Consider the following 113,825-nt stretch of genomic DNA (forward strand, 5'->3'; position numbering starts at 1 on the left):
CCGGGAGTTGCTGCGGCACGCGTTCGACACGGTCGGCCAGACCCGGGTCATCGCGCAGACCATGTCCGTCAACACCGGGTCGCGCCGGGTTATGGAGGCCGTCGGCCTGCGCTACGTCCGCACCTTCTTCCCCTCCTGGGACGACCCGTTGCCCGGAACGGAGCAGGGTGAGGTCGAGTACGCGATGACCCGCGCGGAGTGGCGGGCCAACCGGCACCGGTGAGCGCGGCACCCGCCACCTGACGGGCGGGGTTAGGGTTGCCGGGTCGCTGCGGCACGTCACCCGCCGAGCGGTGGCCGACCCGTTCAGCGGAGAGGAAGCGCGATGGAGGGCATCGACCCCGAGGTGCCGCCCAGCGGCCCGGGCTGCGCCGACTGCACGGCGGCCGACCCGCCGGGCTGGTGGTTCCATCTACGCCGGTGCGGCCAGTGCGGTCATATCGGATGCTGCGACTCCTCACCCGGTCAGCACGCCACCGCACACCACGCCGCGACCGGGCACCGGTTCGTCCGCAGCTTCGAGCCGGGCGAGGAGTGGTTCTGGGACTACGACGAGCAGGTGCTCCACGAGCGGGGGCCGGCGCTGGCGGCACCTGTCCACCGTCCACCCGAACAGGGCGCACCGGCGCCGGCCGACCGGGTGCCCGCCGACTGGAAACGGCACCTGCACCGCTGACTCCGTCCGCAACGGGACCTCGGCGAGCTGGGTGACCTCCCCGCCCAGGTGCACCGCGATCCTGCAGTTCCGGCAGCCGGAAGCTCGGGGATGCCCCCGGTGTGCCACAAGTGCATGATCGGCGAGGCTGAGGGCGGCGGGGGAAGCGCCGTCCGTCAGTGGGCGGCGTCCCGCAGCGCGGCGACCGCCAGCCGCGCCGCCGGGGTGTGCTCGACCGCGTCGTGCACCACCACGTGGATCGATCGGATCGGCGTCGGGCGGACCAGCCGGACGCGGGTCACGCCGTCCGGCAGGTCTGCCGCGCCGAGCGCCGGGAGCACCGTGAGGCCGATGCCGGCGGCGACGAAGGCGAGCGCCGTCCGGTAGTCGTGCGCCTCCACCCGGAAGGCCGGGCTGAAGCCGGCGGCGGTGCAGGCTTCGAGGAGGTGGGTGCGGCACCAGCCGCGAGCGAAGTCGTTGTCCACCCAGCGCTCGTCGGCGAGGTCGACCAGGTCCGTCTGCTGCTGGTCGGCGAGGGGGTGCCCGGCCGGCACCACGGCGACGTACGGGTCGTCGAGGAGGTGGTGGGCGGTGAAGCCCGGGCCGGGGTCGAAGTCGGCCCCCGCCACGACCACCTGGAGGTCGGCGCGTTCCTCCCGTCGGTCCGGGATGTGTTCGCGAAGTTGCAGGTCGAGTCGTACGCCGGGGAGTTCGGTGAGGATGCGCCGCACCACCGACGGCATCCAGGCCGCGCCCACCGACGCGAAGTACGCGATGGACAGTGCGCCGGTGCGGCCGGCGCGTAGGTCCGCGATGAGCGATTCGGCCGCACCGACCCGGGCGAGCACCCGGTCGGCCTCGGCGGCGAGAGCCTGCCCGGCGGCCGTGGGCCGCAGGCCACGCCCCACCCGGGCGAGCAGGGCGAGGCCCGTCTCGCGCTGGAGTGCGGTGAGGTGCTGGCTGATGGCGGAGGGGGTGTAGCCGAGGTTGGCGGCGGCGGCCTGGACCGACCCGGACGCCACGACGGACCGGAAGACCCGGAGGCGGTGAACGTCGAGCACCGCACAACCATAAAGCCCGGCTGAATGGTTGTGAAGAAACAATCACTGGTGCTGAATGTTCAGGCGGCCGAGAATCATCCCATGAGCAGCCCGTCGATCACCGAATCCACGACCCCGACCAGGGTCGTTTCCGACGACGCCGCGCTCGGGGCGTACGCCCGGCGCGAGGAGCGGCCACGGCCCTGGCCGATCGTCGCCGCCGCCGGGACCACGGTGTTCCTGTGGGCGTCGGCGTTCGTCGGCATCCGCTTCGCCGGGCACGACTACTCGCCCGGCGCGATGGCTCTGGGCCGGATGGCGGCGGCGTCCGCCGCGCTGAGCATCGTCGTCGCCGTGACCGCCGCTGTCCGGCGTACCCGGGCGCCACACGTCGCGCCGAGGCCGCACGTCCTGCCCCGTGGCGGAACGCTGGGGCTCGTCGCGGTGTGGGGCGTGGCCTGGTTCGGCGGGTACAACGTGGCGCTCAACGCCGCCGAGCGGCTGGTCGACGCCGGGACGGCGGCACTGCTCGTGGCGGTCGCACCCATTCTCGTCGCGGTGGCCGCGGTTCTCGTCCTGGGTGAGCGGCTCACCGGTCGGCTCGGTGTCGGGGTGGCGGTCGCCTTCGTCGGCGTGGCTCTGATCGCGGCCAGCGGCTTCACCGGGCACGCCGACAAGCTCGGCGTCGCGCTGGCCGTGCTCTCCGCCCTGCTGTACGCCTTCGGCGTACTGCTCCAGAAACGCCTCCTGGCGCGGGTGGACGCGGTGACGATGACCTGGCTCGGCGCGCTGGCCGGTACCGCGGCCCTGCTGCCGTTCGCGCCCACGCTGCTGGGGGAACTCGCCAGCGCCCCGGTACCGGCGACCGTGAGCGTGCTGTTCCTGGGCGTGTTCCCGACCGCCGTCGGCTTCCTCACCTGGGGCTACGTGCTGTCCCGCTGGACGGCGGGGCGCACCACCGCCGCCACCTACCTGGTGCCGCCGGTGGCCGTCCTGCTGTCCTGGACGCTGCTGGGCGAGGTACCGGCACCGCTGGCCCTGCTGGGTGGCGCGCTCTGCCTGACCGGCGTGGTCCTCGCGACGCGCCGCTGACGTCAGCCGCGCCGGGCCGACTCCCAAGCCGTCTCGCCCAGCAGGTACGCACAGCCAATACGTAGCCTGCTCTGCCCTGGGTGGGCCGTGTCAAGCCACAACGTACCGGCCTGCTGTCGAGCTGCCGGCACAGACGGATCACCGGACCGCGCACCGCCGACTGCGGCACGGCGAGGATCCGAGCGGTCCCCGGCGGAACCGCGTGACGCACGAGCGGGTGGCCTCATGCGCGAAGTCGACGAGGCATGCCGCTCTGCGCCTGCGTGTCGCCGCCTGCAACAAGACGCATATACCGATGCCCGCAACCACGCCAACAGCGAAACTGTGACTACGACCCTCGACCCTGCCCACGAGGTGCGCCTGGGTCGGGGCAGGAGTGGACGCTGTTGCCAGCGGGAACCGCCTGGCCGCCAATGCCGCACGATCACATTCATCGGTAAGAATGGAAACGAACTTCTTTCTTTTGCGAGAGCTGTAGTACGACTGGCCGTTGACCTTCCACCACTCGCGCGCCACTGCCGACTCGAACAGCCGCCTCGCCACCACATGCAACGTCTCCTCCCGCATCTCCGCGAGATCCCACACCATCGCCCAGTGGCTGACAAACAGGTTGGCATACACCTTGAGTGAGTTGTCTGGATCGGCGAGAGCCGCGGATCCGTCGACGTAGAGGTACTTGGGATTGTCGAGGGCCAGCTTGACGATGTCGAATTGCCGCTGCCGGATCGAGTGAAGCTGACTGATCCGGTTCAGGCTGCTCTGCATTAGCAGGGAGGCCGACACGCCGGCCAGCGCAAGCCCGGAGAGGACCGCCGATGTTCCCCCGTACGCCTGCCCCATGTCGGAGAGATAACCCCACTGCACGGGAAGATCGGCCATCCACGTCATGGCCACCGGCGACAAGCCGATCAGCACTATGGACAGGGCAACCAGCAGGGGAACCATCATTCTGCGACCCCACTGCTTCCACGCCGACAAGCTGGACATGTCACTCCCGATGATCTCCAGGCCCGGCTCCCCCGCACTTCAGCATGGAGTAGCCGCACAAGTTCATCGATGGAGCGACCCACTATCCGGACGACCGTCCGGCCACGGGTCGGTGAACCGAGATCACCTTCCCGTGCCGCCGCCGACGTTTTCCCGGAAGTCGAGGACGAATGTCCGCCAAGCCGGTCGGTCGAAGGCGAGCACCGGGCCCGCCGGGTCCTTCGAATCCCGCACGAGGACCTGGGAGCGAGCACCGGCCACCTCCACGCACTCCTGAGTCAGGGTGCTCCGGCTGCTCTTGATCCACACGACTCCGAAATCAGCCATTAGCCGAACCTCCACTACCTTCTATTTCGACTAGACCACCTCCCGTTAAACGACATTCGAGACGGCGGGAATCGCACCGACGGTGCGAGAAAGTCGACAGGCAACCGGTTCTAAGCCGGAAGGCTCCGCCACCGTCCTGATGAATCACCGCCTGATGCCGCGCCGGGCCGACCCCCTGGAGGAGCATTCCCGACGGGGTCGGCGAGCACCGACCCCGGCGAGAAGGCGCTGCTCAGCTACAGGCGGTGCCGTTGAGGGTGAAGCCGCTCGGTGCGGCGTCGTTGCCGGTGTGGCTGGCCTGGAAGCCGATGGTGGTCGAGCCGCCCGGTGGGATGGCGGCGTTGTAGCTGACGTTCGTCGCGGTCACCTGACCACTGGTTGGTGAGTACGTGGCGCCCCAGCCGGATGTGATGGTCTGGCCGGGTGCCAGGGTGAACCGCAACGACCAGCCGTTGACGGCGCTCGTGCCGGTGTTGGTGATGGTGAGGTTGTCGACCAGGCCGTTGTTCCACGCGTTGATCGAGTTGGTCACCCGGCACGTCGCCCCGGGCGGGTTGGTGGTCGGCGTCGTCGTGGGTGTCGGACTGACGGTCGGACTGGGCGTCGGGCTGGCCGTCGGGGTGGGCGACGCGGACCCTTCGGTGAGGGTGATCGTGGAGATGCTCCGGGCGGGCACGTTGACGGTCACCTGTCCGCCGCTGATGGTGACCGGCTGCGACTGGGCGCTCAGCGTCCGTGAGGTGACGGTGTACTCGGCCGCCGAGATGCCCTGCGGGACCTGGACGACGGCGTCGTTGACCGCGTTGTTCGAGCGGTTGAGAAGCACCAGCACGACCTTGCCCCGGCCGCGGTAGGCGGTGACCTCCAGGGCCGAAGCTCTCGAACTCTTCGTGACGGCGACCCGCCGGTCACCGGGGCGGACGTACTTGGCGTACTGGGAGAACGCGTGTCCGCGCTTGAGGACCGCGCCCTTCGTGGTGCCGTACTGCGAGTCGCCGTCACCGATGAAGGAGTAGAAGCGGCGGCCGTACCACCAGATGTAGGCACTCCAGTTCGCCTCCATCGACCGGTGCACGGTCCGCATGATGTCGTCGAGGGTCTCGTTCCAGACGGCCGTGTTGCCGGGGTCTCCCCAGATGTTCGAACCGTTTCCGTCGGCCGCGTGCAGGTTCCACTCGGTCATCCACTGGTTCTTGCCGTGCTGGGCGGCGAGCGGGTAGGGCGACAGGTTCCCGCTGTTCTCCGCGTCGTACAGGTGGCCGCCGACGTAGCCGATGTTGTTGCGGGCGGTGGCATCCTGCAGCGTCGGATCGGAGTACTGGCGGGCGAATCTCAGAGATTCGGCGACCATGAGCCTGGTGTCCCTGACCCTGGCGCCGTGGTCGCGGACGAAGTTCCGCAGCTCGGTACCGGTCCAGTCCATCGAATCGTAGTCCGGGTGCCAGTCCGGCTCGTTCTGCACCGAGGTCACGTCGATGGTGACGCCCCGGCTCTTCATGTACTGCACATAACTGTTCAGGTGTTCCGCATAGTCGTCGTAGTAGTCGGTTCTCAACTTGCCGCCGTTGACCCGGCTGTTGTTCGTCTTGAAGTGGGCGGGCGCTGTCCAGGGCGAAGCGAGGATCTTGACGTCGGATCCGTAGGACTTCGCCGTCTGCAGGCTGTTCGCGTACAGACCCCATTCGCTCGACACGGGCGACACCACGGTCCGCACGATCGACAGGCCGAGCTGTCCTGGCCCGGTGCCGACGAGTGTCTGCGTCTCGCCGGTCGTCCACGGGTCACCGGAACCACCGAAGATCGGGGTGGCGGCCCCGAACCCGTCGATCGTCTGATAGCTCGACGCGGTGTTGACGGTGATGTCGGGCGTCGCGGCGAGCGAGGGCGGCGCGGTCAGGATCCCCGCCACGGTGACCAGCGAGGTCGTCGCGGCGAGCACGGTGACCGCCACGGCTCCACGCCGCCGTCGGGAGGATGGGACTTCATCAGGCTGGGCAAGCCGCATCGGGCTTCCTCTCCACCGCCGCCTGCCAGGCAGGGGACGGCACTCCGCGCAGCTGGGCACAGCGAGTCGGCCCGAGCGGCGGGCGCGCCGCCGCCCGGCCGCCGCCTCCCAGCTACGTAGTCGATCAAAACAATCCGCTCCCACGCCGTTGCCCTCGGCGTGGGTGGTCATGGCCGCCACCCGCAGGCACCGCATCGACGGTCATCGTCGCAGCCCGCGCCACCACTCTGCAACCGTTTGCAGGACCGGCCGTCCACCCTCCACCAACCCGGCCGATCAAGAAAACCGCTTGGCGGGGGACGACCAGACCCACCAAGATCACCGCTATGACGACGGCCACCCTGCAGATCCGCCCCTACCGCGACGACGACTGGAACGAGATCGCCCGGATCCACGACGCCGCCCGGTTGGACGAGCTGCGCCACTCCGCCGGTGTGGCGGCGTTCCTGTCCCTGGCGGAGACCGCCGAGGGCGAGGGCCTCTTCGACGGCGACCTGTGGGTCGCCGAGGTCGACGGCAGCGTCGCCGGCTTCGTGGCCCATGACGACGAGGAGGTGACCTGGCTGTACGTCGACCCCGCCCGCTACCGGCAGGGCATCGGTCGGGCCTTGCTGCGCCACGCCCTCGCCGCGGCGGGTCCACGGGTCGAGGTGACGGTGCTCGACGGCAACCCGGCCGCGTTGGCGCTGTATCTCAGCGAGGGCTTCACCATCACGGAGACGAAGACCGGACCGCTGGTGGGTAACGAGACGTTCACCGCCACCGGCCACATCATGCACCGGCCCGGTAGCACCTCCTCCGGTTGAGTGCGCCGGGCCGCAAATTGACGGGCGGCGTTGAACGCCGTCCCCTAGCGTCGCGAGGAGCATCACCCAGGCCCGACACGAAGAGGAGATCGACCATGAGGACGTCCGGCGGTTTTCCCGGTCCCCCGTCTGTCTCCACCGCCGGAAAGGCACTTCGTGTCAGGTCTGTTCGAGAACCCTGTTGACCCCTTCCCCACCGATGACAACACCACGCCGGCCGCCAGCGTCCGGCGGTTCCTCCTGCGGGAGTTCCGGCCACTCCGGCCGGTCGCGGCGGCCGCCGTCGCCACCACGGTCCTGTGCGCCGCGATCGAGGTGTGGCTCATCGGGTACGCCGGCCGCCTGGTCGACACGCTCGCCGCCACGAACCCGGACACGCTCTGGGCCGACCATGGCACCGAGTTGCTCACGGTGGCCCTGTTCGTGCTGCTGGTCCGGCCACTGATCAACCTGGTCGGCGAGGCGCTGGACGACATCGCGTTCCGGGCCAACGCCCGCTCGCTGGCCCGCTGGCGGGCACACCGGCACGTGTCCCGGCAGTCCGTCGGCTGGTTCCGCGACGATCTCGCCGGACGCATCGCCACCTGGGTACGCGACGGCGGTGACGCCGCCAGCACCGCCGCGTACTCGGTCATCCACACCCTGGTGTTCGTGATCGCCTACATCGCCGGCTCGGTGTGGCTGATGTCCACCATCGACGTGCGCCTCCTGCTGCCGCTGGGCGCCTGGATCGTGGCGTACGCGCTGCTCATGCGCTGGGCGGTGCCGCGCTACCGGCGGGCGTCGGAGCGTCTGCAGGAGGCGGAGTCCGCGCTGACCGGCCTGCTCGTCGACTCGTATGCGAACATCGACACGCTCGCGCTGCTCGGCGGCCAGGACAGCCGCACCGCGCACGACGTCCGGGTGTTCGCGCGGGCCAGGCGCGCGCACCTGGACCTGCAGCGGATCGAGGTGACGATCAACAGCGTCATGATGGCGTTCGGCAGCGCGCTGCTGGTCGGGCTCGTCGGGTACGGGATCGTCCTGTGGCGTACCGATGCCGCGCCCATAGGTCTGGTCGCGGCCGCGCTGGCGCTGAGTTTCCGGATCACCGCGATGGCGGAATGGCTGCTGGACGCCGTGTCGTCGCTGTTCGGCTCCGTGGGCGCGCTCCGGCGGGCGCTGCGGACCATCGCGCAGCCGCTCGCCGTCGCCGACAAACCACAGGCGACCCCGCTGCGGGTACGCGGCGGCGCCATCAGCTTCTCCCAGGTCAGCCACCACTACGGCCGCGGTGCCGGCGGGCTGGACCGGCTGAGCCTGGACGTCCCCGCCGGTGAGCGGGTCGGCATCGTCGGCCGGTCCGGCGCGGGCAAGTCCACGCTGGTCGGCCTGCTACTGCGGTTCCACGACGCGGAGTCCGGCACCATCACCATCGACGGCACCGACATCAGGGACGTGACGCAGGAGAGCCTGCGCGGTCAGATCGCCATGGTCGCCCAGGAGGCCACCCTGCTGCACCGCTCGGTCCGGGAGAACGTCGCCGGCCCCGGCGACGCCGACGACACACAGATCCAGGAGGCGGTACGCCGGGCGTCCGCCGACACCTTCGTCGCCACCCTGCGGGACGCGGACGGACGGACCGGCCTGGACGCGCAGGTCGGCGAGCGCGGCGTACGCCTCTCCGGCGGCCAGCGGCAGCGGATAGCGTTGGCCCGCGCGTTCTACCGCGACGCGCCGATCCTGATCCTGGACGAGGCCACGTCCGCGCTCGACTCCGAGGCGGAGGCCGCCATCCACGACACCCTCGGCGAGGTGATGACCGGCCGAACCGTGATCGCGATCGCGCACCGGCTGTCCACCATCGCCCGGATGGACCGGATCGTGGTCCTCGACGCCGGCCGCCTGGCGGAGCAGGGCACCCACGCTGAACTGCTGGAACGCGGCGGAATCTACGCCGACCTGTGGTGCCGGCAGTCCGGCGGATTCCTCGGCACGGCCCTCGCGTCATGAAGCGAGGGCTCCGCGCGCATCCTCCGGGCTCCGTCGGTGCGGCGAGGTATCCGTGGCACTAAAGGTGTCTCCTGCCCGGCGTGTCGCCCACCTCCACTGCCACAGATCGGAAGGTCAGCTCGACCGGAGGCGTTCACGACCAGCGTGGCCAGGCGGGCGACGCTGGCGGTGCCGGTGCCACTGGGCCAACTCGGCGGATGAGTGCCGGAGTGGAATGATGGGACCATCGATCGAGGGCGGTGCCGAGCCGGTCGCGAGGAGTGTCGAGTCGATGAATCTTGACCCGTTGTGGGCCGACCTGACGACGGAACTGTTGACCGTCCTCGCCTCGTACCGATCCCGGGTAACGGAGTTGGACAGGCAGGAGAAGGCCGACCACACCCTGCTAACAGAAGCCGACCTCGCGGTCGAAGACATGATCATAAGCAAGATCCGCGCGGTGGACCCCAAGGCTCGGGTGCTGGCGGAGGAGTCGGGCAGCGGCGCCTGGCGGCCCGGTCACGACGAGGAACCCGAGCGGATCTGGGTGATCGACCCGATCGATGGCACCGCCGAGTTCGTCAATCCGAACAGCACCGAGTTCTGCTCGGTGGTCTGTCTGCTGGAGCGACGGGAGCCGGTTGCCGCACTCATCGTCGCGCCTGAGCTGGGAGACGGCGGCAACTCGATTGTGGTGGTCGCCTCCCGGGCCGACCGGACGATCACGATCAACGGCAGGCCGGCGGCCTACCGCAGCGAACCAGTTCGTGTCGCATCCCTGACCCGCAGCGTCCGATCGGAAGCCCCGCCGCACGAGACCGCCATGGCCGAGGCCGGCTACGCCCTGAAGACGCGCACCACGTCACAGACGCTGGACATGCTGCGTACCGCTCTGGACCTCACTGCTCACGCGACCGGCGCACCGCGTTTCGACCTCTTCTACCGTCCTCGCCAGAAGGTCTGGGACGGCCTCGCGGGCTTGTGCCTCGGCGAGATCGTCGGTCTAATGTCCACAGACGTGAATGGGAAGTGGCATCTGCCAGTGCCCATGGAAACGCTCGCCCAACCAGAGCCGACTTTCGCCAGCACCGTGATGGGTCGCCCGGAGGCCGTCAAGTGGTTCGTGGAGCTAGCCCGGGACTCCCCCACCGGAACACCGAAGTCCTCGTAGACGTCACGTCGATCATCAGCGCGGAAGATTTCGTCGTCGCGCAGAACCGCGCAACTCGGCCTGACGATCCGTTTGCCCGCCAGGCATTTGTCGAGCTGATCCAATCTCTGATCTTCATGGAACGGGTATGGATCGCGCATCCGGTCCTCGCCCGACCTTCGGCCGTCGACTTCGGTGCCAAGCCGTATCTTCTCCGGGCGTTGACCGACGCGGGCCTGCTGCATCCGTTGCACCTGAGCGACGACGAGACCAACCGGATGCGGGACGCCGAGGAGGCGGCGCTGCACGAGTTGCAGAGCTGGCGCGGTAACCGGGTTCTCGGCCAGTTCATCGGGCAGGCTGTCGCCTGCGACGATGCCCTGCCCGATGCTCGGAACTCACTGTCGAAGCGCATTCACGGCTGGTGCGCCTTCCAGGCGGCAAACGTACGGGTCGCCGGTCATCACGCGGACCGCATCGCCACACCGGACGGGGTGGAGGACGATCCCTTTGGAGCCTGGGCACGAGCAGCATCGATCGTGCTACGTGGCCCGCTGGGAGCCATGGCGCCGCCCGGCGAGGAGGTCTACGTCGCGGCGATTCTGGCGCGTGGGCTGAAGTATCAGGCGCGAGCGGACGCCACTCGCCTTTCCTACCAGGCCCACCCCGTGCGGCGGGACTTCCTGCTGACCTTCGACCTCTCCACCGAAGGTGCGACAGAGACGGTCGTGCTCGACGTCATCAGGGCCATCCGGGGTATCCATCAGTCGCTCGTGACGGCGGCGGATGACAGCGACACGCACCGTGTACAGCTTCTCGAACTCGAACTTCCACTGCTGGGCGGCCGCCTCTGGCAGGCCGGCGAGACCGGCCGGCTCGGTGAACGGGACTGGATCGACCTGGTTGTCGCCCGGATCGCCGACTACCGGGACAAGGCGGCCGAGCTGCGGGCCGCCGTCGCCCGCTGCGTCACCGACGAGGACCACCTCCGCCTCGCCCGCGACATCAACGGGGCGAAACGGCAACTCCTGGAACGGCTCGGCCTGCGCCGGGTGGCGCTCTCGCCGGTGGAACAGGAACTCGTCAACGGGGTGGCCTCGGTGACCGAGTCGGTGCCCGGTGTACCCAAGGTCGCCGGCATGTGGATCGGAGCGCGAGCACTCGGCAAACAGGTCTCCGCCACCGGTACACCGGTGCAGCGCTTCCTCTACAAAGAGTTCTACCGCGCCTGGAAACGCGCCGGCCGCTGACCTGCCCCCATCTCCGATTGTCGATCATGCAGTTGCGGCACCTGACAATCTACGCATTCCTCCTATTCTTGATGCCCCAACTGCATGATCAAGGAGCAGTGGCGGTTGGTCAACGGGTGAGGCCGACCAGGGTGGCCAGGCGGGCTATGCCGGCCGGTGCCGGGTGGCGGTGGGCGAGGTCGGCGATGACGGTACGCGCCACGGGCCGGCACCGGACCTCGGCCGGCGCGATTGCGTCCGCGTCGACAAGCGCCCGGGCCGCACCCCGCAGGTCACCGATCTGGAGGTACGCCCGCGCCACGTCCACCAGGTACGCGCCCCGGTGCTCGGCCGGCAGCCGCCGCCACCCGTCCCGCCGCACGATCGCCCCGTGCCCCTGCACGGCCGCCCCGGCGTCGCCCAGCTCGATCGCCACCACCACCTGCGCCAGCTCGACTGTCGTCGACCCGAACCCGGTCCGCTGCGGATCGACACCCACCCGCGCCACGCCGACGAGCCCGGCCGCCCGCCCCGTCAACTCGGCGGCACGACCGGCATCGCCGCATCCGGCGGCCGCCAGTGCGGCTTGGAGCAGTAGCGTCCCGCGTACGGCGGCACCCTGCGGCCCGAGGCGGCTCGCGGCAGCACACGTCGCGGCCAGGGCCAACCGGTGCCGACCCAGCGCCCGCAGCGCCTGTCCCACCGACACCGCCGCCGACGCGGACAGCAGCGCATCACCGCCCGCCGCGCCCATCGCACGATCCGCAGCAAGCCAGCCGAGATCGGCCTCGCCAAGCTTCACCAGCACCGACGCGGTGATCCGGTACGCCGGCACCAGCAGCTCCCGGCCCGACGACACTTGCACGGCGTCCAGCAGCCCCGGCAACGCTCGCACCAACTGCGGGTAGTGCGCGTGCTGGAAACTCAACAAGGCATGCTCGACCTGCCGCCGCACCTCAGCGGGTGAGATCGAACGACCAGGCACGCGCTCGTATCGGGCCAACGCCGCCCGGATCCCGTCCACCCCGTCGGGCATGTCGGTATCCCGCTGCTCGGATGGACGGCATTGGCCGAGCAACACCATCGGGTCCACCCGCAGTACCTGCCCGATCTGCTGGATCGTCGGGTACCGGTCCAACCGCCGGGCACCCCGCTCCACCTTGTCCACCCAGCTCTTCGACTTGCCCAGCCGGTCGGCCAGCATCTGCTGCGTCATCCCCCGCCGTACCCGCCACCGCGCCACCCGCCGACCGATCGGCAGCTCACCGCCGCTCACGCCGCCACCGTCGGTCCGGCACCGCCCGCGTGGTTTCCTCCACCGGTACGCGCTCCGCCTCCGCCTGCTCCAACAGCCGTCGCCTGGCCGCCTCCCGCTCAGCAGCCTCAACCTGCTCGCCCCGGCTCGTCGTCGACTCGTCACGTGCCCCAGACATGTCGTCTCCCTTCCAGCAGTGCGGACGTGGCCGAGCTCGAGTCACGTACCGCATATGGCACGCTCGGTAACCACGACGCTACGATCGCGACGGTGGTCGTAGGACTCACCAGCAGTACGGGTGGGAGGACCTGCCCCGCCTGGGAAGGGGTCTCCGGCGGGGCGAACGTCGACCACCGGTCAACTTGGGGGTGCCAGGTGACAGTTCACGGCCGATCGTCCAGGCCGCGCGGCTACGTGACCGGGTACCTACTGAAGCTGGTCCGCGAGTCCATCCCGTTGACGCAGGAACAAGTTGCCGCCGAGCTCGGGGTCGACCGCGCAACGGTGCAGAGCTGGGAATCCGGGCGGCGGCCCTTCACGGCCGTGCCTTTCGGGCAGGCACTCACAATCCGTCAGAAGCTTGGCAGGCTCGGAGGCCGTGCCCGTCTGCTTGCCGCCGTTGACGACGCCGTCGAAGCGGACTTCATCCTCGCCAATATCCTTGACCAGCAGGTGGACCGAGCCGAGCTATGTGAACAAGCGCTTGGATGGTCGGTGCTCACCCACCGGCTGACTGATCTGATCGTATGGGCGGTCACCGGCCGGCCACCGAGCTTCGTCAGAGACCTCCCACCAACCCACCCACGGCGAGGTCCGGTCGCCGACGGACCGATCCTCCCCGCAGATCAGCGTCACACCTTCTTCCAGCATCTTCACGTGCTGGCTGAACGCGCTGCCATTGGTCGGCACCCACACGAACTGCTGCACCGGCAAGCTTGCTTCCTCGCCGGCACGGACCCCACGAAGGAGTCCGCCGAGTGGCTCGCACAGCACAACGCGCGAACGGCTCGCCGGATCACCAGCCACAACACCTGGTCACCGATGTGGCCTGCCGCCCGATCCGTGGTCACCTCGCTGGCCAACCAAGGCAACCCGGAGCCACTCCGCGACTTCATCGCCCGCGCCCACCCGGACGACGCCTGCCAGCAGGCGGCGCTGAACTACTCCGCCTACTGGGTCGGCGAGATCCCCTACCGCCAGCGAAACGACGCCTTCATGCCCGCCGCCCGCACCGACTGGCGTGGCTCACGTCTCCTCCGCCACTTGGTCGCGCGTCTCAAACCCGGACACCCGTTCGTGGACCTCAACATCCACAACACCTGGGCCTTGCTGACCGCCCGCCAGGGTCTTTCCTACGACGACGCTGCCACGAGCCAAGCGTTGGTCAACCGCAGCACCATCCTCCTCGACCACGACAGCATCTCCGCACAGTCCAGGCAGGAACTAACGTCTATCGTCTACAGCCTGCGGACCGACGGAATCACGGGCCAAGGGGCGGGCAGATGAGCGAGGACCAACAGGCTGCCGGGGCGATGAGCTTCATCTTCGAGGCAGGTGTGCTCAAGCGCGCTGCCCGCACCGGCTGGTGGTTCGCCGGGGTCAAGCATCCCGAGTCCGTCGCCGAGCATTCATTCCGCACTGCGGTCATCGGCACGATACTCGCCGCCATGGAGGGCGCCGATCCGGCCCGGGTGTCCATGCTGTGCACCCTGCACGACACCCAGGAAACCCGGATCACCGACATCCCACACATCGCCAAGCGCTACCTCACCGCCGTACCTAACACCGCCGTCACCGCCGACCAGGTTGCCGCCTGCCCACCCGCCGTCGCCGACGTCATCAACGCCGCCGTCGCCGAGTACGAAGCAGGGGAAACTCTCGAAGCCATCGTCGCCCGCGACGCCGATAAACTCGAATGCCTCGTCCAAGCCGTCGAGTACCGGCACCAGGGCATCGACAACGTCCAGCGCTGGATCGACAGCTCCCGCACCGCCCTCAAGACCGCATCCGCCCACCGCCTCGCCGACGCTGCGCTAACCGGCCAGCCCCTCGCTTGGCTCACCCCGCCACGCTAGAAAGTTCGAGTAACTACAACCGACATTAGCCGCCAACCAGGGCATCAACGCCGTTCCGGCTGGCCGAATTAGGTTGGCGCCGCACCGGCATTTGGCTTATTGGTTTCTGCTGCATTCGCACCAAACTGTCAGAGATTTGTCAGTAACGTGCACGCGTCGAGGTGGCAACATACAATTCTTCGATGCAAACGGATGGGCCAATCGGCTTTTGGAGCTACACGCATCGCGATGATCAACTTGAGCAGGGAAGAATTAGGCGTCTTTCCACGGCAATAGCCAACGAATACGAATTGCTGACAGCGGAGAGCCTGGCTCTATTTGTTGACAACTCGGCCATCGAATGGGGCGATGAATGGAAGAGCGTCATCGATGGTGCGTTGGCGCGCACTGCTTTCTTCATCCCAATAATCACACCTTTGTACCTTAGAAGTGAGCAATGTCGCCGGGAGTTCATGGAGTATTTGAGTCGGGCAGTAAGCGCAGACGCCCGAGAACTGGTACTACCGATCCTATACGCGGACACTCCGGCAGTGACCGATCCAGATACCGATGACGAAGTTGCGCGCCTAGTGCAGGATACCCAATACCAAGACTGGCGATCCCTGCGCCTTTCCGCCGAGGAGTCGCCAGAGTACCGGAGCGCCGTCCATAAGCTAGCGACTCGCCTCGCCAGCATAACGGCCCAGATCTCTGAGCGCCCCCTACCAGACATCGAGGATATTGACCAGTCCGACCCAGAGGGGTTCTTGGATAAGATTGCAAAAGCAGAAGAGGCAGCGGCCTCCTGGGGTGAAACCCTGGACGAACTCACAATTGAGATGCAACGGCTCGGCGAGATCGCAGAGGCCTCAGCGGCTCGCATGCGGGCGAGTGATGCACGCGGCGCCGGCGCACGAGGTCGACTTGTTGCACTCAATCAATTCGCACTAGACATCAGTTCACCTGCCGAACGAATCGATGCCTTAGGGACAGACTTCGGGCGCACAGTCGTAGACGCCAATCCCGGAGTTGTCGCATTAATTGAAGCCGCAAAATCATCCGGACTACCAGATGGTGATCGCGCACAGGCGGAGGCCTTCTTCGCGAGCATTCAAGGCCTGGCTAAGGCCACGTCGAGCGGAGCGGCTGAACTCACCTCTCTATCTCAGAGCATCGACCAAGTACAGTCGCTGTCTCGGGTAATCAGGGCACCGCTGCGCAAAATCAACAAAGGCCTGACAGCCATCGTTGATGCGGCGACAGTCCTTCGAGGCTGGGCACGACTTACTGAATAGAATAAACACCAGCCGACCCAACGGAACGAATTGACATCCAGCCGGGATACGCAAGTATTCCCAATTTCCACCCGCAAGAGCGCAACGAATGTTGGCATCCTCACAGCGCCACGATCGCTGCTGCCTCGGCTGGTAGTTCGATGCGGTCGCGTTGGACGGTGACGCCCTCCGCCGTGGCCAGCAGGACCCGTCGGGCCACTCCCGGCAACGTTACCCGTTGCGGTTTGTCGGCGAGGTTGGCTGCAACCAGGCAGCCGCCTCGCCGCATCACCAGGAACTGGTCGCCGTGGCGTACATCGAGGGTGTGCAGGCGGGGGTCGGAGAGGTCCGGGCGGGACTTGCGCAGGGCGATGAGGCGGCGGTAGAAGTCGTACATCTCGCGGTGTTCGGGTTTGTCCAGCTCGGCCCAGTCGAGCCGGGAGCGCAGGAAGGTCTGCGGGTCCTGCGGGTCCGGCACCTCGGTAGCGGGCCAGCCGTGCGCGGCGAACTCCTCACGGCGGCCGGTTACCACCGCGGAGGCCAGTTCCGGCTCCGGGTGGGAGGTGAAGTACTGCCAGGGTGTGGCGGCGGCCCACTCCTCCCCCATGAACAGCATCGGGGTGAAGGGCGCGGTCATCAGCAGGGTCGCGCCGACCCTGAGCAGGGCCGGGGACAGGGAGGCGGTGAGCCGGTCACCGGTCGCGCGGTTGCCGATCTGGTCGTGGTTCTGGAGGTACGCCACGAAGCGGTGGCCGGGGGTACGCGGGTCGACGGGACGGCCGTGTTGGCGGCTGCGGAAGCTGGACCACGTGCCGGTGTGGAAGAAGCCGCCGGTGAGCACCTCCACCAGGCACTCCATGGTGCCGAAGTCGCCGTAGTAGCCCTGCCGTTCGCCGGTCAGCAGGGTGTGCAGGGCGTGGTGGGCGTCGTCGTTCCACTGGGCGTGCAGGCCCATGCCGCCGGCCTCCCGGGGCGTGATCAACCGAGGGTCGTTGAGGTCGGACTCGGCGATCAGCGACAGCGGGCGGCCCAGGTGCGTCGAGAGCGACTCGACCTCGACGGTCAGCTCCTCCAGCAGGTGCACCGCGCGGGTGTCGGGCATGGCGTGCACGGCGTCCAGGCGCAGCCCGTCGACATGGTAGTCGCGCAGCCACATGAGGACGCTGTCGATGATGAAGCGGCGTACCCCGTCGGAGTGCGGCCCGTCCAGGTTGACGGCCTGACCCCAGGGGGTGTGCCGCTCCCCCACATAGGGCGCGAACTTCGGCGCGTAGGCCCCGGAGGGCCCGAAATGGTTGTAGACGACGTCGAGGATCACCCCCAGGCCGCGAGCGTGAGCGGCGTCCACGAAACGTTTCAGGCCGTCCGGCCCGCCGTACGGTTCGTGCGGGGCGTACCAGCAGACGCCGTCGTAGCCCCAGTTGTGTTCGCCGTTGAAGGCGTTGACCGGCAGCAGCTCGATCATGTCGACACCCAGGTCGACCAGATGGTCGAGCCTGCCGATCGCCGCGTCGAAGGTGCCCTCCGGGGTGAAGGTGCCGACGTGCAGCTCGTACAGGATGCTGCCGGGCAGCTGCCGACCGGTCCAGGACCGGTCGGTCCAGCGGAAGGCCGCGTGATCGTAGATCCGGCTGGGCCCATGCACACCGGCCGGCTGCCAGGCCGACCGGGGGTCGGGCAGCGGCTGGTCGTCGTCGTCGAGCAGGAACGCGTAGTCGGGGCCGGCGTCGGGCACCTCGACCCGCCACCAGCCGTCCCGAGCGGCACGCATCTCGTGGTCGGCGGCGCCGGGCAGGTGCAGCCGCACCCGTTTCGCCTCGGGTGCCCAGACGGTGAACTCGGTCATGACGCAGCCTCCCGGGTCAGGTGGTGGGCACCAACAGCGCGACGGGATAGGTGGTCAACAGATCAGCCATGCGGACCTGAGTGCCACTGTAGACCCGACCGGTGAACAGGCACGACATCTCTTTAACGGGTAGTGACAGGGTGGTGTCCCGCCAGCCGCCGGCGGCGGCCAGGCGCAGCGGCAGCCGGGTGGCCACGGCGACCGCGCCGCCCCGGTCGAAGGCGACCGCGTGCCGGGCCGCCGGTCCGTGCACGATGACCGGCTGGTAGTCGCCGAACAGCTCCGGAAGGTCGCGGCGCGCCCGCAGCGTCCGCGACACCACCAGCAGCTTCGCCGCGCCGGTGTCGTCCACCGGCGGCTGCCAGCCCGCGTCGAGCCGGGCCAGCAGTTCCCGGCGTACGCCGAAGTCGACCGGGCGGCGGTTGTCCGGGTCGACCAGGGAGTTGTCCCACAGCTCGGTGCCCTGGTAGGTGTCCGGCACCCCGGGCATGGCCAGTTGCACGAGTTTCTGTCCGAGCGAGTTCGACCAGCCGGGCGGGGTGATCTCGGCGGCGAAGGCGGCCAGCTCGGCGTTGACGGCCGGGTCGTCGTACATGGCGTCGACCAGGGCGTGCATGGCCCGTTCGAAGGCCGGGTCGGGGTCCGTCCAACTGGTCGAGGCCGCCGCCTCCCGGGCGGCCTTCTCCGCGTACGCGTGCAGCCGCTCGCGTTCGATGGGCCAGGCGCCGACGGCGGTCTGCCAGAGCAGGTGGGCCAGGGCGGCGTCGGGCAGCGGCACCGCGGCCATCCAGCCGGTGACCAGCTCGGCCCAGCGCTGCGGCAGCTCGGCGAGGACGGCGAGGCGGGCACGGACGTCCTCGCCCCGCTTGGTGTCGTGGGTCGACAGGGTGGTCATGCTCGCCGGCCAGCGCTCGTGGCGGGCGGCGGCGAAGCGGTGGAACCGGCCGGGCAGGGTGCCGAAGTGGGTGGGGCTGCCGCCGACCTCGTTGAGCGCGATGAACCGGCTCCACCGGTAGTAGGCGGTGTCCTCGACGCCCTTGGCCATCACCGCGCCGGTGAACTGTGGGAAGCGGCGGGCCAGTTCGTCGTCGGGGTCGCGCAGCCGTCGGGTGACGGCGTCCAGCGCCCCGGTCAGGTCGATCCGGCGGCGGCCGGCCTCGGCGCGGGCGTTGGCCAGGTGCCGGGCCCCGTCGGGCGGGTAGCCGCGGTAGACGGCGAAGGCGGCGGCGAGCTCGGCCAGGGCGGCGCGGGCCGCGTCGGGGTCGACGTCGGGGGCGAGCGCGGCCAGCCGGGTCAGTTCGGCGGCCAGCAGTCGGGTGGCCGCGCCGAGTTTCGTGTCGTGGGTCAGGTCGGCCCAGGAGGTGGCCCGGCCGGCGAGGCGGGTGTCCAGGGCGGTGAAGTCAGCCTCGGCGTCGCCGTCGACGAAGAGCCCACCGACGGCGTTGAGCGCGTCGTAGCCGGTCGTGCCGTCGACCGGCCAGGGCGGCAGCTCCTCGCCGTACTCCAGGATCTTCTCCACGATCAGCCACGCGTCCGGCGCGGCGGCGCGCAACCGGGCCAGGTAGCCGCCGGGGTCGCGCAGCCCGTCGGGGTGGTCGACCCGGATGCCGTCGACCTCACCCGCCGCCGCCCAGGCCAGGATCAGCTCGTGGGTGGCGGCGAACACCTCCGGGTCCTCCACCCGCAGCCCGGCCAGGCTGGAAACGGCGAAGAACCGGCGGTACGTCAGTTCGGTGTCGCCGCGTCGCCAGGAGACCAGCTCGTAGTGCTGCCGGTCGTGCACCTCCCGGGCGCTGCCGTCGCCGGTGCCGTCGGCGATCGGGAAGCGGTGCTCGTGGTAGCGCAGCTCCCCGTCAGCGATCTTGAGGTCGTCTAGGGCGTCGGGGGTGTCGGCGAGCACCGGCAGCAGCAGCCGCCCCCGCTGCCAGTCGATGTCGAACCAGCCGGCGTACGCCGACTCGCGGCCCCGGCGCAGCACGTCCCACCAGGCCGGGTTGGCCACCGGCACGGCCACCCCGGCGTGGTTGGGCACGATGTCCACGACCAGGCCGAGGCCGGCGTCGCGCAGGGCCCGCAGCAGCCGCTGCCGGCCGGCCTCGCCGCCGAGTTCCGGGTTGACCTGCCGGTGGTCGACCACGTCGTAGCCGTGGGCGCTGCCCGGGGCGGCGGCCAGCAGCGGCGCGCTGTACAGGTGGGTGACGCCGAGGTCGGCGAGGTAGCCGGCGAGGCCGGCGGTGGCGTCCAGGTCGAAGCCGGGGCGCACCTGCACCCGGTAGGTGGAGGTCACGGACCGAGCGGGCATGTCAGGCCACCCTCTCCAGCACCACCAGGGAGCGGTCCGGTACGCAGAGCGTGCCGCCGGCCTCCACGGTGGTGCTCTTGTCCTGGTCGGGTTCGGCGGTGCTGATCACCAGTTCCCAACGGTGGCCGAACTCGGCCGGCGGGAGGGTGAAGTCCAACGGCGCGTCGTGGGCGTTGAAGCAGAGCCAGAAGGAGGAGTCGTGGTGGCGTTGGCCGTACTGGCCGCGTTCACGGATGCCCTCGCCGTTGACGAACAACGCCACCGAGCGGCCGAAGTCGTTGCCCCAGTCCTCGCCGGTCATCTCCCGCCCGTCGGGGGTGTACCAGGCCAGGTCGGGCAACGGCTCGTCCAGCTCGCGGGAGCGCACCGGCAGGCCGGTGAAGAAGCGACGGCGGCGGAACACCTGGTGCTGGCGGCGGAACTCGACCAGCCGGCGGGTGAAGTCGAGCAGGTCGGTGTCGGTGTTGTCCCAGTCGATCCAGGCCAGTTCGCTGTCCTGGCAGTAGGCGTTGTTGTTGCCGCGCTGGGTGCGGCCCAGCTCGTCGCCGTGGCCGATCATCGGTACGCCCTGCGACAGCATCAGGGTGGCCAGGAAGTTGCGCCGCTGGCGGGCGCGCAGGCCGACCACGCCCGGGTCGTCGGTGTCGCCCTCGACGCCGCAGTTCCAGGACCGGTTGTGACTCTCGCCGTCGCGGTTGTCCTCGCCGTTGGCCTCGTTGTGCTTGTCGTTGTACGACACCAGGTCGGTCAGGGTGAACCCGTCGTGGCAGGTGACGAAGTTGATGCTGTGGAACGGGCGGCGTCCGTCGTCCTGGTACAGGTCGGCGGAGCCGGAGATGCGGGAGGCGAACTCGGCGAGGGTGGCCGGTTCGCCGCGCCAGAAGTCGCGAACGGTGTCGCGGTACTTGCCGTTCCACTCGGTCCACTGCGGCGGGAAGTTGCCGACCTGGTAGCCGCCGGGGCCGACGTCCCACGGTTCGGCGATCAGCTTGGCCCGGCTGACCACCGGGTCCTGCTGGACCACCTCGAAGAAGGTGGAGAGCCGGTCCACCTCGTAGAACTCGCGGGCCAGGGTGGCGGCGAGGTCGAAACGGAACCCGTCGACGTGCATCTCGGTCACCCAGTACCGCAGCGAATCCATGATCAGCTGGAGGGAGTGGGGGCTGCGGACGTTGAGGCTGTTGCCGGTGCCGGTGTAGTCGACGTAGTACCGCCGATCCTCCTCCGATAGCCGGTAGTAGCTGGGGTTGTCGACACCCTTGAAGCTCAGCGTGGGGCCGAGGTGGTTGCCCTCGGCGGTGTGGTTGTAGACCACGTCGAGGATCACCTCGATGCCGGCGGCGTGCAGCGCCTTGACCATGCCCCGGAACTCCTGCACCTGCTGGCCGAGGTGTCCCAGGGCCGAGTAAGCGTGGTGCGGGGCGAAGAAGCCGATGGTGTTGTAGCCCCAGTAGTTGCGCAGGCCCAGGTCGGCCAGGCGATGGTCGTTGACGAACTGGTGCACCGGCATCAGCTCGATGGCGGTGATCCCGAGCCGGGTCAGGTGCTCGATCATCGGAGGTGAGGCGATGCCCGCGTACGTGCCGCGCAGTTCCTCGGGGATGCCGGGCAGCCGCATGGTCAGCCCGCGTACGTGGGCCTCGTAGATGACCGAGTGGTGGTACGGGATGCGCGGCGGCGCGTCGTTGCCCCAGTCGAAGTACGGGTTCACCACCACCGACTTGGGCATGAACGGCGCCGAGTCGGTGGTGTTGATCCGGTCGGGGTCACCGTGGGTGTAGTCGTAGACCGCCGGGTCCCACCGCACGTCACCGTCGATGGCCTTGGCGTACGGGTCGATGAGCAGCTTGGCCGGGTTGCAGCGCACTCCGTTCGCCGGATCGTACGGCCCGTGCACCCGGTATCCGTACCGCTGCCCCGGCCCGATCCCCGGGATGTACGCGTGCCAGACGTACGCGTCGACCTCCCGCAGCTCGACCCGGCGCTCGGCGCCGGTGTCCCACTCGTCGAAGAGGCAGAGTTCGATCTTCTCCGCCACCTCCGAAAAGATCGCGAAGTTGGTGCCCATCCCGTCGTAGGTGGCGCCGAGGGGATACCGCTCGCCCGGCCAGACCTGCATGTCGCTCCTTCGGCCCACGTGTCATGAGCGCGCCCGCCCGCACCATGAGCGCACCCGCCAGGGAACCCGGTGATGCGCGGGGCGGTAATGCCCCGCACGGTCCACCGCCAATCCATCCGATCGGGTGAATGCCCGGTATCCGCCCGACTGAGTCGAGATGAACCCTGCGGTGTCGTCAGTCACTGAGGCCCTCTTCGAGATGCGGGATCGGCCGTCATGACGTTTCCTTGTTCGCGGGCGCGTGTCAGCGCGTCTACCAGATCCTCGCACCGCGGGCGCGTCCACGCGTGTCCGAAACCCAACCCTGCCCTCTCGCCGCCACCGACGTCGGCGCGTTCCTTCCTGCACGGACGGAGACTGATGTGACCACCCTGCGGGTCGGCGGGCGTACCGCCACCGCCGCGGACCGTGTCCACCGCCCCACGCTCACCTCGCGCCCCCAGGTGCCGGCGCAGTCCGGCACCACCGCCGGGTCGCAGCCCCGCCGCATCCTGATGCTGTCGTGGGAGTACCCGCCGGTGCTCGTGGGCGGCCTGGGTCGGCACGTGCACGCCCTGTCGGTGGCCCTGGCCGCGGCCGGTCACGAGGTCACCGTCGTCACCCGCCACGCCGACGGAGCCCCGCTGGAGGAGTACGTCGACGGGGTGCGCGTCGTCCGCGCCGCCGAGGACCCGGTGACCTTCCCACTGGCCACCGGCTCGCTACTGGCCTGGACGATGGCGTTCAACCACACCCTCACCCGGGCCGCGCTGCGCGCCGCCGCCACCGGCGACTACGACGTGATCCACGCCCACGACTGGCTCGTCGCGCACACCGCGATGACCCTGCGCGACCACCTCGACCTGCCGCTGGTCAGCACCATCCACGCGACCGAGGCCGGCCGACACCAGGGCTGGCTACCCGAGGAGATGAACCGCACCATCCACGGTGTGGAGCACTGGCTCGGCGGCGAGTCGACCCGCGTCATCGTCTGCTCCGGCTACATGCGCGACGAGGTGACCGGCCTGTTCGGCGTGCCGACCGCCCAGGTGGACGTGGTGCCCAACGGGGTGGAGCCGCACCGTTGGCGGGTACCGGCCTCCGCCGTCGCCCAGGCCCGAGCCCGGTTCGCGGGGGACGGACCGTTGGTCACCTTCGCCGGCCGGCTGGTCTACGAGAAGGGTGTGCAACATCTGCTCGCGGGGCTGCCCCGGTTGCGGGAGCGGCACCCGGGGCTGCGCGCGGTGATCGTCGGAGACGGGCCGTACCGGGGTGAACTGGAGGCCGACGTGCACCGGCTCGGCCTGGCCGGCACGGTCAGCCTGCCCGGCTTCCTCGGCGGCACCGACCTGCCAGCGGTGATGGCCGCCTCGGACTGCTTCGCCGTGCCCAGCATCTACGAGCCGTTCGGCATGGTCGCCCTGGAGGGTGCCGCCGCCGGTGCGCCGCTCGCGGTCGCCGAGACCGGCGGGCTCGCCGAGATCGTGGAGCCGGGTGTCACCGGGGTGACCTTCCGGCCGCACGACCCGGACGCGCTGACCGACGCGGTGCACACCCTGCTCTCCGACGCCGAACGCGCCCGGACGCTGGCCCGCCGGGCCCGCGCCATGGTGCACGAGCAGTACGGCTGGGCCGCCATCGCCAGCCGCACCGCCTCGACGTACGCCTCGGCGATCGCCCAGGCACCGACGTTCGCCGCGGAACGGGCGGCTCGCCAGATGGCGCACGGACGGACCCTACCGGCGCTCCCGGAGGGGAACCTGCTCGCCGCCGCCGGCCTGCGCTGACCGTTGCGTCCCTCGACGCGCTCGCGGTCGCCCCGACCCGGTCCTCGACCGGGTCGGGGCGCCGACCGGGGCGGCGGCTATCGGGGGCCGAGACCGGTCTTGCCGTCGAGCAGCTCGCGCGCCACGTCCAGGTGACCCGCGTGACGTGCGGTCTCCTCGATCATGTGCAGGACCACCCGCCGCAGGTCGGTGACCTCGTCCCCGAGCGGACCGGGGTGCCGCCCGCGTACCGGTGCGGACAGCGGCGTGGCGGCGAGGACCGCGTCGGACCGGTCGCACTGGGCACGGTAGAACGCCAGCACCACCGACGGCGGTCGGGGTGTGGTCAGTGGGGCGTGATCGTCGTCGGGCCAGGCCAGCGGATCGGCGGAGCCGGTGACGATCTCCTGGAACCAGTGCCGCTCGGCGTAGCCGAGGTGCTCCACCAGGCCCAGCGGCGTCCACCCGGAGGGCAGCACGGCGGTGGTCAGGGCTGTCACGTCGAGCCCTTCGATGATCGCGAGGACGCTGGCCCGCTGCGCCTCCAGGAACATCGACAGCGCGCTCTTCTCCCCGTCGCCCATTCCGGGCACCCCTTTCCCCGTCAGCTCGTGTCCGGTCGGACCGAGCCAGCCGGATCGGCTCCGGCGAATGCCGGACGGTAACAAGCACGACCGACACCGTCCGCTCACGAGTTCCGGGCCCCGCCCGCCGGCCACTGCGTCGTCACTCGTCCATCGGCACAGGGCCTAGTCGAGCAACCAGTGGTGCAGTTGCGTGCCGTAGGGGGTCGACGCGACGATCGCCGTGGCGCACCACAGGACGGTGCCGACCGTGAGCCAGCGGAACGTCGCCCGATCGCCGACCCGCCAGGTGCGGAAGAGGGATACCAGCCCGAGGAGCAGGGTCACCACGGCGAGCGGCCGGACGAACATCGCCACCACCCGGCTGAGTTCGAAGACCCAGAGCAGCGGGTTCCACGCCGAGTCCGGCCCGACCGGCGGAAGCGAGTCCTTCGGATCGCCCAACCGTTCCAGCCCCGGTTCCAGCAGCGCCGGGAGATCGCCGGCGCGTAGCGCGGCCGTGAGCAGCACACCGAAACTGCCGACCAGCACGGCGGTCAGCATCAGCAGTTGGGCCGCCAGCACGGCGCGCCCGCCGAGCGAGAACGGCCGGGCCTCAACCTGCTGACTCATGGGCGCACCGTACCGCTCGCCCGGTGGGTACGGCAGCCCCGGACCTGACGGGGCGACCGATCGGCAGGGTTGACTGGCAGCATGGTGGACATGGCTGCGATGGACGGTGCCGACGTCGACGGGGCGGTGGCCGAGATGGTGCGGGTGCTCACGCCGCACCTGTCCCGGGACTGGCGGAAACACCGGGCGGGGACGCTGGAGTGGAGTTGCTGGACGACCGCGGTCCATGTCGCCCACGACCTGCTGGCGTACGCGGGTCAGGTGGCGGCCGGTCCGGATGAGGCGTACCTGCCGTTCGACCTGGTAGTCCAGGACGCCGCCGCACCGCGCGACGTCCTCGCCGTGGTCACCGCCTGCGGGCGGCTGCTGAGCCACGCGGTGACCGCCGCGGCACCGACCGCCCGCGGCTGGCACTGGGGACCGACCGACCCGGGCGGCTTCGCCGCGCTCGGGGTCAACGAGACGCTGGTGCACACCTGGGACATCGCCCAGGGGCTCGGGATCGACTGGCGGCCCCCGGCGACGCTCTGCGCGGCGGTGCTCGCCCGGCTCTTTCCCGATGCTCCGGCGGGGGATCCGGTCGAGGTGCTGCTCTGGTCGACCGGGCGGACGGAGCTGCCCGGCCACGCCCGGGTCACCTCCTGGCTGCTGAAGGCCGCCATCGCCTGACCCGGCCGACGGGTCCGGTCCCGGGGCACGGAGCACGGTCGACGTGGCGCTCGCCGGACCGGGCGGCGGTGCGCCGCCAGGCCGTTCGGACAGCAGATTCTGCCGTTACGATCTTGTATCCGCACTGGTCAGCGCCGCTTCACATCCGGAACACTCGCAGGCATCCGGCGACGGCGAGGTCCGAGGAGGGCGCGGGTGCGGGTGCTCCTGGTGGAAGACGACCTGCGCGTCTCGGCGGGTCTCGCGTCGGCGCTGCGCCGACGGGGGCACGACGTGGTCCAAGCGGTGACGGCCGCCGAGGCGGTCGAGGCGGATCCGGTGGACCTCGTGCTGCTCGACATGAACCTGCCCGACCGCGACGGACTGGAGGTGTGCCGTCGGATCCGCCAGCATGACGAGGCCGTGGCGATCATCGCGGTGACCGCCCGGGCCGAGGAGCACGACCGGGTGGCCGGGTTGCGCGCCGGCGCCGACGACTACGTGGTCAAACCGTTCTCGATGGTCGAGTTGCAGGCACGCATCGAGGCGGTGATGCGGCGCACGGCGCGTACCGCCCGGCAGGCGACCGAGTTGCGGGTGGGCGCGCTGCGCATCGACGTGGACGCCCGGCGGGTGTGGCTCGGCGATCGCGAGATCGGCCTGTCCCGCAAGGAGTTCGACCTGCTGGTGGCGTTGGCCCGGCAGGCGGGCACGGTGGTGCCCCGGGACCGGTTGCAGCTCGAGGTCTGGCAGACCACCTGGGCCACCCGGCACAACCTGGACGTCCACGTCGCGGCGCTGCGCGGCAAGCTCGACGACCCACGTCTGGTGGAGACGGTACGTGGCGTCGGCTACCGCCTGCGTGCCACCTGACTGGCCGCTCAGCACCTCGCAACCTCAGAGCATCCTCAAGAATCCCAGCTCGCGACCCCGTGACCGGTCGAGGGCGGGTGTGCTGTGCGTACCCAGCCATCCCTCCTGTTTGGAGATCCCCTTGAGATACAGACGGACAACGGCCGGTGTCTTCTCCGCTCTGCTCGCCGTCACCCTCGCGGCGACCGCGCAACCCGCCCAGGCGACCACGGCGGCCCAACTGGCGGCGGAGCCGAACCAGGTGCAGGGCCTCACGGTGGTCCAGGGCGACGGGTACGCGACGCTGGCCTGGACCCCGGTCGACGGGGCCACCGACTACCAGATCGAACGCACCCCCGTCGCCGAGGACGGCACCGCCACCGGCGCCTCGGTGATCGTCGGCGTCTGGCGGCCGAACCGTCAGATCAACAACTCGGAGCCGACCTTCGCCGACGCCGGCTTCGCCCCCGGTAACCGGTTCCAGTGGCGGGTCCGCGCCCGCCTCGGCAGCACCGCGCAGCCCTACTCCGCGCCGGTCAGCGACGCCACCAGAGGTCACTGGGGCGACCCGGGCACCCCCGGTGCGAGCCTGCGCACCCAGTGGGAGAACACGCTGGGCGCGCAGTACACCAACGACGTCAACGAGTACGCCTACACCGCCGCGATCGACGAGCTGAGCGACCGGGTCCGCGTGGTCGAGATCGGTCGTACCGTGCAGGACCGGCCGATCAACATGTTCGTGATCGGTCACCCCACCCCGCCGGCCACCCCGGAGGCGGTGGCCGCGACGAACCCGCTGGTGGTCAACTGCAACGTGCACGGCAACGAGCCCGGCGACCGCGAGGCCTGTCTGATCATGGCCCGGCAGCTGGCGTTCACCGACGACCCCACCACCCTCGGCCTGTTGTCGAAGACCACCATGCTGATCGTGCCGACGATCAACGGGGATGGTCGGGCGGCCAACAGCCGGGGCAACTCCACCGGGCAGGACCTCAACCGGGACTACTCGCTGATCCGCCAGCCGGAGACCCAGGCGTTCGTGGAGATGGTCCGCGACTACCGGCCGATCGCCAGCTACGACGGTCACGAGTACGGCAACGCCAACACCGGTGACCTGCCGATGCTGCCGCCACGGCACCAGAACGTGGCGCAGGGCATCTTCGACCGGTCGCAGGACATGATCGAGGGTCACATGTACGCGCAGGGCGCCAAGGACGGCTGGTGGGCCTGCCCGTACGGGTGCACCGGGGCCAACGTCGGCCTGAGCGAGGAGACCATCCTGCGCAACACCCTCGGCCTGAAGAACGTGGTCAACTCACTGCTGGAGCTGCGCAGCTCGGGCGGGCCGACCCGACCGGACGAGGGCAACACCGCCAACAACCGGCGGCGCAAGACGTACTCGGCGCTGTGGACGTTCCACCAGTTCCTGGCCTATCACGGGGCGAGCGTCGGCGACATCACCGCCGCCCGCGCCGAGGCGATCAGGTTCCAGTCGGCGAACACCGGCCGGATCGTGTTCCGGGGCTCGCGCCCGATCGAGGCGTACCCGGCGCCGCACCCGGGTGACACCCCGCCGCCGCTGGACGCCCCCGGTGAAGACCAGATCCTGGAGCAGCCGCCGTGCGCGTACAAGCTCACCGAGGACCAGTACCACGGTGCGCGTACCGATGGTCCGGCCGGCCGGCAGACCACCGTGGCCCAGCGGCTGGCCGCGCACGGCTGGAAGGTGGTCAAGGTGGCCGACGGGTACCTCGTACCGCTGTCCCAGCCGGAACGTGGTCTGGTACCGCTGCTGCTCGACGGGCAGGCCGCCGAGGGTCTGGTCGCCGGGGAGCGGGTCGCGCCGACCCTGACCGGTACCCACAATGGGCCGCTGACCGTCTCCGGAGTGGCGTGTCTCGCCGGCGCCACCGTCCGGGGCCCGGTCCGGGTCCAGCCGGGCGCCACGCTGATCGTCAACGGCGGGTCGATCAACGGTCCGGTGGACGCCAGTGGGGCGGCCGGGTTCGTGCTGACCGCCGGCACGGTCAACGGCCCGGTGAACGTCACCGGCACCACCGGCCCGGTCCTGCTGGTCGGCAACCGGATCAGCGGCCCGGTCAACGTGGTCAACAGTTCCGGCGTGGCCCCGCTGGTGGCCGGCAACACCGTCAACGGCCCGCTGGGCTGCACCGGCAACGCCGCCGCGCCGGTCAATGTGGAGGTCGCCAACGCGGTCAGTGGCCCGCGGTTCAGCCAGTGCGCGCGTCTGTGATCCGCTGACCCTCGTACCGGCAGGCCGGACCCGCGCCCCGGCCTGCCGGTACCCCCGACGCAGGAGTGGAGAAACCGTGACCGACACCAACACCGCGGCCGCGCGGCCGGCGCTGCGGCGGATCCTCCCGATCACCGGCGCGGCCCTGGCCGCCGTACTGCTCGTGGCGGTCGGCAGCACCGCCGGAGGCGGCTCCGACGCGGCCGACGCCGTGCCGGTCGGGGTCACCGTGACCGGTCCACTGTGCGACCTGTTGCCCGCCGGGAACGAGCCGGGCAACCCCACCTGGCTCGCCGACCGCCCGGCCGACGAGGCTCTGCAGTGGATCCCGGTGCTCACCACCTTCGAGGCGGCGGTACGCGCCACCGGCCTGGCCGGGGAGCTGACGGGCGAGGTGACCGTCCTGGCCCCCACCGACGACGCCTTCGCCGCAAAGTTCTCCCGGACCAACCTCGACGAACTGCTCCTGCGCGACACCGACGAACTGCGCGGCCTGGTGCGCGACCATCTGGTCGCCGGGGCGCTGCCGGTGGCGGACCTGGTCGCCGCCGGCACGGTGACCACCGTCGCCGGCACCAGCCTCACCGTCACCGGCGTCGGACAGGGGGCCCGCCTCGACGACGAGGCCGAGACGGTGTGCGCCGACTACCGGGCCGCCGGTGCCCGGATCCACGTCATCGACGCGGTGCTCGGTGACCTGCCGACCACCGCAGGCCAGGACGACGACGGCCACCCAGCGCACTAGGGAACGACGACGGCCGCCGTACCCGTGTGATCCGGGTACGGCGGCCGTCGTCGCGTGACGCGTTAGGAAGGGGCCCTTCCTATACAGCAGGCGTTAACAAGGTGCCCTTCCTTACATCGGGTCAGCGCCGCTCGACGGGGAGGTAGTCGCGCTCGGTGGCGCCGGTGTAGACCTGCCGCGGGCGGCCGATCTTGGTCTCCGGATCATTGATCATCTCGCGCCACTGGGCGATCCACCCCGGCAGCCGCCCGAGTGCGAACAACACCGTGAACATCTTCGTCGGGAAGCCCATGGCCTTGTAGATCAGGCCGGTGTAGAAGTCCACGTTCGGGTAGAGCCGCCGGGAGACGAAGAAGTCGTCGGCGAGGGCGATCTCCTCCAGCTGCATAGCGATGTCCAGCAGCGGGTCCGGCTTGGCCATCCGGCCGAGCACGTCCTGCGCGGCCTGCTTCACGATCGCCGCCCGCGGGTCGTAGTTCTTGTAGACCCGGTGGCCGAAGCCCATCAGCTTGACGCCGTCCTCGCGGTCCTTCACCTTGCGGACGAAGGACTGCACGTCGCCACCGTCGGCCTGGATGCGCTCCAGCATCTCCAGCACCGCCTGGTTGGCGCCGCCGTGCAGCGGGCCGAACAGCGCGTTGACGCCGGCCGAGACCGAGGCGAACAGGTTGGCGTTGCTGGAACCCACCAGCCGAACCGTGGAGGTGGAGCAGTTCTGCTCGTGGTCGGCGTGCAGCACGAAGAGCATGTCCAGCACCCGGGCGATCACCGGGTCCACCTCGTACGGCTCCGCCGGCACGCCGAACGTCATCCGCAGGAAGTTCTCCACGTAGCCCAGGGAGTTGTCCGGGTACAGCAGCGGCTGCCCGATGGACTTCTTGTACGCGTACGAGGCGATGGTGGGAACCTTCGCCATCAGCCGGAACGTGGACATCTCCACGTGCTCGGCGTCGAACGGGTCGAGGCTGTCCTGGTAGAAGGTGGAGATGGCGCTGACGGCCGAGGAGAGCACGGCCATCGGGTGGGCCTCCCGGGGGAAGCCGTCGAAGAAGCGCCGCATCTCCTCGTGCAGCAACGAGTGCCGGCGAACCCGCTCGCTGAACTCGGTCAACTGCTGGGCGGTCGGCAGCTCGCCGTAGATCAGCAGGTAGGAGACCTCCAGGAAGGAGCTCTTCTCGGCCAGCTGCTCGATGGGGTAGCCACGGTAACGCAGGATGCCCGCGTCGCCGTCGATGTAGGTGATCGCGGACGAGCAGGCGGCGGTGTTGACGAACCCGGGGTCGTACGTCGTCAACCCGGTTTCCTTCAGCAGCTTGCCCACACCGATCCCGGCGGGGCCCTCGACCGCGGAATGTACCGGCATCGACAGCTGCCCGCCGGGGTGATCGAGCTTGACTTCCGTCATGTGGTTCCTCGCTTCGCCGGCAGATCTACGTTGAATTGCCTTCGCTTCTACCGTAATTGCGGTTGCGGCGACACCGCCGCTCGTGGTTCGGCGGTGAGGCATGCGTCACCCGATTCCCGACCGAAGCGCCGGGAAACCCCGACGACCGGGACGGACGGGTACGAAAGACCTACGGAACGTGCAAAACCACAGCGGAGACGGCTGTCCGTCAGATCAGGAAATCGGGCGCGTTAGCGCCGGGCGGGGCAGGTCGCCGACGCGTGCCGGACGCGTCAGGAGATCGACAGCCGTCGCAGTTGGCGGTCGTGGCCCACCAGGTACAGCTCCAGGCTGTTGGCGCCGGCGCGGAAGAGCCGGTCGTCGGCGAGCAACGCGGCGAACCGCCGGCCACCCGGGTCCGGGGAGACCACCGGCACCACCGCCGCGACGGTGCCGTTGACGGCCACCGCCAGTTCGGTGCCGTCGGCGATGTCGTCTTCCACGGTGCCCCAGATCATCCCGGGCAGCAGGCCCTCGTCGGGATCGACGGCGCGGAAGGCGTCCAGTCCACCGACCCGGGCCCGGCCACCCTCCGGCGCCGCGCCCACGGTGGTGCCGACCAGCGGATGCGGAGCCACCGGTGGTGGTGCGGTCGGCACCCCTCCGCTGATCGGCATCGGCTGCGACGGGCGGTCGTAGAAGACCTTGCCCGCGTCGGTGCGCGGCGCCTTCCGGGCGGAACGGCCGTCGACCCGCCAGGGCAGCCGGATGGCGGCCTCGTCGGCGACCGTCGGCAGCAGGTCGACGTGTTCCCAGTTGCGGTCGTCGACCTGCCCGCTGCGCTGGCCGGGTGTCTTGACGAACAGCGGCACCCAGGCCACCTCGTCGGCGGCGGCCTTGATGGCGTCCTCGCCCCGCCCCTGCACGCCCTTGGTGAAGCTGACCCCGTGGTCGGCGGTGACCACCACGAGCGCGTCCTCCCACAACCCGTTGGCGCGCAGCGTACGCATCGTCTCGCCGATCAACCGGTCGGTGTAGCCGAGCTGGGCGAGGTGCCGGGCGCGGGCCAGGTCCACCCAACCGTCACCCTCGTTGGGGAAGTCCTCCGGGGCCTCGTAGCGCGCCCCGGACGGCAGGAACGCCCACGGCGAGTGGGGCATCAGCAGGTGCAGGAAGTGCAGCGTGGGTCGCGGCGACGGGGTCAGGCCGTTGAGGAAGCTGGTGAACCGGGCCGGCTGGTTGACGTTGAGACTGTCCCAGCGGAACTTCGGGTCGGTCGGCACCGGCTCGGCGGCGTCGATGCCGGCCTCCTCGGCGGTGCGCTCACGGTACGAGTCCTCCGGGTCGACGCGGCTGTCGTGCGGCGCGGTCACCTGACGCAGCAGCTGGCCGGTCTCCCGGACCAGCACCCCGATCCCCTGCTCCGGGTTGACCGGCTGCTCGCAGCGGCTCGGTGGGCAGAGGCGGGTGATGCTCTCCTCGGCGCGGATGTCGTACAGCCCCCCGAAGGCGGTGAAGAGATTGTCCGGGTAGTGCGAGTAGTGCGGGGCGTACGGCTGTGCCGGGTAGCGGCCGGTCAGCATCGCCGGTAACGCGTACGGGGTCCATCCGCTGACCCCGGTCGCGTTGCGGTACCAGGTCGAGGCGGCGGCCAGCTCGGCGAAGTGCGGGAACCGGGTCGCGTCGACGCCACCGGCGGAGTCGAGCAGGGACACCAGGGGAAGCTCGTCGAGGATCAGCATGACCACCGGCGGGTGCAGGTTGCCGGTGGCCGTGCCGGCCACGCCGCCGTCGCCGCGCGGCAGCACCACCGGACCGGTCGGTGAGGCGAACAGGAACAGCCCGACGAAGAGCAGGGGCCCGACGGCCGCCAACCGCAGCACCCGCCCGGGAGCCGTCCAGCGCCGGTGCACGGCGGCCCCGGCGGCACCCACCGCCACCGCCACCACCAGCAGCGGTACGCCCCGCAGCGGTGTGGTGTGCCGGCCGACCTGCACCGCCAGCGCGGCGACCAGCAGCCCGAGCAGAAGGCTGTGGGTGGCCGAGCGCACCGCCGTTCCGACCACTCCGGCGAGCAGGCCCAGCAGCCCGAGCGCCGCCGTCGGCACCACCGCGACCAGGGCCACCAGCAGCAGGATCTCGCCCCGGTCGGCCCGGTGGAACAGGAAGAAGTCCGGGCTGCGGCCGAGCACGTCCAGCAACGGCTGGGTGATCACCAGCCCGGTCAGCGCGGTGACCTCCAGCAGCCGCCGGCCCTCCGCCCGCCAGCCGCCCCAGCCCCACCACCGCCGCCGGCAACCGGCGGTCTCCTCGGCGGTCGGGGTGCACCGCTCCGGCCCGGGGTCGTCGCCGGTCACGGTGCCGGGCCCGGAGTCGCCGGCGGCGGCCTCGGTGGTGGGACGTTCGGTCACGGAAGGGCCAACCGGTACAGGGTGCGGGTGCCCGAGGGCAGTTCCAGCCGGTCCTCCACCGTGCCGCGGCCGGCGAGCAGGGCCTCGAAGGTGTCCCGCCGGTAGGCGGGGAAGATGCCGTCGGGCTTGTTGGCCAGCAGCCGGGCAACCATCGGGTCGTCCGGGTGCACGAACTCGACCACCAACCGGCCGCCGGGCGCGACGAGGCCGGCGAGGCAGGCCAGCACCTCCGGCAGCGGCACGTTGCGCCCGATCGCGAGGTGGTGCACCAGGGCGAGGGCGAGCACGGTGTCCGCGCTGGCCCGTTCGACGAACGAGGCCCGCTCGATCCCGCGCCAACCGCCGCCGGGCGACGGGTCCGCCAGGTCCATCACCAGCGGCAGGACGCGACGCTCGCGCTCGTCCCGAAGGGTGCGGTACAACTGGTCGACCACCGCCGGGTCCTGCTCCACGGCGACCACGTAGTCGGCGTGCCGGGCGGCGAGGCGGGCGTACCGGCCGTCGTTGGCGCCCAGGTCGAGCACGAGCCGACGCCGACCGGCGGCACTCAGCGCGGCGGTGACGAACCGCTCCTTGGCCGCCCGGTCGTCGCCGGAGTAGCCGCAGGTGCGTTGGTAGTCGACCCAGTGCGTGGACGGCGGCTGATGGTCCAGCCGGCGGACCAGCTTCTCCAGCCCACGCACCGTGGCCAGGGCCAGCTCGCGGGAGTAGCCGGCGTCGCGCAACTGGGCGCGGACGTCGGCGGTGCTGGTGGCGGCGCTGCGGCGCTGCACGGTGCCGTGCAGGTGGACATGGGTGAGCACCCCGGGCAGCAGCCGGCGGGTGCCCCGGAACAGCGGGCCCATCTGCTCCGGGGAGATGCCGTCGACCTGGGCGCGCAGCCACGGCTGGAAGCCCAGCCCCAGGTGGGCGCCGAGCATCAGCGGGTAGAGCAGCGTCTGGCAGAACTGCCGGTAGCCGGCCCAGGGCTCGCCGTCGCGCACCGGCGTGAAGGACCCGACGTCGATGAAGACCGGCTCGGTGCCGCGCCACTGGAGGTTGTACGCCGAGCCGTCCTTGGTGGTGAAGCCGGCCGGCAGGGCGGCCCGGAGGATCTCCAGATGCAGCAGCGCGGCATCGCGCAGCATGGCGAAGGACCACTCGTACGGGTGCGACACGAACGGGACGCGTTCGTGCCTCAGCACGGTGGCCCAGTCCGACGAAGCCGGACCCGACGGCACGGTCCGCAGCGGCGATTCCGGCGGTAGTTCCTCGGTGCCGCATACCTTGCCGGCGGCGAGCAACGGCGGGAAGAAGCTGCTGCCGGCCAGGGCACGCCAGTCGGCGGCAGCGGTCCGGTCGAGCGCGCGCAACACGTCGCCGCCGGCGTGGAACACCCGGTTGGCCGGGTCACGGAACGAGCCGGGCTCCGGTCGGGGATCGACGTCGAGCGGGGCCGGTCGTGGCGACCGGCCCAGGTCTGGGATCACCATCTCGTCGGGGTCAGCTCTGGTCGGTGGGCTGGCGGCGGAACCGGCTGACGAGTCTGCGCCAGTAGAGCTTGGCCGCCACCGCGACCCCGGCGATCCCGCCGACCACCGCCTGCACGATCAGGCTGCCGGATCCCGCGTCCAGGTAGGCCAGGTGGTTCACCGACCGCTCCTTCCCATCGCCGCCACGACATCGGCCGTCAGTCACCCGTGCTCACATTTCGGATTTGGGCGTCTTGGCCGGACTTATGCCACCGTACGCTGCTCGCTGTCGCCTGTCGGGCACAACGGCACACTTCCCCCCTCCGTTTCGTTCAAGACGCCCGACCTGGCCGCGCAGAGCCTCCGGCCGGTCGGTCCCGGTACCCGACGCCAACCCACCACGGCCGTAGCTGCCCGCCGGGACGGCCGGCCGTGCATAGCATCGGTGGATGAGGTGGACTCTGCTCGACGCGCCACTGGACTCCTCCGGCCGCGGCCGGGGTGAGCAGCGGGCACCCGAGGTACTGCGCCGGTGCGGTCTCCAGACGGCGCTCGACGCGGACGACGCCGGCGGCGTCGACGCGGTGGTGGACGATCCCACCCGGGACCCGGAGAGCGGACTGATCGGTGCTGCGCAGGTACGGCGGGCCAGCGCGGCGATCGCCGAACGGGTCGGCGAGCTGATCGCCGCGGGACGCCGGCCGCTGGTGCTCGGCGGTGACTGCGCCATCCTGCCCGGGATCTGCCTGGCCCTGCCGCCGACCACGACGCTGTGGTTCGTCGACGGTCACCCGGACTTCTTCGACGGTCACACCTCGGAGACCGGTGAGGGCGCCGACATGGACCTCTCCATCGTCACCGGGCACGGCCCGACCGGCGTCACCGGTCGCACCGCCCCGCTGGTCGACCCGTCCCGGGTACACCTGCTCGGGCACCGCTCGTCCGGTGAGGAGAGCGCGCGGATCGAGCTGGCACGAATCGACCCGCGCGTACACCAGTGGCCGGCGGCGGACCTGCGCCGCCGGGACCCGGTCGAGGTCGGTTCGGCCCTGGCCACCGACGGCACCGGGCCGGCCTGGTTACACCTCGACCTGGACGTGGTGGACCCGCAGGATCTTCCGGCCGTCACCTATCCCCAGCCGGACGGGCTGCGTTGGGCGGAGCTGGTCGCGCTGCTCACGCCGCTGGTGCGGACCGACCGGCTCCTCGGCATGAGCCTGACGGATCTCAACCCCGACGAGGACCCCGACGGACGCCACACGCGCCGCGTCGTCGAGGTCCTCGCCGACGCGTTGCGGGTCTGACCCACGCCCGGGCTCGGCGGCTTCCGCCGGCCCTGATCCGGGTGCGTCGGCTATGCCTCGGTTGGGGAACCCGGCAGCCGGACCGTGAACACGGTACGGCCCGGACGGGAATCCAGTGCGACGGTGCCGTGGTGGGCCTCCACGACGGCGGCGACGATGGCCAGGCCGAGGCCGGTGCTGCCGTGGGCGCGGGACCGGGAGCTGTCACCCCGGGCGAAGCGTTCGAACACCTCGGGCCGCAGCGCGGCGGGTACGCCGGGGCCGTCGTCGGTGACGCTGAGTTCGGCAACCTCGCCGGTCCGGCGCAGGCTGGTGGTGACGGTGCTGCCGGGCGGGGTGTGCACCCGGGCGTTGGCGAGCAGATTGGCCAGCACCTGGTGCAGCCGGGCGGGGTCGCCAGGCACCCGGACGACCTCGTCGGGCAGGTCCAGCCGCCAGCGATGGTCGGGGCCGGCGACGTGCGCGTCGCTGACCGCGTCGACCACCAGGGCGGTGAGGTCGACCGGCTCGACCGCGAGGGGTCGGCCGGAGTCCAGCCGGGCCAGCAGCAGCAGATCGTCGACGAGACTGGTCATCCGGGTGCTCTCCGACTCGACCCGGCGCAGCGCGTGGGCCACGTCGGGCGGGACCTGGTCGCGTCCCCGGCGCGCCACCTCGGCGTAGCCGCGGATCGCGGCCAGCGGCGTGCGTAGTTCGTGGCTGGCGTCGGCGACGAATTGGCGTACCCGCGTCTCGCTGGCCTGCCTGGCGGCGAGGGCGGCGGCGACGTGGCCGAGCATCCGGTTGAGCGCGGAGCCGACCTGACCGACCTCGGTTCGTGGGTCGGTGTCGGCGGCCGGTACCCGTTCCGAGAGCGCCACCTCGCCCCGGTCGAGCGGTAGCTCGCTGACCCGGGCGGCGGTGCCGGCGACCCGACGCAGCGGACGCAGCGTGACCCGGACGATCAGCGCCCCGGCGGTGCCGGCGATGAGCAGGCCGACGACGGTGACCGCGGCCTGGGCAGCCACCATCGCCCAGACGGTCTCCTGGACACCGGAGAGCGGCACGCCCAGCACCCGCACGGTCCCGCTCGCGGTCTGCCGGGCCACCACCCGGTAGCCGCCCCGCTCCCCCAGCCCCAGGCTGTGCGCGCGACCGTCGGTGGGTACCGCCGCGAGCGCGCCCACCTCGTCGACCGGCACCGACTGTTCCTGCCGGCCGACCAGCGTCCACGCCTCGGTGACCCGCCCGTCGACGACCTGCGCGCTGATCGTGCCGGGCGGGAAGCCGCGCGGCACCCGCACGTCGCCCCAGGGCCCCGAGCCGACGCCGGGTTCCCAGGGGACGGCGGGCCGGCCACCGGGGGTGAAGCGCAGCTGCTCGTCGACCCGGGAGATCAGGAACTGCCGCAGCGCCAGGGTCGTCAGGCCGCCGATGGCCAGGCTCACCACGGCGAGCAGGGCGACCAGGGCGACCACCAGGCGGGTACGCAGCGACCAGCCCGCCAGCCACCGGCGCACCGCGTTCACTCGGCCGGCTTGAGCAGGTACCCGGCGCCGCGCAGCGTGTGGATCATGGGCTGGTGGCCGGCGTCGATCTTCTTCCGCAGGTACGAGATGTACAGCTCGACGACGTTGGCCTGGCCCCCGAAGTCGTAATTCCACACCCGGTCGAGGATCTGCGCCTTGCTCAGCACCCGGCGCGGGTTGCGCATCAGGTACCGCAGCAGCTCGAACTCGGTGGCGGTGAGGGTGATCAGCCGACCGTCCCGGCGTACCTCGTGGCTGTCCTCGTCCAGCGTGAGGTCGCCGACGGTGAGCACCGCGTCCTGGCGGGTGGCGACGGCGAAGCCCGAGCGGCGCAACAGCGCGCGCAGCCGGGCGATGACCTCCTCCACGCTGAACGGCTTGGTGACGTAGTCGTCGCCGCCGACGGTAAGCCCGGCGACGCGCTCCTCGACCGCGTCCCGGGCGGTCAGGAAGAGCACCGGCACGGTGGCGTTGTCCGCCCGCAGTTTGCGCAGGACCTGGAGGCCGTCCAGGTCGGGCAGCATCACGTCGAGCACCACCGCGTCGGGCTGGAACTGCCGGGCCGCGCGGACGGCGGCCATCCCGTCGCCGACCGTACGCACCTGCCAGCCTTCGTAGCGCAGCGCCATCGACAGCAGGTCGGTCAGGGTCGGCTCGTCGTCGACCACCAGCACCCGGACCGGCTCGCCGTCCGGCCGGCGCAGTTCCACCCGGGCCGGCGCGGCTTCCCCCTCGCTCGTCATGGTTCCCATGGTGGTGTCGCGCACTGGGTACCGCTTGTGCGGTTCCTGTGCGCCAGCTGTGCGACCGCGGCGGCGCGCGGTCGGCGACAGCGGGTCACTCGGTGACGCCAACCGGGTCGGTTCGGACGAACCGCATGGACCAGGTTCCGGACTCGTCGGGTCGTTGTCGCACGTAGAGATGGTCTGCTGCCGGCGTCGGCGCCGGCTGCGGCCGACGCAGCACCCACAGCCGCGGCGGAGCGCCGTCCTCTCCGGCCGGCAACGACCGGACCAGGTCGTGGGCCGGACCCCCGATGAAACGTACGGTCACCTCACTCATCACGTGTTCCGCCTCCAGCCCGCCCGCTGCGTCGGGCGTCCCGGCTTCGCACGCTAACGCACCGGCCGCCGTCCGAGGCGTGTTTGCCCTGATCGGACGTGGGGTACCGTGCCGGGGCCACGGCCTTGCGCGCCGCGGGTGGAGCACCACGAGGGTTGGGGGCGGTCGATGCGTACGCTGGACGGGCGCTACCGGCTCGAACAGCGCATCGGCATCGGGGGGATGTCGGAGGTGTGGCGGGCCCATGACACCGTGCTGGACCGGGCGGTCGCGGTGAAGCTGGTCTCTCCCGGTCAACCGGACGGGGCAGCGTCGGTGGAACGGATCCGCACCGAGGCCCGGTCCGCGGCCCGTCTGGTCCATCCCAACGTCGCCAGCGTGCACGACTTCGGCACCTGCGACACCGGGCCGGGGCACGAACTGCCGTACATCGTGATGGAGCTGGCCGAGGGGCAGACCCTCGCCGCGCACCTGCGCGCCGGCCCGCTGGACTGGCAGATCGCGGTGCGTGTCTGCGCGGAGGTGAGCGCCGCGCTGGCCGCCGCACACGCCCACGGCATCGTGCACCGCGACATCAAGCCGGCCAACGTGATGCTCACCCCCTCCGGGGTGAAGGTGCTCGACTTCGGCATCGCCACCTCGGCCGGCGCCGCCGACCCCACGCCGGACGGCGTCGTCATCGGTACGCCCGCGTATCTCGCGCCGGAGCAGCTGCACCGGGCCCCGGCGACTCCGGCGGCCGACATCTACGCCCTCGGGGTCCTCCTCTACTACTGCCTGACGGGACATCTGCCGTACCCGGCGGACAGCGTCACCCAGTTGCTCGGTCCGGAGGGACGCCAGTCGCCGCGGCCGCTGCCCGAGCTGCCCGGGCTACCCGCCGAGGTGGCCGACCTGTGCCGGCGCTGCCTCGCCGACGACCCGGCCCGGCGGCCGAGCAGCCTGGTCGCCGCGCTGCTGCTGGCCGAGGCGGTCGACGCCCGGGTGTACGTGCCGATGCACGAGCCGTTGATGCCACGGCAACGTCCGGCGGCGGTGAGTCCGTGGACGGAGCGGGCGGCGGCCGAGGTCACCGAGGCGGCCGCCGGGGTCCTCTGGAGCCGCCACGGCGGGTGAATCCCGGTTTCACCGGACCGGCCCCGGGTAGCCGGGCGGGGAGTGACGGGAGGAACGCGATGCCGAGTTCCTGGTTGAACGAGGTTGCCGCCGCGACCGCCGAGGGCGGTCACATCCACACTGACGACGAGGTGCTGTCGACCGCCCTCGCCTCACCGCTGGCGCCGCACTGCACCGGGCTGACCCCGTCGCAGCTGCTCGCGGCGGCCTTCGCGTCGTGCCTACATCACGCGGCGGTGGAGGCGGCCGGCGGAATCACCGACGAGGCGCACACCGTGCAGGTGCGCGCCGAGGCGAAGCTCGGGCGCGACGACGACGGTCGCTACCGGGCCGACGTGCACGCCTCGATCTCGTCGGTCGGCCTGAGCCGACAGCAGCTCGCCGAACTGGTCGAGCACGCCGATCGGCTGTGGCCGTTCTCCAGCGCGGACGGCGGACGGCACCGGCTCACCGTCAGTCCCGCCGAGAACGGCCGGCACTGATCCGCCCGGTCGGCTGACCCCGCCGGCACCTGTCCCGGCGGGCGCATCGCCGCAGGTGCCCGGGCCGCGACGCGGCGCAATCCGTCGGAGGGCACCCGGATGGCCCGACAACCCGACTCGACGGCGCGGTCGGGTCGACCTAGGCCTCGTCCGTTCGGAGGAGGCGACCCCAGCGACACATAGACTCCGGCAAGATTAGCTTTTCACCCCGGTTTATATCCCTATAGCCGACATTTACGCTGGGACGGACAAGTGCAGATGGTCCGTTCTATTAGTGATCGCGGAGAATCGGGCGACGGATAGCCGCGAATTGTGACGCATGCCACCAACCGGGCCGATGGCAGGCGGCTGCACGCTATCTAGCCTCGGCGAGTGCAAGCCGACGACCAGATCGACCAGAAGCTGACCCCCGGGCAACCGGCAAGCCGCTCGGACGACGGGACATCATCCGAAAGGATGATGGGCCGACATCGCGCCGTTGGTAAGCCACGTCGCGGTGTCCGCGCCGCGCTGGCCTCCGCTCCCGTCCGGGTGGCCCTGGCCACCGGAGTGACCTGCTGCCTCGGCGCGACCGCCGTGGTGACGACCAGGACGGCCGACGGACCGGCCCCACCCCAGGTGGCGGAGGCGGCGGCCGACCGTGCGCTCGCCGCCCAGCAGGAGGCCGCCTCCCGCTCCCTCGACCGCAGCCCGGTACCCCCGCCGGCCAGCGCCAGCCCCACCCCGACCGCGTCGCCGACCACCAAGCCGTCGGCGACCGCCAAGCCGAAGCCGAAGAAGACCCCCGCCAAGCCACCCCGCCCCCGACCCGTCGCCGGACTCACCCAGGCACAGATGGACAACGCCAAGGTGATCGTGGACGTGGGCGTCGACATGAAGATCCCGCGGCAGGGGCTGGTGATCGCGGTCGCCACCGCGATGCAGGAGAGCACCCTGCTCAACTACGCCAGCGGCGTGCTGCCCGAGTCGCAGAACTACCCGCACCAGGCCATCGGCTGGGACCACGACTCCGTCGGACTCTTCCAGCAGCGCCCGAGCAGCGGCTGGGGCAGCGTTCGCGACCTGATGCGTCCGGCGTACGCGGCCCGCGCGTTCTACGAGGCGCTGCTCCAGGTGCCCGGCTGGCAGCAGATGAGCCTGACCATGGCCGCACAGGCCGTACAGATCTCGGCCTTCCCCTACGCCTACGCGCAGCACGAGGAGCGGGCCGCCACCATCGTGGCGGCGCTGACCTGAGCCGGTGCCGACGTCGGGGCTGACCCGCCGCACGCGGCGGGGGGGGTCAGCCCCGCTTCGGCAGTACGACCACCCGGCCGAAGAACTCGTCGATGCGGTGCACGACGTCGTTGAAGTCGTCCAGGTCGATGGGCTTGGTGACGTACGCGTTGGCCTGAAGCGTGTAGCTGCTGATGATGTCGGTGTCCGCGTTCGAGGTGGTCAGCACCACGATCGGGATCGTCCGCAGGTTCTCGTCGCCCTTCACCTCGCCCAGCACCTGCCGCCCGTCCATGCGGGGCATGTTGAGGTCGAGCAGGATGACGTCCGGACGCTGGGCGTCGGCGTGCCGACCCTCGCGGCGGAGGAACTCCATCGCCTCCTGACCATCGGCGACCACGTCGATCACCTTCTCGACGTCCGAGGCGGCCAGAGCCTCCTCGATCATGAGGACGTCGCCCGGGTCGTCGTCCACCACGAGGATACGAACCGGAGCGAGGGTGCCTGCGCCCATTTCTACCTGCCTCTGGTCGGCCAGGACGGGACCTGCCGGTCCCGTGCTGGGGAAATCTAGCCCATCACCGGGCGGTCGTTGCCCGCCGGGTCCACGCGATCGGCGTCGTACCCCAGCACCTCGTCCAGGCCGGTCACGGTCAGCACGCGCTCGACCCGACCCGAGGCGCCGGTGACCCGGAGCCATCCGCCTTCGGCCGCCGCCCGGTTGTCGCCGCGTACGAAGACGGCGATGCCGGTCGAGTCGCAGAAGGTGAGCTCGGTCAGGTCGATCAACAGTCGCGGTTGCCCGGCCGACGTCAGACGGTCGATGACCGCGTTCAGCTCAGGGGCGCTGCTCATGTCGAGTTCACCGGCCAGGCGGAGGCGGGCCGGCCCGCCGCCGTCGTGATCGGCGTACGTGACGGTGAACGTCACGACGACCCCCTCCGTTCAGGGACGGATGTTTGCTGTGCGGCAAGTATAAGGGTGGCCCGCTGGCAGGCCGGATCCTACGCCCTATCGGGCGACTTGCCGACCTACCGCCGGCAGCGTCGCGCGCCCGCGCTCGAGATGGTCCACCGCCCGGGGGAAATCGTGCAGCAGTCGGCGGTAGTGGGCCAGCGACGCCGCCACCGTCGCGACCGGCACACCGCGACTCTCCAGGATGGTCACCAGCCACTCGACGAACTCGGTGAACAACGAGTCGTCGTCGACGTAGAGCGCGGCGGCCAGGAAATCCAGAATGTACCCGAGGTCGCTGACGGCCGAGTCCAACTGTGCCGGGCTGTAGTCGGCGATGGCCGGGAACTGCTGCGTCAGCTCGGCCAGCGCGCTGTCGATCAGCTTGCCGCGCCGGCCGACCAGGCCGGCGTACTCGTCGTCGGCCAGGTGCGCGAGGCTCGCCGGTACCCCCGCGCGCAGCGCGCGTTCGTCGGTGAGCAGCTCGGCGGCGGCGGGCGCGTCGGCGGCCCAGGGCACCCCGAGACGCCGAGCCCACCGACCGTCCACACCGAAGCCCCGACCACCGACCAGCACCGGCACGTCCGAGCGCCGGCAGGCCTCGATCATCCGGTGCGCGTGCGGCAGCCGCATCGGCAGCGCACAGGCGAGCGCCACCGCGTACGCGTCGTACCGGTGCAGGTACGACACCAGGTGCGCGGCCGGCACACTGGCTCCCAGGAAGGTGACCTGCCAGCCGCGCAGCCGCAGCACCTCCGCGACCAGCCGGGCCGGCAGCGCGTGCCACTCACCGTCCATGCAGGCCACCACGATCCGGCCGCGGGTCGGGCGGACGTCCGCGTAAGCGGCGACAGCCGCCACCACGCGCTCACTGATGTGCGTGGCGGCATGCTCCTGGGCCACGCTCCACTCGTTGCGCGCCCACAACTCCCCCACCTCGGCCTGCGCCGTGGCGACCAGCTCCAGCAGCACCCGGTCGGCCGGCACGCCGGCGTCGAGCAGGCCACGCGCCACGTCGACGGCGGCGTGCTCGTCGGCCTCGGCGAGACAGTCCAGGTAGTCCGGGTAGGCGGCCTCGGGCGAGGCGCCCCTCATCGCGGTGGTCACCGGTCCGTCGTCCCCTCAGGATCCGTCCCGGCCGGGGTCGGCACCGCGTGCAGGTGCCGCTGCGAGCGGCCACCGGCTCCGGTGGCGCGCAGCGCCAGCACTGCGATGTCGTCGTGGTCGCCCTGGGCCAGCCAGTCGCAGGTCACCTGCTCGATCCGCTCGGCCAGGGCGCCCGCTGGCATCCGGTGACAACCACTCAGCGCCTGGACCAGCCGGTCGGTGCCGAGCTGCTCCTCGCCCCGCCGACCGCCGCGGGCCTCGGTCACCCCGTCACTGTAGAGAAGGCACGTCTCGCCGGGGGCCAGTCGCGTGGAGACCTGGCCGATCCGCGGGTCCGGCACCACGCCGATGAGCATGCCGCGCAACGGCAACTGTTCCACCTCGCCGGAGGAACGGAGCACCAACGGGGGCAGGTGTCCGCCGCCGGCCAGCGTCAACGACAGACCGCCGTCGCGGTGCGGGCGGACCACACCCAGCACCATGGTGGCGAAGCGGCCCTGGCCGTGCGCCAGGGTCGTCTCCAGCAGCGCGTCGTTGAGCAACCGCAGCAGCTTGCCGGGCTGCTGTTCAACCCGGTGCAGCGCGTGCAGGCACTGACGCAGCTGCCCGGTGAAGACCGCCGCCTCGACCCCCTTGCCGGAAACGTCGCCGAGAAAGAACACCGAACCGCCGTCGGGCAGCCGGTGCGAGCCGTAGAAGTCACCGCCGATGCGCAGGCCGGCCTGGGCCGGACGGTACGCCGTGCCCCATTGCACGCCCGGTGCCGGCGCCGGTGCCACGGGCAGCAGGCTGGCCTGCAACGTGTCGGCCACCTCCGCCTGCTCGCGGTAGAGCAGCGCGGTGGTCAGGGCCGCGCCGGCCCGGGCGGCGAAGGCGCGGACCAGGTCGAGGTCGTCCTCGCCGTACCAGCCGGTGGCCCTCCGGGTCACGAGCAGCACGCCGGCGGGCGCGTCCCGACCGGGCAGCTGCACCAGCCGGGCAGTCACCTCGGCAGCGGCGAGGTCGGGCAACCAGCCGGCGTCCACGGCCTGCTCGACCAGCCAGTCGACGGTGTGCGGCTGGGTGCCCCGCAGGCTCTCGGCGATCGCCGGAGGCAGCTCCGCCGCGCCGAGCACCCCCCGATCCACGGTCGGCGGCTCGTCTCCGGCCCGTCGGGCACGCCACCACCGGGCCCGCCCCGAGCGCGGAGCCAGCACCAGCACGGCCACCTCGGCCAGGGTGGGCACCGCGAGGCGGACCACCGCCGCCGCGGCCCGGTCCGGATGCAGCGGGTTGCCCAACTTCTCACCGACCACGGTCAGGAAGGCCGACCTGGACCGCTCGGCGATCAGCTCCTCAGCCCGCCGCTCGCTGTCGCTGACGTCCTCGACGTACCAGCAGCTGCGCCCGGCGGACAGGGGAACCTGCCGGACCCGCAGCCGCCGGCCGTGGTGGCGGACGTCGGAGTCGGACGTGGCCAGCTGCTCGACCGCCGCGAGGGTCCCACCGACAACCACCTCGGGCAGCAGTCGCCGGGCGACCGGGCTGACGTGTCGTACGATGCCGTCCGGGCCGGACACCACCAGGCCCTCGCGGAGGTGCTCAGCGAGGTCTGGCCAGTCGGCGGCGAGGGAACTCTGCGGCCGGCCCCGGGTGGGCAGTCCGGCCGCGCGCCAAGCGGGAACCCGGGCGACACTCGGCGTGAGCGGCCGTCCGTCGCCGGGGTCGAGGTCCCTGACGTCGGCACCTGTCACCAGCTGAGCCTCGCTCCTTATCGTCGGTCGCGCGGCCGCGTCGAGCGGCGCGCGTGGTCGCGTTCCGGCACCCAGCCTACGCGGGTCTGCCGACACCGCCACCGTACGAGCGTCCCGCCGGCCACCACGGCCGCCCGGCAGGCGGAGCAGCTCTGCGGTTGTTACGATCCGAACGCCCCTGCCCACCCGGCATTCGCGGAAGGCGTGATCGTTGCTGTCCCACGGTCGCAGACCCGAGACGCCACCGCTGAGCACGGCCGTCGACCGGTCCGATCCCGACGCCCCCGTCGTCCGGGTGACCGGTGACCTGGCCTACACCACCGCCGCCCCACTCCGGGCCGAGATCGACAGTTTGCTGGCCACGGACCCCGCCACCCTGGTGCTCGACTTCGGTGATCTGCAGTTCATCGACAGCACCGGGCTCAGCGTGATCGTGCACGCCTGGCGCGAGGGTCAGCAGCGGGGTGTCCGACTGCGGCTGCGGACGGTCCCCCGGTTCCTCGAGACCATCCTCGACCTGACCGGGGTCACCGGGCTGCTGGCCCGCGAACCCGACGCCGAGCCCGTGGGCGCCGGGCCGGACACCCAGCCGACGGTCACCGGGTGAGACTTTCCCACCCCGCGGCTTGCGTCCTGGCGGGGTGCTGGGAGCATGGAGTCATGTCGGCACAGCTGTTGGTCATCGAGGTCGACCGGCGCGACGCGGGGCGTGCCGAGTTGCGGCTGACCGGCGACCTGGACTTCGACAGCGCGCCGGAACTCATCGACGCCGTCGCCGAGCTGCGGCGCGAGGGCTACCAGGAGCTGGTCATCGACCTGCGCGGCGTGGGCCTCTGCGACTCCTCCGGGTTGAGCGCGTTCGTGGTGGCCCACCGGGGCGGCGCCGCGCCCCTGCGATTGACCGGCGTGAACGCCACCCTGCGCCAGCTGTTGGACCGCACCGGCCTCGCCGAGCTGTTGGAGCTCGCCCTGACCACCGGGGACGACGACATGCAGGCGACCGGCTAGCCGAAGGGGTGGCCCCCGACCCTGGGACCAGGGGTCGGGGGCCGGAGGATGGTTCAGGAGGCTGGGACCGGGTACCGGCCCGAGCGGTGCGGCGAAGCGGTCGGCTCCGCGTCATCCGGAGGCCCCGAATCGGGAGTCTTGAACAGATACCGGATGAACTCCGCACCTGTCCCGTCCTCCTGCGACCCGGGCCACTGACCGGCGCAGTCGACACCGATCACCTCGCGCCCGCCGCCGTCGGCCTCCTCCAACAGCGCCCACAGGCTCACCGGGTAGCAGCGGGTGCGCTCAGGTTCCAGCCGCCACCGGGCGTACCAACCGGGTCGGGCGGGGACGATCTCCACTATCCGCTTCATCACGACCTTCCCTTCCGCCGTGCCTCGGAAGATCTCCGGTCCACCGCGATCGTCGCTCCCGCCCGGGTGACGGTCCCTCACCCCGGCCGGATGAAGCCTCGCCGACGTCCGCCAAACCGTCCACCGCCGCGCCCACCCGATCGTTTCGCCCTGGCGGCGGCGGGAAGGCATCGACGAAGTCGGACAAGCAGCAGCGGAAGCGAGGTGTCACCATGCGCAAGCAGATGGAGGGCGACAACCAGCGCCGCCGGGCACTGGCCCGTCAGGCCCGGGAGCGGGGCATGCGGGCCGCCGACACCGGCGCCAGCCTGAGCGCGTCAAAGCAGCTCACCCACCTCGACCAGAACAAGCGGGCCGGCCCGCCGCCGGCCGGGAACCGCCACAAACCTGACGCCACGCGCGGTGGTCCCGCTCCCCCGCCGGCCGGCGTCCCGGAGACCCCCCGGCCGCGCTCCGAGCCGGGTCCGGGGCTGCCGGGGACAGCCACGGTGGGCTACCGCGACCTGGTGGAGGACGTCGTACGCCGCAGCGGCGTCGACTTCCGTACGGCCAAGGTCGGTGTCGAATCGACGGTGCTCGTCCTGGCGTGGGCCCTGGAGGCCGGCGAACGACGCCGCCTGCTGGAGGCCGTACCCGCATCACTGCACGACGTGGTGCCGGTGGACGGCATCGAGCGGCGCCAGGATCTCGGCGGCTTTCTGTCCGAGGTGGGCAGGATCAGTGGTCGCACCCCCGAGCAGGCGCGCTACCAGGCCGAGGCGACACTCGCCGCGCTTGCCGCGCACGACCGTGACCTGGTCGAATCGCTGCACGTGCCGGACGAACTGCGGGAACTGCTGAACCCGCCGGAGGCCGGCGGCGGCGTGGTCGGCGTGCGTGGCGCCACACCCGCGCTGTCGGAGGCCGAACTGCGTGCGGCGCTGGCCGACCTGCCCTACTGGTTCGGTGACGGCACCGCGTTGTCGCGCACCCTGGAGCTGCCACCGGGCAACCTCGACCGGGTGCTGGACCGGCTCGATCTGCTCCGCGAGCAGACCGGCCGCGGGCCACGGATAGGCCGGTCCGACCCGACGACCGCCGTGCTGACCGTGACCTCCGGCAACGCGGGAACGGTGACCGCGATGGACATCGACCTGGCACACGCGGTCGACGACGCCATCGACGAGGCCGGCGCCGGAATGGCCGGCTGAGCACCCGGAGCACCCGCACCACGGACGGTCGGGGGCGGTCGCACCGCCCCCGACCGCCCGCCGGGGCGCGGGTCGGACGCCGGGTCAGCGGGCCCGCACCGGCATCTCGGGTGACGAGCTTTCCAGCGGTACGGCGGTGGCGGAGATCAGTCCGAGCTGTGCCGCCGACCGGGGCAGTGCCGCGTCGAGGAGCCAGTCGGCGCTCACCCGCGCCCGGTTGCCGGGCATCGCGAGCAGGTGGTAGCCACGGGTGACCGCCTTGGCCGGCAGGCCGGACATCGGCACCTTGAGCGGGTTCGCCGCGGCCTGCTTGCCGCCCAGGTCGACCACCCAACCGAGGTCGTGGTGCTTGTACGGTCGGCGGCGCCCCTGCCCGTACGAGGCGGCGATGTTGTGCGCGGCCAACTTGCCCTGCCGCTGGGCGTGCTGGGCGGTCATCGTGCAGATCTCACCGGGACGGGTCAGGTCGGGCACCGCGGCGGCATCGCCGCAGGCGTACACCTCGGGGAACCCGGGGACGTTGAGGTACTCGTCGACGACCAACCGCCCCTTCTCGGTCCGCAGGCCCAGTTCCGCCACGAAGGGGTCGGGCCGTACGCCGACGCACCAGATCAGGGAACAGGTGGGCACGTACTCGCCGTCGGTGAGCTTGACGCCGTCGGAGGTGGCGACCGCCACCGACGTGCCCATCCGCACATCCACGCCGCGCCGACGCAACACCCGGTCCGCGGTGGTGGACATCCGTCGATCCAGTTCCGGCAGCACGCGCGGGGCGACGTCCAGCAGCATCCACCTCGGACGGATCTTGAGCCGGGGATGCTGGGCGGCCAGCTCGTCGGTGAACAGGATGCCGTGCGCGGCGACCTCGGTACCGGTGTAGCCGGCACCCACCACCACGAAGGTGGCCCGGGCCTGCTGCTCGGCCGGATCCTCGGCCTGCTCGGCCAGCTCGATCTGCCGCACCACGTGGTCGTGCAGGTAGAGCGCCTCGGGCAGGCCGCGGAAGCCGTGCGCGTACTCGGTCACCCCGGGGATGGGCAGCAGCTTGTTCACGCTGCCCACAGCCAGGACCAACCGGTCGTACGCCAGCCGGTTGCGGTCGCCCTCCGGCTGGGTGAAGCCGACCCACCGGTTCTGCAGGTCGACACCGTCCGCCTCACCGATCACGATCCGGACGCCGTCCAGCGTGCCGGCCAGCGGCACCGCGATCCGGCCCGGCTCCACCACCCCCGCCGCCACCTCCGGCAGCAGGGGAAGGTAGAGGAAGTAGTCCGTCGAGTTCAGCAGGACGATCTCGGCTCGGTCGCGGGCCAACCGGCTCAACGTCTTCGCCGCGTGGTAACCGGCGAACCCGGCCCCCACGATCACCACACGAGGCTTCGTCATTCCGGCCCGGTTCCCGTCGTACGCGCCGACAAACGTCCCCCCACCCCGTCGATCTTGCACTTTTCGTCGGAGCCAACCGGCACAAAGGCGACAAAGTGGCGACCGAAAGTGCAAGATCGCGGGGGGCTAGCGGGGGCGGTCGGGTGGCATGGCGAACTGGAGGAAGGTGGTGCCGCGCAGGTCCAGCCAGGCGCGGTCGGGCGCGCGGACCAGGCGCACCATCACCTCGACGCAGGTGGGGCAGCGGCCCACCAGGCCGGGGGCGTGCGAGTAGACCCGCAGCCCGGCCACCGGGCCGGAGGTGCCGCAGTGGGCGCACCGGGCCGTGGCGCTGCTCAGATCGACGGCGAACACCTCCCCCATCGGGCCGTCGAGCATGTTGCCGTCCACGTAGGGCAACGCGGTCATCCGCGGCCTCCTCTCAACCGGTCGGGCCGAAACGTTCGGTGCGTACCCGCCGTGCCGGATGGCCCAGCCCGACGAGAAGGTCGGAGACGGTCTCCACGAAACCGGTGGGTCCGCACACGTACACCAGCGGCTCCAGCTCGGGCGGCCAGCCGTGGGTGTTGATGTCGGCGAGGCCGAGCCGGTGCGGCTCGCCGCGCCATCCCTCGGGCGCCCGCCGGGTGTACACGTGGGCCACGTCGAGACCGGCGTCGTCGCGTACCCGGCGCCGCAGTTCGTCGGTGTAGAAGGCGTCGTCGGGCGTACGGACGGAGTAGATCAGCCGGAACGGGGCCCGGCTCCCGGCCGCCCGCCGGGCCCTGATCATGGCCATCAACGGCACCACCCCCGACCCGCCCGCGACCAGCAGCACCGGGTCGGTCTGCTGCGGCCGCCAGACGAACCAGCCGCCGATCGGGCCGCGCACCTCGACCGGATCACCCTCGTGGTAGGCGTCGACCAGGAACGGCGACACCTCGCCGTCGGACACCCGCTGGACGGACACCTCGATCCGGTCGCCGTCGGCCGGCGCGGCCAGCGAGTACGACCGGGCGGCCTGGTACCCGTCGGGCGCGGTCAGCCGGATGTCGACATGCTGGCCGGGCAGGTGCGCCGGCCAGCCCGGCACATCCAGTACCAGGGTCCGCGCGGAAGGCGTCTCGACCCGGTGCTCCACCAACCGGGCCTCGCGCCACCGCATCCGGCCGCTCAATCGCCCTGGTACCGCTGCTCACGCCACGGGTCGCCGTAGTCGTGGTAGCCGGCGGTCTCCCAGAAACCCGGAGTGTCCTCGACGGTGAGGTGGATGCCGCGCACCCACTTGGCGGACTTCCAGAAGTAGAGATGGGGCACGAGCAGCCGGGCCGGGCCGCCGTGCTCGGCCGGCAGGTCGTCACCGTCGTAGGTGTGCACCAGCCAGGCCTGCCCGTCGCGCAGGTCCTCCAGCGGGAGGTTGGTGGTGTACCCGCCGTAGGAGTGGGCCAGGGCGTAGTCGGCCGCCGTTTCCACGCCCTCGAGCAGGGTGTCCAGCGAGACGCCGCGCCAGGTGGTGCCGAGCTTCGACCACCGGGTCACGCAGTGGATGTCGACGGTCGGGGTCTCCTGCGGCAGCGCCATCATCTCGTCCCAGCTCCACCGGTACTCCGTGCCGGTCTCGGTGCTGATGACGAACTCCCACTGGTCCCGCGGCACCCGTGGAGTCGGGCCGGCGGAGAGCACGGGAAAGTCCGGGGTCAGATACTGGCCGGGGGGCAGATCCGGCGCCTCGGCGCGGGGGCGGCCCTGGAAGCCGGGTGTGACGATACCCACCGCTCAGTCCTACCACGCCCCGGCGCCGGGCGGATCCGTTCGACCGGCCCGGGTGGGAAGTCACCCGGACCGGCGCCGGTCACTTCCGCTCGGTGACGACTTCCTTGGAGCCCGGCACCACGTTGCGGGTCGCCCGCAGGCTGGTGATGGTGACCACGGTCAGCACCACGACGATGACCCCGAGGGAGATCTCGGTGGGGATCAACGGCACGCCCTCCCAGATGCCGTGCGCCCAGTGCAGGCCGAGCTTGACACCGATGAAGGCCAGGATGATCGCCAGACCGTAGGTGAGGTGGACCAGACGGCTCAGCGCCGCGTGCAGCACGAAGTACAGCGCCCGCAGGCCGAGCAGGGCGAAGGCGTTGGTGGCGAAGACGAGGTACGGGTCCTCGGTGATGCCGTACACGGCCGGCACCGAGTCGACGGCGAAGACCACGTCGGTGGCGAGCACCGCCACCACCACCAGCGCGAGCGGGGTGAGCGCCCGACGTCCGTCGACCCGTACCGTCATCTTCGTGCCGTGGTACTCGTGGACCACCGGCATGAAGCGGCGCAGCAGACGCACCGAACGCATGGTGCCGATGTCGACCGACTGCTCGTGCCCGGTGAACGCGTCGCGGAGCAGCTTGGCCGCGGTGAACAGCAGGATCAGCGCGAAGATCAGGAAGGCGAAGTCCAGGGTCTGCAGGGCGGCCGCGCCGAGGGCGATGAAGATGCCGCGCAGCACCAACGCTCCGGTGATGCCGAACAGCAGCACCCGCTGGGCCAGCACGGTCGGCACCGCGAAGGCGGCCAGCAGCAGCATGAAGACGAAGAGGTTGTCGACCGACAGCGACTTCTCGACGAGGTAACCCGCGAGATAGTCGACGCCCTCCTGCCGCCCGTACTGGGACCAGACCCAGGCGCCGAAGGCCAGGGGCAGGGCTATGTAGAAGGCGGACCAGCCCAGCGCTTCCTTGAGTGACACCTCGTGCGGGCGACGTGTGACCACGAAGTCGAGCACCAGCAGGGCGATGACCCCGGCGATGGTGATCGCCCAGAGCGAGGGCGTGCCGATGGTCTGCAGCTCAGCCGCGAGCGACAATTCGGACATGGGGGCCTCCTCGAACACCGTGTCATGTTCGAGGTCTCCTTCACCCACGTTTCGTGGGCAACCACCCGAGGCGCGCTCCGGGCGCGCCGTACTGACCGGCATGGTTCGTGGGAAGTACTCCCCTCGTGCTGACAAGGTTAGGACAGCCGATTTCCACCCGCCACGCGGGGCGTTGCCCGCCCCGGGGTGGCTTCCCTCACGTGGGTGACGGGCCGGGCCGGACGTGAGCGCCTATCGTGGCCCGGTGACCGCAGACCTGGTGGCCGGCCCGTTGACCGGCGTACGAGTGGTGGAACTGGCCGGGATCGGCCCCGGCCCGTTCGCCGCGATGATGCTGGCGGACCTCGGCGCCGACGTGATCCGGGTCGACCGGGCGACCGAGGTGGACGCCACAGCCTTCGGCACCCCGCATCCCGACCTGCTCAACCGGGGTCGCCGGTCCATCGGCGTCGACCTGAAGTCCGCCGACGGGCGGGACGTGGTGCTGGCCCTGGTCGCTGAGGCACACGTTCTCGTCGAGGGGTTCCGGCCCGGCGTCACCGAGCGACTCGGTGTCGGACCGGCCGACTGCCACGCGGTCAACCCGGCGCTGGTCTACGGCCGGATGACCGGATGGGGTCAGGACGGCCCGAACGCGCCGCACGCCGGGCACGACATCGGCTACCTGGCGCTGACCGGAGCGCTGCACGGCATCGGCCGCTCCGGTCAGCCCCCGGTGCCGCCGCTGAACCTGCTCGGCGACTTCGGCGGCGGCGGCATGATGCTCGCCCTGGGTGTCGTCTCCGCGCTGTACGCGGTACGCGGCGGCGCGGCCGGTCAGGTGGTCGACGCGGCCATCGTGGACGGGGTGGCGGTGCTCAGCACCCAGATCCACGCGCTACGCCGGCTCGGCATGTGGCAGGACCCGCGCGGAGTCAACCTGCTCGACGGCGGCGCGCCGTTCTACGACACCTACGAGTGCGCCGACGGGCGGTACCTCGCCGTCGGGGCGCTGGAGCCACGCTTCTACGACGAACTGGTCCGGCTCACCGGCTTCCCGCTTGCACCGGACGAGCCGGTCGACCGGACCGATCCGGCGAACTGGCCGGCGTTGCGGGCCGCCTGGGCGCGGCTGTTCCGCACCCGGACCCGCGACGAGTGGGCGGCTCTGCTCACCGCCTCCGACGCCTGTGCCGCACCGGTCCTGGACTGGCGGGAGGCGCCGGAGCATCCGCATCTGGCCGCCCGGGAGACGTTCGTGCTCCGCGACGGTGTCGTCCAGCCGGCGCCGGCCCCCCGGTTCTCGGCGACCCCGACCTCGGTCCGGCGGCCGCCGCCCTGGCCGGGCGAGCACACCGACGAGATTCTCGCCGAGGCCGGCTTCGACCACGATCGGATCGAGCGGCTGCGGGCCACCGGGTCGGTCGCCTGAGCGCGGGCCGAGGGAGTGGCTCAGCGTTGACGCAGGGTCGCGCCGGGCGCGAGGGCCGGCTCGACCATGTCGCGGTAGTCGCGCGGCAGTTGGACCACGAGTTCGTCGAACTCGCCGCCGGTCACCGCCTCCCGCACGGTGGTGAAGACCGCGCGGATCGTGTCCCGGGCGGCCGGCTCCTCGACCCCGGCGCGTAGCGCCACCCGGGCGACGAACTCGGGCGCGCCGAACCGCTCCGCCGCCTCGGTGTCCGGCGTCGGGCGCAGCGGCAGCCGCAGCGGGGCGGGCAGTTGCACGGCGAGGTCCAGCACCTCGCCACCGGTCAGTCGCTCGGCCAGCGTCTCCAGGGTCGCCCGGATCAGCTCCACCGCCCGCGACGGGGATGTGGCGGTGCGCCGGGCGACCTGCTCGACGAAGGTGTCGTAGTTCATCGCGTACCCCTCCGGCCGGCGCTTACCCGCCCGATCGGCAGGGAAACGGCGGCCGGTTTCCGGCGGGCTCGGCGCGTGAGCGGCGTCCGGGTGGGTATCCGCGCCCGGTCGTGGCCGGATCGAAGCCCGGGAGGAGCCGACACCATGGCGAGTTACGCCGATGTCCTGCATTACCTGTCCAGCCTGGACTATCCCGCCGGGAAGGACGAGGTGGTACGCGAGGCCGAGCGTGAGGGAGCACCGCCGGACGTGCTGAAGGCCCTGCGCGCCCTGCCTCCGGTGGACTACGCCAACGGCAACCAGGTGGCGCGCTCGGCCGGCATCGACGCGGCCCCTGAGATCACCGACGCGCAGCGCGGCCCGCAGGGACGCGACAAGCGTCACCAGCGGGTGTCGCAGCACCTGCGCAGCATCTGACCGGCGCGGCCGGCCCGCCGTCGACCGGGCGAGCCGGCCGGCTGCTGAAACAGGGGGGCGCCCCGGCCACGAACCGCGGCCGGGAGCGCCCCTGCGTAACCGCCTGCGCTGGCAGCGGTGCGCCCGAACCGGAGCGCGACCACCAGGCGACGACAGCCACCCGAACCGGGTGGGCTGCTGTTACTGCGGTCAGCATACCGCACGCCATCAGCCGAACGGACAGTGGGCACCGACAAAGGGCTTCATCGCGCCAGCTCCGCGTATCGCCCCTCCAGGTCGACCCGGGCGAGCGCACCGACCAGCCAGGCGAGCCGCTCCGACTCGCGACCGCCGGCCAGCCCGGCGAGATCCTCGGCCGACCGACCCAACCCGAGCCGGCGCGCCGCCGTCAGCGCCCGCCGGTCGGCCACCGGGGCAACCTCCCGCCACAGCGCCTGCACCTCACGCAGGAACAGGTCCGCGACCTGGTTGTCGACCCCCGGCAGGGCGGTGAGCAGTTCCCGCTCACGGACCGGGTCGCGGTGCCCCGCCGAGCGCAGCCGTCGCAGGTCACCCCGGTACCGTTCGACGACCGTGCGGGCCAGTTCACCCAGCAGGTCGGCCAGCGCGTCGACGTCACCACGCTGGCCGCTGTCACGCAGTGTTTTGACCCGGTCCGGGCGCGCCGACCCGGACAGCCGGGCGGCGCTGTCCCAGCCCGCGTCGGAGAGCGCGTGCGCGCCGTCCAGGGCGCGCCGGAAATCGCCCCGACGGGCCAGCAGGACCGCGAGGCAGAGCAACTGGAACAGGCTGGACGGGTTGTTGGTGACCCGGAACCCGTACTGCTCGGCGAAGCCGCGGCCGCCGCCGACCAGCCGGCGCGCCATCCGCTTCCTGTCCTCGATGGTGGAGACCATGGTGGGCATGGGCGGCTGTTACCCGTGCCCCCGCTCACTAGTCGTGGAAGCCGCCGGAGCGGTCGCGGGCCTTGAGCCGGACGGTGGGCAGCGCCGGGGCGGGCAGCGGCGGGTCCGGGTCGTCGGCGACGACCCCGAACCGTCGCCCGGCCATCCAGTCCTCCCGGGCGTCGACGATCTCCTCGTGGCTGCGGCCGACGAAGTTCCACCACATCACCAGCGGCTCCTCGAAGGGCGTGCCGCCGAGCAGCATCAACCGGCTGCCCGGCTCGCCGCGCAGGCGCACCGCGTCCCGCCCGGCGCCCAGCCAGAGCAGCGCCCCGGGCGCCAACGGCACGCCGTCGACCTCGCCGGAGCCGTCGAGGGCGAGCAGTGCGTACTCGAAGTCGCGGCGCAGCGGCAGCCCGACCGTCGCCGCGCCGGCCAACTCCAGTTGCGCGCCGAGCAGCGGGGTGTGTACCCGGGCCGGTGAGCGTTCGCCGGCAAGTTCCCCGACCAGCAGGGTGACGTCCAGGTCGCCGTCGCGCCATCGGGGCAGCTCGGCATGGTGGGTGAAGTCCGGCGCGCCGGACCGGGCCTCGTCCGGCAGCGCGACCCACAACTGCACCCCGTGCATCAGGGGCGGGTGCTCGGCCGGTGAACGTTCGGAGTGCGCGATGCCGTGGCCCGAGGTCATCACGTTGAGTTGGCCGGGCCGGATCGGCTGCGCGTTGCCGAGGCTGTCGCGGTGCAGGATCTCGCCGTCGAGCAGCCAGGTCACGGTCTGCAGACCGGTGTGCGGATGCGGCGGCACCTCCATGCCGGGTCGGTGCGCCACGTCGTCGGGGCCGAAATGGTCGACGAAGCACCACGCACCGACCAGCCGGCGGCTGCGCTGCGGCAGCAGCCGCCGCACGGTGGTGTAACGGCCCAGCGGCACGTCGTGCCCGGGCAGCAGGACACTGCCGGGATCGACCGTCGCCACGCCGGGCGGTCGGGTCTCGGCGGGCATCGCCTCGGTACGCTCCACGATCCGACTCTACGCCCGCCGGCCGTCCGCGCCCGGCCGGCGGCAGGTGGACCCCCCGAGGGCCGCTCAGCCGCCGCGTACGGTCACCACGTTCGCGCCCGCGACCAGGTCCAGGAAGATCCGTTCGGCGGCCCGGTCCCAGCCCGGTGAGCCGAGCACCGTACCCGGGGCGAGGCCGTCGCGGCGCTCGCCGTACACCTCGACGGCCCCGGCACCGGAGCCGGCCCGGACGCGTACCGGCACGCTGCCGGCGACCGTGACGTCGAACTGGTTGACGCCACCGGTCACCCGCACCACGAGCGGTCCGTCGACGTTGGGCAACCTGAGATCGGTCCGGGTCGCCCCACCGGCCAGTTCCAGACCGGACAGTCGGGCGGCGGTGAGGTCGATCCGCCGCTCGGCGGCCCCGCCGGTGAGGCGTACGTCCCAGGCGACCCGGGCGTTCAGCAACACCTCGACCGTGCCCGGTTCCTCGCCGCTCCGATCCAGCCGCAGCGACACCTCGTCGCCGACCAGTTCGGGACGTGGCCGCACGACCGACCCGGCAGGGCTGATGATGCGGTACAGCTCCTCCCCCAGCTCGGTCACCCGCAGGTCGTAGCGGGCCACCCCATCGACCAGTTCGAAGGCGGCACGTCGCCGGCCGTCCAACGGTGCGGTCTCCACCTCCTCGGGGCTCTCCTGCGCAGCCCGTGCCGCGCCGCCCAGACCGCTGGCGCCATCCGGCAGTGCCGTCGCGGTGGCCATCGGGTCCGGTGCGCCGCCGGAGAAGACCCGGCCGAGCCGGTGGGGGTCGGAGAGGATCACCACGACGGCGACGGCCCCGAGGCCCAGCACCAGCACCGCGGCGGCCACCAGCAACCGGGCCCCCGGCGACCAGGGCGGTTGGTCCGGCGCTGCTTCCCCGGCACCGTCGGGCGTCGTCGGTGGCGCCGAGGTCGGCGGCACCGGTGCCGGCCCGGAGCGTGTTCGACCCTGTTCGTCCTGCCCCGATCCGGCCATCGGTCTCCCCTTTCACGGTCCCCTGCTCAGGGGTACGCACCAGCGGGCGGGACGGATCACCCGACCCGGCGTCGAACCGCCGCTGAGCTGCTCCACGAACCGCCGGTGAACCGGACGGCGGTGACGAACCGTATTCGGGGGCGGTCGGCGCACCGCGCCGCCGAGGTCCGGCAACGGCGCCGGGTCTGGACCGGAAGGGACGTGTCGGTGATGCCGGAGACGGTCGAGTCGGTGTTCGCCAGTGTGGTCGCCCGTAACCCGGGTGAGCCCGAGTTCCACCAGGCCGTACGGGAGGTGTTGGAGAGCATCGGCCCGGCGCTGGCCCGTCATCCCGAGTACGCGGAGGCCCGGATCATCGAGCGGATCTGCGAGCCGGAACGGCAGATCATCTTCCGGGTGCCCTGGGAGGACGACCGGGGTCGGATCCGGGTGAACCGTGGTTTCCGGGTGGAGTTCAACAGTGCCCTCGGCCCGTTCAAGGGTGGCTTGCGCTTCCACCCCTCGGTGTACCTGGGCATCGTCAAGTTCCTCGGTTTCGAGCAGATCTTCAAGAACGCGCTCACCGGGCTGCCGATCGGCGCCGGCAAGGGCGGCGCCGACTTCGACCCCAAGGGGCGTACGGACCGCGAGGTGATGCGCTTCTGCCAGAGCTTCATGACCGAGCTGCACCGGCACATCGGGGCGCAGACGGACGTGCCGGCCGGCGACATCGGGGTGGGCGGCCGGGAGATCGGCTACCTGTTCGGCCAGTACAAGCGGATCACCAATCGGTACGAGTCGGGCGTACTGACCGGCAAGGGCCTGTCGTACGGCGGCGCGCAGGCGCGCACCGAGGCCACCGGCTACGGGGCGGTGTTCTTCGCCGAGGAGATGCTGAGGCAGACCGGGGACGGCCTGGACGGCAAGCGGGTGGTGGTCTCCGGCTCCGGCAACGTGGCGATCCACGCCATCGAGAAGGTCCACCAGCTCGGTGGCACGGTTGTCGCCTGCTCCGACTCGACCGGCTACGTGCTCGACGAGAAGGGCATCGACCTGGACGTGGTGCGGGAGCTGAAGGAGCGCCGTCGCGGCCGGCTCGCCGACTACGTGCTGGAGGTGCCGCACGCGGTCACCGTGGCCGGCCGTACGCCCTGGGAGGTGCCGTGCGACCTGGCCCTGCCGTGCGCCACCCAGAATGAGATCGGCGGCGCCGAGGCCGCGCAGCTGGTGGCCGGCGGCTGCGCCGTGGTGGTGGAGGGGGCGAACATGCCCACCACGCCGGAGGCGGTGCGCATCCTCGGCCGGGCCGGCGTGCGGTTCGCGCCCGGCAAGGCGGCCAACGCCGGCGGCGTGGCGGTCAGCGCCCTGGAGATGCAGCAGAACGCCAGCCGCGAGTCGTGGACGTTCGCGGAGTCGGAGCAGCGGCTGCGGGAGACCATCCGGGACATCCACGCGCGCTGCTGGGCCACCGCGGAGGAGTACGGCCTGCCCGGTGACTACGTGGCCGGGGCGAACATCAACGGGTTCCGCCGGGTCGCCGAGGCGATGCTGGCGCACGGCCTGGTGTAGGAAACGGGTACCGGTGCCCGCCGGAGGGAACGGCGAGCACCGGTACCGCGGTTCTGTTCCGGGCCCTGCCCGGAGTGCTGGATCAGTGCGCGCCACCCGCACCGAAGCGGCCGCGACGCCGCCACAGCACCGTGCCGAGCAGCAGGACGGCACCGGTCGCGACGAGCCCGCCACCGACCTTCATCGGCGTGCCCAGGCTGCTACCGGTGACCGGCAGGTGCGGCTTCTTCTTGGGTAGCACCCGCAACTGGGTCGACGCGGTCCGACCGGACTCCCGGCCGGTCGCGGTGAAGGTGAGCAGCCCGGTCACCGACGGCGTGTACCGCCGGGTGAAGACGCCCTCCGAGTTGGTCCGGGCGGTGAAGCTCAACGGCGCGCTGGCCTGGAAGGCCACCGGCGTCATGGCGACGACGCTGCCGTCGCCACGGCGGGCCGTGCCGGCGGCCGGAGCGGCCAGCGGCGTCACCGAGACCACGATGTCCACCGTCTCGTTCGGCCCGAAGTTGCGGCCGGTGAGGATGACCGTCTCTCCGAGGAAGATGGTGGGTCGGTTCACCGTCAGCGACGCCAGCACCGGCGTATAGGGCGGTGGCTGGGGCGGATCGGTGACTGTTGGCGACGGCTGCGGCTGCGGTTGCGCCGCCCCCGCCGCAGCCGGCACGGCCACCACGGCCAGACCGACCGTGAGCGCCATGATGATGCGGGATAGCCGCATGGTTCGTTCCCTCCTACTGAGAACAGCTTGGTGCGGTAACAACTTGGGTGGTCCATGGGGTGGCGGTCGGGGTCAGCCACAGCTCGGCCGCTCCGCTGTCCGTCTTGCCGGTCAGCAGCGAGACCTCCAACGTGCGGGTCCCGCCCGGGCCGATCTCGACGTTGACGGTGGCGACCTGCCGCCGCCGTTCGGTGCCGTTGCCCACCGAGGTCTCGGCACCGTCGACGCGGGTGTCGAGCACCGCCCCGCCGGTCGGCCCGTACACCGACACCAGCGTGCGGACGGTGTACGGATCCCCGGCCCGGCCCAGGCCGAGGACGGACTCGCTGAGCCCTGAGGCTGGTGCGGTGGACCGGAGCGTCACCCGGAGGTTCAGCTCGCGGCGGCCGTCAGCGTGGCAGTCGCCGACCGTCAGATCGGCGGTCTGCCGGAGGTAGTAGCCGAGCTTCGCGCCGCTGCCGTCGTTGAGGAACACGCCGACCGTCGGCACGCTGTCCTGTTCCGGAAGCGTCCCGGCCATCCGGCTGTCGCCGAACGTCCGCTGTTCCTCCGGTCGGGCACTCCAGAACAGTATCCGACGTTCCCGTATAGAGCGGTCAAATGCGGACAACAACCCATTCGGGTGGACGTTCCTCGCGAAAAGGGTGTCGAACACCGTTGCAGCCGCGGCCGCGAAGAAGGCGTCCTGCTCGCGCGGATCCATCCGCTGGTAGGTGTCGTTGAGCAGGGTCCGCACCGCGTTCTCGGCACTGAGCGACACCCCGCCCGGCACCCGGACCGGGCCGGTGGCTTTGAGCAGGTACGACAACACCACGGGGTCGACGGCGAGGACACCGTCAACGGTCACCCCACTGCGCCGCCGGTACATCTCCCGGTACAGCGCGGCGGCGGTCGGGAAGTGCGGGCTGAGGTTGACGTCCGCCGGGTAGATGCCGGGCAGTTCTCCCCAGAGAGAGCGCCACTCGGCCGGAATCTTCAGCGGCTCGACGAACCGGCCGAGGCTGGAACTGCTGCCCTGCGCGCCCATCTTCACCCGGCCCTTGTTCGCCTCGATGACGGCGTACGCGCCGAACATGCCGCCGGTCGACCGCAGCTCCGCCGGGTTCTGTGACACCAGCAGGTACTTCCGCGCCCCGTCGACGCCGAGCAGCGGCGGCAGCAGGCGGCTGGCCCGGTCGGCCGCCGACGTCATCGCGGCAAGCCGGTCGATCTCGCCGCGCAGGTCTTCCAGGGCCCGCCGGACCTGTCCCACCAGCCGGTCGTCGGGGACCTCGGCCAACTCCGCGCGGGTGCGCTGCACCGTCGCGTCCACCGCGACCAGGTCGTCGGTGACGGCGCGCAGGCCGGTCAGGTCGAGGCGCCCCTCCTGCGGCACCAGGCCGCCCAGGTCGACGCGGAGCAGCGCCGGGAACGCCTGACGGGCGAGGTCGTCGATGGTGACGGCGATCTGCCGGATCGCGGTGAGGTTCGCTCCGGCCACCGGCGCCTGCCGGCCGAGCCACCAACCGGGATCACCGGTGGCTCGCCGCGCCGCCCGGGCCTGCTCCTGCAACGCCGAGAGGGTGCGTTGGGCGCGTGCGGTGTCACCGCCGACCAGATGGGCGCTCAGTTCGCTGGCCAGGCCGGCGGCGTTGACCAGGTGGGCACGGGCCTGCCACCCCCGGAAGCCGACCCAGCCGACGAGGCCCAGCACCAGCGAGCCGATCACCAGCGTGGTGAGCAGGATGCGACGCAGTCGGGCGCGCCGACGACGGCGGGAACGGCTGCGCCGCCGGCGTGGGCTCTCGCTCTCCGTCACATCAACTCCATTCCGAAAACGGACAGAAGGTCATAATGTTCTTAACACCTAACGGTGAAATGGGTGTGCTAATGACGCGATCAGGCGATATGAGAAGTTCGCTCGGCATTCGCGTTGCGCCGCGTGTCCGCGCTCGCCGCCTCGCGCAGCAGTTCCTCGATTCGATCCACGCCCGCCGGCAGAGACATCTCCCGCAGGTACGCCTCCCGGCCACGCCGGCCCATCTCGACCCGGGCCGGTGGGGGTATCTGCGCCGCCAGCCAGAACCGGTCCGCCAGGCTGGCCCAGTCCTCAGGAGGGCAGGAGAGCCCCGCCCTGGCCCGTTCGACCAGGGCGGCGGTGTCCTCACCGGCCGAGGCGACCACCGGCGCACCGCAGGACAGGGCCGCCTGGAGCTTGTCCGGCACGCTGCTGCGCAACTCCGGTAGGTCACGCGCCATCACCAACTGGTAGTCGGCGGCGGCGTACAACTCGGGCATGTCCAGCGGAGACCGTCGGTCCACGAACCGGACGTTGTCGGCCCGCAGCTCGGCGGCGAGCCCCCGAACCCGCCGCTCCTCGGAGCCCGAACCCACCAGGACCAGGTCCACGGTCTCGCCCAGCGCGGCCGCCGCCCGTACCGCCGTGTCCAGCCCTTGGCGCGCCCCGATGGTGCCGGCGTGCATCACGACGCACCGCTCGTCGCGGCGGATCAGCCGCCGCGCCGCCGGGCTGGCCTCGGCCGGGCGGAAGATCCGCTCGTCGGTCCAGTTGAGCACCACCCGGACCCGCGCCTGCTCGACGCCGGCCGTCACGACGGCGTCCCGCAGCGAGGGTGTGGTCACCGCGACCCGGCCGGCGGCCCGGTAGGTCCGCAGCGTGGCCGCCCGGACCCGGGCCGCCCACCGACCGTCGTCGACGGCGTCGGGCACCTGTTCGGTCCAGACGTCGGGCACGTGCAACACCAGTGGAACGGGGCCGAGCAGGCGCAGCAGGGCCGCCGACGCGAACGCGGCGGCCGGCGGCTGATGCACGTACAGCACGTCCACACCCGCCAGGAACCGCCGCCCGACCAGTGCCGCGCTACCGGCGAACGAGAGCCACGAGGCCATCCGGCCGCGCACGGTGGCGTCGCCGGTGCTGTACCTGGGCACCCGGCGTACGGTCAGCCCCCGGCTGCGGGTCTCGTGGTGCCAGCGCTGCCGCCAGCCCGGGTAGACGTGCCCGCCCGGATAGTCGGGGAAGCCGGTGAGCACCCGCACCTCGTGACCCCGCGCGGCCAGTTCCTCGGCGAGACTGCCGGGAATGAACGCCGGCTCCGGCGGAAAGTGGTACGTCAGCATGCCGATTCGCACCGTCACACCACCGTCCCCGAGCCCCGGTTCGGCGCGCCGCCGGGGGCCATGGGCGTCACGCCTGCGTACGATCTCGACATCCCCTCACCGGGCGGACGCCACCGGCGCCCGCTCCTCGTCGCGGTGCCACCGCCCGCGACCGCGTCGTCCAGGGGGTGCCACATGCTCAGCGGGGTGTTGTTCGTCTGCCACGCCAACCTGTGCCGGTCACCGATGGCCGAATACGCCGCGCGTCGCCTGCTCGCCGGGCGACCGGTGACGGTCGCCAGTGCCGGCACCGACGCCCTCGACGGCCTGGCCATGCATCCGTACGCAGCGGAGATCGCCGCCGAGACCGGCGCGGACCCGACGTCGTTCCGCAGCCGACGGCTGCTGCCGGAACACCTCACGGATGCGGTGCTGGTGCTGACCGCCACTCGGCGCCAGCGCTCCATCTGCACCGCGCTGGCACCGGCGGCGCTGCACCGGACGTTCACCCTGCGCCAGTTCGGCCGGCTCGCCGCGGCCGTCGAGCCGCCTCTGGACGAGCAGGACGATCCGGTGCGGGCCGCGGTGGCCGCCGCCGCCCTGGCCCGGGGACGGTTGCAGCCCGCCCCCGGGGACGCAGACGACCTGGGCGACCCCGTGCGGGGCACGCCGGAGGACTTCCGCCGCTGCGCGGAGGAGATCGACCGGGCACTGCGTCCCCTGGCCACGCTCATCGGGACAGCCGGGTGAGTTCCTGGGTGTGGTCGCTCACCTCGCCGACGCGGGCCCGCTCGGCGTGCCGGCCGGTCCTGCCGCGCTCCGTCGGCACCGACTGACCACCCGCCGCGGCGGCGACCACCCGGTAGGCCTCGTACTGGTAAGCCTCCGCCTTGGGCACCCGGGCCATGTTCAGCACGCAGCCCAGCAGTCGCACCGACACCGAGTGCAGGGCCCGGGCCGCCGCGGCCACCTGGGCCCGGGAGGTACGGCCCTGCTGGGTGACCAGCAGCGCACCGTCGGCCTGCACGGCGACGACCACACCGTCGGTGACCGCGAGCAGCGGGGCGGTGTCGATGACGACGATGTCGGCGGATTCGCGCAGGGCCAGCAGCAGATCCGACATGGCCTTCGAACCGAGCAGCTCGCTCGGGTTGGGCGGGGCCGAACCGCTGGGCAGCACGAGCAGGGACTTGTCGCCCCAGCGCTGGACCACGTCGCCCACCTGCACGTCACCGACCAGCACGTCGGTCAGCCCGACCCCCGAGTCGATACCGAGGTAGTCCCCGACCTTCGGGCGGCGCAGGTCCGCATCGACGAGCAGGACCCGCCACCCCGCCTCGGCCAGGGCGATCGCCAGGTTGCAGGACAGAGTCGTCTTGCCTTCCCCCTGGAGCGCGCTGGTCACCGCGATGACCCGGGCCGGCTCGTGCACGTCGACGAAGCGCAGGTTGGTCCGGAGCTTGCGGACCGCCTCGGCTCGCGCCGAGGTGGCGGCGTCACCGACGATCAGCGGGGCCGAGCGCGCGCTGGGGTCGATCGGGATCTCGCCGAGCAGCGGACTGCCGGTCACCCGCTGCAGACCGGCCGCGTCGCGCAGCCGCACGTCGGCCATGCCACGCAGAATCGCCAGGCCGACGCCGGCCAGCAGGCCCAGCAGGGCGCCGATGGCGGTGTTCCGGACCGGTTGCGGCGACACCGGCGTCGGGGTGACCCGCGGCCCGCTGACAATCTCGATCTTGATCGGCCCGGGGCTTCCGTCCGGGCGGGTCTCGACCTTCTGCACGAGCTCGACGAACTTCGCCGAGAGTGCCTCGGTCACCCGCAACGCCCGGGTCTGGTCGGTGTCGGTCACCGACGCCCGCAGCAGCACCGTGCCGGTCTCGGTGGAGGTGCTGACCCGGCGCTGGACCTCCTCGGCCGTCAGCCCGAGCTGGCTGTCGGCCACCGCGGCCTGCGCCAACCGGTCACTGGTCAGCAGCTCGGCATAGGACTTCACCCGCTGCTGGAGGAAGAGTCCGCCCTGGTAGGCGTCCGTGACACCCTGGCTCGGCGTGGTGACGAAGAAGGTGACCGAGGCGACGTAGCGGGGCTGGGCCCGCACGGTGACCAGCGCGGTCACGCCCAGGGCCACCATGAGGGTGACCAGGACGATCCACCAGTGCCGGCGCACGAGGCGTAGTTGGCGGTACAGGTCCATCAGGCGGGCCTCCGTACCGGGCCGGTAACGCCAAAGAACTTCACGAAAACCCCCAAGGTCGACTCAATCTCGTGAAACCATTAAAGCGGCTCATGCGGCTTATGTCCGGAGTTAGGTATTTTCCTGGTGGGGATTTGGGCCCGCAGTGACCAACCGGACCGGCGGTCCGTCGGAATCGCTTCGGCCCGGAAAAAATGCGATGTCTTCGTCGAGCGGTTCGGGCGACTCGTCGCGCCGATGTGGGAAGAGTCGCGTTCGCCCCGCTCGCGGCGGCCGTCGGCACTGGATAGGGTCTTGCACGGGTGTGCCGGGAAGCCTGGTCGGCGATGATGCCGTGCTGCCCTCAGACCGACGAGGTGGACCTCACGTATGACCGACCAGCCCCCACGCCCTGAGCGCCGCGGCGTGCGCCGCCTCTTCGCGCGTACCTCCTGGCCCGAGGCACGCTTCGTGGCCGACGTGCTCCGGATGGAGACCGTCGGCGGTGGCCTGCTGCTCTTCGGCGCCGTGATCGCGCTGGTCTGGGCGAACTCGCCCTGGGGCGACGCCTACGCCGAGCTGGGGCGCTGGGTGCCCTGGTCCGGCGGCGCGGCGTGGCACCTCGACCTCGACCTCGCCCACTGGGCGGCCGACGGCCTGCTGGCCATCTTCTTCTTCGTGGTCGGGCTGGAGCTGAAGCGCGAGTTCGTCGCCGGTGAGCTGCGGGATCCACGACGGGCCGCGCTGCCGGTGGTCGCGGCGATCGGCGGCATGGTGCTTCCGGCACTGATCTACGTGGCGGTCAACGTCGTCGGCGGCGGCGACGGGCTGCGCGGCTGGGCCATCCCCACGGCCACCGACATCGCGTTCGCGCTGGCGGTGCTGGCCGTGATCGGGGCCTACCTGCCGCAGGGGCTGCGTGCCTTCCTGCTCACCCTGGCCGTGGTCGACGACCTGCTCGCCATCACCATCATCGCCGTCTTCTACACCGACGACTTCAACCTGCTGCCGCTGCTCGGCGCTCTGGTCCCGATCGCCCTGTTCGGGCTGCTGGTGCAGCGCCGCCGCACCTGGTGGTGGGCGCTCATCCCGCTCGCGGTGGTCGCCTGGACGCTGGTGCACTCCTCCGGGGTGCACGCCACCGTCGCCGGCGTGCTGCTGGGCTTCACCGTGCCGGTGCTCGCCGGCAAGGGGGGCGGCGACGGCCGTCGCCCGATGCCCGGCCTGGCCGAGCACCTGGAGCACGTGTGGCGGCCGATCTCGGCCGGCTTCGCCGTACCCGTGTTCGCGTTCTTCGCCGCCGGTGTCTCGCTGCGCGGGGCCGACCTGGGCGCGGTGGTGACCGACCCGATCGTCCTCGGTGTCGTGCTGGGTCTCGTCGTCGGCAAGTGTGTCGGCATCGTCGGCTCGACCTGGCTGCTGGCCCGGTTCACCCGGGCCAGCCTGGACGAGGACATCACCTGGTCGGATCTGGTCGGTGTGTCGTTCCTGGCCGGTATCGGCTTCACCGTGTCGCTGCTCATCGGCGAGCTGGCCTTCGGCTCCGACGCCATCGAGGGCGACAACGTCAAGGCGGCCGTGCTCGCCGGTTCGCTGATCTCCGCGCTGCTGGCCACGGTGGTGTTGCGCCAGCGCAACAAGGTCTACCGGGCCATCGCGCTCAAGGAGCAGGTCGACCTCAACCAGGACGGCGTGCCGGACGTCTACCAGAAGCCCGGCGGCTGACCGCCGCGCCGCTCACGACCCGGACGCCCGGCCGACCCGCTCGGCCGGGCGTCCGGCGTGCGGTGACCGCCGCCGGAAGTCGTGGATCAGCGCGGCGCGCAGCAGCAGCCGCAACGCCACGATCGCCGCGACGGCCGCGATCTCCGTCCAGGACTGCCCGCCGGTCAGCCGCAGCAGTCCGGCCGCGAGCAACATGTCCAGCAACACCCGCAGAGCCGTCGACCGGGAGCCGGTGGTCAGCAACGCCACCGCCGCCGCGAGTACGCCGAGCAGGGTGAGGGCGGCCGACAGGACCTGCCTCACCGGTCCCCACCCCGCTCGCCGACCTGCTGCCGCTCCTGCTCGATCTCCCGGCCCAGCACGTAGTTGAGAACCGTCCGGATGGCGGCGATGGCGGCGAGTTGACCGATCTGCGTGAAGGTCGGCGACAACGCGGTACGCAGGATGTCCGCCGCAAGTTGGAACTCCAGGCCCAGGGTGAGAAAGCGTCCCAGGGACAGCCGGATCCGGGTGAACACGGCGGCGTCGCGGTGCCGCAGCCCGTCCACCACGAAACGCAACGCGGACAGCGTCGCGCCGACGACGATGACGAATGCGCCGACGAGTTCCACCGCGGTCACCAGCAGGTGGTGGCCGTGGCGGAGGACCACCTCGACGTCCACCCCGGCGCCTTACCCCGCCTGTGTCCGGGTAGTCGGCGCCGGGGGCCTACGCACGGGCGCGGTGCTCAGCGCAACTGCAGCACCGCGTCGACGATCAACCAGATGCCGCTGATGGCGAAGAGCGTGGCGGCGCCGTACCTGATGGTGCGTTCCGGTAGTTTCCGACCGAGCAGCCGGCCGGCGATGATGGCCAGCGCGTCGGCGGCGACCATGCCGACCGTCGAGCCGATCCAGGTCCCGAACCAGCCGTACTGGGTGGCCAGCGTGATCGTCGCGAGCATCGTCTTGTCGCCCAGCTCGGCGAGGAAGAACGCGACGCCGACGGTGATCACGGCTGATCTGCCGCCCCGGGCGGCCCGTCGTTTCTCCTCCTCGGTGAGCGTGTCCCCGCGCAACGTCCACGCGCCGAAGCCGAGGAAGGCCACCCCCGCCAGCAGCGAGATCCAGCCGGTCGGCAGGGTGGCACCGAGGCCGTGGCCGATCGCCACCGAGGCCAGGTGCACCACGGCCGTGGCGACGGTGATGCCGACCAGCACCGGCACCGTGCGGTATCTGGTGGCGAAGGCCAGGGCCATGAGCTGGGACTTGTCTCCCAGCTCGGCGACGAAGATGACGCCGAAGCTGACAACCAGCGCGGCGAGGAACCCGTCCATGACGTCCTTCCCGAATCAGGCCGGGAAGAGGTGTGGGGACGCCCTCGACCCGGCTGCAACAGCCTGGGTCGAAGGTCTCGCCCGCCTCGCCGGAAGCGAGGCCGTCGGGCCGGATGCGGGACGCACCAGTATGTCGACCACGACGTTGGGGGCTACTCCCCTTCGCTGCGCCCAGCCTAGCCGATCGTCCTCGGACGGGCCCTCGGGGCCCGGGGTGGGACGTGTCGCACCCCGGGCCGGCGGTCGGTGGTCAGCCGGGACGGTGATCGCCGCTCACTCGGCGCGGGCGAGGGTCACCCCGAACAGGCCGCCCGGATCGGTCCAGAACCGCTCGGTGCGAAATCCCGCCGCGGCCAGTTCGCCCGCGATCCCCTCCGGGCGGAACTTCGCCGACACCTCGGTACGCAGATCCTCACCGGCGGCGAAATCGACGTCCAGATCGAGCACCCGCACCCGCACGGGTCGTTCCGCCCGCAGCCGCATCTCGATCCACTCCTGGTCCGGGTTCCAGAGCGCGACATGGGCGAACGCCGCCGGGTCGAAGTCGGCGCCGAGTTCCCGGTTGAGCACCCACAGCACGTTGCGGTTGAACTCCGCGGTCACCCCGGCCGCGTCGTCGTACGCGGGCACGATCACCGCCGGATCCTTGACCAGGTCGGTACCGACCAGCAGCCAGTCGCCCGCCTCCAGCGCGGCCCGCATGGTGGCGAGGAAGTCCGCCCGTTCGACCGGCAGCAGGTTGCCGATGGTGCCACCGAGGAAGATGACCAGACGCCGCCCGCCGGTGGGCAGATGGTGCAGGTGACGGGTGAAGTCGCCGACGATGCCACGTACCCGCAGCCCCGGGTAGTCGGCGGCGAGTGCGGCGGTGGACCCGGCCAGCGCGCTGACCGAGACGTCCAGCGGCACGAACGACCCGAGGCCACCGTGCCGGGTGAAGGCGTCCAACAGCAGGCGGGTCTTCTCCGAGGAGCCGGAACCCAGCTCGATCAGGGTCTTCGCGCCGGCCAACTCGGCGATCTCCGCCGCCGCCTCGGCCAGGACGGCCCGCTCGGTCCGGGTCGGGTAGTACTCCGGCAGGCGGGTGATCTCGTCGAAGAGCTCGCTGCCCCGGGAGTCGTAGAACCACTTCGGCGGCAGCCACTTCTCCGCCGCGGTCAGCCCCACCCGTACGTCCCTTCGCAGGCTGCGGCCGACATCCTGGTCGTCCAGGTGGATCTCGAGCGGCTCAGCGCCCATCTGCTGTCCCCTTCCGTCGTATCTGGCGGTGCGTGCCTGGTCCGGAGTCGGCGAGGTCGGTCACGCCCCGCACCACGCCGCCAGCGGCTGCTGGCGCACCTCGGTCGCCGTGGCCTCCACGAGCTGGCCTTCGGGCACCTCGCGCCAGCCCGGTTCGTCGTCGTGCGGCTCGGACACCAGCAACACCGACGTCGGCGTGGCACGCAGTGACAGGGCGTGCCCGGCCGCGCTGGCGACCACCGTGAGCCCGTCGGTGAGCATCAGGTTGAGCCGGGAGCCGGGAGCCGCCGCCGCGACCGACGCCACCGTCTCGGCGACCGCCCGAGCTGGCCCGACCCCCGCGCGCAACCGGTGGCGGACCAGCGCCCACAGCAGTGCCGAGTCCGTTGTCGCGTCGAGGGTGAGCAGGTCACGCACCGGCAGCTCGGCGGCGAGCGGGACCACCGAGTCCGGCCAGCCCCGCACCACGCCGTTGTGACTGAACAGCCACCGTCCCGCGACGAACGGCGCGGCGGCGGCGTCGATGACCGCCATGCCGACGGTGGCCGAGCGGACGGCGGCCAGCACCGCGCCGGTCGAGGTGGCCGCCGCGAGCTCGGCGATGGTCGGGTCGCTCCAGATCGGTTGGGCGCGGCGGTACCGCACCGGCGCGCCGCCGCCGTCCGGGTACCACCCGACGCCGAAGCCGTCGGCGTTGATCGTTCCGCCGCCGCGCATGTCGCGTGGCGCCCAGGACTGGCGCAGCAACGAGTACGGCGGATCGAACAGCAGCTCGCGCAGGGTCAGCGGCGGTCCGAGGTAGGCCAGGTGTCGACACATCAGGCGACCGGCTCCCAGGCCCTCACCGGAGTGCCTCGTCCGGCCGGGGGTCGCGGGCGCAGCGGAAGCCGCTGAAGATCTGTCGGCGGATGGGATAGTCCCAGTTGCGGAACGTGCCGCGGCAGGCAGCCCGGTCGGTGCCGAACGAACCGCCCCGCAGGACCTGGTAGTCGTCGCCGAAGAAGACCTCGGAGTATTCCCGGTAGGGGAAGGCGGTGAAGCCTGGATAGCCCCGGAAGGGGGTCGAGGTCCACTCCCATACGTCGCCGATGAGCTGGTGCACGCCGAGCGGGGAGGCACCATCGGGGTACGCGCCCACCGGTGCCGGCGACAGGTGCCGCTGCCCCAGGTTGGCGTGCGTCGAGGTCGGGTCGGCGTCGCCCCACGGGTAACGGCGGGAGCGGCCGGTCGTCGGGTCCCACCGGGCGGCCTTCTCCCACTCCGCCTCGGTGGGTAGTCGCTTGCCCGCCCAGGCGGCGTACGCCTGCGCCTCGTGGAAGCAGACGTGCACCACCGGCTCGTCGTCACGTACCCGGTCCCACCGGCCGAAACGCTGGTACGCCCAGCCGTCCCCGTCGCGTCGCCAGTGCATCGGCGCGCTGAGCCCGGCCTGCTGGCGGTGCCGCCAGCCGGCCTCGCTCCACCAGCGGGGATCGTCGTATCCCCCGTCGGCGATGAACGCACGGTACGCGCCGTTGGTGACCGGTGCGGCATCGATGACGTACGCGGGCAACTCCACCCGGTGGGCCGGGCGCTCGTTGTCCAGCGCCCACGGGTCGGCGTCGGTGCCCATCACGAACGGGCCGGCGGGCACCAGCACCTCGGCGGCCACCCGCACCGTGGGCTCGGGTGGCGGCGGGGCGTGCAGCACGGCGGGGCCGGAACGCAGCTGGTGGGTGGCGAGCATGGTCTCGTCGTGCTGCTGCTCGTGCTGCACGATCATGCCGAAGGCGAAGCCGTCGGTGACCAGTCGTCCGCTGTCGAAGGTCACCCGGTCCAGCAGGTCGTACACCTTCTCCCGGACCGTGGTCACGTACGCCCGGGCCTCCGTCGGGGGCAGTAGCGGCAGCGACGGACGGTCCCGGCGCGGCTGCTTGAACGCGTCGTAGAGGTCGTCGATGTCGCGTCGGACCGGCTCCCGCCCGCCGACGTCGCGGACCAGCCAGAGCTCCTCCTGGTTGCCCACGTGCGCCAGGTCCCACACCAGCGGGGACATCAACGGTGAGTGCTGACGCATCAGGTCGGCGTCGTCCACCGCCTCGGTCAGCAGGGCGGTACGCACGCGGGTGCGTGCCAGTTCGGCCGCGATCAGGTCGCGTAACTCCTCGGTACCGCGTTCGGTGCTGGTGCCGGTCACCGCTGACTCCTTTCCGCGGCCTCACGCCGCCGTCGTAGTCCCTGGTCGATCTCCCGGTGCAGGCCGGGCGGCAGGTCCAGCCGCGGCAGCGCCGCCCGGGCCAGGTCGAACAGACCCGCGGCCGCCCGGGCGAGGGTCGCGTCACGCAGGCCCCACCGCGCGGCGTGGTGCCACCGGTCGGCCACCGGCGCGGCGACCGCCATCGCCGCGGTGATCGTGTCCGGGCCGCTGAGCAGTGCGCTGAGCACCGCCAACGGCAGGATCCAGCCCCGACCCGGCTGCGCGTCGAGGTAGCGGATCTCCAGGTAGCCGCGCGGACGTACCGGCGGGAACAGCGTGCTGACGTGGTATTCGAGGTCGTCGACGTGGGGCGGCCGGTGCAGCGCCCCGTCGATCCAGTCGGCGAACGTCACGTCCGGTGGCGCCGCCCAGTCCGGGCCGTCGCCACGGACACAGAGCAGCGGCGCGGCCAGCACGTACGCCGTCCAGGCGGCGACCGGGTCGGTGCCGGCCCGCCCCGGCGTCCAGACCGGGGCCGTCCGGGCGGGGTCGATGCGCCACCAGGCGCCCATCCGGGCCGAGGCCCAGCCGGTGTCGCGGCCGGCGTGCCGGCCGGCGGTGGCGAAGGCGGCGAGCAGCGGGGGCCCGGCCGCGTGGACCAGCTGCCAACGGGCCAGCAGGTGCTCGGGGTGCCCCGCGTCGAGGCAGATCTGCAGGCCGGCGGTGCTGTACATCATTGTCCGCCCGTCCGGCCCCCGACGGTCGAAGACCTGGCGCATGGCGCGGTAGCGCGGGGTCTCGATCACGGGCCGGGGTGGCCGGTACGGATCCATGCCGGCCCGGCCGAGGGTCAGGCCGGCGGCACCCAACAGCCGGGCGGCCTGTTCGACGTCGGACTGGGTGGCCTCGATCAGTGCGGCGATGCGGGCTCTCGGCGGGGTGGAGATCTCCAGCTGACCACCGGGCTCGACGGTCAGTGCGCTGCCCCGCAGCAGGCGCAGGGCGGGGCTGGTCGGGTCCAGCGTGGCGGGGCCGTACGGCCCCAGCGCGGCGCGCAGCCGCGCGGCCTCGACGGGGCGGGCCGGATCGACGGCGTCGTGGACCGTCCATTCCAGCTCGACCCCGGTGAACGTGGGTGGACCGGTCTTGAAGCAGATCCGGGCGAGATGCCGGGCGGCGGCGGCGCGGTCCCGTAGCACCGGAACGTGGTCCACCTCCGGTGACGTCACCATGCGCGGCTCCCTTCCGACCGGACCGTCGTCACGGTAACCCAACCCGGTGACATCGAATCCGGGTGAACCTGAACCGCGGAATGCCGGTGCACCACCTCCGGACGCCGCCCGGTCGGACACAACGGGAGGTCAATGTGGCATCTCGTCGAGCGCCGGCACGGACGACCCCGCCACCACCTGTCTAGCAGTGGGCGACGGGGCGTCGAACGGATTTCACGATCCGGTCGAATTCCGCGCGGGCGGTCCGCCCCCGCGCCGAACGGAACGCCCCGGGCTCAGCCGGCGGGACTCGTGGACGGCTCCGCCTCGGCCTCGCCCAGCAGGCCCCGGCAGTACGCCTCGACGTGCTCCGCGCCACCGGCCGCGACCACCAGCTCGTTGAAGGCGGGGGTGCGCAACGCCCGTTCCCGTTGCCGCTCCGACTTGGCCAGGTAGGCCCGGCAGAGGCCCCGGTGGTCACTGGTGTTGGTGGAGTTGCCCGGACCGGCGGCGACGGTGGCACCGGGATCCGGTTCCACCGAGGGGCCGGGCGACGGCGTCGCCGGAACCGAGGGCAGCCCGGCCGCGTTCGCGGTGGCGGTGGGGCTGCCGGCCGGGGCTGCCGCCGGATCGGTCGGACCGGCCGACGGTTCACCGGCGGGGTCGTCCTGACCGGTGGTTGGTGCCGGTGCGGCCGGGCTGGTCACGACGGGCGGCGGCGCAGCCGGACCGGAACGGTCCAGACCGACCGCAGCGAGGGCGGCGCCCGCAGTGGCGGCCGCTCCCACACCGACGATCCAGGCCACCGCGCCGGCGGTGAACCGGTGCCGGCGACGCCGCGGTGCCGGCACCGGGGCGCCGGACCGTCGGGCGTCACGGAAAGCGGCGACGGCCGCCTCCTCGCCCGCGAGCTCGCGCTCCCGGGCCGGGGCGGCGGCGGCCCGAAGCAGATCGGCGAGCGGGTCCGGCGGACCGGCCACCGGCCCGGTGGGCCGGGCCTCGTGCGCGGCGTCCAGCAGCCGGTCGTGGTCGGCGCGCACCGAACGGCGCAGCATCTTCCGCAGTCCGCGCACGTCAGCCGTCCACCGGTTCGGTCCGGGGCGGCAGACCGGCTCGCTGGCGCCGCGGGGTGTCGGTCTGCGGCGCGGCCGGCAGATCGTCCTGCGGCGGGGTCGCGGCGTCGACCCGGGCGCTGGCCTCGTTCCGCTGGTCCAGGAGCAGTGCCAGCCGGCGCAGGCCACGATGTGCGGCGGTGCGTACCGCACCGGCCCGTCGACCGAGCACCCGTCCGGCGGTCTCGGCGTCGAGGCCGACCACGGCACGCAGCAGCACCGCCTCGGCCTCCCGGGGCGGCAGGCTGGCGATCATCGCGAGCGCCGCCTCGGTACCGAGACTCTCCCCGGCCCGCTCGGCGGTGTCGGCGTCGCCGGCCAGCTCGCTGAGTTCCTGCACGGGCACTGACAGCGCGGGGCGACGACGCTGCCGGCGCAGATGGTCCATGGCCCGGTTCCGGGCGATGGTGACGGCCCAGGCACGGAACTCCCCACCGGTGAAAGAGGGCAGGTCGCGGGCGACCTGCAACCAGGTCTCCGAGGCTACGTCCTCGGCGTCCGCGCCGACCAGCGCGGTCAGATAGCGCAGCAGCCCGGGCTGGAGGCTGCGGTACAGGTGACGGAAGGCATCCTCGTCACCGGCCTGAGCGGCCTCCACCAGCTGGTTCAGCTCACCGGTCACGGTCGCACCGCTTCCGGCCACCGGCCGCCGCGGGATCATGCACCGGGCGGGCACGCCCGCTCCCGGGCCGTTCCGCGCGGCGGACCTGCTCCTGCACCCCACCCCCGTTGGCCTGACCGGATCGGGCCGTGCGGCCCGGTAGCGGATTCTCGCCGACAACGCCACGGACCACAACTGAACGCCCGCCACCATCTCGGCCGGATCGGGCCTCCACCAGAAGTGCCGAGCCGCACGAGCAGTGACAAATGTCTACCGGTCACGCCGCGGTTCGCCGTAACGTGCCCAGCAGCTGCGACGCTACGGACCCGCCGGAGTCGCGGGAAACGGGGCCGGTGAGGGCGGCCACGTTACACTCCGCGCCGACGATGTCACCGCTAGGCGTCCGCAGCCGGCGGTCGGCGGTTCCGAGCCCGGCGAGCACCGGGGGCGAGGAACGGGGCGGCCGGACCGCCGACGCGCCGATCGTGCCCGCGATGGGTACGGTGGTGCCGTGTTGTCTTCGGAGGTCGTACTCAGCGGCCGGTACCGCCTGGACGAGCGGGTCGCCACCGGCGGCATGGGCGACGTCTGGCGGGCGACCGATTTGGTCCTCGGCCGACAGGTCGCGGTCAAGGTGCTGCTGCCGTCGCTCGTCTCCGACCCCGATTTCATCGCCCGGTTCCGGGCCGAGGCTCGAATCATGGCGGCGCTGCGCCACCCGGGCATCGTGCAGGTCTTCGACTGCGGCGAGGACGACCTGCCCGGCGGTGGCCGGGCCGACTACCTGGTCATGGAGTTCGTCACCGGCCAGCCGCTGTCCAAGCGGATCGAGGCCGAGGGCCGCCTGGACGTGGGCGTGGCCATGTCGGTGGTCGCACAGGCCGCTCAGGCGTTGCACGCCGCGCACGTCGGCGGAATCGTGCACCGCGACGTCAAGCCGAGCAACCTGCTGATGCAGGAGGACGGCACGGTCGTTCTGGTCGACTTCGGCGTGGCGCGCTCGACGAACGTGACCAGCATCACCAGCACGAACGCGGTGCCGGGCACCGCCCTCTACATGGCCCCCGAACAGGCCGCCGGACGACCGGTCTCGGGAGCGACCGACCTGTACGCCCTCGGCGCGGTCGCCTACTGCTGCCTGACCGGCAGCCCGCCGTTCACCGGCGACAACCCGCTCCAGGTGGCCGTCCGGCATCTCGACGACCCCCCGCCGGAGCTGCCGCACGACATCCCGGAAGCGGTGCGGGTGCTGGTCGACCGGGCTCTGGCCAAGGATCCGGCCGACCGGTTCAGCAGCGGCGCGGCGATGGCGGAGGCGGCCCGGGCGGCCGTGTCGGAAAGCTCCCTGCCTACCGCGATGGTGCCGGCGGCCACGGCGCTGCGCGACGCCGGTCCGATCACCCGCACCGGGGTGCCGGTGATCGACGGGCCGCCACCGCGCCGACGGCGACGCGGCGCCCTGGTCGGCGCGCTCACCGCCGCGCTGGTCGGGTTGACGGCGCTCGGCGCGGCGCTCGGCGTGGTGCAGGAGGCCAACACCCCGGCGGTGAAGCTGCCCACCACCGCACCGACCACCGAATCCACCACCGACGAGGAGGCGACGGTGCCGAGCCCGCAGGAGAGCGAGCCGGCGCGGGTGCCCCCGCTGCGACCGGCCGGCTCGACGGGCCGGCCGACGGGGTCCGCGTCGCCCACTCCGACCTCGCCGCAACCCAGCGAGTCGAGCAGTCCCGGCTCGCCGGAGCCGACCACACCCAGCCCCGACCCGGAGCCGTCGACCCCGAGCCCCACCCCGCCGACACCCACCCCGTCGTCCACCCCCAGCACGCCGCCCGCTGGGGATCCGCCGGGCGGTGGCGACGGCGAGGGCTGAGCGTCACACCGGCCCCAACCTCCCCGGATTTCCCGAAACGGACGTACGGCGTCACACCGCGCTCTAGGCTCCTCACCAGCAGTTATCCCTACTGTTCGGGAGTCCGGGTGAGCGTGGAGAAGTTGGTCGTCGTCGGCCAGGGTTACGTCGGTCTGCCGCTGGCCATGCAGGCCGTCGAAGCCGGCCTGGACGTGGTCGGCCTCGACGTCGACGCCGACCGGATCAAACGGCTCACCTCCGGGGAGTCGTTCGTGTCGGACGTCCCCGCCGACCGGCTCGGCCGCGCACTGGCCAGTGGGAGGTACCGCCCGAGCACCGAGTACGCCGATGCCGAGGACTTCGACATCTGCGTCATCACCGTGCCCACGCCGCTGCGCGACGGCACCCCCGACCTGAGCTTCGTGGAGCAGGCCGGCACGGGCATCGGGCCGTACCTGCGCCCCGGCTGCACGGTGGTCCTGGAGTCCACCACCTACCCCGGCACCACCGAGGAGCTGCTCGGCCCGCTGCTGGAGTCGATCAGCGGGCTGCGCAGCCCCGGGGACTTCCACCTCGGGTACAGCCCCGAGCGCATCGACCCGGGTAACCCGACCTGGCGGTTGGCGAACACCCCGAAGGTGGTCTCCGGGGTGGACGCGGCCGCTCTGGCCCGGGTCGACTCGTTCTACCGGCGTCTGGTGGAGCGTACGGTGCCGGTGGACTCGACCCGGGTGGCCGAGCTGACCAAGCTCATCGAGAACACGTTCCGTCAGGTCAACATCGCCCTGGTCAACGAGCTGACGATGCTTTCGCACCAGTTGGACATCGACGTCTGGCAGGCCATCGAGGCGGCCGAGACCAAGCCGTTCGGGTTCATGCCGTTCCGGCCCGGTCCCGGTGTCGGCGGGCACTGCCTGCCGATCGACCCCTGCTACCTCTCCTGGCAGGTCAAGCGCCGCCTCGGCCGGCAGTTCCGGTTCATCGAGCTGGCCAACGACGTCAACCACGAGATGCCCGAACACGTGGCGCAGCGGGTGATGGCCGGACTGAACCGTTCCGGACGGGCGGTCAAGGACGCCCGGCTGCTGCTGCTCGGCCTGGCGTACAAGCGCAACACCGGCGACATGCGTGACTCGCCGGCCGTCGACGTCGCCCGGCGGCTGCGGGAACTCGGCGCCGAGGTCCGGGCGGTCGAGCCGTACGCCGAGGCCCACCACCTTCCCGACGGGGTGCTGACCGTGGACCTGACCGAACGCGAGCTGCGCGAGGCCGACGGCGTGGTGGTGGTCACCGACCACGACGTGTTCGACTACGACCTCGTGGTCAAGCACGCTCGTTACGTCTTCGACGCCCGCAACCGCTGCTCCGGCCCCACCGTGGAACGCCTCTGATCAGCGGTCCGCGAGAGCCTCCACCACCGGCAGCGCCAGGGCCCGACGGGCCGGCAGCACCGAGGCGGCCAGCGCCGCCAGCGCCGCGATCCCGAGGATCCCGCCGAGCTGCCCCCACGGCACGACCAGGGTGAACTCACCCGCGATCCGGGACAGCATGGCCATCCCCGCCGCGGCCACCCCGGTGCCCAGGGCGACGCCGAGCACCGCGCCGACCAGCGCGGTGAGCACCGCCTCGACGGCCAGCATGCCCCGCATCCGGCCGCGGGTCAGACCCACCGCCCGCAGCAACGCGTTCTCCCGGGTGCGCTCCACCACCGACAGGCTCAGGGTGTTCGCCACCCCGACCAGCGCGATCACCACCGCCAGGCCGAGCAGCGCCACCACGAACGTCAACAACATGTCCACGGTGCCGGTGAGCATCCGCTTGTACGCCGCCTGGTCCATCAGGTTCACCGTCGGGTAGTCGACCAGGACGGCCTCGATCGCGGCCCGGGCCGAGGCGGCCGACGTTCCCGCCGCCGGATCGATCTCCGCCAGGTAGCCCCGTTCGGCGGGGAAGAGCCGGGCGAAGTCGCCGTCGTCCAGCTCGACGACGTGACCGGCCGGAACCCAGCCGTCGGCGGTTTCGGAGCCGGTGCCGACGACCACCGCCGCCAGCTCGAACGACGTGCCGTGCAGGGTCACCGTCTCCCCCGCCGACCAGCCGTGCCGCTCCGCCAGTTCCCGGTGCGCCAGCACCCGGCCCGGCCCGAACCGGTCGAGCTGCCCGCTCACCACCTGTTGGATCCGGTGTCCGACCAGCGCCGGGGCGGCGGCGCGGAACTCGACGTCGTCGGCGACCTTCGTACGTGGTTCGTGCACCGTGCCCAGCTCGGGGCGGGCGGCCAGCGCCTCGACCACCCCGGCGGGCAGGTCGACGCCGATCCCGGTCACCAGGAAGTCCACCCCGACCTGGGCGTCGACGCTGCGTTCGATGGCCGCCTTGGTGCTCTGCGCGCCCACCACGAAGGACGAGACCAGGCCGATCCCGATCACCAGGGCGGTGGCGGTCGCGGCGACCCGCCGGGGGTTGCGGACCGCATTGGCGACCGCGAGCGAGCAGGTCATGCCGAAGATCCTTCGGGCCGGCACGCCGAACATCCGCATCAGAGCCGGCACCAGCACCGGACCGAACAGAACCAGTCCGAGGAAGCTGAGCACCCCGCCCAGGGCGACCAGCGCGACCTGCCCCAGCGAGGCCGCGCCCACCAGGGCCGCCACCCCACCGGTGAGGACGACCGCACCGAGCGCCAGGCGCACCCGACCGGCGGGCCGGGCGACCTGGACAGCGGCTTCGGTCAACGCGGCAACCGGGGCGACCCGGGTGCCCTGCCAGGCCGGTACGAGGGCCGCGCCGACGGTGAGCGCGGTGCCGGCGACGAGGCAGCCCAGCACGGTGCCGACGGTGAGGGTCAGCTCGCCGTGCAGCGGTGCGGCCAGCCGCGTCATCAGGGCGGTCAGCCCGCCCGCCAGTCCGACGCCGAGGAGCACACCGAGGGCCGAGGCGACCAGCCCGACCGCGGCCGACTCCAGCAGCGTGGCCCGGAACACCTGGCCCCGGGTGGCCCCGACCAGGCGCAGCAGCGCGGTCCGCCGGGTGCGCTGGGCGAGCACGATGGTGAACGTGTTGGCGATGACGAAGGCGGCCACCACCACGGCCACCGCGGCGAACGTGAGCAGCACCAGGTTGAACTGGCGCAGGTCGCGGACCGCGTCGCCGACGGCGGCGTCCAGGATCTCCTGCCGGGTACGTACGGTCGTGTCCGCGCCGGCCACCGCGGCGACCCGCTCGGCGAGCAGCTGGTCGGAGATGCCCGGCGCGGCCGCCACCATGATCCGGTCGTAGCCCCGCCGTCCGGTGACGGCGAGGGCGTCGGCGCCCACCAGGCCGACGAACGGCCCGCCGATGTCGCGCGCGGTACTGGCCACGTCGACGGTGCCCACCAGGGTGTACGGGCGGGCCGCGCCGCTGGCGCCACCGACGCGTACCGGTGTGCCCAGCACGAAGCCCTGGTCCGCGACGGTCCGCTCGTCGAGCACCAGTTCGCCGGGGTGGGCGGGCAGACGTCCGGCCACCACGTCGTACGACTGGAGGGCGACGTCGGTGGGGATCGCGGCGAGAACCCCGTACCCGAGCACCGGACGGCCGTCGGAGCCAACCACCCCGGCGGTGCCGGTCAGTTCGCCCTCGGCGGCGCGTACCCCGTCGACCGTCCGCACCCGCTCGACCAGGGAGGCGTCGATGGCCTCGTCCCGGTACACGCCGACGTCGGTGTGCCGGTCGAAGGTGGCCGCCCGGTCGTAGGTGCCGGCCCGCATACCGTCCACGAAGATCAGCGTGCCGGCGATGAAGGCCACGCCCAGGACGACGGAGAGGGTGGACAGCAGCATGCGCGCCGCCTCGGCACGCAGCGAGCGCAAGGTCAGCCGGATCACGTCAGCGCCCTCCGGCCGGCGCCTGGGTAGCGGCGTCGAGGTCCAGGTGGGCGAGCACGTCGAGGACTCCCTCGGCGGTCGGTTCGGTCAGTTCCCGGACCAGCCGGCCGTCGGCGAGGAAGACCACCCGGTCGGCGTGGGCGGCGGCGACCGGGTCGTGGGTCACCATCACCACCGTCTGCCCGAGGGTGTCGACCGCCTCGCGCAGCAGCCGCAGCACCTCTCCACCGGCGCGGGAGTCCAGGTTGCCGGTCGGCTCGTCGGCGAAGACCACCCACGGTTTGGTGATCAGCGCGCGGGCCACCGCGACGCGCTGCTGCTGGCCGCCGGAGAGTTCGGCCGGGCGGTGTCGCAGCCGGTCGGTGAGTCCCACCGCCGATACCACCTGACGCAGCCAGGCCGGATCCGGCCGCCGTCCGGCGATGTCCAGCGGCAGGGTGACGTTCTCCTCCGCGCGCAGCGCCGGCAGCAGGTTGAACCTCTGGAACACGAAGCCGATCCGATCGCGGCGCAGCAGGGTCAGCCGACGGTCGTCGAGGCTGCCCAGCTCGGCGTCGCCGACGCGGACCACCCCGGCGGTGGGTCGGTCCAGGCCCGCCAGGCAGTGCATCAGGGTCGACTTGCCGGAGCCTGAGGGGCCCATGATGGCGGTGAAGCGACCGGCGGCGAAGTCGACGTCGACATCGTCGAGGGCGACGACGGCCGCCGGGCCGGTGCCGTACTGCTTACGCAGGCCCCGGGCGGTGACGGCGACACCGGCGGTGGCGTGGAGGGGTGGTGCGATCGACACGTGCTGCTCCGTGGGACGGTGGGTCTCGGACGTCCCTGACGCTATGGAGACCGCCGCCCCGTCGAGATCAACCCGGACGCTCGACCTCGGTACGCCTCAGGTCGCCCCGCACCGGGTACACCCGTACGCCTCAGGTCGTACGCCGACCCTCCGCGCCGGGAGTGACCAGGCCGCTCTCGTACGCCAGCACCACCGCCTGCACCCGGTCGCGGAGCCGGAGCTTGGCCAGGATCCGGCCCACGTGGGTCTTCACCGTCGCCTCGGCGACGTGTATCCGGGCGGCGATCTCCCCGTTGGCCAGACCCTGCGCGACCAGCAGCAGGATCTCGCGTTCCCGGTCGGTGAGCTGGGCCAGCCGGGGATCCTCGGTGGGGCCGGCGCCGAGCTGGTCGGCGAACCGGTCGAGCAGCCGCCGGGTGATCGACGGGGCGACCACCGAGTCGCCGTTCGCGACGACCCGGATCGCGGCGAGCAGTTCCTCCGGCGGAACGTTCTTGAGCAGGAAGCCGCTCGCACCCGCGCGCAACGCGGCGAACGCATCCGCCTCGGTGTCGAACGTGGTGAGCACCAGCACCCTCGGTGGTCCCGCCGGCCGGGCGGCGCAGAGCCGACGGGTGGCCTCCACCCCGTCCATGGTCGGCATCCGGATGTCCATCACCACCACGTCCGCCACCACACGGTCGAGCACCCGCAGCGCGTCCGCGCCGTCGATCGCCTCGCCGACCACCTCCAGATCGGGCTGTGAGTCCAGCACCATCCGGAACCCGGCGCGGACGAGCGCCTGGTCGTCCACGATCACCACCCGGATCGTCATGCCGCGATCACCTCCGCGCCCGGCGACGACGGCAGCGGCAGCCAGGCCCGTACCCGCCAACCGCCGGCCGGTCGGGTGCCGGCGGTGAGGCTGCCGTCGTACACCGAGACCCGCTCGCGCATGCCGACCAGGCCGTGACCGCCCGTCGGCGTCGGTGTGAGCGGTCCGTGACCGCGACCGTCGTCGACCACCACCAGCGCGACGCCGTCGGCGCGGTGGTCCAGGGTGATCTCCACGCACGCACCCACCCCGGCGTGCTTGAGCACGTTGGTCAGGGCCTCCTGCGCCAGCCGGTGCACGGTCAGCTCCAGCGCCGGCGGCAGCGGGACGGGCACGCCGGTGACCGTGTGCCGCACCCGCAGCCCGGCCTCACGGAACCGGTCCAGCAGCGCGGGCAGTTCGGCCATGGAGGGCCGCCGGTGGGCGGGTTCGACCAGGTCGGGCGCGGGCCGTACGGGCGGTACGGCGGCCGGGTCGGGCGGGCTGGGCTCCCGCAGCACGCCCACCAGCCGGCGCATGTCCTCCAGGGCCTGCCGGCCGGTGTCCGCCACGATCTTGAGTGCGTCCCGGGAGGTCACCGGATCCTGGTCGATCATGTAGCGGGCCCCGTCCGCCTGGACGATCATCACCGCCATGCTGTGCGCGACCACGTCGTGCAGTTCGCGGGCGATGCGGGTGCGCTCCTCCGCCACCGCCGCCCGCGCCTCGGCCTCCCGTTCCCGCTCCAGGGTCGCCGCCCGCTCCTCCAGGCTGAGCACATACTGCCGGCGGGTGCGCACGTTCAGCGCCACCAGCCAGACGGCCCCGGTGAGCAGGGTGTAGTAGATGGCGGCGTAGTACCAGGAGGCCGGCAGCGGATCCCGCGCGGCGGCGAACACCGCCCCGATCAACGCCACCGCCCCGGCGATCGCGCCGTCACGCAGCCGCTCGGCGTACTTGACCACGCTGTAGAGGGCGATCAGGACCGCCACGTCGTAGATCGTCGGGGCCCAGCCGAGGGCGACCTGGAAGAAGGCCAACGCCGCCACCACGGCGGTCGCCGCCACCGGTCGGACGCGGCGGAACAGCAGGGCCAGCGCCATGCCCACCCCGATCGCGGTGGACCACCAGCCACCGGGCTGCACGGGCCCACCGCCCACGCTCACCAGGGCCACCAGACCGGCGAGGAGCACGTCGAAGGCGACGGCGGGCAGCCGTCGGCCGAAGATCGTCGCACGCATCGTGCACCCAGCGTACGAGGCGCCTTCGTGGTGTTTCCCCGTGGGCGGACAGATGTGGACTGCCGCAGCGAGCGATGTGACGACGACGAGCGGCCGTCCGCGCCGAGCGGTCATGCCGCGCCGCCTCAAGGTCGAGGTCGCCGCGATCGCGCCGATTCACAATGGACGCCCAATGTGACCCGGGTCACATCGATGCCTCTCATCGGCGAGTAGGGTACGGCCAACGTCACTCTCCTTCCGAAGGGCGTCGCCGATGGTCGGATCGACCCTGCCACGGGGGCGGCAACTGCGTATCGTCAGTGTGGCCGCCACCGGGCTCCTCCTCGCCAGCATCGCCGTTGCCTCACCCGGCAACGCGCAGACGGTCTCCCAGGCGGCAACCGAGTCCGCCGCAGCCGTCGAGGCACCACTCGGTGTCGACGAGATTGCCAGCAGCCCCAACCTCAAGCTGATCGCCAACCTGCCGAAGCAGGCGCCGTTCGACACCACCGCGGCGCTCGGCACCGACATCGCCTTCCAGGGCAAGTACGCGTTCGTCGGCAACTACGACGGCTTCGTCATCTACGACGTCTCAAGGCCGAGCAAGCCGAAGATCGTCTCGCAGGTGCTCTGCCCGGGCGCGCAGAACGACATCTCCATCTACGGTGACCTGCTCTTCCTGTCCACCGACTCGTCCCGCAACGACGACTCCTGCAGCAGCGTCGCCCAGTCCGCCACGATCAAGGAGTCGTGGGAGGGCATCAAGATCTTCGACGTCAGGAACAAGACCAGTCCCCGCTACATCAAGTCGGTCGAGACGGCCTGCGGCTCACACACGCACACCCTGGTCCCGGCGAAGGACAAGAAGTCCGTCTACCTGTACGTCTCCTCGTACAGCCCGAACGCCACCTTCCCGGACTGCCAGCCGCCGCACGACTCGATCAGCATCGTCAAGGTGCCGCTGAAGAAGCCGACCGACGCGGCGGTCGTCGCCACGCCGAACCTCTTCCCGGACGGTGGGTACGAGGGCCGCACGGGCGGCTCGGCGACCACCGGCTGCCACGACATCACCGCCTACCCGGCGAAGGACCTCGCCGCCGGCGCCTGCATGGGCGACGGAGTGCTGCTGGACATCAGCAAGCGGGAGGCGCCTCGGGTGATCCACACGGTGCGGGACACGACCAACTTCGCGTTCTGGCACTCGGCCACCTTCAACAACCGCGGCACCAAGGTCGTCTTCACCGACGAGCTGGGTGGTGGCGGTGGCCCCACCTGCAACGAGACCATCGGCCCGGAGCGCGGCGCCAACGCGATCTACGACATCACCGGGCGAGGCGACAAGCGCGCGCTGGAGTTCCGCAGCTACTACAAGATCCCCCGCACCAACGGCGACACCGAGAACTGCGTGGCGCACAACGGCTCGCTGATCCCGGTGCTCGGCAAGGACATCATGGTCCAGGCGTGGTATCAGGGCGGCATCTCGGTGTGGGACTTCACCGACTCCCGCAAGCCCAAGGAGATCGGCTTCTGGGAGCGCGGCCCCCTGTCGGACAGCCAGCTGATCGTGGGCGGCTCCTGGTCGGCCTACTACTACAACGGCCACATCTACTCCTCCGACATCCAGAAGGGGCTCGACGTGCTCGAGCTCGACGACTGGCGGACGTGGACGGCCAAGCTGGTCCACTTCCGCGAGTTGAACGTCCAGACCCAGCCCAGTTACCTGAGCTGGTAAGGAGCAGCGCACCCGCAACCGGGCCCGGCCCTCCCCTACGGGAGTGGTCGGGCCCGGCCGCGTACCGGCGGCACCAGTGGCCGCGTTTCCTCCCGCCCGTCCCGGGTATCCCGTCCGTCACGCAGGAAAGGGGTACGAGATGAAGCGCAACGAGTACCACGTGGTGCCCGACGGCGGCGGTTGGAAGGTCGAGCAGGGCAGCAGCGTGGTCGGCACGTACGACACCAAGCAGCGGGCGGTCGAGGCGGGACGCGAGGCGGCCCACGGCAACGAGCCCAGCCAGCTCGTGGTGCACACCGCCGACGGGAAGATCGAGACCGAGTACACGTACCGGGACGACCCGTACCCGCCCGCCGGCTGAACCGGCCACACCAGCGGCGGCCTGCCGACACCATCCGCCCCGGGTGCTGTCGGCAGGCCGCCGTCGCGGGAGCGCCGGCACCGACGCTCGTGCCCGCCGTCACCTGCGCCGACACCCGGACCGACGGCGGACGCCGACCGTGCCAGGATGGCCGACCGTGACCTCCGCCGGGGCTGCCCCGCCCGCCCCGCTCCAGCCGGCCCGGCGTCGACCCCACCCGCTCGACGCGGTCGCCGTCGCGCTCGCCGTCATCGGGGCCGGCTGCGTCGCGACCGGGCTGCTGCCCCGCCCCGAAGCCGCCGCCACCCTCGGCCGGGTGCTGCCGCTGCTGCTCTTCCTCGGCACCGTGGTGATCCTCGCCGAGCTGACCGCCGCGGCCGGCGTCTTCCACGTGCTCGCCAACCGCCTGGCCGTCGCCGCCGGGGGTAGCTGGCCGGCGCTGTTCGTACTCTGCGTCGCCCTGGCCACGGCAACCACCATCGTGCTCAACCTGGACACCACGGCGGTGTTGCTGACGCCGGTGATGCTCGCCCTGGCCGTCAGCCTGCGCACGGCGGTGGCGCCGCTGGCTGTCACCACCGTCTGGCTGGCGAACACGGCCAGCCTGCTGCTGCCGGTGTCCAACCTGACGAACCTGCTCGCCGCGGACCGGATCGGGCTCGATCCGCTCGCGTACGCGGGCCTGATGTGGCTGCCGCAGCTGGCCGTCCTCACGGTCACCACGCTCCTGCTCTGGTTCTGCTGGTGGCGTCGGGACCGGCCGGCCGACGACCGGTTCCCGACACCGGAGCCGCACCGCCCCGCCGACCCGGTGCTGTACCGCACCGCGTTCACCGCCTGCCTGCTGTTCGTCGGCGGGATCCTGGCCGGCGCGCCGGTGGGTCTCGCCTCGACGGTCGCCACTGGTCTGCTGGTGCTCGGTTTCGCGGTCCGCTCCCCCGCCACGCTGCGTCCCGCGCTGCTGCCCTGGCGGCTGCTGATCTTCGTCACCGGGCTGTTCCTGGTGGTCCAGACCATCGGCCGGCACGGGTTGAACGACCTCGTGGCGGGGCTCGCCGGGCGCGACGGCGGGGTGCCGGGCGTCCTACGGGCGGGCGGCACCGGAGCGCTGCTGGCCAATCTGGTGAACAACCTGCCCGCCTATCTGGCCGGTGAGGCGGTGCTGCCCACCGGGGAGCGACAGCGGCTGCTCGCGCTGCTGATCGGTACCAACGTGGGGCCGCTGGCGCTGCCGTGGGCGTCCCTGGCGACGCTGCTCTGGCTGGAACGCTGCCGGGCGGCGCGGGTCCGGGTGCCGGTGGCCCGGTTCCTCGTGACCAGCGCCGTCGTGGCGGTGCTCGGCACCCTCGCGGCGGTCGGTGCCCTGCTGCTCACCGGCTGACCCCGGCCGGACGCCACGGCGCCCTCGCTCGTGGGGGGCCGGTGACGGCGACCAACCGTCGGCTTCAGGCCCGGCGCACCGGTAGCTGCAACTCGGTGACGCCCTTGTCGGCCTCTTCGGGCCAGTACTGCACGTAGAGCTCGCGGGCGTAGCCGGCCGGCCGCCAGTCGTTCTCCTCGATCCAGCGGGCCAGCACCTGCAGGCTCCGGTCGGCCGTGTCCATCGAGCCGTGGTGGATCGTCGTCGCCGCCGTGATCGCCGGCAGCTCCACCACCGCGACGTCACCGGCAGTCTTCAAACTCCCCTCGACCCCCACGCCCGCGTGCACGACGACACCGTCGCCGTCCTCCGCCCGGTCGTACCAGGCCAGCGCCGGCCCGGCCGGAGTGACCCCGGTGGCCTCCAGCCGGCGGAACAGCTCCGGGTAGAGCGGGGTCAACACCGGGCCGATGTCCGCACCGTCGTAGCTTCGGGCGACATCGCTCAGCTCCGCCACCCGGATCAGCGGGATCTGCTTGATCACAACATCCTGGCTGGTCATCCGACCCTCCGTTTCGATCATGTGGAGCCTCGCCTCGACGCTGGACAGTCGGGCGGTGTCCGCCGCCAACTGCGCCTCCAGTTGGGCACGGCGCAGCCGCAGCATGCCCCGCAGCTCGACCAGGTCGACGGCGTCGTCGAGGATCGCCCGCACCTGAGCCAGGGTGAGTCCCAGGTCCTTGAGGGCGATCACCCGGTTGAGCCGGCCCAACTGGGCGGCGGTGTAGTAGCGGTAGCCGCTGTGCGGGTCGACGGCGGCGGGCGGAAGCAGGCCGATGCTGTCGTAGTGGCGCAGCATCCGTACCGACACCCGACCGAGGCTGGCGAAGTCTCCGATGGTGAACATGGTCCCTCCACGGTCGGCGCTGACACCGTGTCAGAGTCAACCGTGGGCCATCGGGTCGGGCAACGGATCAGCCGGGCAGCGGCGCCTCGTCGCCGCGGTTGCGGCGCGGGGACACCAGCCGGCGCACGATCGGGGTGGCGTTCCACTTCGCCGCGCCGACCAGGTCGCGGGCATGTTCGAGCACCGTGTAGTCGGGCCTCGCCCGGCCGGCGGCGAGCGCGGCGTCCAGGTCGTTGCCACAGCGCATCAGCACGCTGTCGAAGTCGCGGCGGACCGGCTCCAGGAGGTGGTACCCGAACGAGCGGTGCAGCCGGGCGAAGAGCGGCTTGTACAACCGGGCCCGCTCGTGCAGTCCCGAGGAGTACGACATCGGGTTCTTCGGCCGGCGCCGGATGTAGTCGGGCAGCACGTCGGCGAAGGCCCGCCGGACGATCCACTTCTCCTGGCCGTCACGCATCTTCAACTCGATCGGCAACCGCATCGCCAGCTCGACCAGGGCGAGGTCGAGGAAGGGCACCCGGGCCTCGACGCCGAAGGCCATGCTGGTCCGGTCGACCCGCTGCAACTCGGTCCGGCACAGGTTGCGGATCTTGTGCAGGAAGAGTCGCCGGGACGCCTCCGGGCCGACCTCGTGGTACATGGGATAGCCACCGAACAGCTCGTCCGAGCCGTCACCGGTCAGCACCACCTTGACGCCCAGCTCCCGCAGCCGGCGGAAGATCGGCACCGAGACCACCGCGTTGATGATGTCGCCGTACTCGGTCAGCTCGGAGATCCGGATCGCCTCCCGCACGTCGGCCAGCCGGATGTCGCGCGGGCGCAGCTCCACCACCTCGTGCGCGACGCCGAGATCCTTCGCCAGCCGCCGGGCGTACGCCAGGTCCGGGCTCTCCGGCACCCCGACGGTGACCGCGACGCAGTCCGGGTGCAGTTGCGCCGCATGCAGCAGCGCCAGGGAGCTGTCCAGACCCCCGGAGAGCACCACACCGACCGTGAGGTCGGTGTCCATCCGCACCCGGAGGCTGTCGGTGAGGGCGGCACGGACGAGCAGGGCGGCCTCGTCCGGGTCCGCCACCACCGGCCGGCCCGCGCCGAGGGCGAGCAGATCCACGTACGGTCGCAACTGGACCCGGCCGTCGGCGTCGGCCCAGCCGTGATGCCCCGGCGGCACCTCGTTGACCGGCGCGCCCAGCCGGACCAACGCCTTCACCTCGCTGGCGAGGTGCAGGCAGCCCGGCGTCCGCGCCCAGTACAGCGGCTTCACCCCGAGCGGATCCCGGACCAGGTACGCGCGGCCGGTGGCGCGTTCCACCACGACGAAGGCGTACTCGCCGCGCAGCCGGGTCACCACCTGCTCACCCCAGTGCTCGAAGGCAGCGAGCACCACCTCGGTGTCGCTGACGCTGCGGAACCGGTGGCCGAGGGCGGTCAACTCGGCCCGCAGCTCGTGGTGGTTGAAGACCTCGCCGTTGTAGCAGAGCAACCAGCGCTCGTCGGTGGAGGCCCAGGGCTGCACGGCGCGCTCACGGTCCACCACCCGCAGCCGCCGGGTCCCGGCGAGCAGCCCGGTCTCATGCCTGGTCTCGGTGACCTCACCCCGTGGGTCGAGCGCGCCGAGCATCCGTCGGAAGATCGCCGGGTCGGCCTCCGGGCCGATGCTGAGCATGATCCCGCACATGATCAGATTCCCATCTCGGCTTCGTACGCCCGACGGAGCCGAAGGGCCGCGGCCGGGGCGAGGCAGATGTGCCAGGCCTGGCCCTCGTCGACCACGTTGATCTCGCCCGCCCGCTGCCGGTTCAGCAGCAGCCCGGCCAGGGTCTCGCGCACTCCGAAGCGGTCGAACCAGGCCATCTCCACGTCCGCCGCCCAGCCCAGGCAGTGGCCGCTGGGCACCATCGCGGCGTACCCGAGACGTCGCAACCGGTACTGGTGCTCCGCACTGCGGACGAGGCTGGTCACCCACAGTGGCGGGGTGCCCGCCGGGGTGGCGGCGGCGAACTCACGACCGATGTCGTTGAGCAGCGCGACGACCTCACGGCGGGCCCGGCGGAACAGCAACCCGGCGGTACGCGGGGTGGCGTCGGGCAGCACCCGCCGGCGCAGCGCCCGCACGCCCCGGCCGACGACCGTGCGGGGCTGCTCGGTGTACTGGAACCGCAGCAGGTCCCGGCGCCGCAGCCATTCGAGGTCGACCAGCTCGGCGCTGTGGTTCACCTGGGTGTCGGTGAGGAACGTGGCAGCGTCGCGCCACCACATCACGTCGATGCGCGAGAGCAGGTAGATCCGTACGAGGGCGGCCAGGTCGCTGGCGGAACTGCGCTCGTTCGGCTGGTAGCGGGCCATCTCCAGCAGCAGCGTCTCGCGGGCTCCGATCAGCCCCTGCGAGGTGGCGTCGAGTACCCGCACGATGGCCGGTTCCCGCAACCGCTGGTCGATCAGCACCTGGCGGCCCTTGGCGCTGCCGGCTCCGGCCAGCGCGCCCACCTCGACCAGCAGGTCGGCCACCGCGTCGCGGTAGGCGTCCAGGTCGGGCGGGGCCGCGGCGATCGGGCGTACGACGCCTCGCGGGCGCCGACGCGCCGGAGTGACGGGCGGACCGGGCCGCTGGCCGGGGCTTCGGCTGGGCACTCGCATGATCGGTCCTCTCTGCCGCCGCGATGATCGCCTGTGACAGAACGTAACCACACCGATTCGGATTAGTGCGAGTAATACTCCCGTATCCCCCTAAGGCATGGCAGACCGCGTGAACGGTCGAACGCCGGCACACGGGCGTCCGGACCCGGACGCCCCACCCAGTCGCCGATGTACCATCCGGTACAGACATGGTCTCTCGGCAGGAGGACGGTCGATGCCCACCATCACCCTGACCGCCGGCACGATCGACTACACCGACAGCGGTGGCGACGGTCCGGTGCTGGTGCTGCTGCACGGCGTGAACATGGACGCGAGCCTCTGGCGGCAGGTGGTCGCCGAACTCGGCCCGACCGTTCGTTGCGTGTGCCCGACCCTGCCGCTCGGCAGTCACCGACGTCCGATGGACCGGCCGGAACTGGTCACCCACCGGGGCGTCGCAGCACTCGTCGGGGAGTTGCTCGACGCACTGGACCTGCGCGAGGTGACCCTGGTAGCCAATGACTGGGGTGGCGTCCAGTTCCTCGTCGCCGACGGTCCGACCGACCGGATCGCCGCTCTGGCGCTGGTCGCCTGCGAGGCGTTCGACAACTTTCCGCCCGGAAAGCCGGGCAAGGCGGTGGCGAGAAGCGCGCGGATCCCCGGAATGCTGTGGCTGTCGATGCAGTTTCAGCGGTTCGGCTGGTTCCGCCGAGCACCCGGCGCCTGGGGCTGGATGAGCAAACGCCCCATCCCCCGGGAGATCATGGACGCCTGGTTCCGACCCGCACAGCAGGACCCGGCGATCCGGCGGGACCTGCGCACCTTCGCGCTCTCCACCCCGGCAAAGGACGACCTGCGGGCGCTGACGACCCGGCTGGCCTCGTTCGACCGTCCGGTACTCGTGGTCTGGGCCCGCGAGGACAAGCTGATGCCCCGCTCGCACGGGCCCCGGCTGGCCGCGTTGTTTCCCCACGGCAGGCTGGTCGAGATCGACGACAGCTACACGCTGGTGCCCGAGGACCAGCCACACCGGCTCGCGGCCGAACTGGCCCGGTTCGTCACGACCGAGGTCGCCCCCCGCCCTTGAGGGACAGTCACACGGTCCGGGTCGCGGGCCGCGTGGAGGCCAGGAAGGCCGCCATGGTGGCGTCGGCCGTCGCACGGTCACCGGTCAACGCCAACTCGAACAGCACGCCCCGGGTCATCGCCAGCGCCATCCGCGCCTGAATCCTGGCCTGCGCGGGCGGATGGCCCACGCCCTCGAAGAACCGGCCGAGGCGATCGGTCCAGACCGCGATCCAGGTACGCAGCGCATCCGCCCACGCGTGCCCCTGCATCGCGGCCGCCGACATCTCGAAGAACAGCGGGGCGAACGCCCGGTCGTCGGCCAGCCGTACCCAGAACCGCCACGCACCGTCGTACGGGTCGTCGACCGCCTCGTGCAGCAGCGATTCGAGCAACTCCTGCTGGGACCGCCAGACCGCGTCGACCATGGCGGTGAGCAGCCCCTCCCGGGAGCCGAAGTGGTAGATCAGCATCCGGTGGCTCGTCCCGATCTCCGCGGCGAGCGTACGCAGGCTGGTGTCGCCGACCCCGTGGGCCGCGAAGTACGCGATCACCCGCCGCAGGAGCGCCTCCCGCGGCCCGCTGACCGGCCCGGCGATCGTCACGCCACGAATGCTACGGGCCACCCCGCGCATCCGCCCCGGAGCGTCGCGGTAGGTACCTCACAGCCAGCCGTACTCGCGGGCGACGCGGACCGCCTCGGCGCGGCTGTCCACGGCCAGCTTCTGCACGGCGAGGGCCAGGTAGTTGCGGACCGTGCCGGTCGACAGGTGCGCCCGGCGGGCAATCGAGGCGACCGACGAGCCCTCCTCGGCCAGCCGGAGCGTCTCCAGTTCCCGGGGAGTCAGTGGGCAGGGCGGGATGCTGAGCGCGTCCGCCGCCAGGGCCGGATCCACGTACCGGCCGCCGACGTGCACCCGGCGGATGACATCGGCCAACGCGCCGCCCGGTGCGCCCTTGGGCAGGAAGCCCCGCGCCCCGGCGGACAGCGCTCGGGCCAGGTGCGGCGGACGTCCCTGACCGGTGAGGATGACCACCGCGCACGCCGGTAACGATCGGGCCAGTTCGGCGGCGACCTGAAAGCCGTCGCGGCGGGGCATGGCCAGGTCGACCACCGCCACGTCCGGCCGGTGGGCGAGAGCGGCGCTCACCGCCGCCTCCCCGTCGGCGGCCTGGGCGACGACCGACAGGTCCTCCTCGAGATCGAGCAGCGCGGCCAGGGCGGTGCGGATCAGCTCCTCGTCGTCGGCGAGCAGGACACGGATCATGCGGCGACCGGTACCGTCGCCTCGACGGTGAAGACACCGTCGGCGCACCGGGTGCGTAGCTGTCCACCGGCCTCGGCCAGGCGGTCGGCCAGACCGCGCAGCCCGTGGCTGTGCCGGTCGGGCTCCACGGCAACGGGCGCCCCGTCGTTGGTCACGGTCATCCGCGCCATGTCGTCCTCCCGGGTGAACTCGATCCGGCACCAGCCGGCCCGGCTGTGCCGCAGCACATTGGTGCCGGCCTCGCGGAGCACCGCCGCGAGCTGGGTCGACAGCTCCGGCGGCAGTTCGTCGCCGGGTGGTACGACCGTGCATCGCACCCCGGCCGACCGCAGCACCTCCCCCACCGCGGTGAGCTGCTCGGCCAGGTTGATCCGGCGGTAGCCGTGCACGGTGCGGCGCAGCTCGGTCAGGGCGGTGGCGGCCAGCCGTTGCGCCTCCCCCGCCTCCCGGCCGGCCCGTCCCGGGTCGTTCGCCGCGAGCCGGGCAGCCAGCTCGGACTTGAGGGCGATGACGGTCAGGTGATGCCCGAGCAGATCGTGCACGTCACCGGCGAAGCGCAGCCGCTCCTGCGCGGCGACCAGCCGAGCCTGCGCCTCCCGCCCCTGGTCGGCCTGCACCAGCAGCCGCCAGAACCACACCTGGAAGCCGTTGACCAGCGCGACGCCGGGGCCGACGGTGCCGGTGATCAGCACCGATCGACCGACGGACCCGCCGGTGAGCCCGGCCACCGCCCCGGACACCGCGACGGTGACGAGCGCCGCCGGCAGCACCAGTCGTAACGGTGCGAGCAACGCGATCCCGCCGACGAGCGCCGCGCCGAGCCACGCCCAGGTGGGCCACGCCGCACCGGCGACCGGCGCGACGAGCGGCACGCTGAGCACCGCCGTCCCGGCGTACCCGATCGTCATCCACCGGCGTAGCCCGGCGGGCGGCGCCGGGGTGACCGCGACGTACAGCGCGACCGCCAGTACGAGCGCGAACGCGCCCAGCCCGAGCGCGCCCGCCGCCGCCCGCCAGACGTCCGGTTCCCGGGTCAGCCCGACCGCCGGTAGGAGCAGGGTGGCGGCCATCCCCAGGGCGAGGGATACGAGGGTCGCGGCCCGGGCACGGGACAGGGGCCGCCCGCTGCCCGGCACCGCCGTGTCGGTCACCACGGACGCCAGGGTAGAGCGTGGTACCGCACCGGTGGACCCACCGGTCTGCCCGACCCGACCGGGCGTTTCACCCGACCGACCGGTGACGGTGGGCGGATGGTTGCCGCGCCGGGTTCCCACGAGGCTCGGTCACATGGCAGAGCTGAGACCGACGGTGACGTCGACCGCACCGATTCCCGCCCCCTCCGATCCCACGACGTGCAGCCGACCGGCCGGGTCGCGGCGTACCGGCCGGTTCAGGCCGCTGGCCCGGCATGCGCTGGAGATGGTGCTGGCCATGGTGGCCGGCATGCTGGTCCTCGGACCGGCGCGGGCCGCCCTGGGCACCGCGCTCGGGCTGGCCCCGGCGTCGCCCGGGCTCGGCGCGATCCTGATGGCCACCGACATGAGCATCGGCATGGCGGGCTGGATGGCGTACCGCCGCCACTCGGTCGCCGCGATCGGCGAGATGGTGCTGGCCATGTACGCTCCGGTCCTGCTCCTGGTGGTCGGTCACCGCGCCGGGCTGCTCGACGCGGACCTCATGATGGTCGGCGCCCACCTCCTGATGGTGCCGGCGATGGGGGCGGCGATGCTACGTCGTCGAGCCGAGTACACCCGGCATCCGGGTGCCCCGCCCGCTGCTCGGCATCCGTTGGCGCTGGCGCTGGCGCACCGCTGGCCCGCCGGGCTGGCGCTGCTGATGACTGCCGACAACTGGACCGCGCCGATGACACTGGGGGCGTACACCCTGTTGGTCCTGCCGGCGGGCTACCTGGTGATCGGGACCGTCCGCCGGCAGTGGGGCGTACCGGGCAATCTTCGGCTGCAGCTCGGCGGCCTGGTCGGATGGTCGGCGCTGGCCCTGCTCGCCGCGCTGCTCGGCGGCGCCGCCGGGCAGTGGCTGGTGGCGCTCGGCTGGCTGACCCACGCCGGTTGGGACCTGTTCCACCGCACCCGCCGGGTGGTGCCCCGCGCCTACGCCGAGTTTTGCGCGGTCATCGACGCCGTGCTGGGGATCACCATCATCCTGGCGTTGCTCGCCGGGTGAACGGGCCGAAATCATGTGCGTGGGATGGCCCCACGCACATGTTCCGGTGGTCGCCGCAGCGGGTGGACGGGCGTGATGAAAGGCTTGACCCATGAGTTCCACGCCCGTACCGCCCGACCCGTCCACCGAGCCGCCCGCCTTCACGGATCTCGGGCTGCGGCCCGAACTGCTCGCCGCGCTCGCCGCGCTCGGTTACGAGGAACCCACGCCGATCCAGCGGGAGGCGATCCCGCCGCTGCTGGCCGGGCGGGACCTGCTCGGACAGGCGGCGACGGGTACGGGCAAGACGGCGGCGTTCGCCTTGCCGCTGTTGCAGCGCATGCCGGACGACCGGGCGGGAGCCGACCCGCTGGCGCTGGTGCTGGTGCCGACCCGGGAACTCGCGGTGCAGGTCTCCGAGGCGTTCCACCGCTACGGCAAGGATCTCGGTGCCCGGGTGCTGCCGATCTACGGAGGGCAGCCGATCGGTCGGCAGCTGCGGGCACTGGACGCCGGGGTCGACGTCGTGGTGGCCACCCCCGGCCGCGCCCTGGACCACATCGCCCGGGGCACGCTGCGGCTGGGCAACCTCGCCAGCGTGGTGCTCGACGAGGCCGACGAGATGCTCGACATGGGGTTCGCCGAGGACATCGAGGCGATCCTGGAACACGCCCCCGAGCAGCGGCAGACGTTGCTCTTCTCCGCCACCATGCCGGCGCGGATCGACGGGATGGCGCGGGCGCACCTGACCGATCCGGTGCGCATCCTGATCGCCCGCGAGCAGCCGGTGGCCGGCGAGGCGCCCCGGGTGCGGCAGAGCGCGTACCTGGTGGCGCGGGCGCACAAGCCGGCGGCCCTGGGCCGGGTGCTGGATGTCGAGTCGCCCACGGCGGCGATCGTGTTCTGCCGTAGCCGGGAGGAGGTCGACCGGCTCACCGAGACCATGAACGGCCGCGGCTACCGGGCCGAGGCGCTGCACGGCGGGATGAGTCAGGAGCAGCGGGACCGGGTGATGGGGCGGCTCCGCGCCGGCACCGCGGACCTGCTGGTCGCCACCGACGTGGCGGCCCGTGGCCTCGACGTCGAGCAGCTCAGCCACGTGGTCAACTTCGACGTGCCGTCGGCCCCGGAGTCGTACGTGCACCGCATCGGGCGGGTGGGTCGGGCCGGCCGGGAGGGGGTGGCGATCACCCTGGCGGAGCCCCGGGAGCACCGGATGCTGAAGACCATCGAACGGGTCACCGGGCAGCGGATCACGATCGACAAGATCCCCACGGTCGCCGATCTGCGGACCCGACGGCTGGAGCTGACCCAGGCGGCGCTGCGGGAGAGCCTGCTGGAGGACGACCTGGATCCGTTCCGGGTGATCGTCGAGACGCTCAGCGACGAGTTCGACCTGATGGAGGTGGCGCTCGCCGCGGTGAAGCTGGCCCACGAGGCGACGCTGCCGGGTTCCGACGAGGCCGAGGAGGAGATTCCGCAGGTCGCGGTCCGCCCACCCCGGGATTCCCGGCCGGGGTACGAGGGCCGGGGCGAGCGCCGACCGGCGCGTCCCCGTACCGCTGGCACCACCCAGGTCTTCATCGGCGTGGGCCGGCGGGCCGGGGTACGTCCGCAGGACCTGGTCGGCGCGATCACCGGGGAGACCGGGATCCGCGGCCGCGACATCGGCTCGATCGAGATCGCCGATCGGTTCTCCCTGGTCGAGGTGCCCGTCGCCGTCGCCGACGAGGTCATCGCCGGACTGCGCGGCAGCACCATCAAGGGCCGCAAGGCCACCGTCCGACGCGACCGTGAGGTGCGTCCCGGCGAGGGCCGCTTCGACGGCGGCGACCGTCGCGATCGCCGCGACCGACGCTGAGTTCGGGTAAGGAAGGGCCCCTTGTTAACGCGTGGTGTAGAGAAGGGTGCCCTTCTCTACACAGCGACCAGAAATACGGCAACTGGCGCCACCCCTCAAGGGCAGCGCCAGTTGCCGGACGGGTCTGTTAAGAAGGGGCCCCTGCTCTACCGGAGGCGTTAACAAGGGGCCCTTCCTTGCACCTCACGCGGCGGTGAGGCGCTGGTCGCCCAGCGACGCCGGGTCGATCTCGGCCGGACGCAGGGCCAGGGCGAGTACGTCGGCGACGTCGGCGAGGGTGTGCACGGTCAGCGCCTCGCGGACCTCGGTCGGCAGGTCGTCCAGGTCCGGCTCGTTGCGGGCCGGGATGATCACCTCGGTCAGACCGGCCCGGTGGGCGGCGAGGAGCTTCTGCTTCACCCCGCCGATGGGCAGCACCCGACCGGAGAGGGTCACCTCGCCGGTCATCCCGAACTCGGGGCGCACCGGTCGACCGCTGGCCAGCGACGCCAGGGCGGTGACCATGGTGATGCCGGCACTGGGCCCGTCCTTCGGCACCGCGCCCGCCGGCACGTGCAGGTGGATCCGCCGCCCGGCGAGGGCGTTCGGGTCCAGGCCGAGTCGGCGGCCGTTGGCGCGCAGGTAGGAGAGCGCGATGTGCGCCGACTCCTTCATCACGTCGCCGAGCTGACCGGTGAGGGTCAGCCCCGGCTCGCCCTCCATGCTGGTCGCCTCGATGAACAGCACGTCTCCCCCGGCCCCGGTGACCGCCAGCCCGGTGGCCACGCCCGGCGTCGCGGTACGCTCCGCCGACTCGGGCGTGTGCTTGGGCCGGCCGAGGTAGCGGACCAGGTCGTCGGCGCCGACGCGGACCGGCGTCGGGTCGTCGGCCAGGGCCACGGCCACCTTCCGCATGATCTTCGCGAGAGCACGCTCCAGCTGCCGTACGCCGGCCTCACGGGTGTACTCCCCGGCGATGCGGGCCAGCGCCGCGGCGTCCACGTCGACCTCGTCGACGGTCAGCCCGGCCCGCTCCCGCTGGCGGGGCAGCAGGTGGTCACGGGCGATGGCCACCTTCTCGTCCTCGGTGTACCCGTCCAGGGTGACCAGTTCCATCCGGTCCAGCAACGGGCCGGGGATGGCTTCCACCACGTTGGCGGTGGCCAGGAACAGCACGTCGGACAGGTCCAGGTCGACCTCCAGGTAATGGTCCCGGAAGGTGTGGTTCTGGGCCGGGTCGAGCACCTCCAGCAGGGCGGCGGCCGGGTCGCCGGCGTACCCCACGGAGACCTTGTCCACCTCGTCGAGCAGCACCACCGGGTTCATCGAGCCCGCCTCGCGCAGCGCCCGGACGATGCGACCGGGCAGCGCGCCCACGTAGGTGCGGCGGTGTCCCCGGATCTCGGCCTCGTCCCGGATGCCGCCGAGGGAGACCCGGACGAACGTCCGGCCGAGTGCCCGGGCGACCGACTCGCCGAGGCTGGTCTTGCCGACGCCGGGCGGTCCGGCGAGGGCCAGTACGGCACCGGAGCCGCGACCACCGACCACACCGAGGTCACGCTCGGCGCGTCGGTTGCGCACCGCCAGGTACTCCAGGATGCGGTCCTTGACGTCGGCCAGACCGGCGTGGTCGGCGTCGAGCACGGCCCGCGCCGCGGCCAGGTCGGTGTTGTCCTCGGTACGCGTGCTCCACGGCATCTCCAGCACCGTGTCGAGCCAGGTACGGATCCAGCCCGCCTCCGGGGAGGCGTCGCTGGCCCGCTCCAGCTTGCCGACCTCGCGCAGCGCCGCCTCGCGCACCTTCTCGGGCAGGTCGGCGCCCTCCACGCGGGCCCGGTAGTCGGCCGAGCCGTCCGGGGCGTCCTCACCGAGTTCCTTGCGGATCGCGGCGAGTTGCTGACGCAGCAGGAACTCCCGCTGCGACTTCTCCAGCCCTTCGCGGACGTCGGAGTTGATCTGCTCGGTGACCTCCTGCTCGGCCAGGTGGTCACGCACCCAGCCGACGAGCAGTTCCAGCCGGGCCGTGACGTCCGGCGCGGCCAGTAGTTCGGTCTTCTGCGCCAGGCTGAGCCAGGGCGCGTAGCCGGCCGAGTCGGCCAGCTCGGAGAGGTCGGTCATCCGTTCCATCGCGTCGATGACCTGCCAGGCACCACGTTGCTGGAGCACCGAGGTCATCAACGCGCGGTACTCGCGGGCGAGTTCACGGGCCCGGCCGGCCGGGGCGGGTTCATCGATCTCGGTCGCCTCGACCCAGAGGGCCGCGCCGGGACCGGGCACACCGGAGCCGATCCGGGCCCGGTTCAGGCCACGGATGACGGCCGCGGGCTCGCCGCTGGGCAGCCGCCCGACCTTCTCGATCGTGGCGATCGCGCCGACGGAGCCGTACTCGCCGTCCAGGCGCGGCACGGCGAGCAGCTTGCGGTCGCCGGTGGCTCGGGCCGCGTCGACCGCGGCCTGGGTGGTCGGGTCGAGGGTCACCGGGATGACCATGCCGGGCAGCAGTACGGCGTCGGCCAGTGGAAGTACCGGAAGAGTTGCCATCGAACACCTGCTATCGCATCGAGTTGAGCGTGTCTGGCTCAAGTCGGAGCGGCCGCCGGTTGTTCCTCGGTGTGACCCAGCACACGGCCGACCCGGCGCGGTGGAGCCGAATCGGCTCGCGCCCACACCCGGCAGATCCAGAATCGGGGATTTCGACGACACGCAAAACGCGAGTCGCCGCAGGGCGCACTATTGTTGCGCAATTGCCGGACGATCAGTCAAACTTTGAGCACACCCCGCCAGACACAGGGAGTAATCGACGATGGCCAAAAAAGTAATCACGGTGCTGACTGACGACCTCGACGGCGGAAAGGCCGACCGGACGGTCGAGTTCAGCCTGGATGGCGTGGCGTACACCATCGACGTTTCCGACGAGAACGCGGGCGTCCTGCGCAAGGCGCTGGACCCTTTTATCGATGCCGGCCGGCGACTCGGCCGTGGTGGCCCCGACACTGGCCGTAGTCCGCGTCGCGGCAGCGGTTCGGGCACTCCGGGAATGAACCGGGAGCAGAACCGCGCCGTCCGCGAATGGGCCGTCCGGAACGGCTACAAGATTTCTGAGCGGGGCCGCATCCCGGTCGAGGTGGTCGAGGCGTACAAGAACCGCTGAGCAGCGGGAATGGCACTCTGGCGCGGATAGGTCACGGCATACACCGACTTCCCAACGTGCTGCGGGGCCGTCCGGACAATTCCCGGACGGCCCCGCGTGCCTGGACGTCAGCTCTCGGCCTCAGCCCTCCGCGTCGTCAGTTGACCTGGATCCGCACCGCGTCGAACGCGGGGGTCTGGTTGGCCCGCTCCGACATCGGGATACGGTGCGATCCGTCACCGGCCCAGACCGCGCACTGCGCGATACCGGAGTCCGGCAGACCCGGGATCTGAATGGTCACCTCGTCCGGCTGCGAGCCGCCGCCGCCGTCCTCGGTGGCGACGAAGAAGGCCGGCACCGGCTCCGGCGCCGGTGCCTCGTTCGTGTTGTTCAGCATCCGGCAGGCGGTGTGGAAGTGGCCGCGCGTCAGGCCCTGCTCGTTGAGCAGCGAGCTCTCCAGGTAGTAGCCGCCCTGACCGGCCGGCAGGAACCGGTCCCGGACCAGGTTGCGGGTGCTGACCCGGATCGAGAAGCCCTCGTTGCGGTTGATCTGCTGCGGGAAGTCGGTGATGAGTAGCGACGGGTTGTTGGCGGCCGAGCCGACCTCGCCGAACGCGGTGCTGATGCAGCGGTTGCCGTTCTGGAAGCCGTCGTGCGCCTGCAGCTGGCTGTTGTTGCAGTTGTTCGCCAGCACGTCGAGGCCGTTGTTGCCGCCGTTGTTACCGCCGTTGTTACCGCCGTTGTTACCGCCGTTGTTACCACCGTCGTTGCCGTCGTCGTCGCCATCGTTGGTGTTGTCGACCGGCTGCACCTGGCAGGTGGCGAGGTTGGCGAGACCGCGCGGCCGAGGGCCGAACCGGTCGATGGCGATCGTGATCCGGTTGAGGGTCGCGCGACGCTGGCTGGCCAGCGGGGCGAGGATGGCGTTACGGATGAACTCCTGGCCCTGGTTGCCCTCCGCGGCGAGCCGCTGGTCCGCCTGGGTGATCTGGGTCTGCAGGGCGTTGAGGTTGCGGTCCACCTCGGCCCGGGCTCGGTCGGGCACCTGCGGGAGCCGACTCACCACGTCCGGACAGGCCACTGCGAGGGTCCCGGTGGTCGCACCGTCGGTGCCGTTGCGGGTCTCCTGGCACTCCTCCACGGTCTGCTGCCCGTCACCCCAGTGATTGACCACCCAGCGGCCGTTCTGCCAGGTGCGGGTGGTGGTCGCACCGCGAGCGGTCGGCGCGGTGGCACCGGGGCTCGGGGCGACACATTCGGCCGCCACCGGCCGCGTCTGCTGGTTCGGCCGTCGGTCACCGGCCGACGAGATCTGGGTCACGGCGACGACGCCGCCGAAGACAGCGAGCGTGGCGCCAGCGGCCAGAAGTCGCTTGGTCCGCGCGTTACCGGATGGTCGGCGCGACCGGGTTGACCTGCGCATCGAATTGCTCTCCTTCTCGATCCGGTACCTGATTCGTGACTCGACGGACCGAACGGAATCGTGGTGGCACGCTCGACGGGGACCGCCTGAACGCGCCGGTGGCACGTCGACGAACGACGATGCCCTTTCCGCACCGTCTCCCGCGCCTGCCGGTGCGGGTTGGGGAGATCCTGTCCATTCCCGGTGAGGTACGGGCGCGCTTCGGCGGCGGTTCAAAGGCCGCGAACTTTTTTTCGATGTTTCTTTCCGCGCGCGGCCGGTCACCGTCCGCCCTCGGCGGTTGCTCAGGACCCGGTCACTCCGCGCAGAGGTGGTCGTAGGCGAAGCCGTCGGTGAGTTCGCCGCGTCGGTCCCGTAGCCGCCGAATGCCGGCGAGCAGTTCGCGGCGCGGCACCAGCGACGGCACGCCGGCCCCGATCGTCCGCAGCCGTTCGCCGACCGCGACGACGGCCAGGTCCTCGGCGAGCCGGGCCGGGTCGATGCCGCAGGAGAGGCCGTGCGTCTGCACGAGCACGCGTTCCACCAGGACGTCGCCCGGTCGCACCTCCGCCCAGCTCCACCCCTCGGCCGGTCCTCGCGTCCAGCGCACGTGCAGCCCGCGCAGGATCGGGTCGGCCAGCCGACCCGCCACGTAAGCCTCGACGGCCTCGGTCCGGGCGAGTGCGCCGAGGTCGTTGACCGCGCCCTCGCGGCCGTCGGGCAGCCGGCCGACGATGTCGCGGAACCCGACGGTCGTCTCGTCCAGCTCGGCGGCGGCACCGGCGGCGTACCGGCGGGCGTCGAGGACGTACCCGACGACCCGCGGCCCGTGCCCGGCGGCGTCCAAGGTGGCGGAGACGAGGCGCAGCAGGGGTAGACCGATCGCGGCGGCGACGGCCTCCGTGGTCCGCTCGGCCCGCCGGGCGGCGGCGTCGGCCGACGGGGGCCGGAATTCGACGGCGAACTCGGGCCGTCCGGTCGGCACGGAGCAGACCACATGGTCCAGCATGGTCCGGCTGGCCGTGTTCCACTGGCTGGCGGTGAGACCGGGTGGACGACGGCGGACGAGTTCGCCCAGGCGCAGCCCGACGTGCACCCGCTGCTCCCCACGGACCAGCACGGGACCGCGCCCGGCGCCCTCCGGCACCGGCGACAGCCAGCGGTCGTGCTCACCGCTCATCGTCGTATCCACCGCACCTCTTCACACTCTCCCGCGGGTCCCGGCGCCGCAGGCCGGACGACGCCGCGGGCGCCGTACGGCGCCGGTCGACGAGGCTCCGCCCGCCCAACGGCCGAGTCTAGGATGACGATCATGCCGGCGGGTCGCCGGTGACGGACCGTGGGTACCGGCCGGACCGAGGAGGTGGACGGGTGCGGGTCGTGTCGCTGGTGCCGTCGCTGACCGAGGCGGTGGCGGTCACCCTTCCCGAGCTGCTGGTCGGAGCCACCGACTGGTGCACCCACCCGACGGACCTGGACGTGCCGAGGGTGGGCGGCACCAAGTACCCGGACCTGGACCGGATCCGCGCGCTCCGGCCCGATCTGGTCCTGCTCAACGTCGAGGAGAACCGGCGCGCGGACGCCAGCGCCCTGGCCGCCATGGGCATACCCGTCCGGCTGACCTACCCGCGCACCGTGGACGGTGCGCTGACCGAGCTTGCCGACCTGCTCCGCGACCTGGGCGCGGCGGCCGAACCGCACTGGCTGACGGCGGCCCGGCGGGCCTGGGCCACGCTGGCGGACCCGCCAGCTCCCCGGCGGGCGGTGGTGCCGGTCTGGCGCCGGCCCTGGGTGGTGCTCGGCACCGACACCTTCGCCGGGGACCTGCTGCGCCGGCTGGGTGTCGCCAACCTCTACGCCGAGCAGCCGGAGCGGTATCCGCGGCCCAGCCTCCAACACCTGCGGGACCAGGCACCGGACCTGGTCGTGCTGCCGGACGAGCCGTACCGCTTCACTCCCGACGACGGTCCCGAGGCGTTCCCCGGAGTTCCGTGCGCCCTGGTGTCCGGCCGGCACCTGACCTGGTACGGCCCGTCGCTGGCCGAAGCTCCCGCGCTGCTGACCGCCCAGCTCGCCGACCCGGTCGTCGCCCGCTGAGGCCTGCCCGGGGCTCGTGTCTCGGCGTCAGGGCCCCGGGTGGTCGGTGGTCCCGACGAACACGGGTCCAAGGTCCCGCCCGGTACCTGCCCGCCGGCCCTGATCGACACCTGGTCCGCAGGCGTCCAATAGAAGTGCCACCGGGACACGCGGTGCGAAGCAGAGAAGGGACGTGGACGTTATGACCGCGATGATGGAGCGGAACACCGCCGCCGCCAAGACCCCGGTGACCGAGACCAACCGGGACCAGACCCTCCGGACGCGGGCGACCCGCTACCTGCTCGCCGGGCTCCGCCTGGCGCTGGGCTGGGTCTTCCTCTGGGCCTTCCTGGACAAGATGTTCGGCCTGGGCTTCGCCACCGAGGCGAAGAACGCCTGGATCAACGGGGGCAGCCCGACCAAGGGCTTCCTCACCTACGGTGCCGCCGGCCCGTTCCAGGGCTTCTACAACGGCATCGCCGGAGCCGCCTGGGCCGACTGGCTCTTCATGATCGGTCTGGCCGCCATCGGTACGGCACTGCTGGTCGGCATCGGGGTGCGGGTCGCCGCCGCGGCCGGCGGTCTGCTGCTGGTGCTCATGTGGACGGCCGTCCTGCCTCCGGCGAACAACCCCTTCATGGACGACCACCTCGTGTACGCCGGTGTGCTGGCCCTGCTCGCGGTGACCAACGCCGGTGACACCTGGGGCCTGGGCCGCACCTGGGCGCGGCTGCCGATCGTCCAGCGGTTCGGCTGGCTCCGCTGACCCGGATCACCTCCCCCCGCGCGGCGGGCGTCACCTACCGGTGACGCCCGCCGCACCGCGTCCGCCCGCCCCGGCGTCGGTGGCCCGCGTCAGCCCATCGGCCGCGCAGGCACGTAGCATCCGGCAGGATACGTGCTGACCGGAACCGACGTACCAGGAGAACCCGTATGAGCCAGGCAGCGAGCAAGCCCGAGATCGGTGCGATCGAGGGCGCCCCACCGGCTGACCTCGTGATCGAGGACATCAGCGTGGGCGAGGGCCCGGAGGCCCAGCCCGGACAGGTGGCCCGCGTGCACTACGTCGGGGTCTCGCACTCCACCGGCGCCGAGTTCGACGCCTCCTGGAACCGGGGCGAGCCCTTCGAGTTCCCGCTCGGCGGCGGGCGGGTCATCGCCGGCTGGGACCAGGGCGTGGTGGGGATGCGGGTCGGCGGTCGGCGCCGCCTGACCATCCCGCCGCACCTCGGGTACGGCAGCCGGGGCGCCGGTGGCGTCATCAAGCCCAACGAGACCCTGGTCTTCGTCGTCGACCTGCTCGGCGTCCGCTGACCTCGCGTGTCCGGCGCCGGCCCCGTGCCCGGCGCCGGACACGTTCTCGGCCCCCACGCCGGTGACGCGACCGGGGTCGACCGGTCACACCCCGGCGAGCACCCGCTCCGGCGCGGTGTCGACGACCGGGATGACCCGTCGCAGGCCGGTGGCCGACAGCACCCGCTCCACCACCGGCGGCGGGTCGACCAGCACCAGGTCCCCGCCCTGGGATCGCACCCACAGCCGGGCCGCGACCAGCGTGCGCACCCCGGCAGCGGAGAGCAGCCGGACCCCGGACAGATCGACCCGGAGCTCCCGGCGGGCGGGAGCCGCCCAGAGAGCGGCGCGGAACACCGCCACCGTGGCGATGTCGATGACACCGACCGCGTGAACGCACACCGCGTCGTCGGACACCCTGGTCTCGACGGCAAACCGCTCCTCGCGCTCTCGCATGCGACGAACCTATCTCCCGCCACCGACACTTCCACCCTGCCGAAAGGCGGTTCCGGGTAAGCCCAGGGCATGACCCGCAGGCGTGTCGCCTCCGCCCTAGGGACGATCCCCCGCCCCGGCCGGTACGGCCAGCTGCGTTTCACCGGGCTCGCCGAGCGAGCCGAGGCGGAGGTCCGGCGAGGCGCGGCCTACCCGCCGCTCGCCGACGGCTGCGGTTCGGGTGAGCCCCCGGCCACCGCCCCGGGGTCCGGCGCCTGGGTCGGGGTGGGCCGCAAACCGGCGGGTACCGGGAGCGCGCTGCCCTTGGCGAACTGTTCCCAACTCACGTTCCAGGCCGTCCAGCCGTTGCCCTCGTTGAGCTGGACCTCGGTGCCCTTGACGGTGACCAGGTCACCGACCTGGGTGACGCCCATCAGCCAGTCCGCGTTGGCCGCCGACAGGTTGGTGCACCCGTGCGAGACGTTGGTGTACCCCTGGTCCCCCTCGGACCAGGGCGCGCCGTGGATGAACTCGCCGCCCCAGGTGAGCCGCTGCGCGTCCTCCACGTCGACCACGTAAGGATCGGCCGAACCTCGGGTGTCGAAGGTGGTGAACTCGTGCTTCTCCATGATCACCATCTTGCCGCTGGACGTCGGCGTGCTCGGCTTGCCGAGGCTGACCGGCAGCTTGCGCACCAGCTTGCCGTCGCGGATCACCGACATCTGCTTGGTCGCGTTGTCGATCTCCAACTCGACCTGCCGACCGATCTTCGAGGTGGCCCGGCGGTCCGCGTCGCCGACGCTCTCCTTGCCGATCGGCAGCCCTTCGAGCGCGGAGCGGACGCTGATCGTCGTGCCCGGCCGCCAGAAGTCGGGCGCCCGGTAGTAGACCTGGCTGCCGTCGGACACCCAGGACCAGGCACCGGGCTGCGGCGGATCCGTTCGGACGAACAAACGGCGCTGGACATCCGCCCGGGCCTCTTTGGGAATTGGCGGGTCGAAGGCGACGGTTACCGGCATGGCCGTGCCATACGTCCGATCACCGGCGAAATACAAGGTGCTGGTGATCTCCGGTTTGGAGGATTTCGGCTGGGTCGTGAAGGTCGTCCTGCGGGTCACCGTCATTCCGGAGTCGCCGGTGGCGGTGACCTCCGCGGTGTACGTCCGCTTCGGCTCCAGCGTCCGGCTCGGCACCCAGCCGGTGCCGTCCTCTCGCGGCTCCGCCGGAACCGTCCCGCCCTTGTCGTCGGTGATCCGCACGGCAGTGACCCGCCCGTGCTTGACCAGCGTGCCAATCTCCCCGCTGACCGGCACGTCCCGGGTGCCCTCGGCCGGCGTGACGGCCAGTTCCGGGTTGGCTCGCGCCTCGGCGGGCTGCCCCGGCTTGCGGTCGCTGGTGCACGCGCCCAGCGCCAGCGGTGCCGCTGCGACGCTCACCGCCAACAGCGTCAGTCGGCGCCTCAACATCATGATGCGTCCCCCCGTTTATCGCCGCTTCCTCCGCCACATTCTCCCCAGTTCGGGGCCGACGTTTTCGCGGTTTCCATCAGAAGGTGGGAGATGGCAGAGGAACATTTCCGTAATCGCACCGGGACGAACGGAAAATGCCGGAGAGGGCCAGCCGGCCGGGTGTGTCCCATGTCCGGCGCGGTACCACCGGGCCCGGTGGTACCGCGCTCGCCGTGCCAGGCACGGCCGGTCGTCGACGAGGGACGACGGCGGCGGCCCGACCTGGCACCAGGACGCCGGTTCCGCCGCCGACGCGGTCCGTCAGACGGTGGCGATCAGCAGCGCGGGCTGCTCGACGCAGTCCGCCACATGCCGGAGGAATCCACCGGCCACGCCGCCGTCGCAGACCCGGTGGTCGAAGGTGAGGCTGAGCTGCGTCACCTTCCGCACCGCGAGCTGGCCGTCGACGACCCACGGCTTGTCCACGATGCGACCGACGCCGAGCAACGCCGCCTCGGGGTGATTGATGATCGGCGTCGAGCCGTCGACACCGAACACGCCGTAGTTGTTCAACGTGAAGGTTCCCCCGGTGAGCCGGGTCGGTGGGAGTTCGCCGGCGCGGGCGGCCGCGGTGGTGGCCGCCAGCTCGGCCGCCAGTTCCGTGGTGGTGAGGCGCTCGGCGTCGCGCAGCACCGGCACCACCAGCCCGCGGTCGGTCTGGGCGGCGATCCCGAGGTGCACCGCCGCGGACTGGACGATCCGCTGTCCCTCCGTGTCCACCCGGGCGTTGAGCTGCGGGTAGCGGCGCAGCCCGGACAGGCAGATCCGCGCGAGCAGGGCCAGGATGCTCACCGGGCGGTCCGGGCGAGCGGCGTTGATCGCGGCCCGGGTCTCCAGCAGGGCGGTGGCGTCGGCGTCGACCCAGATGGTCACCTCGGGGATCTCCCGGCGGCTGCGGGAGAGCTTGTCGGCGATGGTCCGGCGGATGCCGGTCAACGGGATGATCACGTCCTGCGCGCCGACCGCCGGTCCCGCGTTGCCGGGTTGCGCCCCGCCCACCGGCGGGTCCGTCACCGACCGCTGCGCGACGGTTCGGTCCGCGTCGGCGGTGCTGTTCGCCGCCGCCTGCACGTCGGCGCGTCGGATGACGCCGCCGGGGCCGCTGCCGCGCAGCGTACGCAGGTCCACCCCGTGTTCGCGGGCGAGCCGCCGCACGATCGGCGAGATCACCAGCGCCGGAGCTGCCGGATCCGGCGTGGTCGGTGCCGCGACGGCGGCGTGACCGGCCGGTTGGGCGGCCATCGGCGTCTGCGTCGGACGCGTCCCGACCGGCGGTGGCGTCGCCGCGCCGTTCGTCGGGGCGTGGGCCGCCAGCCGGGACCGGCGCCGCCGCCGGGGGTCGCCGTGTCCGGTGCCGTAGCCGATCAGCACGTTGCCGGAGCCGGCCCGCTCCTCCTCGCGGTAGACCGCGTGCCCGGTCGGCTCGGCGTCGTCGGGCCGGCCGGCGACCGACTCGGCGACCGTGATCAGAGGCTGGCCGACCGGGCGCACCTCACCCTCGGCGCCGTGCAGGGCGACGACCCGACCGGCGTACGGGCAGGGCACGTCGACGACCGCCTTGGCGGTCTCGACCTCCACCACGGTCTGGTCCACGGTGACGGTGTCACCGACGGCGACGCGCCACTGCACGATCTCCGCCTCGGCGAGCCCTTCACCGAGGTCGGGCAGGAGGAAAACCTTCTCGGTCATGCCGCGCTGCCTTCGGTCAGCCAGCGCGGGTCGGGCTGGTCGTCCCACTGCAACCGGGCGACCGCGTCCAACACGCGGTCGACCGAGGGCAGGTGGGTGTGCTCCAACATCGGCGCCGGGTACGGGATGTCCAGCCCGGAGACCCGCAGCACCGGGGCGTGCAGCGCGTGGAAGCACCGCTCCTGCACCCGGGCGGCGATCTCCGCGCCCACTCCGGCGAAGCCCTGCGCCTCCTGCACCACCACGCACCGCCCGGTACGCCGCACCGAGGCGGCGATCGTGGCGTCGTCGAACGGCACGATGGTGCGTACGTCGACCACCTCCAGGTCCCAACCCTCCTCGCGGGCGGCCTCGGCGGCCTCCAGCGCGACCGGGACCGCCGGCCCGTACGCGACCAGGGTGGCGTCGCGTCCGGCGCGGCGTACGACCGCTCGGCCGAAGGGCTCGGTCCGCTTCGGCAGCGCGGTCTCGGCGCCGGCGAAGTAGAGCTTCTTCGGCTCCATGAAGACCACCGGGTCGGGGTCGTCGATCGCCTCCCGCAGCAGCGAGTACGCGTCATCGACGGTCGCCGGGGTGACCACCTTCAGACCCGGGGTGTGTGCGTAGTACGCCTCCGACGAGTCGCAGTGGTGCTCCACCCCGCCGATGCCGCCGGCGTAGGGCACCCGGATCACCATCGGCACGCTCAGCGCGCCCCGGGTGCGGTTGCGTAGCTTCGCCACGTGCGAGGCGATCTGCTCGAAGGCCGGGTACGCGAACGCGTCGAACTGCATCTCGACCACCGGGCGCAGCCCGGACATGGCGAGCCCGACGGCGAAGCCGACGATGCCGGCCTCGGCCAGCGGGGTGTCGAAGCACCGCTTGTCGCCGAAGCGGGCCTGCAATCCGTCCGTGATCCGGAAGACCCCGCCGAGCTGGCCGACGTCCTCGCCGAAGACAAGCACCCGCTCGTCGTCGAGCATCGCGTCGGCGAGCGCGGCGTTGAGCGCCTTCGCCATGGTCATGGTGGCCATCAGGCGTCCTCCTCCGTTGCCGCGGCCAGTTCTGCGCGTACCTGCTCACGCTGCTCCACCAGCTGAGCGGTGGGCTCGGCGTAGACGTGGTCGAAGAGGCTGAGCGGGTCGACCGTGGGGTGGCTGTTCATCCGCTCGCGCAGCTCCGCCGCGTACGTCTCGGCCTGCTCGGCGATCTCGGCGACGGCGGCGTCGTCGAGCGCGTCGCGGCCGCGCAGGTAGGTCTCCAGCCGGGCGATCGGGTCGCGGTCGCGCCATGCCTCGACCTCGTCGGCGTCGCGGTAACGCGAGGCGTCGTCGGCGTTGGTGTGCGGCTCCATCCGGTAGGTGTGCGCCTCGACCAGGAACGGTCCCTTCCCGGCGCGGGCGTGCGCCACCGCTCGGGTGAGCACGGCGAGCACGGCCACCGGGTCGTTGCCGTCGACCTGCTCGCTCGGTACGCCGTAGCCGACGCCCTTGTAGGCCAGCGACGGGGCGGCGGTCTGCCGGGACAGCGGGACGCTGATGGCGTAGCGGTTGTTCTGCACGAAGTAGACGACGGGCGCTTTGAACACGGCGGCGAAGTTGACACCCTCGTGGAAGTCGCCCTCGCTGGTGGCACCGTCACCGATGTACACCAGTGCCACGGTGTCGCGTCCCTGGTACGACTCGCCGTAGGCCAGGCCCGCCGCGTGCACGCACTGGGTGGCCAGCGGGGTGCACTGCGGCGCGGTGCGCCGCGCGGCCGGGTCGTACCCGCAGTGCCAGTCGCCGCGCAGCAGGGTGAGCACCTCGACCGGGTCGATGCCGCGGGCGGTCAGCGCCATCGACTCGCGGTAGGTCGGGAAGACCCAGTCGTCCGCACGCAGCGCCAGGACACCGCCGACCTGGCAGGCCTCCTGGCCCCGGGACGACGGGTAGACGGCGAGCCGGCCCTGCTTGGTCAACGCGGTGGCCTGCGCGTCGAAGCGCCGGCCGACGACCATCCGCCGGTACATCTCGCGCAGCGCCGCCAGGGGCGGCTCGGGATAGTCGGCGCGGGACGGCAGCAGGGTGCCGTCCGGGTTCAGCAGCCGGACCGGCTCGGCCTCGGGCAGCAGGCCGGCGGCGGGATCGGACGCGGTCGGGGTGGCCGGCCGGCGCTTGCGCGGGGATGCCCTGCGGGCCGCCTGGGGGGTGGTGGTCACGGCGGAACCTCCTGGACGTGTGGTGGCCCTATGCTCCTGCTGTCGGATGATTGACTCAAGATGGCCCGGGAACGCGGGATGAATGGCACCCAGAGGAGGCCAGGATGAGCCAGGAGGCCGCCGAGGATGCGGACCGGCGGGTCGCAGCGGGACGTTCGGCCGTCGCCCTCGACGAGGTGGACCGGCGCATCCTCGACGAACTGACCCGCGACGGCCGGCTCTCCATCCGGACTCTCGCGGAACGGGTGCACGTCTCGCGGACCAACGCGTACGCCCGGGTGGAGCGGCTGCTGCGGGAGGGGGTGATCACCGGGTTCGCCGCGCGGGTCGCCCCGGAACCGGCCGGCCTGGGCACCTCGGCCTACATCGCGTTGACCATCAGACAGAACACCTGGCGGGAGGTGTCGGCGGAGCTGGCCCGGGTGCGCTACGTCGAACACGTGGCACTGCTCAGCGGTGAGCACGACGTGCTCGCGCTGGTCCGCGCGCCGGACAACGCCACCCTGCGGGACGTGGTGCTGGACCGGGTGCAGCGCATCGCCGGGGTGCTCGCCACCCGCAGCTGGCTGGTCTTCGAGGAGTACGACGGGGTACGCAGCCCGTGGGCGTGACCGTTCACCGCTCGGGGGGCGACTCCAGACCCTCGCGGTCGGCCAGCTCCAGCAGGGGCTCCAGCGAGAAACGCCGCTCGTCGAGGCCCGCGTGCGGGTCACCCCGCTCGGCGAAGCGGTCCGGCATGGTGGTCACGTCGAAGTCCTCCGGTCGGGCGTCGTCGAGCTCCGCCCAGTCCAGCGGCGCGGAGACCAGCGCGGCGGGCGTCGGCCGGATCGAGTACGCCGAGGTCATCGTGTGGTCCCGGGCCATCTGGTTGTAGTCGACGAAGACCGGCCGGTCCCGCTGCTCCCGCCACCACGTGGTGGTGACCAGGTCCGGTCGACGCCGCTGCATCTCCCGCCCGAGCGCCAGCACCGCGCGGCGGCAGTCACCGAAGCTCCACCGTGGCTCGATGGAGACGTAGACGTGCAGGCCGCGTCCGCCGGTCGTCTTCGGGTAGCCGACCAGGCCCAACTCGTCGAGGAAGCCACGTACCTGCTGCGCCACGGGCACCACCTGGTCGAACCCGACCCCGGGCTGCGGGTCCAGGTCGATGCGCAGCTGATCCGGCCGCTCGACGTCCGCCCTGGTCACCGGCCACGGATGAAAGCGCAGCGTACCCAGGTTGACCGCCCAGGCCACCACGGCGAGCTCTCCCGGCGCCACCTCGTCGGCGGTGCGTCCGCTGGGAAAGGTGATGTGGGCGGTGCCCACCCAGTCGGGCGCGCCCGCCGGTACCCGTTTCTGGTAGAACGCGTCACCCCGGTTGTCCTGACGGGTGGCGATGGTCGCCCCCTCGAACACGCCGCGGGGCCACCGTTCCAGCATCGTCGGCCGGTCCCGCAACGCGCGCAGGATGCCGTCCCCGACGGCGAGGAAGTAGCGCACCACGTCGAGCTTCGTCAGCCCACGCTCCGGGAAGTACGGCTTGTCCGGGTTGGAGACGCGGACGATCCGCCGTCCCACCTGGATCTCCTCCGCCGCCGCTGCCACACCTCAGAGGGTACGACGCGGCACCCGGCCCGGCCGGCCACCGCCGGGCTCCCGGTCACGGACGATGTCCGGCCACCCCCGTCCGCCGGACCGCCGGGGGCGCACCGGTGGGTCGGGCGGACGTCCACCCGCCCCACCGTCGCCGCGCAGCTCAGCCGTTCTCGTTCTGCAGGCGCATGGCCAGCATCTGCTTGCCCTGCTCGCCCGCTTTACGGTTGTTCTCCTGGATCTTGCGGAACCAGCTGGCGAGTTCCTCGTCGCCTCTCGCGTCCGCGTCGGCGATGTAGGTCTCCAGGTGCCAGATGTTCTCCAGGGACATCTGCAGCGCGTGGATCAGGTCGTAGTTCTTGTCCTTCACCGGACTGGCCGGTCGCTGCATCGTCGTGGCCACGGCCCACCTCCCACTCGTAGGTCCCGGCCGCATACCCCCGGCCGGCGGTGGCACACTCACCGGCCCGGGGACACCGGCCGTTTCCGCACTTCGCACCCGGGTAGGAGAGCAGACCTCGAAGCGAGCCGAGGAGGTCAGCCAGTGTCCACCGATGCCATCGTCCTGCTGAAAGAGGACCACAAGGAGATGCGCCGCCTGTTCAAGGAGTTCCAGGCCAGCGAGGACGCTCCGGCCAGCAAGCGCGGCAAGCTGGTGAAGCAGATCCTCGAGGCGCTCACCGTGCACACCTACCTGGAGAACGAGGTGATGTACCCGGAGGTCCGCAAGCGGCTGCCGGAGCTGGAGGACCACATCCTGGAGTCGTACGAGGAGCACCACGTCGCGGACGTGCTCTGCTTCGAGCTGTTCGCCATGAAGCCCGACGACGAGCACTTCAACGCCAAGACGACGGTGCTGATCGAGAACGTCCTGCACCACGTCGAGGAGGAGGAGCAGGAGTGGTTCCCGAAGGTGCGCGAGTCGATGGGGCGCAATGAGTTGCGGGAACTGGGTCAGCGCATGATCGATCTGCGGCCCGAGGCACCGCGGAGCCCGGCCGCGCCCAAGGCGCTCAAGAAGTCGCTGGACGCGATGCGCGCCTGAGGCCTGGTCGCGGGAGTGGCGGCGGAGGCGTTCACCAGGCCATCGGCGGCACCCCCTCCGGTGGCGGCAGGATCTATCGCAGCCGGCCCGGCGGTACGCCCCGCCGCTGCCACTCCCGCGGATAGCCCACCGAGACCTCCTCGAACCGCACCCCGTCGTGCCAACTGGTGCGTGGGATGTGCAGATGGCCGTAGACCACCGTGGCGGCGGCGAAGCGTACGTGCCAGTCGGCGGTGGCCTCGGTGCCGCACCACTGGGCGAAGATCGGATACCGCAGCACCCGGGTCACCTGCCGGACCAGCGGCCAGTGGTTCATCAGCACGGTCGGCAGCGCCGGATCACGCTCGGCGAGCCTGCGGGCGGTCTCGGCCACCCGGGCCGCGCACCACGCCGACCGGCTGTCGTACGGCTCCGGATGCAGCAGGAACTCGTCGGTGCAGACGATCCCCGTCCGGTACGCCTCGGCCAGTGCCGCCTCGGGGGTGTCGAGGCCGTCGGGCCGCCAGCTGTAGTCGTAGAGCAGGAATAGCGGTGCCACGGTCACCGGGCCGCCGGGCCCCTCCCACACCGGATAGGGGTCCTCGGGGGTGATCACGCCGAGAGCACGGCACAACTCGACCAGGTGCGCGTAGCGCGCCGCGCCCTGCAACGTCACCGGGTCGCCGGGCGGGGTCCACAGCTCGTGGTTGCCCGGCGACCAGACCACCCGGGCGAACCGTCCGGCCAGCAGTCGCAGCGCCCAATCCACCTCGGCGACGGTGTCGCCCACGTCGCCGGCGACCAGCAGCCAGTCCGCCGGCGTCCGGGGCCGCAGCCCTTCCACGACCGACCGGTTCTCCGGGTACCGCACGTGCAGGTCACTGATGGCCAGGAGACTGCCCCCGCCGCCCGTCCCCGCCATGCGGCGATTCTAGAGAGACCGGCGACCCGCAGTCAGGAGCCGGACCCGGGCTCGGCCATCCTGCGATGCTGCTCCGCCTTGAGCCGATCCGGCACGATCTTGCCGGCGGCGGTCTGCACCCGGTTGAGCAGGGATCCGGCCGACACCGTCTGGTCACCCTTCATCAGGGCCTTGAATCCCTCCTCGGCGACCTGACGCGGGTCGTCCTTGCGCCCGGAGCCGACCCGGGTGTCCTCCATGTCCGCCCGGGCGAAGAAGCCGGTGTCGGTGGGTCCGGGCATCAGCGACGTCACGGTGACCCCGGTGTCCTTCAACTCGTTGCGCAGCGCTTCGGCGAAGGACTGCACGAACGACTTGGAGGCGTTGTAGACGGCCTGGAACGGTCCGGGCATGGTCGAGGCGATCGACGACGTGAACAGCACCCGGCCGGATCCCCGGGCGACCATCTCCGGCAGCAGCAGCTTCGCCAGGTGCACGGTCGAGCGCACGTTGAGGTCGACGACGTTCAGTTCGTCGGCGAGGTCGGTGCCCCCGACGAACTCGCCGCCGGCGCCCCGGCCGGCGTTGAGCGCCAGCGCGTCCACCGCGCGGCCGGTGGCCCGCACCGCC

108 protein-coding genes (2 of these 108 only partly in view) are annotated in these 113,825 nt (G+C 71.8%); 41 read left to right on the forward strand and 67 right to left on the reverse strand.

The features are described from left to right. Both SM447_RS16360 and SM447_RS16365 read left to right on the forward strand, forming a co-directional pair. Positions 1-223: the end of a GNAT family N-acetyltransferase gene (locus tag SM447_RS16360; RefSeq protein WP_474573665.1), read on the forward strand. It extends 392 nt beyond the left edge of the window; the window shows 223 of its 615 coding nt (coding positions 393-615); the start codon falls outside the window, past its left edge; its stop codon occupies positions 221-223. A gap of 102 nt (positions 224-325) precedes the next feature. Then, on the forward strand, positions 326-676 hold the full coding sequence (locus SM447_RS16365) for a UBP-type zinc finger domain-containing protein (RefSeq protein WP_474573666.1): 351 nt from the start codon (positions 326-328) through the stop codon (positions 674-676). Between the two features lie 155 nt (positions 677-831). Here the strand turns inward: SM447_RS16365 and SM447_RS16370 are convergent, their stop codons facing one another. Beyond that, the gene (locus SM447_RS16370) at positions 832-1,716 is read right to left on the reverse strand and encodes a LysR family transcriptional regulator (protein ID WP_474573667.1); all 885 of its coding nucleotides are present in this window, start codon (positions 1,714-1,716) and stop codon (positions 832-834) included. Between the two features lie 81 nt (positions 1,717-1,797). Between SM447_RS16370 and SM447_RS16375 the strand changes: the two genes are divergently transcribed. Next, positions 1,798-2,787 carry a DMT family transporter gene (locus tag SM447_RS16375; protein WP_474573668.1) on the forward strand — a complete coding sequence of 330 codons (990 nt, stop codon included), beginning with the start codon at positions 1,798-1,800 and terminating at the stop codon, positions 2,785-2,787. 138 nt (positions 2,788-2,925) lie between these two features. Here SM447_RS16375 and SM447_RS16380 read toward each other — a convergent pair whose 3' ends face one another. The 3 genes from SM447_RS16380 to SM447_RS16390 all read right to left on the reverse strand — a co-directional run bounded on the left by SM447_RS16380 (position 2,926) and on the right by SM447_RS16390 (position 6,052). After that, positions 2,926-3,774 (reverse strand): DUF6082 family protein, encoded by an 849-nt coding sequence (locus tag SM447_RS16380; RefSeq protein ID WP_474573669.1) that lies wholly within the window; start codon positions 3,772-3,774, stop codon positions 2,926-2,928. 123 nt (positions 3,775-3,897) lie between these two features. Continuing rightward, positions 3,898-4,101, reverse strand: a complete 204-nt coding sequence (locus SM447_RS16385; protein WP_474573670.1) for a DUF397 domain-containing protein — start codon at positions 4,099-4,101, stop codon at positions 3,898-3,900. 232 nt (positions 4,102-4,333) lie between these two features. After that, positions 4,334-6,052, reverse strand: a complete 1,719-nt coding sequence (locus tag SM447_RS16390) for a cellulose binding domain-containing protein (protein WP_474573671.1) — start codon at positions 6,050-6,052, stop codon at positions 4,334-4,336. 380 nt (positions 6,053-6,432) lie between these two features. On the opposite strand from SM447_RS16390, the gene SM447_RS16395 reads away from it, so the two are divergent. The 4 genes from SM447_RS16395 (at position 6,433) to SM447_RS16410 (ending at position 11,283) form a co-directional block, all read left to right on the forward strand. Next, positions 6,433-6,912: an N-acetyltransferase family protein gene (locus SM447_RS16395; protein WP_474573672.1), complete on the forward strand. Its 480-nt coding sequence runs from the start codon at positions 6,433-6,435 to the stop codon at positions 6,910-6,912. A 156-nt stretch (positions 6,913-7,068) separates the two neighbouring features. Then, on the forward strand, positions 7,069-8,904 hold the full coding sequence (locus SM447_RS16400; RefSeq protein ID WP_474573673.1) for an ABC transporter ATP-binding protein: 1,836 nt from the start codon (positions 7,069-7,071) through the stop codon (positions 8,902-8,904). 271 nt (positions 8,905-9,175) lie between these two features. Next, complete coding sequence (locus SM447_RS16405; protein ID WP_474573674.1) at positions 9,176-10,054, forward strand: inositol monophosphatase family protein; 879 nt, start codon at positions 9,176-9,178, stop codon at positions 10,052-10,054. Beyond that, entirely contained in the window at positions 10,000-11,283 is a 1,284-nt protein-coding gene (locus SM447_RS16410; RefSeq protein WP_474573927.1) for a hypothetical protein, read from the forward strand. Before SM447_RS16405 ends, SM447_RS16410 begins: the two co-directional genes overlap by 55 nt. 109 nt (positions 11,284-11,392) lie before the next feature. Here SM447_RS16410 and SM447_RS16415 read toward each other — a convergent pair whose 3' ends face one another. Next, positions 11,393-12,538: a helix-turn-helix domain-containing protein gene (locus tag SM447_RS16415; protein ID WP_474573675.1), complete on the reverse strand. Its 1,146-nt coding sequence runs from the start codon at positions 12,536-12,538 to the stop codon at positions 11,393-11,395. Then, on the reverse strand, positions 12,525-12,695 hold the full coding sequence (locus tag SM447_RS16420) for a hypothetical protein (protein ID WP_474573676.1): 171 nt from the start codon (positions 12,693-12,695) through the stop codon (positions 12,525-12,527). The genes SM447_RS16415 and SM447_RS16420 overlap by 14 nt, the downstream gene beginning before the upstream one ends. A 197-nt stretch (positions 12,696-12,892) precedes the next feature. Between SM447_RS16420 and SM447_RS16425 the strand changes: the two genes are divergently transcribed. The 3 genes from SM447_RS16425 (at position 12,893) to SM447_RS16435 (ending at position 15,866) form a co-directional block, all read left to right on the forward strand. After that, positions 12,893-14,023: a helix-turn-helix domain-containing protein gene (locus SM447_RS16425; protein WP_474573677.1), complete on the forward strand. Its 1,131-nt coding sequence runs from the start codon at positions 12,893-12,895 to the stop codon at positions 14,021-14,023. After that, positions 14,020-14,592 carry an HD domain-containing protein gene (locus SM447_RS16430; RefSeq protein ID WP_474573678.1) on the forward strand — a complete coding sequence of 191 codons (573 nt, stop codon included), beginning with the start codon at positions 14,020-14,022 and terminating at the stop codon, positions 14,590-14,592. Before SM447_RS16425 ends, SM447_RS16430 begins: the two co-directional genes overlap by 4 nt. 182 nt (positions 14,593-14,774) lie before the next feature. Then, positions 14,775-15,866 carry a TIR domain-containing protein gene (locus SM447_RS16435; RefSeq protein ID WP_474573679.1) on the forward strand — a complete coding sequence of 364 codons (1,092 nt, stop codon included), beginning with the start codon at positions 14,775-14,777 and terminating at the stop codon, positions 15,864-15,866. Positions 15,867-15,966: 100 nt separating this feature from the next. On the opposite strand, the gene treZ is transcribed toward SM447_RS16435, so the two are convergent. Genes treZ through glgX form a run of 3 tightly spaced genes read right to left on the reverse strand, consistent with a single transcriptional unit; the run spans position 15,967 to position 22,112 of the window. Next, complete coding sequence (gene treZ, locus SM447_RS16440; RefSeq protein WP_474573680.1) at positions 15,967-17,691, reverse strand: malto-oligosyltrehalose trehalohydrolase; 1,725 nt, start codon at positions 17,689-17,691, stop codon at positions 15,967-15,969. A 16-nt stretch (positions 17,692-17,707) separates the two neighbouring features. Beyond that, positions 17,708-19,993 carry a malto-oligosyltrehalose synthase gene (gene treY, locus SM447_RS16445; RefSeq protein ID WP_474573681.1) on the reverse strand — a complete coding sequence of 762 codons (2,286 nt, stop codon included), beginning with the start codon at positions 19,991-19,993 and terminating at the stop codon, positions 17,708-17,710. 1 nt (position 19,994) lies between these two features. Further along, entirely contained in the window at positions 19,995-22,112 is a 2,118-nt protein-coding gene (gene glgX / locus SM447_RS16450; RefSeq protein ID WP_474573682.1) for a glycogen debranching protein GlgX, read from the reverse strand. A gap of 362 nt (positions 22,113-22,474) precedes the next feature. Here glgX and SM447_RS16455 point away from each other — a divergent pair, with 362 nt between their 5' ends. Next, on the forward strand, positions 22,475-23,878 hold the full coding sequence (locus tag SM447_RS16455; protein WP_474573683.1) for a glycosyltransferase family 4 protein: 1,404 nt from the start codon (positions 22,475-22,477) through the stop codon (positions 23,876-23,878). A gap of 77 nt (positions 23,879-23,955) precedes the next feature. Here the strand turns inward: SM447_RS16455 and SM447_RS16460 are convergent, their stop codons facing one another. Together SM447_RS16460 and SM447_RS16465 are read right to left on the reverse strand one after the other, a co-directional pair. Further along, the gene (locus SM447_RS16460) at positions 23,956-24,441 is read right to left on the reverse strand and encodes a DinB family protein (protein ID WP_474573684.1); all 486 of its coding nucleotides are present in this window, start codon (positions 24,439-24,441) and stop codon (positions 23,956-23,958) included. 165 nt (positions 24,442-24,606) lie between these two features. Continuing rightward, complete coding sequence (locus SM447_RS16465; RefSeq protein ID WP_474573685.1) at positions 24,607-25,053, reverse strand: hypothetical protein; 447 nt, start codon at positions 25,051-25,053, stop codon at positions 24,607-24,609. Positions 25,054-25,152: 99 nt separating this feature from the next. Between SM447_RS16465 and SM447_RS16470 the strand changes: the two genes are divergently transcribed. From SM447_RS16470 to SM447_RS16485, 4 genes are all read left to right on the forward strand, one after another. Further along, positions 25,153-25,722 carry a DinB family protein gene (locus SM447_RS16470; protein ID WP_474573928.1) on the forward strand — a complete coding sequence of 190 codons (570 nt, stop codon included), beginning with the start codon at positions 25,153-25,155 and terminating at the stop codon, positions 25,720-25,722. 195 nt (positions 25,723-25,917) lie between these two features. After that, positions 25,918-26,574, forward strand: a complete 657-nt coding sequence (locus tag SM447_RS16475) for a response regulator transcription factor (protein ID WP_474573686.1) — start codon at positions 25,918-25,920, stop codon at positions 26,572-26,574. A gap of 121 nt (positions 26,575-26,695) precedes the next feature. Then, positions 26,696-28,807 carry a M14 family zinc carboxypeptidase gene (locus SM447_RS16480; protein WP_474573687.1) on the forward strand — a complete coding sequence of 704 codons (2,112 nt, stop codon included), beginning with the start codon at positions 26,696-26,698 and terminating at the stop codon, positions 28,805-28,807. Positions 28,808-28,883: 76 nt separating this feature from the next. Then, positions 28,884-29,552 (forward strand): fasciclin domain-containing protein, encoded by a 669-nt coding sequence (locus SM447_RS16485; protein WP_474573688.1) that lies wholly within the window; start codon positions 28,884-28,886, stop codon positions 29,550-29,552. 121 nt (positions 29,553-29,673) lie between these two features. Here SM447_RS16485 and SM447_RS16490 read toward each other — a convergent pair whose 3' ends face one another. The 4 genes from SM447_RS16490 to SM447_RS16505 form a co-directional block, all read right to left on the reverse strand. Further along, on the reverse strand, positions 29,674-30,957 hold the full coding sequence (locus tag SM447_RS16490; protein ID WP_474573689.1) for a citrate synthase: 1,284 nt from the start codon (positions 30,955-30,957) through the stop codon (positions 29,674-29,676). Between the two features lie 272 nt (positions 30,958-31,229). Continuing rightward, the gene (locus tag SM447_RS16495) at positions 31,230-33,347 is read right to left on the reverse strand and encodes a sulfatase-like hydrolase/transferase (protein WP_474573690.1); all 2,118 of its coding nucleotides are present in this window, start codon (positions 33,345-33,347) and stop codon (positions 31,230-31,232) included. Then, positions 33,344-34,819 (reverse strand): class I SAM-dependent methyltransferase, encoded by a 1,476-nt coding sequence (locus SM447_RS16500; RefSeq protein WP_474573691.1) that lies wholly within the window; start codon positions 34,817-34,819, stop codon positions 33,344-33,346. Before SM447_RS16500 ends, SM447_RS16495 begins: the two co-directional genes overlap by 4 nt. 10 nt (positions 34,820-34,829) lie before the next feature. Next, positions 34,830-34,979 carry a hypothetical protein gene (locus SM447_RS16505; RefSeq protein WP_155220336.1) on the reverse strand — a complete coding sequence of 50 codons (150 nt, stop codon included), beginning with the start codon at positions 34,977-34,979 and terminating at the stop codon, positions 34,830-34,832. A 268-nt stretch (positions 34,980-35,247) separates the two neighbouring features. On the opposite strand from SM447_RS16505, the gene SM447_RS16510 reads away from it, so the two are divergent. Next, positions 35,248-36,102, forward strand: coding sequence for an arginase family protein (locus SM447_RS16510; RefSeq protein WP_474573692.1), 855 nt, complete (start codon positions 35,248-35,250; stop codon positions 36,100-36,102). A 50-nt stretch (positions 36,103-36,152) separates the two neighbouring features. On the opposite strand, the gene SM447_RS16515 is transcribed toward SM447_RS16510, so the two are convergent. The 3 genes from SM447_RS16515 to SM447_RS16525 form a co-directional block, all read right to left on the reverse strand. Beyond that, a complete protein-coding gene (locus SM447_RS16515) occupies positions 36,153-37,589 on the reverse strand; it encodes a sensor histidine kinase (protein WP_474573929.1) in 1,437 nt (478 codons plus the stop codon). Between the two features lie 17 nt (positions 37,590-37,606). Beyond that, positions 37,607-38,353, reverse strand: coding sequence for a response regulator transcription factor (locus SM447_RS16520; RefSeq protein ID WP_474573693.1), 747 nt, complete (start codon positions 38,351-38,353; stop codon positions 37,607-37,609). Between the two features lie 94 nt (positions 38,354-38,447). Continuing rightward, positions 38,448-38,672: a hypothetical protein gene (locus SM447_RS16525; RefSeq protein ID WP_474573694.1), complete on the reverse strand. Its 225-nt coding sequence runs from the start codon at positions 38,670-38,672 to the stop codon at positions 38,448-38,450. A gap of 168 nt (positions 38,673-38,840) precedes the next feature. Between SM447_RS16525 and SM447_RS16530 the strand changes: the two genes are divergently transcribed. The 3 genes from SM447_RS16530 to SM447_RS16540 all read left to right on the forward strand — a co-directional run bounded on the left by SM447_RS16530 (position 38,841) and on the right by SM447_RS16540 (position 41,506). Beyond that, the gene (locus SM447_RS16530) at positions 38,841-39,788 is read left to right on the forward strand and encodes a serine/threonine-protein kinase (protein ID WP_474573695.1); all 948 of its coding nucleotides are present in this window, start codon (positions 38,841-38,843) and stop codon (positions 39,786-39,788) included. Between the two features lie 59 nt (positions 39,789-39,847). Next, a complete protein-coding gene (locus SM447_RS16535) occupies positions 39,848-40,270 on the forward strand; it encodes an OsmC family protein (RefSeq protein WP_474573696.1) in 423 nt (140 codons plus the stop codon). Between the two features lie 372 nt (positions 40,271-40,642). Then, entirely contained in the window at positions 40,643-41,506 is an 864-nt protein-coding gene (locus tag SM447_RS16540) for a hypothetical protein (protein ID WP_474573697.1), read from the forward strand. Positions 41,507-41,552: 46 nt separating this feature from the next. Here SM447_RS16540 and SM447_RS16545 read toward each other — a convergent pair whose 3' ends face one another. The 4 genes from SM447_RS16545 to SM447_RS16560 all read right to left on the reverse strand — a co-directional run bounded on the left by SM447_RS16545 (position 41,553) and on the right by SM447_RS16560 (position 45,279). After that, positions 41,553-41,999 (reverse strand): response regulator, encoded by a 447-nt coding sequence (locus tag SM447_RS16545; RefSeq protein ID WP_474573698.1) that lies wholly within the window; start codon positions 41,997-41,999, stop codon positions 41,553-41,555. A 56-nt stretch (positions 42,000-42,055) separates the two neighbouring features. Then, positions 42,056-42,415, reverse strand: a complete 360-nt coding sequence (locus SM447_RS16550) for an STAS domain-containing protein (protein WP_474573699.1) — start codon at positions 42,413-42,415, stop codon at positions 42,056-42,058. A gap of 81 nt (positions 42,416-42,496) precedes the next feature. Then, a complete protein-coding gene (locus SM447_RS16555; RefSeq protein ID WP_474573700.1) occupies positions 42,497-43,546 on the reverse strand; it encodes a cobalamin B12-binding domain-containing protein in 1,050 nt (349 codons plus the stop codon). After that, positions 43,543-45,279, reverse strand: coding sequence for a PP2C family protein-serine/threonine phosphatase (locus SM447_RS16560; RefSeq protein WP_474573701.1), 1,737 nt, complete (start codon positions 45,277-45,279; stop codon positions 43,543-43,545). Before SM447_RS16560 ends, SM447_RS16555 begins: the two co-directional genes overlap by 4 nt. Positions 45,280-45,490: 211 nt before the next feature. Between SM447_RS16560 and SM447_RS16565 the strand changes: the two genes are divergently transcribed. Both SM447_RS16565 and SM447_RS16570 read left to right on the forward strand, forming a co-directional pair. After that, positions 45,491-45,886, forward strand: a complete 396-nt coding sequence (locus SM447_RS16565; protein ID WP_474573702.1) for an STAS domain-containing protein — start codon at positions 45,491-45,493, stop codon at positions 45,884-45,886. Between the two features lie 53 nt (positions 45,887-45,939). Further along, complete coding sequence (locus tag SM447_RS16570; RefSeq protein ID WP_474573703.1) at positions 45,940-46,287, forward strand: STAS domain-containing protein; 348 nt, start codon at positions 45,940-45,942, stop codon at positions 46,285-46,287. A gap of 53 nt (positions 46,288-46,340) precedes the next feature. On the opposite strand, the gene SM447_RS16575 is transcribed toward SM447_RS16570, so the two are convergent. Further along, complete coding sequence (locus tag SM447_RS16575) at positions 46,341-46,643, reverse strand: hypothetical protein (protein ID WP_474573930.1); 303 nt, start codon at positions 46,641-46,643, stop codon at positions 46,341-46,343. Positions 46,644-46,855: 212 nt separating this feature from the next. On the opposite strand from SM447_RS16575, the gene SM447_RS16580 reads away from it, so the two are divergent. Next, positions 46,856-47,833, forward strand: coding sequence for a 4a-hydroxytetrahydrobiopterin dehydratase (locus SM447_RS16580; protein WP_474573704.1), 978 nt, complete (start codon positions 46,856-46,858; stop codon positions 47,831-47,833). An 84-nt stretch (positions 47,834-47,917) separates the two neighbouring features. On the opposite strand, the gene SM447_RS16585 is transcribed toward SM447_RS16580, so the two are convergent. From SM447_RS16585 to SM447_RS16605, 5 genes are all read right to left on the reverse strand, one after another. Next, positions 47,918-49,219 (reverse strand): NAD(P)/FAD-dependent oxidoreductase, encoded by a 1,302-nt coding sequence (locus SM447_RS16585; protein ID WP_474573705.1) that lies wholly within the window; start codon positions 49,217-49,219, stop codon positions 47,918-47,920. A 126-nt stretch (positions 49,220-49,345) separates the two neighbouring features. Beyond that, the gene (locus tag SM447_RS16590) at positions 49,346-49,627 is read right to left on the reverse strand and encodes a DUF6510 family protein (protein ID WP_474573706.1); all 282 of its coding nucleotides are present in this window, start codon (positions 49,625-49,627) and stop codon (positions 49,346-49,348) included. A 13-nt stretch (positions 49,628-49,640) separates the two neighbouring features. Next, positions 49,641-50,363, reverse strand: a complete 723-nt coding sequence (locus tag SM447_RS16595) for a ferredoxin reductase (RefSeq protein WP_474573707.1) — start codon at positions 50,361-50,363, stop codon at positions 49,641-49,643. 8 nt (positions 50,364-50,371) lie between these two features. After that, positions 50,372-50,971, reverse strand: a complete 600-nt coding sequence (locus SM447_RS16600) for a sulfite oxidase-like oxidoreductase (RefSeq protein WP_474573708.1) — start codon at positions 50,969-50,971, stop codon at positions 50,372-50,374. Between the two features lie 79 nt (positions 50,972-51,050). Beyond that, the gene (locus SM447_RS16605; RefSeq protein WP_474573709.1) at positions 51,051-52,064 is read right to left on the reverse strand and encodes a TerC/Alx family metal homeostasis membrane protein; all 1,014 of its coding nucleotides are present in this window, start codon (positions 52,062-52,064) and stop codon (positions 51,051-51,053) included. Between the two features lie 244 nt (positions 52,065-52,308). On the opposite strand from SM447_RS16605, the gene SM447_RS16610 reads away from it, so the two are divergent. Beyond that, complete coding sequence (locus SM447_RS16610) at positions 52,309-53,475, forward strand: CaiB/BaiF CoA transferase family protein (RefSeq protein ID WP_474573710.1); 1,167 nt, start codon at positions 52,309-52,311, stop codon at positions 53,473-53,475. Positions 53,476-53,495: 20 nt separating this feature from the next. On the opposite strand, the gene SM447_RS16615 is transcribed toward SM447_RS16610, so the two are convergent. Continuing rightward, the gene (locus SM447_RS16615) at positions 53,496-53,906 is read right to left on the reverse strand and encodes a DUF2267 domain-containing protein (RefSeq protein WP_474573711.1); all 411 of its coding nucleotides are present in this window, start codon (positions 53,904-53,906) and stop codon (positions 53,496-53,498) included. A 144-nt stretch (positions 53,907-54,050) separates the two neighbouring features. On the opposite strand from SM447_RS16615, the gene SM447_RS16620 reads away from it, so the two are divergent. After that, positions 54,051-54,323 carry a DUF2795 domain-containing protein gene (locus tag SM447_RS16620; RefSeq protein ID WP_474573712.1) on the forward strand — a complete coding sequence of 91 codons (273 nt, stop codon included), beginning with the start codon at positions 54,051-54,053 and terminating at the stop codon, positions 54,321-54,323. Positions 54,324-54,565: 242 nt separating this feature from the next. On the opposite strand, the gene SM447_RS16625 is transcribed toward SM447_RS16620, so the two are convergent. The 3 genes from SM447_RS16625 to SM447_RS16635 all read right to left on the reverse strand — a co-directional run bounded on the left by SM447_RS16625 (position 54,566) and on the right by SM447_RS16635 (position 57,230). After that, entirely contained in the window at positions 54,566-55,219 is a 654-nt protein-coding gene (locus tag SM447_RS16625; protein ID WP_474573931.1) for a hypothetical protein, read from the reverse strand. Positions 55,220-55,256: 37 nt separating this feature from the next. Beyond that, positions 55,257-56,228: a pirin family protein gene (locus SM447_RS16630; RefSeq protein WP_474573713.1), complete on the reverse strand. Its 972-nt coding sequence runs from the start codon at positions 56,226-56,228 to the stop codon at positions 55,257-55,259. A gap of 66 nt (positions 56,229-56,294) precedes the next feature. Then, on the reverse strand, positions 56,295-57,230 hold the full coding sequence (locus SM447_RS16635; RefSeq protein ID WP_474573714.1) for a hypothetical protein: 936 nt from the start codon (positions 57,228-57,230) through the stop codon (positions 56,295-56,297). A 120-nt stretch (positions 57,231-57,350) separates the two neighbouring features. Here SM447_RS16635 and gdhA point away from each other — a divergent pair, with 120 nt between their 5' ends. After that, complete coding sequence (gene gdhA, locus SM447_RS16640) at positions 57,351-58,778, forward strand: NADP-specific glutamate dehydrogenase (RefSeq protein WP_474573715.1); 1,428 nt, start codon at positions 57,351-57,353, stop codon at positions 58,776-58,778. Between the two features lie 82 nt (positions 58,779-58,860). Here gdhA and SM447_RS16645 read toward each other — a convergent pair whose 3' ends face one another. The 3 genes from SM447_RS16645 to SM447_RS16655 all read right to left on the reverse strand — a co-directional run bounded on the left by SM447_RS16645 (position 58,861) and on the right by SM447_RS16655 (position 62,625). Next, a complete protein-coding gene (locus SM447_RS16645) occupies positions 58,861-59,493 on the reverse strand; it encodes a hypothetical protein (RefSeq protein WP_474573716.1) in 633 nt (210 codons plus the stop codon). A gap of 13 nt (positions 59,494-59,506) precedes the next feature. Beyond that, complete coding sequence (locus SM447_RS16650; RefSeq protein WP_474573717.1) at positions 59,507-61,291, reverse strand: DUF4012 domain-containing protein; 1,785 nt, start codon at positions 61,289-61,291, stop codon at positions 59,507-59,509. An 80-nt stretch (positions 61,292-61,371) separates the two neighbouring features. Beyond that, entirely contained in the window at positions 61,372-62,625 is a 1,254-nt protein-coding gene (locus SM447_RS16655; protein WP_474573932.1) for a glycosyltransferase family 4 protein, read from the reverse strand. A gap of 162 nt (positions 62,626-62,787) precedes the next feature. Here SM447_RS16655 and SM447_RS16660 point away from each other — a divergent pair, with 162 nt between their 5' ends. Then, positions 62,788-63,342: an arsenate reductase/protein-tyrosine-phosphatase family protein gene (locus SM447_RS16660; protein ID WP_474573718.1), complete on the forward strand. Its 555-nt coding sequence runs from the start codon at positions 62,788-62,790 to the stop codon at positions 63,340-63,342. Here SM447_RS16660 and SM447_RS16665 read toward each other — a convergent pair. Continuing rightward, positions 63,323-64,789: a tyrosine-protein kinase domain-containing protein gene (locus tag SM447_RS16665; protein WP_474573719.1), complete on the reverse strand. Its 1,467-nt coding sequence runs from the start codon at positions 64,787-64,789 to the stop codon at positions 63,323-63,325. The genes SM447_RS16660 and SM447_RS16665 overlap by 20 nt on opposite strands. Before the next feature lie 369 nt (positions 64,790-65,158). Between SM447_RS16665 and nhaA the strand changes: the two genes are divergently transcribed. Beyond that, positions 65,159-66,493 (forward strand): Na+/H+ antiporter NhaA, encoded by a 1,335-nt coding sequence (nhaA, locus tag SM447_RS16670; RefSeq protein WP_474573720.1) that lies wholly within the window; start codon positions 65,159-65,161, stop codon positions 66,491-66,493. Between the two features lie 12 nt (positions 66,494-66,505). Here nhaA and SM447_RS16675 read toward each other — a convergent pair whose 3' ends face one another. The 9 genes from SM447_RS16675 to SM447_RS16715 all read right to left on the reverse strand — a co-directional run bounded on the left by SM447_RS16675 (position 66,506) and on the right by SM447_RS16715 (position 74,168). Beyond that, a complete protein-coding gene (locus SM447_RS16675; RefSeq protein WP_474573721.1) occupies positions 66,506-66,796 on the reverse strand; it encodes a hypothetical protein in 291 nt (96 codons plus the stop codon). Beyond that, complete coding sequence (locus SM447_RS16680) at positions 66,793-67,155, reverse strand: DUF1622 domain-containing protein (RefSeq protein ID WP_474573722.1); 363 nt, start codon at positions 67,153-67,155, stop codon at positions 66,793-66,795. The genes SM447_RS16675 and SM447_RS16680 overlap by 4 nt, the downstream gene beginning before the upstream one ends. Before the next feature lie 65 nt (positions 67,156-67,220). Further along, complete coding sequence (locus SM447_RS16685) at positions 67,221-67,808, reverse strand: TMEM165/GDT1 family protein (protein ID WP_474573723.1); 588 nt, start codon at positions 67,806-67,808, stop codon at positions 67,221-67,223. A gap of 273 nt (positions 67,809-68,081) precedes the next feature. Further along, positions 68,082-69,047: an L-histidine N(alpha)-methyltransferase gene (egtD, locus tag SM447_RS16690; RefSeq protein WP_474573724.1), complete on the reverse strand. Its 966-nt coding sequence runs from the start codon at positions 69,045-69,047 to the stop codon at positions 68,082-68,084. A 60-nt stretch (positions 69,048-69,107) separates the two neighbouring features. After that, the gene (gene egtC / locus SM447_RS16695) at positions 69,108-69,866 is read right to left on the reverse strand and encodes an ergothioneine biosynthesis protein EgtC (RefSeq protein WP_474573725.1); all 759 of its coding nucleotides are present in this window, start codon (positions 69,864-69,866) and stop codon (positions 69,108-69,110) included. Between the two features lie 22 nt (positions 69,867-69,888). Beyond that, positions 69,889-71,223 carry an ergothioneine biosynthesis protein EgtB gene (gene egtB / locus SM447_RS16700; RefSeq protein WP_474573726.1) on the reverse strand — a complete coding sequence of 445 codons (1,335 nt, stop codon included), beginning with the start codon at positions 71,221-71,223 and terminating at the stop codon, positions 69,889-69,891. After that, positions 71,220-72,455, reverse strand: a complete 1,236-nt coding sequence (gene egtA, locus SM447_RS16705) for an ergothioneine biosynthesis glutamate--cysteine ligase EgtA (RefSeq protein WP_474573727.1) — start codon at positions 72,453-72,455, stop codon at positions 71,220-71,222. The genes egtB and egtA overlap by 4 nt, the downstream gene beginning before the upstream one ends. 275 nt (positions 72,456-72,730) lie before the next feature. Beyond that, complete coding sequence (locus tag SM447_RS16710) at positions 72,731-73,507, reverse strand: hypothetical protein (RefSeq protein ID WP_474573728.1); 777 nt, start codon at positions 73,505-73,507, stop codon at positions 72,731-72,733. Between the two features lies 1 nt (position 73,508). After that, positions 73,509-74,168, reverse strand: a complete 660-nt coding sequence (locus SM447_RS16715; protein WP_474573729.1) for an RNA polymerase sigma factor — start codon at positions 74,166-74,168, stop codon at positions 73,509-73,511. Positions 74,169-74,658: 490 nt separating this feature from the next. Here SM447_RS16715 and SM447_RS16720 point away from each other — a divergent pair, with 490 nt between their 5' ends. Then, entirely contained in the window at positions 74,659-76,020 is a 1,362-nt protein-coding gene (locus SM447_RS16720) for a serine/threonine-protein kinase (RefSeq protein WP_474573730.1), read from the forward strand. Between the two features lie 107 nt (positions 76,021-76,127). Then, entirely contained in the window at positions 76,128-77,390 is a 1,263-nt protein-coding gene (locus tag SM447_RS16725) for a nucleotide sugar dehydrogenase (protein ID WP_474573731.1), read from the forward strand. Here SM447_RS16725 and SM447_RS16730 read toward each other — a convergent pair whose 3' ends face one another. The 4 genes from SM447_RS16730 to SM447_RS16745 form a co-directional block, all read right to left on the reverse strand. Beyond that, positions 77,391-79,868: an ABC transporter permease gene (locus tag SM447_RS16730; protein ID WP_474573732.1), complete on the reverse strand. Its 2,478-nt coding sequence runs from the start codon at positions 79,866-79,868 to the stop codon at positions 77,391-77,393. A gap of 1 nt (position 79,869) precedes the next feature. Beyond that, complete coding sequence (locus SM447_RS16735) at positions 79,870-80,658, reverse strand: ABC transporter ATP-binding protein (protein WP_474573733.1); 789 nt, start codon at positions 80,656-80,658, stop codon at positions 79,870-79,872. A gap of 130 nt (positions 80,659-80,788) precedes the next feature. Next, complete coding sequence (locus SM447_RS16740) at positions 80,789-81,472, reverse strand: response regulator (RefSeq protein ID WP_474573734.1); 684 nt, start codon at positions 81,470-81,472, stop codon at positions 80,789-80,791. Then, the gene (locus tag SM447_RS16745) at positions 81,469-82,692 is read right to left on the reverse strand and encodes a sensor histidine kinase (RefSeq protein ID WP_474573735.1); all 1,224 of its coding nucleotides are present in this window, start codon (positions 82,690-82,692) and stop codon (positions 81,469-81,471) included. The genes SM447_RS16740 and SM447_RS16745 overlap by 4 nt, the downstream gene beginning before the upstream one ends. Before the next feature lie 253 nt (positions 82,693-82,945). Here SM447_RS16745 and SM447_RS16750 point away from each other — a divergent pair, with 253 nt between their 5' ends. From SM447_RS16750 to SM447_RS16760, 3 genes are all read left to right on the forward strand, one after another. Beyond that, complete coding sequence (locus SM447_RS16750) at positions 82,946-84,403, forward strand: LVIVD repeat-containing protein (RefSeq protein ID WP_474573736.1); 1,458 nt, start codon at positions 82,946-82,948, stop codon at positions 84,401-84,403. A 139-nt stretch (positions 84,404-84,542) separates the two neighbouring features. Next, positions 84,543-84,764, forward strand: a complete 222-nt coding sequence (locus SM447_RS16755; protein ID WP_474573737.1) for a DUF2188 domain-containing protein — start codon at positions 84,543-84,545, stop codon at positions 84,762-84,764. Between the two features lie 157 nt (positions 84,765-84,921). Continuing rightward, positions 84,922-86,145, forward strand: a complete 1,224-nt coding sequence (locus tag SM447_RS16760) for an ArsB/NhaD family transporter (protein WP_474573738.1) — start codon at positions 84,922-84,924, stop codon at positions 86,143-86,145. Positions 86,146-86,209: 64 nt separating this feature from the next. Here the strand turns inward: SM447_RS16760 and SM447_RS16765 are convergent, their stop codons facing one another. From SM447_RS16765 to SM447_RS16775, 3 genes are all read right to left on the reverse strand, one after another. After that, positions 86,210-87,031: a MerR family transcriptional regulator gene (locus SM447_RS16765; protein ID WP_474573739.1), complete on the reverse strand. Its 822-nt coding sequence runs from the start codon at positions 87,029-87,031 to the stop codon at positions 86,210-86,212. Positions 87,032-87,098: 67 nt separating this feature from the next. Continuing rightward, positions 87,099-88,709 (reverse strand): asparagine synthetase B family protein, encoded by a 1,611-nt coding sequence (locus SM447_RS16770; RefSeq protein WP_474573740.1) that lies wholly within the window; start codon positions 88,707-88,709, stop codon positions 87,099-87,101. A 2-nt stretch (positions 88,710-88,711) separates the two neighbouring features. Continuing rightward, the gene (locus SM447_RS16775; RefSeq protein ID WP_474573741.1) at positions 88,712-89,668 is read right to left on the reverse strand and encodes a DUF5715 family protein; all 957 of its coding nucleotides are present in this window, start codon (positions 89,666-89,668) and stop codon (positions 88,712-88,714) included. A 214-nt stretch (positions 89,669-89,882) separates the two neighbouring features. On the opposite strand from SM447_RS16775, the gene SM447_RS16780 reads away from it, so the two are divergent. Continuing rightward, the gene (locus tag SM447_RS16780) at positions 89,883-90,734 is read left to right on the forward strand and encodes an alpha/beta fold hydrolase (protein ID WP_474573742.1); all 852 of its coding nucleotides are present in this window, start codon (positions 89,883-89,885) and stop codon (positions 90,732-90,734) included. A 7-nt stretch (positions 90,735-90,741) separates the two neighbouring features. On the opposite strand, the gene SM447_RS16785 is transcribed toward SM447_RS16780, so the two are convergent. The 3 genes from SM447_RS16785 to SM447_RS16795 are packed head-to-tail and all read right to left on the reverse strand — an operon-like array spanning position 90,742 to position 93,134. Then, entirely contained in the window at positions 90,742-91,317 is a 576-nt protein-coding gene (locus SM447_RS16785) for a TetR/AcrR family transcriptional regulator (RefSeq protein WP_474573743.1), read from the reverse strand. 57 nt (positions 91,318-91,374) lie between these two features. Continuing rightward, positions 91,375-91,980: a response regulator transcription factor gene (locus SM447_RS16790; RefSeq protein ID WP_474573744.1), complete on the reverse strand. Its 606-nt coding sequence runs from the start codon at positions 91,978-91,980 to the stop codon at positions 91,375-91,377. Next, a complete protein-coding gene (locus SM447_RS16795; protein WP_474573745.1) occupies positions 91,977-93,134 on the reverse strand; it encodes a sensor histidine kinase in 1,158 nt (385 codons plus the stop codon). The genes SM447_RS16790 and SM447_RS16795 overlap by 4 nt, the downstream gene beginning before the upstream one ends. A 133-nt stretch (positions 93,135-93,267) precedes the next feature. Here SM447_RS16795 and SM447_RS16800 point away from each other — a divergent pair, with 133 nt between their 5' ends. Together SM447_RS16800 and SM447_RS16805 are read left to right on the forward strand one after the other, a co-directional pair. Continuing rightward, complete coding sequence (locus SM447_RS16800) at positions 93,268-94,164, forward strand: hypothetical protein (RefSeq protein ID WP_474573746.1); 897 nt, start codon at positions 93,268-93,270, stop codon at positions 94,162-94,164. Positions 94,165-94,255: 91 nt separating this feature from the next. After that, positions 94,256-96,004 (forward strand): DEAD/DEAH box helicase, encoded by a 1,749-nt coding sequence (locus SM447_RS16805; RefSeq protein ID WP_474573747.1) that lies wholly within the window; start codon positions 94,256-94,258, stop codon positions 96,002-96,004. A 183-nt stretch (positions 96,005-96,187) separates the two neighbouring features. Here SM447_RS16805 and lon read toward each other — a convergent pair whose 3' ends face one another. After that, complete coding sequence (lon, locus tag SM447_RS16810) at positions 96,188-98,524, reverse strand: endopeptidase La (RefSeq protein ID WP_474573748.1); 2,337 nt, start codon at positions 98,522-98,524, stop codon at positions 96,188-96,190. A gap of 262 nt (positions 98,525-98,786) precedes the next feature. On the opposite strand from lon, the gene SM447_RS16815 reads away from it, so the two are divergent. Then, entirely contained in the window at positions 98,787-99,134 is a 348-nt protein-coding gene (locus SM447_RS16815; protein ID WP_474573749.1) for a histone-like nucleoid-structuring protein Lsr2, read from the forward strand. A 136-nt stretch (positions 99,135-99,270) separates the two neighbouring features. Here the strand turns inward: SM447_RS16815 and SM447_RS16820 are convergent, their stop codons facing one another. Next, complete coding sequence (locus SM447_RS16820) at positions 99,271-100,536, reverse strand: hypothetical protein (protein ID WP_474573750.1); 1,266 nt, start codon at positions 100,534-100,536, stop codon at positions 99,271-99,273. 295 nt (positions 100,537-100,831) lie between these two features. Next, positions 100,832-101,695: a hypothetical protein gene (locus SM447_RS16825; RefSeq protein WP_474573751.1), complete on the reverse strand. Its 864-nt coding sequence runs from the start codon at positions 101,693-101,695 to the stop codon at positions 100,832-100,834. A 191-nt stretch (positions 101,696-101,886) separates the two neighbouring features. On the opposite strand from SM447_RS16825, the gene SM447_RS16830 reads away from it, so the two are divergent. The 3 genes from SM447_RS16830 to SM447_RS16840 all read left to right on the forward strand — a co-directional run bounded on the left by SM447_RS16830 (position 101,887) and on the right by SM447_RS16840 (position 103,905). Beyond that, positions 101,887-102,612 (forward strand): helical backbone metal receptor, encoded by a 726-nt coding sequence (locus SM447_RS16830; protein ID WP_474573752.1) that lies wholly within the window; start codon positions 101,887-101,889, stop codon positions 102,610-102,612. Positions 102,613-102,784: 172 nt separating this feature from the next. Further along, positions 102,785-103,357, forward strand: coding sequence for a hypothetical protein (locus tag SM447_RS16835; protein ID WP_474573753.1), 573 nt, complete (start codon positions 102,785-102,787; stop codon positions 103,355-103,357). Between the two features lie 167 nt (positions 103,358-103,524). Continuing rightward, a complete protein-coding gene (locus SM447_RS16840; protein WP_474573754.1) occupies positions 103,525-103,905 on the forward strand; it encodes an FKBP-type peptidyl-prolyl cis-trans isomerase in 381 nt (126 codons plus the stop codon). Between the two features lie 84 nt (positions 103,906-103,989). Here SM447_RS16840 and SM447_RS16845 read toward each other — a convergent pair whose 3' ends face one another. The 5 genes from SM447_RS16845 to pdhA all read right to left on the reverse strand — a co-directional run bounded on the left by SM447_RS16845 (position 103,990) and on the right by pdhA (position 109,695). Then, positions 103,990-104,340, reverse strand: coding sequence for an STAS domain-containing protein (locus SM447_RS16845; protein ID WP_474573755.1), 351 nt, complete (start codon positions 104,338-104,340; stop codon positions 103,990-103,992). A gap of 188 nt (positions 104,341-104,528) precedes the next feature. Then, a complete protein-coding gene (locus SM447_RS16850) occupies positions 104,529-105,788 on the reverse strand; it encodes a L,D-transpeptidase (RefSeq protein ID WP_474573756.1) in 1,260 nt (419 codons plus the stop codon). Between the two features lie 300 nt (positions 105,789-106,088). Beyond that, positions 106,089-107,516: a dihydrolipoamide acetyltransferase family protein gene (locus SM447_RS16855; RefSeq protein ID WP_474573757.1), complete on the reverse strand. Its 1,428-nt coding sequence runs from the start codon at positions 107,514-107,516 to the stop codon at positions 106,089-106,091. After that, positions 107,513-108,529 (reverse strand): alpha-ketoacid dehydrogenase subunit beta, encoded by a 1,017-nt coding sequence (locus SM447_RS16860; protein ID WP_474573758.1) that lies wholly within the window; start codon positions 108,527-108,529, stop codon positions 107,513-107,515. Before SM447_RS16860 ends, SM447_RS16855 begins: the two co-directional genes overlap by 4 nt. After that, positions 108,529-109,695, reverse strand: a complete 1,167-nt coding sequence (gene pdhA, locus SM447_RS16865; RefSeq protein WP_474573759.1) for a pyruvate dehydrogenase (acetyl-transferring) E1 component subunit alpha — start codon at positions 109,693-109,695, stop codon at positions 108,529-108,531. The genes SM447_RS16860 and pdhA overlap by 1 nt, the downstream gene beginning before the upstream one ends. 104 nt (positions 109,696-109,799) lie before the next feature. Here pdhA and SM447_RS16870 point away from each other — a divergent pair, with 104 nt between their 5' ends. Continuing rightward, on the forward strand, positions 109,800-110,306 hold the full coding sequence (locus SM447_RS16870) for an Lrp/AsnC family transcriptional regulator (RefSeq protein WP_474573760.1): 507 nt from the start codon (positions 109,800-109,802) through the stop codon (positions 110,304-110,306). A gap of 4 nt (positions 110,307-110,310) precedes the next feature. Here SM447_RS16870 and SM447_RS16875 read toward each other — a convergent pair whose 3' ends face one another. After that, positions 110,311-111,282, reverse strand: coding sequence for a DNA polymerase domain-containing protein (locus tag SM447_RS16875; RefSeq protein ID WP_474573761.1), 972 nt, complete (start codon positions 111,280-111,282; stop codon positions 110,311-110,313). Between the two features lie 151 nt (positions 111,283-111,433). Then, positions 111,434-111,673 (reverse strand): hypothetical protein, encoded by a 240-nt coding sequence (locus SM447_RS16880; protein WP_474573762.1) that lies wholly within the window; start codon positions 111,671-111,673, stop codon positions 111,434-111,436. A gap of 141 nt (positions 111,674-111,814) precedes the next feature. Between SM447_RS16880 and SM447_RS16885 the strand changes: the two genes are divergently transcribed. After that, positions 111,815-112,315 carry a hemerythrin domain-containing protein gene (locus SM447_RS16885; protein ID WP_474573763.1) on the forward strand — a complete coding sequence of 167 codons (501 nt, stop codon included), beginning with the start codon at positions 111,815-111,817 and terminating at the stop codon, positions 112,313-112,315. Between the two features lie 73 nt (positions 112,316-112,388). On the opposite strand, the gene SM447_RS16890 is transcribed toward SM447_RS16885, so the two are convergent. Next, entirely contained in the window at positions 112,389-113,216 is an 828-nt protein-coding gene (locus tag SM447_RS16890; RefSeq protein ID WP_474573764.1) for a metallophosphoesterase family protein, read from the reverse strand. A 32-nt stretch (positions 113,217-113,248) separates the two neighbouring features. Further along, positions 113,249-113,825, reverse strand: partial view of an SDR family NAD(P)-dependent oxidoreductase gene (locus tag SM447_RS16895; protein WP_474573765.1) — the 3' portion only. The gene runs 230 nt beyond the window's last position; 577 of the gene's 807 nt are visible here — the last part of the coding sequence; the start codon falls outside the window, past its right edge — the gene reads right to left on this strand; it ends in the stop codon at positions 113,249-113,251.

This window comes from Micromonospora aridisoli (genome assembly GCF_056150025.1).

Bases quoted from the DNA above. Each gene is read 5' to 3' on its own strand.
- SM447_RS16800 (WP_474573746.1), top strand. From the start codon at position 93,268: ATGGCAGAGCTGAGACCGACGGTGACGTCGACCGCACCGATTCCCGCC.
- treZ (WP_474573680.1), bottom strand. From the start codon at position 17,691: ATGACCGAGTTCACCGTCTGGGCACCCGAGGCGAAACGGGTGCGGCTG.
- treY (WP_474573681.1), bottom strand. From the start codon at position 19,993: ATGCCCGCTCGGTCCGTGACCTCCACCTACCGGGTGCAGGTGCGCCCC.
- SM447_RS16510 (WP_474573692.1), top strand. From the start codon at position 35,248: ATGAGGTGGACTCTGCTCGACGCGCCACTGGACTCCTCCGGCCGCGGC.
- SM447_RS16575 (WP_474573930.1), bottom strand. From the start codon at position 46,643: ATGAAGCGGATAGTGGAGATCGTCCCCGCCCGACCCGGTTGGTACGCC.
- SM447_RS16740 (WP_474573734.1), bottom strand. From the start codon at position 81,472: ATGACGATCCGGGTGGTGATCGTGGACGACCAGGCGCTCGTCCGCGCC.
- SM447_RS16625 (WP_474573931.1), bottom strand. From the start codon at position 55,219: ATGGTCTCCACCATCGAGGACAGGAAGCGGATGGCGCGCCGGCTGGTC.
- SM447_RS16755 (WP_474573737.1), top strand. From the start codon at position 84,543: ATGAAGCGCAACGAGTACCACGTGGTGCCCGACGGCGGCGGTTGGAAG.
- SM447_RS16530 (WP_474573695.1), top strand. From the start codon at position 38,841: ATGCGTACGCTGGACGGGCGCTACCGGCTCGAACAGCGCATCGGCATC.
- SM447_RS16805 (WP_474573747.1), top strand. From the start codon at position 94,256: ATGAGTTCCACGCCCGTACCGCCCGACCCGTCCACCGAGCCGCCCGCC.
- SM447_RS16820 (WP_474573750.1), bottom strand. From the start codon at position 100,536: ATGCGCAGGTCAACCCGGTCGCGCCGACCATCCGGTAACGCGCGGACC.
- SM447_RS16765 (WP_474573739.1), bottom strand. From the start codon at position 87,031: ATGTTCACCATCGGAGACTTCGCCAGCCTCGGTCGGGTGTCGGTACGG.
- SM447_RS16775 (WP_474573741.1), bottom strand. From the start codon at position 89,668: ATGCGAGTGCCCAGCCGAAGCCCCGGCCAGCGGCCCGGTCCGCCCGTC.
- SM447_RS16465 (WP_474573685.1), bottom strand. From the start codon at position 25,053: ATGAGTCAGCAGGTTGAGGCCCGGCCGTTCTCGCTCGGCGGGCGCGCC.
- SM447_RS16375 (WP_474573668.1), top strand. From the start codon at position 1,798: ATGAGCAGCCCGTCGATCACCGAATCCACGACCCCGACCAGGGTCGTT.
- SM447_RS16825 (WP_474573751.1), bottom strand. From the start codon at position 101,695: ATGAGCGGTGAGCACGACCGCTGGCTGTCGCCGGTGCCGGAGGGCGCC.
- SM447_RS16750 (WP_474573736.1), top strand. From the start codon at position 82,946: ATGGTCGGATCGACCCTGCCACGGGGGCGGCAACTGCGTATCGTCAGT.
- SM447_RS16850 (WP_474573756.1), bottom strand. From the start codon at position 105,788: ATGATGTTGAGGCGCCGACTGACGCTGTTGGCGGTGAGCGTCGCAGCG.
- SM447_RS16870 (WP_474573760.1), top strand. From the start codon at position 109,800: ATGAGCCAGGAGGCCGCCGAGGATGCGGACCGGCGGGTCGCAGCGGGA.
- SM447_RS16380 (WP_474573669.1), bottom strand. From the start codon at position 3,774: ATGTCCAGCTTGTCGGCGTGGAAGCAGTGGGGTCGCAGAATGATGGTT.
- SM447_RS16470 (WP_474573928.1), top strand. From the start codon at position 25,153: ATGGACGGTGCCGACGTCGACGGGGCGGTGGCCGAGATGGTGCGGGTG.
- SM447_RS16460 (WP_474573684.1), bottom strand. From the start codon at position 24,441: ATGGGCGACGGGGAGAAGAGCGCGCTGTCGATGTTCCTGGAGGCGCAG.
- SM447_RS16525 (WP_474573694.1), bottom strand. From the start codon at position 38,672: ATGAGTGAGGTGACCGTACGTTTCATCGGGGGTCCGGCCCACGACCTG.
- SM447_RS16490 (WP_474573689.1), bottom strand. From the start codon at position 30,957: ATGACGGAAGTCAAGCTCGATCACCCCGGCGGGCAGCTGTCGATGCCG.
- SM447_RS16770 (WP_474573740.1), bottom strand. From the start codon at position 88,709: ATGTGCGGGATCATGCTCAGCATCGGCCCGGAGGCCGACCCGGCGATC.
- SM447_RS16580 (WP_474573704.1), top strand. From the start codon at position 46,856: ATGCGCAAGCAGATGGAGGGCGACAACCAGCGCCGCCGGGCACTGGCC.
- SM447_RS16790 (WP_474573744.1), bottom strand. From the start codon at position 91,980: ATGATCCGTGTCCTGCTCGCCGACGACGAGGAGCTGATCCGCACCGCC.
- egtA (WP_474573727.1), bottom strand. From the start codon at position 72,455: ATGGTGACGTCACCGGAGGTGGACCACGTTCCGGTGCTACGGGACCGC.
- egtC (WP_474573725.1), bottom strand. From the start codon at position 69,866: ATGTGTCGACACCTGGCCTACCTCGGACCGCCGCTGACCCTGCGCGAG.
- SM447_RS16840 (WP_474573754.1), top strand. From the start codon at position 103,525: ATGAGCCAGGCAGCGAGCAAGCCCGAGATCGGTGCGATCGAGGGCGCC.
- SM447_RS16570 (WP_474573703.1), top strand. From the start codon at position 45,940: ATGTCGGCACAGCTGTTGGTCATCGAGGTCGACCGGCGCGACGCGGGG.
- SM447_RS16435 (WP_474573679.1), top strand. From the start codon at position 14,775: ATGCAAACGGATGGGCCAATCGGCTTTTGGAGCTACACGCATCGCGAT.
- SM447_RS16500 (WP_474573691.1), bottom strand. From the start codon at position 34,819: ATGGTGATCCCAGACCTGGGCCGGTCGCCACGACCGGCCCCGCTCGAC.
- SM447_RS16420 (WP_474573676.1), bottom strand. From the start codon at position 12,695: ATGTCTGGGGCACGTGACGAGTCGACGACGAGCCGGGGCGAGCAGGTT.
- SM447_RS16520 (WP_474573693.1), bottom strand. From the start codon at position 38,353: ATGACGAGCGAGGGGGAAGCCGCGCCGGCCCGGGTGGAACTGCGCCGG.
- glgX (WP_474573682.1), bottom strand. From the start codon at position 22,112: ATGCAGGTCTGGCCGGGCGAGCGGTATCCCCTCGGCGCCACCTACGAC.
- SM447_RS16745 (WP_474573735.1), bottom strand. From the start codon at position 82,692: ATGCGTGCGACGATCTTCGGCCGACGGCTGCCCGCCGTCGCCTTCGAC.
- SM447_RS16545 (WP_474573698.1), bottom strand. From the start codon at position 41,999: ATGGGCGCAGGCACCCTCGCTCCGGTTCGTATCCTCGTGGTGGACGAC.
- SM447_RS16685 (WP_474573723.1), bottom strand. From the start codon at position 67,808: ATGGACGGGTTCCTCGCCGCGCTGGTTGTCAGCTTCGGCGTCATCTTC.
- SM447_RS16845 (WP_474573755.1), bottom strand. From the start codon at position 104,340: ATGCGAGAGCGCGAGGAGCGGTTTGCCGTCGAGACCAGGGTGTCCGAC.
- SM447_RS16385 (WP_474573670.1), bottom strand. From the start codon at position 4,101: ATGGCTGATTTCGGAGTCGTGTGGATCAAGAGCAGCCGGAGCACCCTG.
- SM447_RS16620 (WP_474573712.1), top strand. From the start codon at position 54,051: ATGGCGAGTTACGCCGATGTCCTGCATTACCTGTCCAGCCTGGACTAT.
- SM447_RS16660 (WP_474573718.1), top strand. From the start codon at position 62,788: ATGCTCAGCGGGGTGTTGTTCGTCTGCCACGCCAACCTGTGCCGGTCA.
- lon (WP_474573748.1), bottom strand. From the start codon at position 98,524: ATGGCAACTCTTCCGGTACTTCCACTGGCCGACGCCGTACTGCTGCCC.
- SM447_RS16605 (WP_474573709.1), bottom strand. From the start codon at position 52,064: ATGTCCGAATTGTCGCTCGCGGCTGAGCTGCAGACCATCGGCACGCCC.
- SM447_RS16635 (WP_474573714.1), bottom strand. From the start codon at position 57,230: ATGGCCGGATCGGGGCAGGACGAACAGGGTCGAACACGCTCCGGGCCG.
- SM447_RS16615 (WP_474573711.1), bottom strand. From the start codon at position 53,906: ATGAACTACGACACCTTCGTCGAGCAGGTCGCCCGGCGCACCGCCACA.
- SM447_RS16645 (WP_474573716.1), bottom strand. From the start codon at position 59,493: ATGCGGCTATCCCGCATCATCATGGCGCTCACGGTCGGTCTGGCCGTG.
- SM447_RS16665 (WP_474573719.1), bottom strand. From the start codon at position 64,789: ATGGACCTGTACCGCCAACTACGCCTCGTGCGCCGGCACTGGTGGATC.
- SM447_RS16365 (WP_474573666.1), top strand. From the start codon at position 326: ATGGAGGGCATCGACCCCGAGGTGCCGCCCAGCGGCCCGGGCTGCGCC.
- SM447_RS16395 (WP_474573672.1), top strand. From the start codon at position 6,433: ATGACGACGGCCACCCTGCAGATCCGCCCCTACCGCGACGACGACTGG.
- SM447_RS16890 (WP_474573764.1), bottom strand. From the start codon at position 113,216: ATGGCGGGGACGGGCGGCGGGGGCAGTCTCCTGGCCATCAGTGACCTG.
- SM447_RS16860 (WP_474573758.1), bottom strand. From the start codon at position 108,529: ATGGCCACCATGACCATGGCGAAGGCGCTCAACGCCGCGCTCGCCGAC.
- nhaA (WP_474573720.1), top strand. From the start codon at position 65,159: ATGACCGACCAGCCCCCACGCCCTGAGCGCCGCGGCGTGCGCCGCCTC.
- SM447_RS16595 (WP_474573707.1), bottom strand. From the start codon at position 50,363: ATGCGGTGGCGCGAGGCCCGGTTGGTGGAGCACCGGGTCGAGACGCCT.
- SM447_RS16585 (WP_474573705.1), bottom strand. From the start codon at position 49,219: ATGACGAAGCCTCGTGTGGTGATCGTGGGGGCCGGGTTCGCCGGTTAC.
- SM447_RS16590 (WP_474573706.1), bottom strand. From the start codon at position 49,627: ATGACCGCGTTGCCCTACGTGGACGGCAACATGCTCGACGGCCCGATG.
- SM447_RS16780 (WP_474573742.1), top strand. From the start codon at position 89,883: ATGCCCACCATCACCCTGACCGCCGGCACGATCGACTACACCGACAGC.
- SM447_RS16535 (WP_474573696.1), top strand. From the start codon at position 39,848: ATGCCGAGTTCCTGGTTGAACGAGGTTGCCGCCGCGACCGCCGAGGGC.
- SM447_RS16430 (WP_474573678.1), top strand. From the start codon at position 14,020: ATGAGCGAGGACCAACAGGCTGCCGGGGCGATGAGCTTCATCTTCGAG.
- SM447_RS16855 (WP_474573757.1), bottom strand. From the start codon at position 107,516: ATGACCGAGAAGGTTTTCCTCCTGCCCGACCTCGGTGAAGGGCTCGCC.
- SM447_RS16815 (WP_474573749.1), top strand. From the start codon at position 98,787: ATGGCCAAAAAAGTAATCACGGTGCTGACTGACGACCTCGACGGCGGA.
- SM447_RS16405 (WP_474573674.1), top strand. From the start codon at position 9,176: ATGAATCTTGACCCGTTGTGGGCCGACCTGACGACGGAACTGTTGACC.
- egtD (WP_474573724.1), bottom strand. From the start codon at position 69,047: ATGGGCGCTGAGCCGCTCGAGATCCACCTGGACGACCAGGATGTCGGC.